The sequence below is a fragment of the Pseudomonas putida NBRC 14164 genome, assembly GCF_000412675.1.
Classification (GTDB): domain Bacteria; phylum Pseudomonadota; class Gammaproteobacteria; order Pseudomonadales; family Pseudomonadaceae; genus Aquipseudomonas; species Aquipseudomonas putida.
This window is the reverse complement of record NC_021505.1, coordinates 1,237,600-1,352,942: the sequence shown is the minus strand read 5'-3', so window position 1 is coordinate 1,352,942 and position 115,343 is coordinate 1,237,600. Positions and strand designations below refer to the sequence as shown.

The 115,343-nt window shown below is 61.8% G+C and carries 96 protein-coding genes, 4 tRNA genes, 3 rRNA genes and 1 pseudogene (1 of these 104 running past the window's edge); 42 read left to right on the top strand and 62 right to left on the bottom strand.

Annotated features, from left to right (window positions below):
* Positions 1–7: 7 nt before the first annotated feature.
* Positions 8–1,078, bottom strand: a complete 1,071-nt coding sequence (locus PP4_RS05990) for an AI-2E family transporter (RefSeq protein WP_016498338.1) — start codon at positions 1,076–1,078, stop codon at positions 8–10.
* Between the two features lie 20 nt (positions 1,079–1,098).
* On the bottom strand, positions 1,099–1,338 hold the full coding sequence (locus PP4_RS05985; RefSeq protein ID WP_016498337.1) for a sulfurtransferase TusA family protein: 240 nt from the start codon (positions 1,336–1,338) through the stop codon (positions 1,099–1,101).
* A gap of 122 nt (positions 1,339–1,460) precedes the next feature.
* Here PP4_RS05985 and PP4_RS05980 point away from each other — a divergent pair, with 122 nt between their 5' ends.
* Entirely contained in the window at positions 1,461–2,897 is a 1,437-nt protein-coding gene (locus PP4_RS05980) for a M48 family metalloprotease (RefSeq protein WP_016498336.1), read from the top strand.
* A gap of 31 nt (positions 2,898–2,928) precedes the next feature.
* Here PP4_RS05980 and nadA read toward each other — a convergent pair whose 3' ends face one another.
* Both nadA and PP4_RS05970 read right to left on the bottom strand, forming a co-directional pair.
* Entirely contained in the window at positions 2,929–3,987 is a 1,059-nt protein-coding gene (gene nadA, locus PP4_RS05975; RefSeq protein ID WP_016498335.1) for a quinolinate synthase NadA, read from the bottom strand.
* A 235-nt stretch (positions 3,988–4,222) separates the two neighbouring features.
* Positions 4,223–5,731 carry a YdgA family protein gene (locus PP4_RS05970; protein ID WP_016498334.1) on the bottom strand — a complete coding sequence of 503 codons (1,509 nt, stop codon included), beginning with the start codon at positions 5,729–5,731 and terminating at the stop codon, positions 4,223–4,225.
* Between the two features lie 436 nt (positions 5,732–6,167).
* On the opposite strand from PP4_RS05970, the gene PP4_RS05965 reads away from it, so the two are divergent.
* The 3 genes from PP4_RS05965 to PP4_RS05955 all read left to right on the top strand — a co-directional run bounded on the left by PP4_RS05965 (position 6,168) and on the right by PP4_RS05955 (position 10,754).
* A complete protein-coding gene (locus PP4_RS05965; protein WP_016498333.1) occupies positions 6,168–7,520 on the top strand; it encodes an APC family permease in 1,353 nt (450 codons plus the stop codon).
* 66 nt (positions 7,521–7,586) lie between these two features.
* Positions 7,587–9,653, top strand: coding sequence for a methyl-accepting chemotaxis protein McpU (mcpU, locus tag PP4_RS29970; RefSeq protein WP_016498332.1), 2,067 nt, complete (start codon positions 7,587–7,589; stop codon positions 9,651–9,653).
* A gap of 141 nt (positions 9,654–9,794) precedes the next feature.
* The gene (locus PP4_RS05955) at positions 9,795–10,754 is read left to right on the top strand and encodes a cation diffusion facilitator family transporter (RefSeq protein WP_016498331.1); all 960 of its coding nucleotides are present in this window, start codon (positions 9,795–9,797) and stop codon (positions 10,752–10,754) included.
* Positions 10,755–10,858: 104 nt separating this feature from the next.
* Here PP4_RS05955 and PP4_RS05950 read toward each other — a convergent pair.
* From PP4_RS05950 to PP4_RS05865, 18 genes are all read right to left on the bottom strand, one after another.
* Positions 10,859–10,934 (bottom strand) — tRNA-Lys (locus PP4_RS05950).
* A 60-nt stretch (positions 10,935–10,994) separates the two neighbouring features.
* Positions 10,995–11,669, bottom strand: coding sequence for a 7-cyano-7-deazaguanine synthase QueC (queC, locus tag PP4_RS05945; RefSeq protein WP_016498330.1), 675 nt, complete (start codon positions 11,667–11,669; stop codon positions 10,995–10,997).
* Positions 11,670–11,686: 17 nt separating this feature from the next.
* The gene (gene queE, locus PP4_RS05940) at positions 11,687–12,334 is read right to left on the bottom strand and encodes a 7-carboxy-7-deazaguanine synthase QueE (RefSeq protein ID WP_041167623.1); all 648 of its coding nucleotides are present in this window, start codon (positions 12,332–12,334) and stop codon (positions 11,687–11,689) included.
* Between the two features lie 168 nt (positions 12,335–12,502).
* On the bottom strand, positions 12,503–13,309 hold the full coding sequence (ybgF, locus tag PP4_RS05935; protein ID WP_016498328.1) for a tol-pal system protein YbgF: 807 nt from the start codon (positions 13,307–13,309) through the stop codon (positions 12,503–12,505).
* Between the two features lie 6 nt (positions 13,310–13,315).
* Positions 13,316–13,816, bottom strand: coding sequence for a peptidoglycan-associated lipoprotein Pal (pal, locus tag PP4_RS05930; protein WP_012273762.1), 501 nt, complete (start codon positions 13,814–13,816; stop codon positions 13,316–13,318).
* 54 nt (positions 13,817–13,870) lie between these two features.
* Entirely contained in the window at positions 13,871–15,142 is a 1,272-nt protein-coding gene (gene tolB / locus PP4_RS05925; protein ID WP_041167621.1) for a Tol-Pal system beta propeller repeat protein TolB, read from the bottom strand.
* Positions 15,143–15,168: 26 nt separating this feature from the next.
* Positions 15,169–16,287, bottom strand: a complete 1,119-nt coding sequence (tolA, locus tag PP4_RS05920) for a cell envelope integrity protein TolA (protein WP_016498326.1) — start codon at positions 16,285–16,287, stop codon at positions 15,169–15,171.
* Positions 16,287–16,739 (bottom strand): protein TolR, encoded by a 453-nt coding sequence (gene tolR / locus PP4_RS05915; protein ID WP_012273765.1) that lies wholly within the window; start codon positions 16,737–16,739, stop codon positions 16,287–16,289. Before tolR ends, tolA begins: the two co-directional genes overlap by 1 nt.
* Before the next feature lie 14 nt (positions 16,740–16,753).
* A complete protein-coding gene (gene tolQ, locus PP4_RS05910; RefSeq protein ID WP_008090219.1) occupies positions 16,754–17,449 on the bottom strand; it encodes a protein TolQ in 696 nt (231 codons plus the stop codon).
* 2 nt (positions 17,450–17,451) lie between these two features.
* Entirely contained in the window at positions 17,452–17,904 is a 453-nt protein-coding gene (gene ybgC / locus PP4_RS05905; RefSeq protein ID WP_016498325.1) for a tol-pal system-associated acyl-CoA thioesterase, read from the bottom strand.
* 125 nt (positions 17,905–18,029) lie between these two features.
* The gene (gene ruvB, locus PP4_RS05900) at positions 18,030–19,076 is read right to left on the bottom strand and encodes a Holliday junction branch migration DNA helicase RuvB (protein ID WP_016488653.1); all 1,047 of its coding nucleotides are present in this window, start codon (positions 19,074–19,076) and stop codon (positions 18,030–18,032) included.
* Positions 19,073–19,690 (bottom strand): Holliday junction branch migration protein RuvA, encoded by a 618-nt coding sequence (gene ruvA, locus PP4_RS05895; RefSeq protein ID WP_016498324.1) that lies wholly within the window; start codon positions 19,688–19,690, stop codon positions 19,073–19,075. The genes ruvB and ruvA overlap by 4 nt, the downstream gene beginning before the upstream one ends.
* A gap of 109 nt (positions 19,691–19,799) precedes the next feature.
* Complete coding sequence (gene ruvC, locus PP4_RS05890) at positions 19,800–20,324, bottom strand: crossover junction endodeoxyribonuclease RuvC (protein ID WP_016498323.1); 525 nt, start codon at positions 20,322–20,324, stop codon at positions 19,800–19,802.
* A 188-nt stretch (positions 20,325–20,512) separates the two neighbouring features.
* Positions 20,513–21,259, bottom strand: coding sequence for a YebC/PmpR family DNA-binding transcriptional regulator (locus PP4_RS05885; protein WP_016498322.1), 747 nt, complete (start codon positions 21,257–21,259; stop codon positions 20,513–20,515).
* Positions 21,260–21,373: 114 nt separating this feature from the next.
* A complete protein-coding gene (aspS, locus tag PP4_RS05880) occupies positions 21,374–23,149 on the bottom strand; it encodes an aspartate--tRNA ligase (protein WP_016498321.1) in 1,776 nt (591 codons plus the stop codon).
* 93 nt (positions 23,150–23,242) lie between these two features.
* Positions 23,243–23,464, bottom strand: a complete 222-nt coding sequence (locus PP4_RS05875; RefSeq protein ID WP_016498320.1) for an FmdB family zinc ribbon protein — start codon at positions 23,462–23,464, stop codon at positions 23,243–23,245.
* Positions 23,465–23,556: 92 nt separating this feature from the next.
* Complete coding sequence (locus PP4_RS05870) at positions 23,557–23,886, bottom strand: ribbon-helix-helix domain-containing protein (RefSeq protein ID WP_016488658.1); 330 nt, start codon at positions 23,884–23,886, stop codon at positions 23,557–23,559.
* Positions 23,887–24,027: 141 nt separating this feature from the next.
* On the bottom strand, positions 24,028–24,501 hold the full coding sequence (locus tag PP4_RS05865; protein WP_003254783.1) for a Dps family protein: 474 nt from the start codon (positions 24,499–24,501) through the stop codon (positions 24,028–24,030).
* 280 nt (positions 24,502–24,781) lie between these two features.
* On the opposite strand from PP4_RS05865, the gene PP4_RS29660 reads away from it, so the two are divergent.
* Entirely contained in the window at positions 24,782–25,375 is a 594-nt protein-coding gene (locus PP4_RS29660) for a cold-shock protein (RefSeq protein ID WP_016498319.1), read from the top strand.
* Positions 25,376–25,437: 62 nt separating this feature from the next.
* Here the strand turns inward: PP4_RS29660 and PP4_RS05855 are convergent, their stop codons facing one another.
* Together PP4_RS05855 and PP4_RS05850 are read right to left on the bottom strand one after the other, a co-directional pair.
* The gene (locus PP4_RS05855; protein ID WP_016498318.1) at positions 25,438–25,644 is read right to left on the bottom strand and encodes a SlyX family protein; all 207 of its coding nucleotides are present in this window, start codon (positions 25,642–25,644) and stop codon (positions 25,438–25,440) included.
* Position 25,645: 1 nt separating this feature from the next.
* A complete protein-coding gene (locus PP4_RS05850; RefSeq protein ID WP_016498317.1) occupies positions 25,646–26,065 on the bottom strand; it encodes an HIT family protein in 420 nt (139 codons plus the stop codon).
* Between the two features lie 692 nt (positions 26,066–26,757).
* Here PP4_RS05850 and PP4_RS05845 point away from each other — a divergent pair.
* From PP4_RS05845 to PP4_RS05835, 3 genes are all read left to right on the top strand, one after another.
* Positions 26,758–28,038: an OprD family porin gene (locus tag PP4_RS05845; RefSeq protein ID WP_016488662.1), complete on the top strand. Its 1,281-nt coding sequence runs from the start codon at positions 26,758–26,760 to the stop codon at positions 28,036–28,038.
* Between the two features lie 160 nt (positions 28,039–28,198).
* Complete coding sequence (locus PP4_RS05840) at positions 28,199–29,914, top strand: proline--tRNA ligase (RefSeq protein ID WP_016498316.1); 1,716 nt, start codon at positions 28,199–28,201, stop codon at positions 29,912–29,914.
* Positions 29,915–29,934: 20 nt separating this feature from the next.
* Positions 29,935–30,888, top strand: a complete 954-nt coding sequence (locus PP4_RS05835) for a hypothetical protein (protein ID WP_016498315.1) — start codon at positions 29,935–29,937, stop codon at positions 30,886–30,888.
* Between the two features lie 27 nt (positions 30,889–30,915).
* Here PP4_RS05835 and dinB read toward each other — a convergent pair whose 3' ends face one another.
* On the bottom strand, positions 30,916–31,974 hold the full coding sequence (dinB, locus tag PP4_RS05830) for a DNA polymerase IV (protein WP_162471781.1): 1,059 nt from the start codon (positions 31,972–31,974) through the stop codon (positions 30,916–30,918).
* 220 nt (positions 31,975–32,194) lie between these two features.
* Between dinB and PP4_RS05825 the strand changes: the two genes are divergently transcribed.
* The 5 genes from PP4_RS05825 to PP4_RS05805 all read left to right on the top strand — a co-directional run bounded on the left by PP4_RS05825 (position 32,195) and on the right by PP4_RS05805 (position 36,888).
* A tRNA-Met gene (locus PP4_RS05825) sits at positions 32,195–32,271 on the top strand.
* Between the two features lie 134 nt (positions 32,272–32,405).
* Positions 32,406–32,482 (top strand) — tRNA-Met (locus PP4_RS05820).
* A gap of 133 nt (positions 32,483–32,615) precedes the next feature.
* A tRNA-Met gene (locus PP4_RS05815) sits at positions 32,616–32,692 on the top strand.
* A gap of 261 nt (positions 32,693–32,953) precedes the next feature.
* Complete coding sequence (mprF, locus tag PP4_RS05810; protein WP_016498313.1) at positions 32,954–35,596, top strand: bifunctional lysylphosphatidylglycerol flippase/synthetase MprF; 2,643 nt, start codon at positions 32,954–32,956, stop codon at positions 35,594–35,596.
* The gene (locus PP4_RS05805) at positions 35,596–36,888 is read left to right on the top strand and encodes a virulence factor family protein (protein WP_016498312.1); all 1,293 of its coding nucleotides are present in this window, start codon (positions 35,596–35,598) and stop codon (positions 36,886–36,888) included. The genes mprF and PP4_RS05805 overlap by 1 nt, the downstream gene beginning before the upstream one ends.
* A 134-nt stretch (positions 36,889–37,022) precedes the next feature.
* Here the strand turns inward: PP4_RS05805 and PP4_RS05800 are convergent, their stop codons facing one another.
* On the bottom strand, positions 37,023–38,933 hold the full coding sequence (locus PP4_RS05800) for a potassium transporter Kup (RefSeq protein WP_016498311.1): 1,911 nt from the start codon (positions 38,931–38,933) through the stop codon (positions 37,023–37,025).
* Between the two features lie 236 nt (positions 38,934–39,169).
* Here PP4_RS05800 and rimO point away from each other — a divergent pair, with 236 nt between their 5' ends.
* Positions 39,170–40,501 carry a 30S ribosomal protein S12 methylthiotransferase RimO gene (rimO, locus tag PP4_RS05795; RefSeq protein ID WP_016498310.1) on the top strand — a complete coding sequence of 444 codons (1,332 nt, stop codon included), beginning with the start codon at positions 39,170–39,172 and terminating at the stop codon, positions 40,499–40,501.
* A gap of 71 nt (positions 40,502–40,572) precedes the next feature.
* Here rimO and PP4_RS05790 read toward each other — a convergent pair whose 3' ends face one another.
* The 4 genes from PP4_RS05790 to PP4_RS29655 are packed head-to-tail and all read right to left on the bottom strand — an operon-like array spanning position 40,573 to position 44,600.
* Entirely contained in the window at positions 40,573–41,322 is a 750-nt protein-coding gene (locus PP4_RS05790) for a hypothetical protein (RefSeq protein WP_041167617.1), read from the bottom strand.
* A gap of 54 nt (positions 41,323–41,376) precedes the next feature.
* Positions 41,377–43,107, bottom strand: coding sequence for a DUF5666 domain-containing protein (locus tag PP4_RS05785; RefSeq protein ID WP_016498308.1), 1,731 nt, complete (start codon positions 43,105–43,107; stop codon positions 41,377–41,379).
* Entirely contained in the window at positions 43,104–43,898 is a 795-nt protein-coding gene (locus PP4_RS05780; RefSeq protein WP_016498307.1) for a DUF6502 family protein, read from the bottom strand. Before PP4_RS05780 ends, PP4_RS05785 begins: the two co-directional genes overlap by 4 nt.
* Positions 43,899–43,955: 57 nt before the next feature.
* Positions 43,956–44,600 carry a hypothetical protein gene (locus PP4_RS29655; protein WP_080642761.1) on the bottom strand — a complete coding sequence of 215 codons (645 nt, stop codon included), beginning with the start codon at positions 44,598–44,600 and terminating at the stop codon, positions 43,956–43,958.
* Positions 44,601–44,797: 197 nt separating this feature from the next.
* Here PP4_RS29655 and PP4_RS05765 point away from each other — a divergent pair, with 197 nt between their 5' ends.
* From PP4_RS05765 to tsaA, 4 genes are all read left to right on the top strand, one after another.
* Positions 44,798–45,250, top strand: coding sequence for a GNAT family N-acetyltransferase (locus PP4_RS05765; protein ID WP_016498304.1), 453 nt, complete (start codon positions 44,798–44,800; stop codon positions 45,248–45,250).
* Between the two features lie 77 nt (positions 45,251–45,327).
* Positions 45,328–46,038, top strand: a complete 711-nt coding sequence (locus PP4_RS05760; RefSeq protein WP_016498303.1) for an rRNA pseudouridine synthase — start codon at positions 45,328–45,330, stop codon at positions 46,036–46,038.
* Positions 46,039–46,085: 47 nt separating this feature from the next.
* On the top strand, positions 46,086–46,547 hold the full coding sequence (locus PP4_RS05755; protein WP_016498302.1) for a YehS family protein: 462 nt from the start codon (positions 46,086–46,088) through the stop codon (positions 46,545–46,547).
* A 6-nt stretch (positions 46,548–46,553) separates the two neighbouring features.
* Complete coding sequence (gene tsaA, locus PP4_RS05750) at positions 46,554–47,246, top strand: tRNA (N6-threonylcarbamoyladenosine(37)-N6)-methyltransferase TrmO (protein ID WP_016498301.1); 693 nt, start codon at positions 46,554–46,556, stop codon at positions 47,244–47,246.
* A gap of 74 nt (positions 47,247–47,320) precedes the next feature.
* Here tsaA and PP4_RS05745 read toward each other — a convergent pair whose 3' ends face one another.
* The 4 genes from PP4_RS05745 to PP4_RS05730 form a co-directional block, all read right to left on the bottom strand.
* Positions 47,321–48,643 carry a dicarboxylate/amino acid:cation symporter gene (locus PP4_RS05745; protein WP_016488678.1) on the bottom strand — a complete coding sequence of 441 codons (1,323 nt, stop codon included), beginning with the start codon at positions 48,641–48,643 and terminating at the stop codon, positions 47,321–47,323.
* Between the two features lie 352 nt (positions 48,644–48,995).
* Positions 48,996–50,342: an ATP-binding protein gene (locus tag PP4_RS05740; protein ID WP_016498300.1), complete on the bottom strand. Its 1,347-nt coding sequence runs from the start codon at positions 50,340–50,342 to the stop codon at positions 48,996–48,998.
* Positions 50,339–51,016, bottom strand: coding sequence for a response regulator (locus PP4_RS05735; protein WP_016498299.1), 678 nt, complete (start codon positions 51,014–51,016; stop codon positions 50,339–50,341). Before PP4_RS05735 ends, PP4_RS05740 begins: the two co-directional genes overlap by 4 nt.
* A gap of 196 nt (positions 51,017–51,212) precedes the next feature.
* A complete protein-coding gene (locus PP4_RS05730; RefSeq protein WP_016488681.1) occupies positions 51,213–51,818 on the bottom strand; it encodes an outer membrane beta-barrel protein in 606 nt (201 codons plus the stop codon).
* Between the two features lie 129 nt (positions 51,819–51,947).
* Here PP4_RS05730 and PP4_RS05725 point away from each other — a divergent pair, with 129 nt between their 5' ends.
* The gene (locus PP4_RS05725) at positions 51,948–52,739 is read left to right on the top strand and encodes a dienelactone hydrolase family protein (RefSeq protein ID WP_016498298.1); all 792 of its coding nucleotides are present in this window, start codon (positions 51,948–51,950) and stop codon (positions 52,737–52,739) included.
* Positions 52,740–52,913: 174 nt separating this feature from the next.
* Positions 52,914–53,615: a 4'-phosphopantetheinyl transferase family protein gene (locus tag PP4_RS05720; RefSeq protein WP_041167612.1), complete on the top strand. Its 702-nt coding sequence runs from the start codon at positions 52,914–52,916 to the stop codon at positions 53,613–53,615.
* Between the two features lie 3 nt (positions 53,616–53,618).
* Here PP4_RS05720 and PP4_RS05715 read toward each other — a convergent pair whose 3' ends face one another.
* Both PP4_RS05715 and PP4_RS05710 read right to left on the bottom strand, forming a co-directional pair.
* Positions 53,619–55,226 (bottom strand): ATP-binding protein, encoded by a 1,608-nt coding sequence (locus PP4_RS05715; RefSeq protein WP_016498296.1) that lies wholly within the window; start codon positions 55,224–55,226, stop codon positions 53,619–53,621.
* Positions 55,223–55,921 carry a response regulator transcription factor gene (locus tag PP4_RS05710; protein WP_016498295.1) on the bottom strand — a complete coding sequence of 233 codons (699 nt, stop codon included), beginning with the start codon at positions 55,919–55,921 and terminating at the stop codon, positions 55,223–55,225. Before PP4_RS05710 ends, PP4_RS05715 begins: the two co-directional genes overlap by 4 nt.
* Before the next feature lie 811 nt (positions 55,922–56,732).
* Here PP4_RS05710 and PP4_RS05705 point away from each other — a divergent pair.
* From PP4_RS05705 to PP4_RS05660, 10 genes are all read left to right on the top strand, one after another.
* The gene (locus PP4_RS05705) at positions 56,733–59,612 is read left to right on the top strand and encodes a ribonucleoside-diphosphate reductase subunit alpha (protein ID WP_016498294.1); all 2,880 of its coding nucleotides are present in this window, start codon (positions 56,733–56,735) and stop codon (positions 59,610–59,612) included.
* A 781-nt stretch (positions 59,613–60,393) separates the two neighbouring features.
* Positions 60,394–61,644, top strand: coding sequence for a ribonucleotide-diphosphate reductase subunit beta (locus PP4_RS05700; protein ID WP_016498293.1), 1,251 nt, complete (start codon positions 60,394–60,396; stop codon positions 61,642–61,644).
* A gap of 667 nt (positions 61,645–62,311) precedes the next feature.
* On the top strand, positions 62,312–63,550 hold the full coding sequence (locus tag PP4_RS05695) for an OprD family porin (RefSeq protein ID WP_016498292.1): 1,239 nt from the start codon (positions 62,312–62,314) through the stop codon (positions 63,548–63,550).
* 240 nt (positions 63,551–63,790) lie between these two features.
* Positions 63,791–64,597 (top strand): NAD-dependent epimerase/dehydratase family protein, encoded by an 807-nt coding sequence (locus PP4_RS05690; RefSeq protein WP_016498291.1) that lies wholly within the window; start codon positions 63,791–63,793, stop codon positions 64,595–64,597.
* Between the two features lie 26 nt (positions 64,598–64,623).
* Positions 64,624–65,505, top strand: a complete 882-nt coding sequence (locus tag PP4_RS05685; protein WP_016498290.1) for a glucurono-1,5-lactonase — start codon at positions 64,624–64,626, stop codon at positions 65,503–65,505.
* Positions 65,506–65,569: 64 nt separating this feature from the next.
* Positions 65,570–66,541, top strand: coding sequence for a TRAP transporter substrate-binding protein (locus tag PP4_RS05680; protein ID WP_016488691.1), 972 nt, complete (start codon positions 65,570–65,572; stop codon positions 66,539–66,541).
* Between the two features lie 66 nt (positions 66,542–66,607).
* Positions 66,608–67,135 carry a TRAP transporter small permease gene (locus PP4_RS05675; protein WP_003254832.1) on the top strand — a complete coding sequence of 176 codons (528 nt, stop codon included), beginning with the start codon at positions 66,608–66,610 and terminating at the stop codon, positions 67,133–67,135.
* On the top strand, positions 67,136–68,416 hold the full coding sequence (locus PP4_RS05670) for a TRAP transporter large permease (RefSeq protein ID WP_016488692.1): 1,281 nt from the start codon (positions 67,136–67,138) through the stop codon (positions 68,414–68,416).
* 154 nt (positions 68,417–68,570) lie between these two features.
* The gene (locus PP4_RS05665) at positions 68,571–69,494 is read left to right on the top strand and encodes an EamA family transporter (protein ID WP_016498289.1); all 924 of its coding nucleotides are present in this window, start codon (positions 68,571–68,573) and stop codon (positions 69,492–69,494) included.
* A gap of 24 nt (positions 69,495–69,518) precedes the next feature.
* Complete coding sequence (locus PP4_RS05660) at positions 69,519–70,388, top strand: aldose 1-epimerase (RefSeq protein WP_016498288.1); 870 nt, start codon at positions 69,519–69,521, stop codon at positions 70,386–70,388.
* A 147-nt stretch (positions 70,389–70,535) separates the two neighbouring features.
* Here the strand turns inward: PP4_RS05660 and PP4_RS05655 are convergent, their stop codons facing one another.
* From PP4_RS05655 to PP4_RS05590, 14 genes and pseudogenes are all read right to left on the bottom strand, one after another.
* A complete protein-coding gene (locus tag PP4_RS05655) occupies positions 70,536–71,831 on the bottom strand; it encodes an MFS transporter (RefSeq protein ID WP_016498287.1) in 1,296 nt (431 codons plus the stop codon).
* A 157-nt stretch (positions 71,832–71,988) separates the two neighbouring features.
* Positions 71,989–72,885, bottom strand: a complete 897-nt coding sequence (locus PP4_RS05650; protein ID WP_016498286.1) for a LysR family transcriptional regulator — start codon at positions 72,883–72,885, stop codon at positions 71,989–71,991.
* A 173-nt stretch (positions 72,886–73,058) separates the two neighbouring features.
* On the bottom strand, positions 73,059–75,095 hold the full coding sequence (locus PP4_RS05645) for a pyridoxamine 5'-phosphate oxidase family protein (RefSeq protein WP_016498285.1): 2,037 nt from the start codon (positions 75,093–75,095) through the stop codon (positions 73,059–73,061).
* A gap of 27 nt (positions 75,096–75,122) precedes the next feature.
* Entirely contained in the window at positions 75,123–75,752 is a 630-nt protein-coding gene (locus PP4_RS05640; RefSeq protein ID WP_016498284.1) for a glutathione S-transferase family protein, read from the bottom strand.
* 236 nt (positions 75,753–75,988) lie between these two features.
* A complete protein-coding gene (locus tag PP4_RS05635) occupies positions 75,989–76,546 on the bottom strand; it encodes a UPF0149 family protein (RefSeq protein ID WP_016498283.1) in 558 nt (185 codons plus the stop codon).
* Positions 76,547–76,551: 5 nt separating this feature from the next.
* Positions 76,552–77,103 (bottom strand): UPF0149 family protein, encoded by a 552-nt coding sequence (locus PP4_RS05630; RefSeq protein WP_016498282.1) that lies wholly within the window; start codon positions 77,101–77,103, stop codon positions 76,552–76,554.
* A 91-nt stretch (positions 77,104–77,194) separates the two neighbouring features.
* Positions 77,195–78,187 (bottom strand): asparaginase, encoded by a 993-nt coding sequence (locus tag PP4_RS05625; RefSeq protein ID WP_016498281.1) that lies wholly within the window; start codon positions 78,185–78,187, stop codon positions 77,195–77,197.
* Positions 78,184–79,338 carry a hypothetical protein gene (locus PP4_RS05620; RefSeq protein WP_016498280.1) on the bottom strand — a complete coding sequence of 385 codons (1,155 nt, stop codon included), beginning with the start codon at positions 79,336–79,338 and terminating at the stop codon, positions 78,184–78,186. The genes PP4_RS05625 and PP4_RS05620 overlap by 4 nt, the downstream gene beginning before the upstream one ends.
* Before the next feature lie 10 nt (positions 79,339–79,348).
* Positions 79,349–80,245 carry a nitrilase family protein gene (locus tag PP4_RS05615; protein WP_016498279.1) on the bottom strand — a complete coding sequence of 299 codons (897 nt, stop codon included), beginning with the start codon at positions 80,243–80,245 and terminating at the stop codon, positions 79,349–79,351.
* 145 nt (positions 80,246–80,390) lie between these two features.
* A pseudogene (locus PP4_RS05610) lies at positions 80,391–81,555 on the bottom strand (FAD-dependent oxidoreductase).
* 145 nt (positions 81,556–81,700) lie between these two features.
* On the bottom strand, positions 81,701–83,344 hold the full coding sequence (locus PP4_RS05605) for an acetolactate synthase large subunit (protein WP_016498276.1): 1,644 nt from the start codon (positions 83,342–83,344) through the stop codon (positions 81,701–81,703).
* 445 nt (positions 83,345–83,789) lie between these two features.
* Positions 83,790–83,905 (bottom strand): 5S ribosomal RNA (gene rrf / locus PP4_RS05600).
* Positions 83,906–84,045: 140 nt separating this feature from the next.
* A 23S ribosomal RNA gene (locus PP4_RS05595) occupies positions 84,046–86,937 on the bottom strand.
* Between the two features lie 317 nt (positions 86,938–87,254).
* A 16S ribosomal RNA gene (locus PP4_RS05590) occupies positions 87,255–88,791 on the bottom strand.
* The 16S, 23S and 5S rRNA genes sit together here, the layout of an rRNA operon.
* A 457-nt stretch (positions 88,792–89,248) precedes the next feature.
* Between PP4_RS05590 and PP4_RS05585 the strand changes: the two genes are divergently transcribed.
* Entirely contained in the window at positions 89,249–90,145 is an 897-nt protein-coding gene (locus PP4_RS05585) for a formate/nitrite transporter family protein (RefSeq protein WP_016498275.1), read from the top strand.
* Positions 90,146–90,148: 3 nt separating this feature from the next.
* On the opposite strand, the gene PP4_RS05580 is transcribed toward PP4_RS05585, so the two are convergent.
* Positions 90,149–91,240: an MBL fold metallo-hydrolase gene (locus PP4_RS05580; protein ID WP_041167608.1), complete on the bottom strand. Its 1,092-nt coding sequence runs from the start codon at positions 91,238–91,240 to the stop codon at positions 90,149–90,151.
* 130 nt (positions 91,241–91,370) lie between these two features.
* Here PP4_RS05580 and PP4_RS05575 point away from each other — a divergent pair, with 130 nt between their 5' ends.
* Both PP4_RS05575 and PP4_RS05570 read left to right on the top strand, forming a co-directional pair.
* Positions 91,371–92,444 carry a diguanylate cyclase gene (locus tag PP4_RS05575; RefSeq protein ID WP_041167606.1) on the top strand — a complete coding sequence of 358 codons (1,074 nt, stop codon included), beginning with the start codon at positions 91,371–91,373 and terminating at the stop codon, positions 92,442–92,444.
* Between the two features lie 50 nt (positions 92,445–92,494).
* Positions 92,495–95,080 (top strand): bifunctional diguanylate cyclase/phosphodiesterase, encoded by a 2,586-nt coding sequence (locus PP4_RS05570; protein WP_016498272.1) that lies wholly within the window; start codon positions 92,495–92,497, stop codon positions 95,078–95,080.
* An 87-nt stretch (positions 95,081–95,167) separates the two neighbouring features.
* On the opposite strand, the gene PP4_RS05565 is transcribed toward PP4_RS05570, so the two are convergent.
* Both PP4_RS05565 and PP4_RS05560 read right to left on the bottom strand, forming a co-directional pair.
* Positions 95,168–95,491 carry a DUF2025 family protein gene (locus PP4_RS05565; RefSeq protein WP_016498271.1) on the bottom strand — a complete coding sequence of 108 codons (324 nt, stop codon included), beginning with the start codon at positions 95,489–95,491 and terminating at the stop codon, positions 95,168–95,170.
* A gap of 160 nt (positions 95,492–95,651) precedes the next feature.
* Positions 95,652–96,569, bottom strand: coding sequence for a LysR family transcriptional regulator (locus PP4_RS05560; protein WP_016498270.1), 918 nt, complete (start codon positions 96,567–96,569; stop codon positions 95,652–95,654).
* A gap of 110 nt (positions 96,570–96,679) precedes the next feature.
* Here PP4_RS05560 and PP4_RS05555 point away from each other — a divergent pair, with 110 nt between their 5' ends.
* A complete protein-coding gene (locus tag PP4_RS05555) occupies positions 96,680–97,438 on the top strand; it encodes an SDR family NAD(P)-dependent oxidoreductase (protein ID WP_016498269.1) in 759 nt (252 codons plus the stop codon).
* 144 nt (positions 97,439–97,582) lie between these two features.
* On the opposite strand, the gene PP4_RS05550 is transcribed toward PP4_RS05555, so the two are convergent.
* From PP4_RS05550 to PP4_RS05525, 7 genes are all read right to left on the bottom strand, one after another.
* Entirely contained in the window at positions 97,583–98,452 is an 870-nt protein-coding gene (locus PP4_RS05550) for an efflux RND transporter periplasmic adaptor subunit (protein WP_016498268.1), read from the bottom strand.
* 12 nt (positions 98,453–98,464) lie between these two features.
* Positions 98,465–98,671 carry a DUF1656 domain-containing protein gene (locus PP4_RS05545; RefSeq protein ID WP_016498267.1) on the bottom strand — a complete coding sequence of 69 codons (207 nt, stop codon included), beginning with the start codon at positions 98,669–98,671 and terminating at the stop codon, positions 98,465–98,467.
* Positions 98,658–100,646, bottom strand: a complete 1,989-nt coding sequence (locus PP4_RS05540; protein ID WP_016498266.1) for an FUSC family protein — start codon at positions 100,644–100,646, stop codon at positions 98,658–98,660. The genes PP4_RS05545 and PP4_RS05540 overlap by 14 nt, the downstream gene beginning before the upstream one ends.
* A gap of 216 nt (positions 100,647–100,862) precedes the next feature.
* Entirely contained in the window at positions 100,863–100,979 is a 117-nt protein-coding gene (gene ccoM / locus PP4_RS29705) for a cytochrome c oxidase subunit CcoM (protein WP_003254862.1), read from the bottom strand.
* Between the two features lie 134 nt (positions 100,980–101,113).
* The gene (locus tag PP4_RS29320; RefSeq protein ID WP_003254864.1) at positions 101,114–101,275 is read right to left on the bottom strand and encodes a hypothetical protein; all 162 of its coding nucleotides are present in this window, start codon (positions 101,273–101,275) and stop codon (positions 101,114–101,116) included.
* Between the two features lie 67 nt (positions 101,276–101,342).
* Positions 101,343–101,672: a hypothetical protein gene (locus tag PP4_RS05530; RefSeq protein ID WP_016498265.1), complete on the bottom strand. Its 330-nt coding sequence runs from the start codon at positions 101,670–101,672 to the stop codon at positions 101,343–101,345.
* A gap of 63 nt (positions 101,673–101,735) precedes the next feature.
* Entirely contained in the window at positions 101,736–102,431 is a 696-nt protein-coding gene (locus PP4_RS05525) for a M949_RS01915 family surface polysaccharide biosynthesis protein (protein WP_016498264.1), read from the bottom strand.
* A 162-nt stretch (positions 102,432–102,593) separates the two neighbouring features.
* On the opposite strand from PP4_RS05525, the gene rapA reads away from it, so the two are divergent.
* Positions 102,594–105,440 (top strand): RNA polymerase-associated protein RapA, encoded by a 2,847-nt coding sequence (rapA, locus tag PP4_RS05520; protein WP_016498263.1) that lies wholly within the window; start codon positions 102,594–102,596, stop codon positions 105,438–105,440.
* A 293-nt stretch (positions 105,441–105,733) separates the two neighbouring features.
* A complete protein-coding gene (locus PP4_RS05515; RefSeq protein WP_016498262.1) occupies positions 105,734–107,998 on the top strand; it encodes a putative bifunctional diguanylate cyclase/phosphodiesterase in 2,265 nt (754 codons plus the stop codon).
* Here the strand turns inward: PP4_RS05515 and PP4_RS05510 are convergent.
* Positions 107,898–108,785, bottom strand: coding sequence for an NAD(P)-dependent oxidoreductase (locus PP4_RS05510; protein ID WP_016498261.1), 888 nt, complete (start codon positions 108,783–108,785; stop codon positions 107,898–107,900). The genes PP4_RS05515 and PP4_RS05510 overlap by 101 nt on opposite strands.
* Before the next feature lie 170 nt (positions 108,786–108,955).
* A complete protein-coding gene (locus tag PP4_RS05505) occupies positions 108,956–109,267 on the bottom strand; it encodes a DUF2288 domain-containing protein (protein WP_016498260.1) in 312 nt (103 codons plus the stop codon).
* Positions 109,268–109,626: 359 nt separating this feature from the next.
* On the opposite strand from PP4_RS05505, the gene PP4_RS05495 reads away from it, so the two are divergent.
* The 6 genes from PP4_RS05495 to PP4_RS05470 all read left to right on the top strand — a co-directional run.
* Positions 109,627–110,742: a branched-chain amino acid ABC transporter substrate-binding protein gene (locus tag PP4_RS05495; protein WP_016498259.1), complete on the top strand. Its 1,116-nt coding sequence runs from the start codon at positions 109,627–109,629 to the stop codon at positions 110,740–110,742.
* Between the two features lie 186 nt (positions 110,743–110,928).
* A complete protein-coding gene (livH, locus tag PP4_RS05490) occupies positions 110,929–111,852 on the top strand; it encodes a high-affinity branched-chain amino acid ABC transporter permease LivH (protein ID WP_008097482.1) in 924 nt (307 codons plus the stop codon).
* Entirely contained in the window at positions 111,849–113,105 is a 1,257-nt protein-coding gene (locus tag PP4_RS05485; protein ID WP_016498258.1) for a high-affinity branched-chain amino acid ABC transporter permease LivM, read from the top strand. The genes livH and PP4_RS05485 overlap by 4 nt, the downstream gene beginning before the upstream one ends.
* On the top strand, positions 113,102–113,869 hold the full coding sequence (gene livG, locus PP4_RS05480; protein ID WP_003254878.1) for a high-affinity branched-chain amino acid ABC transporter ATP-binding protein LivG: 768 nt from the start codon (positions 113,102–113,104) through the stop codon (positions 113,867–113,869). Before PP4_RS05485 ends, livG begins: the two co-directional genes overlap by 4 nt.
* Entirely contained in the window at positions 113,870–114,571 is a 702-nt protein-coding gene (locus PP4_RS05475) for an ABC transporter ATP-binding protein (protein ID WP_016498257.1), read from the top strand.
* Between the two features lie 97 nt (positions 114,572–114,668).
* A protein-coding gene (locus tag PP4_RS05470) for an IS1182 family transposase (protein WP_016498256.1) crosses the window boundary here: on the top strand, positions 114,669–115,343 show its 5' end (the start). 744 nt of this gene lie beyond the right edge of the window; 675 of the gene's 1,419 nt are visible here — the first part of the coding sequence; it begins with the start codon at positions 114,669–114,671; its stop codon lies beyond the right edge, outside the window.

Here is a 115,343-nt window from a genome sequence, read left to right as displayed (position 1 = left end):
AGTTGCATCAAAGCAGCGGCGATACGCTAGGCTCCCGGCGCGGCCAGGCATCCAGCACGGCCTTGATCAGCGTCGCCAGCGGGATGGCGAAGAAGATCCCCCAGAACCCCCACAACCCGCCAAACAGCAATACCGCGCAAATGATCGCCACCGGGTGCAGGCTCACGGCCTCGGAGAACAGCAGCGGTACCAGCACGTTGCCATCCAGCGCCTGAATGATCGCGTACACCGTCATCAGGTAGATGAACTGGTCGCCCCAGCCCCACTGGAACAGCGCAATCAGTGTCACCGGCACCGTCACCACCACCGCGCCAACATACGGCACCACCACCGACAGCCCCACCAGTAGCGCCAGCAGCGCGGCGTAATTGAGCCCCAGGCTGATGAAGGCGATGTAGGTGGCAATGCCGCAGATCAGGATTTCAATGCCCTTGCCGCGAATGTAGTTGGCAATCTGCCGGTTCATCTCGCTGCCCACCCGGTTCAGCAAGGCGCGCTGGGTGGGCAGGTAGCCACTGACCCAACGGCCGATCAGTTCTCGGTCCTTGAGGAAGAAGAACACCAGAATCGGCACCAGCACCAGGTAGATCATGGCGTTGACCAGCAACGGCAGGCTCGACAGCGAAAAGGTCAACGCCCACTGCCCGAACTTGCCGATTTCCCCGCGCACCGACTCAATGGCGTGCAGCACCTGCTCGTCCGACACCAGGTGCGGGTAGCGCTCGGGCAACAGCAACAGCAACGACTGCCACTTGCCGAGCATGCCCGGCAGCTCGTTGAACAGGGTAATCAGCTGGTGCCACAGCAACGGCACCAGCACCAGCATGAACACCGCCAGCGCCCCCATGAACAGGGCAAAGACCAGCATCACTGCCAGCCGGGTCGGTACCCGCAGCCGCTCCAGGGCATTGACCAGCCCCTGCATCAGGAACGCCAGCACCATGCCCGCCAGCACCGGCGCGAGCATGCCGCCCAGGGTGAGCACAGCGGTAAAAGCCAGGAACAGCAGCACCGCCAGCACTACCGCTTCTTCATCGGAGAAGTAGCGGTGCATCCAGTCGCGAAGCACTTTGAACATTGACGATCCTTGGAAAAGACTCAGGCCTTGCGCAGCCAGTAGGTATAGGTGCCGGCCTCAGCCGTTTCCTGCAGCAGAGTATGACCGGCCAGCTTGGCGAAAGTGCGGAAGTCGCGCTGCGAACCTGCGTCGGTGGCGATCACCTTCAGCACGGCGCCGCTGGCCAGGCGATTGAGCTCCATCTTGGCCTTGAGCAGCGGCAAAGGGCAATTCAGCCCGCTGGCATCCAGTTCGGCGTCGCAGGTCAGGGTGTCACTCATCGCGGGGCTCTCCTAAGGCATTGCCGGGTTGCTGCTTCACAGGGTCGGCTAGGATAGCGCCACTGGTCGCCAACGTGTGAGCCCGCTACAGTAGGTATCTTTGACCGACGCGAGCTTCGTGCATGAATCTACTGCGCCCTACCCTGCTGACGCTGGCCTGCCTGATGGCCCTTCCCGGCCATGCTGACGACCTGCCATCACTGGGTGACGCCAGCTCTGCGATCGTCTCGCCGCAACAGGAGCATCAACTGGGCCGTGCCTGGCTGAGCCTGCTGCGTGGCCAGGTCAACCAGTTGAACGACCCGCAGCTCAAGGACTACGTCGAGACTACCGTGTACCGCCTGGCCGAAACCAGCCAGCTGCAGGACCGGCGCCTGGAATTCATCCTGATCGACAGCCGTGAACTCAACGCCTTCGCGGCCCCCGGCGGCATCGTCGGGGTCAACGGCGGCCTGTTCCTCAATGCCCGCACCGAAGGCGAATACGCCTCGGTGCTGGCGCACGAACTGGCGCACTTGTCGCAACGCCACTTCGCCCGCGGCGTCGAAGCCCAGCAACGCATGCAACTGCCGATGATGGCGGCTTTGCTCGCGGGTATCGTGCTGGCTGCCGGTGGCGCTGGCGATGCGGGTATCGGCATGATTGCCGGCACCCAGGCGGCGGCAATCCAGGAACAGCGGCGTTTCTCGCGGCAGAACGAACAGGAAGCCGACCGCATCGGCATCCAGAACCTTGAAAAGGCCGGTTACGACCCGCGCAACATGCCCACCATGTTCGAACGCCTTGCGCAGCAGTACCGCTACGGCGCCAAGCCGCCGGAATTTCTGCTGACTCACCCGGTGACCGAATCGCGTATCGCTGACACCCGCAACCGTGCCGAACAGGCGCCCAAGGGCGGTGTCGAGGACAGCCAGCGCTATCAGCTGATTCGCGCGCGCGTGGCCCTGACCTATGAAGAAACACCCGGCCTGGCAGCCAAGCGCTTCCGCTCCCAACTCGACGAAGACCCGAAACTTGACGCTGCACGCTATGGCCTGGCCCTGGCGCAAATCAAGGGCGGCCAGCTGAACGAAGCGCGCGAAAACCTGAAGCCGTTGCTGGCCAAGGCCCCCAACGACATCACCTACAACCTGGCGCAGATCGACCTGGACATCACCAACAACCGCCTGGCCGACGCGCAGCAGCGGGCCGAGCGGATGCAGGGGCTGTACCCGGGCAACTACCCGCTTAAACAGGTGCGTGCCGATCTGCTGGTGAAGCAGAGCAAGCCGACCGAGGCGGAGAAGATATTGAACGAGCTGATCAAGAGCCGGCCGGATGACCCGGACGTCTGGTACGACATGGCTGAAGTGCGGGGTTTGTCGGGCAATACCATTGGCTTGCACCGGGCTCGAGCCGAGTTCTTCACGTTGGTAGGGGACTTTGACCAGGCGATCCAGCAGCTGGATTACGCCAAGCGCCGGGCGGGCGGCAACTTCCCGCTGGCGTCGCAGATCGACCAGCGCCAGCGCGAGATCCTGGAGCAGCAGCGTATGGTTCGGGAAATGATGGGGCGCTGAGAATCTGGGGGCGCTTTGCGCCCCAGCATTTTCAGGCGTTACCGGAAAGCTTCAGGCGCGCCGCCTGGGTGAAGTCCAGCATGCGGTTCAGCGGCCTGATCGCCTTGGGCACCAGCGCCGGGTCGACAAAAATCTCGTTGCTGCCATTACGCAGGCAATCCAGCACCCGCTCCAGGGTGTTCATCGCCATCCACGGGCAATGTGCACAGCTGCGGCATGCCGCGCCGTTGCCGGCGGTGGGGGCTTCGACGAATTCCTTGTCCGGGCACAGCTGCTGCATCTTGTAGAAGATGCCGCGGTCGGTGGCGACGATGAAGGTCTTGTTCGGCAGGGTCTGCGCCGCCTTGATCAACTGGCTGGTGGAGCCCACCGCATCGGCCAACTCGATCACCGCTTCTGGCGATTCAGGGTGCACCAGGATCGCTGCGTCCGGGTACAGCGCCTTCATATCGGCCAGCTGGCGCGACTTGAACTCTTCGTGAACGATGCAGGCACCGTCCCACAGCAGCATGTCGGCACCGGTTTGCTTCTGGATGTAACGGCCCAGGTGCTGGTCCGGGCCCCAGATGATGGTTTCGCCGTTATCCATCAGGCTTTCGACGATTTCCAGCGCGCAGCTTGAAGTCACCACCCAGTCGGCACGGGCCTTCACGGCAGCGGAAGTGTTGGCGTACACCACCACAGTGCGCTCAGGGTGCTGGTCGCAGAAGGCTGAGAACTCTTCTACCGGGCAGCCCAGGTCAAGCGAGCAGGTGGCCTCCAGGGTTGGCATCAGCACGCGCTTTTCCGGGGTGAGGATTTTCGCGGTCTCGCCCATGAAGCGCACACCGGCCACGATCACCGTTTCGGCCGGGTGATTCTTGCCGAAGCGGGCCATTTCCAGCGAGTCGGACACGCAGCCGCCGGTTTCCTCAGCCAGGGCCTGGATGACCGGGTCGCAGTAATAGTGGGCAACCAGCACGGCATTCTGAGCCTTGAGCTCGGCAGCGATGGCCGCACGGTATTCGGCCTCCTGCTCGGCTGTCAGCGGGTTGGGCTGCTTGGCGTCGAGGTGGGCCTGAACCAACAGGCGTTCGGAAATCTGGGTCATGATCGCTGGACCTGCAGGCGCGCGTGCGCGTCAAATCGAGTGTATCACCCGGCCCTGGCAGATCGGCTAAGGGTGCCGGACGGTACGCAGGCCGCCACGGCCCTCTGCGGGCGCGGATTATTATCGGAGGCCGAAGGCTACAGATAATCCAGCGATTACTAAAGTGGTTTTTGTGTTGCCTGTGCTGGCCTCTTCGCGGGCATGCCCGCGAAAAGGCCGGTACAGGTTCAATCAATCAACCCTGCGGCGACAGTGCTGCCAGGTGCGCTGCCATGAGCATGGCGAACTCTTCCACTGTCATCTTCTTGCCGTTGAAATCGACCATGCCATCGGCATAGTGCAGGCTGCTCACCACATCGTTGCCTTCAACGGTGGCCAGGCCACTCTGCAGCGCCATCATGCCGACCATCTCCCCCGCCTGGCTCGACTGCATGGCAATCGCCTGGGCGTCGGTCTGGCCGTCCAGCAGCGCCTGCAAGGTCGCCAGGTCACCCATCATCGGTTTGGACAGCGACAGCTTGCTCTTCACCTCGGTGATCAGTTGCTTGCTCAACTGGTCCGGCGGCAAGTCGAAACTGGCCGGGGCGGCGAAGTTCATCGACAGGTTGAAACGGCTCTCGCCATTGGCGGTCTTGAACGACAGGTTTTCTATCGCCACCTTGGGCTTGGCGGCCAGCAGTTGCCGCAGATCACCCTGGAACCGGGCCTTCTCTGCGTCATCCATCTGGATCTGCGGCACAGGCTGACCGGCTGCAGCGGCCGCCTCGAACTCCGGCAGGTGCGCCTGGTACCACTTCGACAATGCCTGCAATGCCGGTGCGTTGACCGAATTGACACTCACCAGCATGTGCGCCTTGCCCACCGCGCGGCCATCCCAGGTGATGTCGCCGACCTTGTACTCCACGCGACCACCCACGGCATCCGGGCCGTCCAGGGTTTGCAGGACATTCTGCTCCAGGCCGTTGATCAGCAGCACTTGCTGCTTCGGCCCCAGGGTGACCTTGGTTTCGGCCAGCGCCAGGTCGACATTGCCCACATAGATGGCGTCGTGCGCGGTGGCCTGAAGGTTGCCATCAACCTTCAGGCCTTTGAGTTCGAACGTGGCCGGCGGCTGGTCATCGCGCACAAGTTTCATCACGAAACGGTCGGCCTGGCCGTGGAACTTCGACGCCTTGCCTTCCTTGTCGCCACTGACTTCCAGCTGCATGCCAGAGAAGTCGAGGCTGTTGCCGTCAGCCTCGTCGAGCTTGACCGGCGCCAGCCGGACCTGGCTGACCACACTGCCGCCGTAACCCAGGCTGGTCTGTGCGCTGACCGGGGCCTGCTCGCCTGCAGCGGCGAACCACGCTGCGGTGGCATCGTCCTTCTGCAAGGTGCTGTTGCTGACCGCCATCACCGGCATCAGCTTCAACGCCTTTACCCGCGACCAGGGAAACGGCCCGTGCTCGATCTGGTCGGTCACGCCCACGTCGAAACTCACTACCTCGCCTTCACCCACGTTGATATCGCGGGCCTTGAGCCGGTACTGGGCGGTACTGCTGAAGAAATGCTGCTCCAGCGACACCCGCTCGATGCTCATGCTGCCGCCGGTGGTCACCAGGGCCTTCTTGAGCTCGGCATTGCTGCGGACAAGGGCATTGTCCAGCTCGGCAGGTAACTGCTTGCCGGTGTACCAGGCACCAGTGGTGGATGCGACGGCAATGGCAATCGCCAGGCCGGAAAGGATGCCAACTGATTTCTTCATGAATAGAACCGATTGTCCGTAAGGGCTTCTTGGGCGACAAAGGCCACGCAGGAGGCGAAGAGTACCACTGCGACAGAACACGATGGCCGATCGGAAAAGAGAAAACACATTTTTCAGAGGCGTCTGAGCCCCCTCAAAGGGAGCATCACTCGTTAATTTTTACGAACATTCGAATTGATCAAAACCGCAAAAAACCGCGCAAAAACCGAACAAAACCCCTTATAAATCGATAAATATTTCAATTTGGTAACATCTTGTCATGTTTAACTTGACACCAACCTACCCATCGTTTTTTATTTTCACCACTTAGCGCGTCCCCCCCCCGCGCCTTCCGCCGCTCCTACAAAAAAGGTGAACAACATGGAGCCCACCCGCTCGCCCTTGCCGCATGCGCAATACACCGTGCCCGCCGTTTACGCCCAGGAGCCATGCCAGCATGCAGCCTGATCACAGCGCTTCCGGCAACGGCCAACTCCGCAAAACCCTGCGCCTCTGGCACGTGATCATCATCGGCCTGGCCTACCTGACCCCGATGACCGTGTTCGACACCTTCGGCATCGTCAGCGGGATCACCGCCGGCCATGTGCCCAGCGCCTACATCCTGGCGCTGGCGGGCATCCTGTTCACCGCCGTGAGCTACGGCACCCTGGTAAAGCGCTTCCCGCAGTCGGGCTCGGCGTACACCTACACCCAACGCGCGATCAACCCGCATGTGGGCTTCCTGGTCGGCTGGTCGTCGCTGCTGGATTACCTGCTGCTGCCAATGGTCAACGCGCTGCTGGCCAAGTTGTACCTCTCGGCCATGTTCCCCGAAGTACCGGAGTGGATATGGGTGGTCGGCTTCGTCAGCCTGATCAGCCTGATCAACATGCGCAGCGTAAACCTGGTGGCGCACTTCAACCTGCTGTTCGTGGGCGTGCAGGTGGCGATCATCGCCGTGTTCATCTACCTGTGCGTGCGCGGCCTGGGCCAGGGTGAAGGGCTGGGCACCACCTGGAGCCTGCTGCCGTTCGCCGACAACCAGACGCACCTGAGTGCATTGGCTGCCGGTGCGACCATCCTGTGTTTCTCGTTCCTGGGCTTCGACGCGGTCACCTGCCTGTCCGAAGAAACCCGCGACCCGGCCAAGACCATCCCGCGGGCGATCTTCCTCACCGCGCTGATCGGTGGCGTGGTGTTCATCACCGTGTCGTATTTCATCCAGGCCTACTTCCCGACCATGGCGCGCTTCCACGACCAGGAAGCGGCCCTGCCGGAAATCGCCCTGTACGTTGGCGGCAAGCTGTTCCAGTCGATTTTCATCGCCTGCACGGTGATCAACACCATTGCGTCGGGCCTGGCCTCCCAGACCAGCGTGTCGCGCCTGCTGTACGTGATGGGCCGCGACAACGTGATCCCGGCCAGCCTCTTTGCCCGCCTGCACTCGCGCTACAAGACGCCGGTGCTGAACATTGCCGTGGTGGGGCTGGTTGCGCTGTCGGCGATCTTCTTCGACCTGGTCACCGCCACCTCCATCATCAACTTCGGTGCGCTGGTTGCGTTCAGCTTCGTCAACCTGTCCGTGATCAACCACTGCTACCTGCGCGAAGGCAACCGCCGGGGCCTGGCCAACCAGCTGAAGTACCTGGTGCTGCCGACCATAGGTTTCTGCATCATCGTCTCGCTGTGGCTGGACCTGAACGCGCATTCGCTGATGTTCGGCGGCATCTGGGCGGCGGTCGGATTGATCTACCTGGGTTGGCTGACCAAAGCCTTCCGGTCGGCACCGCCCAACTACGTTGCCGAATGACCCACGCTGCCAACAACGCCCGCGCCTGACCGCGGGCGTTGTACTTGATCGAAAAGGAAAGCCCTCATGCCGCTGCGTCGCCTCTCCATCCAGTGGAAGATCACCCTGCTCGCCGGCCTGTGCCTGCTGGCCATCGTCGCCCTGCTGGTAGCCACGTCACTGACCCAGGCGCGGCGTAGCGCTGCGCTGGTCAACCAGGCCAACACCGCCATGCTCGACAGCAGCGCGCGCCAGCGCCTGCAGGCCCATGCCGAAACCCAGGCCCTGCGGGTGCAGCGCTACTTCATGGACGCCTACCAGTACGGCAATGGCTTTGCCCGCATGGTGCAGGTGCTCAAGGCCCGAGGCGGCAGTGACCTTCGCGCCGAGCTGACACGCCAGGCCCGTGCCAGCCTGGCCGGCAACCCGGATGTGATCGGCCTGTACCTGGTGTTCCAGCCCGACGCGCTGGACCAGCAGGACAGCCAGTACCTCGGCCAGGACGCCTTGGGCAGCAATGAAAGCGGGCGTTTCTCGTTGTACTGGTCGCAGCCGCGCCCCGGCACCCTGGAGCGTGAGGCCATGCCAGAAGCGATGCTCGGCGATGCCAGCGTCGGCAGCAACGGCGCGGCGAAGAACCGCTGGCTTACCTGCCCGCAAGACACCGCCAGTACCTGCATGCTGGAACCCTACCTCGACGAGGTCAATGGCCGCCAAGTGCTGATGACCAGCATTGCCCTGCCGCTGCTGGAGCATGGCAAGGTGGTCGGCGTGGTCGGCCTGGACATCGGCCTGGCCAACCTGCAGCAACTGAGCCTGGACGGCCGCCGCGAGCTGTTTGATGGCCAGGGCCATGTCAGCATCGCCAGCGCAGCCGGCCTGCTGGCAGGCAACAGCCGCGATGCCAGCGCGCTCGGCAAACCCATGGACAATACGGTGGCCGACGGCCTGCTGCGCGTAGCCCACCCCTTCGCCCCCATCCCTGACGCCGCGCCTTGGCAGGTGTTGCTGGAGCTGCCAGAAAGCGTGCTGCAGGCACCCGCCGTGGCCCTAAACCAGCGCCTGGATGCGCACAACCAGAATGCCAACCTCACCAGCCTGCTGATCGGCCTCGGCGCCGCCATCGCAGGTTTGCTGCTGGTGTGGCTGACCGCACGCGGCGTTACCCGGCCAATCCTGGCCGTGGCCGCACGCCTGCAAGACATTGCCAGCGGTGAAGGCGACCTCACGCGCCGCCTGGACTACGCCCGCCAGGACGAACTGGGCCAGCTCACCCACTGGTTCAACCGCTTCCTCGACAAGCTGCAGCCGGTTATTGCCCAAGTCAAAGGCTCGCTGCAGGAGGCCCGTGGCACCGCCGACCAGTCGGCCGCCATCGCCAGCCAGACCAGCAATGGCATGCAGCAACAGCACCGTGAAATCGAACAAGTAGCCACGGCAGCCAACGAGATGAGCGCCACTGCCCTGGATGTCGCCCACAACGCATCGCAAGCAGCCCAGGCCGCACGTGCCGCCGACCAGGCCAGCCGCGAAGGCCTGCAACTGATCGACAGCACCCGCGAGGGCATCGATCGCCTGGCTGCCGGCATGAACACGGCCATGGACGAGGCGCGAGCACTCGAAGGCCGCAGCGGCCAGATCGGCTCGGTGCTGGAGGTGATTCGCACCATCGCCGAGCAGACCAACCTGCTGGCACTCAATGCTGCCATCGAAGCTGCGCGCGCTGGCGAAGCCGGGCGTGGTTTTGCCGTGGTCGCCGATGAGGTGCGCGGCCTGGCCCAGCGCACGCAGGTGTCGGTGGAGGAAATTCGCCAGGTCATCGAAGGCCTGCAACAAGGTACCCAGGATGTGGTGGGGGCCATGCATGCAGGCCAACGCCAGGCCCAGGACAGCGCCGCACGCATGGAGCAGGCATTACCGGCACTGCAGCGTATTGGCGAGGCCGTGGCGGTGATCAGCGACATGAACTTGCAGATTGCCTCGGCGGCGGAAGAGCAGAGCGCGGTGGCCGAGGAAGTGAACCGTAACGTGGCCGGCATTCGAGATGTGACAGAATCGCTGGCCGGGCAGGCCGATGAATCAGCACGCATCAGCCAAGCCCTGAACCGGCTGGCCAACCAGCAGCAGGCGCTGATGGAGCAGTTTCGCGTTTAGCCTGTCAGGGCCTCTTCGCGGGCACGCCCGCTCCCACACGCTCGGCGTAACCCTAAGGGGCCGTGCAGTTCCTGTGGGAGCGGGCGTGCCCGCGATGAGGCCCTGACAGGCACCGCACCATTGTTATTTTGAGCACAACTTATGCCTAATCCAACCCGATCCACCTTCTTCGACATCACCAGCGAACAGGGCCTGTTACGTACCTCGATTGCCGTCACCCTGTTCATCGCCACCATCGGTATCGCCTTCGGCCTGGCTTCCGGGTCGTTCTCCATCGTCTTCGACGGCGTGTATTCGTTGGTCGACGCCAGCATGAGCGGCCTGTCGCTTGTAGTGGTCAAGCTGATCACCTCACACACCACCAGCGTGCAAATGTCGCGCAAGCTGCGCGAGCGCTTCACCATGGGCTTCTGGCACCTGGAACCGATGGTGCTGGCACTCAACGGCATCCTGCTAAGCGGTGTGGCCATCTACGCGCTGATCAACGCCGTCAGCAGCCTGCTCGAAGGCGGCCGCCACCTGGAGTTCGGCATTGCCATGGTCTATGCGGTACTGACCGTGATCACCTGCGTCACCATCGCCGTCGTCGAAGCCCGCGCCAATCGCAAGCTGAAGTCAGACTTCGTGCGCATGGACGTCAAGGGCTGGGTGATGTCGGCCAGCATCACTGCCGCGCTGTTGATCGCCTTCTGCTTTGGTTACGCGGTGCAAGGCACGTCGCTGGAGTGGGTGTCGCCGTACATCGACCCGGCGGTACTGGCGCTGGTGTGCCTGGTGATCATTCCGCTGCCGCTGTCAGTGGTCCGTCAGGCGCTATCTGAAATCTTTCTGGTTACCCCCGGCGACCTCAAGCTGCACGTCGATGAAGTGGCCAAGGCCTTCGTCGCCCGCCACGGGCTGCAGTCGTACCGCGCCTATGTCGCCAAGGTCGGGCGCTCACGGGAGATCGAGTTGTATTTCATCGTGCCAAAGACAATGGCCGCGAAGACCATCGATGAATGGGATACGTGGCGTAACGAGATTGGTGATGCCGTAGGCGGCGAAGGGCCGGACCGCTGGCTGACGGTGGTGTTCACCGGCGACCCGGAGTGGGCTGAGTAAGCAGGGGGGCGCTGTGTCGCGATAGGGCCGCAAAGCGGCCCCAGGATGCCGAAAACGAAAAAGCCCGCGACCATTTCTGGTAGCGGGCTTTTTCGTACTGCGTATGGTGGGTCGTGTAGGATTCGAACCTACGACCAATTGGTTAAAAGCCAACTGCTCTACCAACTGAGCTAACGACCCGATTGATGGCGCGTATAATACTGATTTCTAACGAGAAATCAACACTCCATCAAAGAATTTTCAAAAATACCGCGTCGGGTCTGCTACACCGGCCGCCTTGAAGCCGTCGGCGCGCAGGCGGCAGCTGTCGCATTTGCCACAGGCGCGGCCGTCATCGTCGGCCTGATAGCAGGAAACGGTCAGGCTGTAATCCACGCCACGGGCCATGCCGGCCTGCACGATCTGAGCCTTGCTCAGGTTCTGCAGCGGCGCCTGAATACGGAATCCCTGCCCTTCTACACCGGCCTTGGTTGCCAGGTTGGCCATGCGCTCGAAGGCTTCGACGAACTCGGGGCGGCAATCGGGGTAACCGGAGTAATCCACGGCATTGACGCCGATGAAGATGTCACGCGCCTCCAGCACTTCTGCCCAGCCCAGGGCCAGCGACAGGAACACGGTATTACGCGCCGGCACGTAGGTGACCGGGATGCCTTCGCTCGGGGCTTCCGGCACGTCGATGCTGCTGTCGGTCAACGCCGAACCACCGATACCGTCCAGGTTCAGGCCGATGACCTTGTGCTCGACCACGCCCAGGTCCTGGGCGACACGGGCAGCCGCATTCAGCTCGGCCCGGTGGCGCTGGCCATAGTCGAAGCTCATGGTGTAGCAGCTGTAGCCTTCGGCCTTGGCCATGGCTACGACGGTGGCCGAGTCGAGGCCGCCAGACAACAGGATTACCGCGCGTTTCTCAGTCATGTGCTTTTTACTCTCAATCAACGTCCGGGTTCGTCGTTCCACAGCAGCTTGTGCAACTGCAGCTGGAAACGTACAGGCAGGTTGTCGGCAACGATCCAGTCGGCCAGGTCGCTGGCACTCACCTGGTGGTGGCTCGGCGAGAACAACACCTCACCGGCACGCTCAGCCAGGTTGTACTGGATCAGCTTGGAAACCGCCCAGTCATAGTCCTCACGGGAACAGATGACAAACTTGACCTGGTCGTTGCGGGTCAGCTGCTCGATGTTCTCGTAGCGGTTACGGTGCGATTCTTCGGAACCCGGGGTCTTCAGGTCGACAACGCGGCTGACGCGGGTGTCGGTGCCCGCGATATCCAGCGCACCACTGGTTTCCAGCGACACCTCGTAACCGGCATCACACAGGCGCTGCAGCAACGGCAAGGCGTTGGGCTGAGCCAGTGGCTCGCCACCGGTGACACAGACGTAGCGGGGCTTGAAGCCGGCAACCTGCTCAAGGATCGAATCCAGGGTACGAATAGTGCCGCCAGTGAAGGCATAGGCACTGTCGCAGTACTGGCAGCGCAGGGGGCAGCCGGTAAGGCGCACGAATACGGTGGGCAAGCCAGCCGTTCGCGTTTCACCCTGCAAAGAGTAAAAGACTTCTGTGATGCGTAATGTGTCTTGCATGCTCGCCACGGGCGTGACAGCTAAACAGGCTGTCCGCCTCCGTCAGGCACTGTCGCGGACTCGACATGGCGTTATCCGCAGCAGCGTGTTTACGAAAAAAGGGCAGTGATTCTAACGAAAAAACCCGCGACTGGCGCGGGTTTCTTTCGAGCGGTACAGCTACAGGGCTCAGAGCTTCTGCAAGTCACGCTGGGCCAGCTGCGCGGCGGAGGTGCCGGGGTACTGGGTGATGACCTGCTGCAAGATGCCCTTGACCTTGTCGGTATGGCCCATGCGGCGCTCGACGTCGGCCAGTTTGTAGAGCGAATCCGGCACTTTGCTGTGCTTGGGATACTTCTGGCTGACCTGGGCGAAGGCCTGACTGGCACCTGGCAGATCGCCTTTGGCCAGGTTCACTTCACCCAGCCAGTACTGCGCGTTGCCGGCGTACTGGCTGTTGGGGTACTTGCGCAGGAAGGCATTGAACGCCTGGCTGGCCTTGTCAAAGTCTTTCTGTTTGATCAGGTCGAAAGCAGCATCGTAGTAGAGCTTCTCTTTCGCTGGATCGCCGGGCTCGCTACTGGCGGCCGGTTGTTGCGCAGCAGCACCAGCTGCTGCATCGGGGGCGGCATTTGAAGCACCACCACCGGAGGAATTGTCAGGGGTCGCGGCAGGTGCAGCGCCACTGTTGATGCGACGGTCCAGGTCCTGGTATCGCTCCAGGTTTTCCTGCTTCATGCGCGACACATCGTTCTGCAGCTCTTCGATGATGCCTTGCTGGCGGGAAAGCTGGTCCTGCATCTGTTGCAGCTGCATGAACAGCTGGCCTTGTGCAGAGGCAGGGGCCGAAGCCCCTGACCCGGCATAGGCGCCGCTCGTGCCATAACCCACAGGCGGATAGCTGCCTGCGTTGTCATCTACTACAGGGACCTCAGCCCAGGCCGCGAGCGGCAGGCTGAGTGCGAGGACGGTTACTACACGGCGGCACATACGCATAAGAACTTACTTACGCAGTTCTACGCGACGGTTCTGAGCCCAGGATTGCTCGTCGTTGCCAGTGGCAACAGGACGCTCTTCACCGTAGGAGACCAGTTCCAGCTGAGCAGGGGAAACGCCCTGCAGAACCAGGTAACGCTGAACGGCCTTGGCACGACGCTCACCCAGAGCCATGTTGTACTCGCGGGTGCCGCGCTCGTCGGTGTTGCCTTCCAGGACAACGCGGTTGCCGTTGGACTTCAGGTCCTTGGCGTGAACGTCCAGAGCGCGCATGGCTTCTGGCTTCAGGTCCGAGCTGTCGTATTCGAAGTAGAAGGTGGTGATTGCGCGCAGGGCGGCTTCTTCGCTCAGGGAACCGTCAACAGCGCCAGTGTTGGCACCGTAGCCAGCGTTCGGATCTACAGCAGCGCCTTCGCCTGCGTTGTCACCGCCCTTCGAGGAGCAACCTACAGCTACGGCCATGGCCAGAGCCAGCGCAGCGAATTTACCAAACTTCAGCATTTCCATCGTGAAACTCCTAATGAAACCCCAGTGTGTTAAGCAAAACGTATTACGCCGCAATCAGTTCAGGTAAGGGGACCAGGACGGTTCTCTGACTTCGCCTTGAGCGGTAGGAAGTGGGAGCCTCACGCGGCCATTAAGCGACACGAGCATCAAGACTCCCCGGCCCTGCTGGCGGGTGGCGTAGATTAGCATGGTGCCGTTTGGCGCAACAGTGGGAGACTCATCAAGACTTGTTTCCGAGAGAATCTTTACACTTCCGCGCTGCAAGTCCTGCGCCGCCACTTTGAAGTTGGTAAAGCCCTGTTGGCGATGGATCATCACCAGGGTCTTTTCGTCAGCGGACAGTTTCGGGTTGGCGTTGTAGTTGCCCACGAAGGTTACGCGCTCGGCACCACCACCGCTGACCGACTGTTTGTAGATCTGCGGTTTGCCGCCACGGTCGGAGGTGAAGTAAAGGGTATTGCCATCTTTACCCCAGAACGGCTCGGTGTTGATACCTGGGCCTGCGGTAACCCGGTTGATCTGACGCGATGCCACGTTCATCACATAAATGTCCGGGTTGCCGTCTTTCGACAGCACGAACGCCAGGCGCGAACCGTCCGGCGACCAGGCTGGCGCGCCGTTCAGGCCTTCGAAGTTGGTCACCTGCTCGCGGCGGCCGGTATCGATGTTCTGAATGAAGATGCGCGGGCGTCTCTGTTCGAACGACACATAGGCGATACGCTTGCCATCTGGCGCAAAGCGTGGCGACAGGATCGGCTCACGCGATTGCAGCAGGGTGACCGCACGCGCACCGTCGTAGTCCGAACGCTGCAGGGTGTAGCGGGTATTGTTGGTGGAGAAACGCTCGGCCGTCACGTACAGCATGCGGGTAGAGAACGCACCCTTGATGCCGGTGAGCTTCTCGAACGACTGGTCGGCAATGTAGTGCGCCATGTCACGCAGCTGGTCGGTGCTGCCCGCGACGCTGCCGGTCAGCACTTGCTGCTCGGTGGCGACGTTGAACAGGGCGTACTGCACCTGCAGGCGACCGCCCGAAGGCACGATGCTGCCGACCATCACGTACTGGGCACCCAGCGCTTTCCAGTCACGGAAGATGACTTCGCTGGCCTGCGATGGCTGGCTGATCATGTTCTGCCGTGGAATCGGCGAGTAGTAGCCGGAGTTGCGCAGGTCGTTGCCGATGATGTCGGCAATGTCCTCGGGCAGCACGCTACCACCTTGCAGACCGAACGGCACTACCGCGATGGGCGTTGCCCGGTCGCTGCCGCTGGTGACCAGGATGTTCTTTTCCTCTGCCACGGCCATGCCTGCCACGCAGCACAGCATGACCAGCAGTCCTCTCAGACGTTTAATCACAACGCTAGATCCTCAGGTGTAAATGTCATCTTGAACGAACGATATTGGTTGAAATCGCTCGGCTTCATACCCTGCATCTCGGTCAAACGACCAATGTTCTTCACCGCAGCCACCGCCGAACTGTCATACGGGCCGTCACCACTGGAACGGGCCACGCTGACACTGGTGATGGTACCGTCCGGCAACATGTTGATCTGCAGGACCACCGTCATGCCCTTGCGCGCGGAAGGCGGACGCGCCCAGCCCTCGGCCGCGCGCATACGGATCAGGTCGTCGAAGTCGCCGGCCACCTGGTCACCCTGCTCGTCGGCCAGCGCCTGCTGCCGCTCGGTGGTGTCGGACAACAGCTCGGCCAGGGCCTGGGCTTTCTTGTCTTCTGCCGCCTTGCGGGCCGCTTCCTGTGCCTTTTTCTTCTGGGCGTCTGCAGCGGCCTTTTTCTTGGCCTCTTCAGCTGCCTTCTTCTTCGCGTCCTCGGCCGCCGCTTTCTTCTTGGCGTCCTCGGCTGCTTTCTTCTTGGCCTCTTCGGCTGCCTTTTTCTTGGCGTCCTCGGCGGCTTGTTTCTTCGCCTCTTCAGCGGCCTCTTTCTTGGCCTCTTCTTCGGCTTTTTTCTTGGCTTCTTCCTCGGCCTTCTTCTTGGCGATGTCGGCCTGCTGCTTCTCGGCGGCCTTCTTCGCCTCATCGGCCTTCTTGGCTTCTGCGGCTTTCTTGGCCTCGCTAGCCTTGGCGGCTTCGGCAGCCTTGGCAGCGTCCTCGGCTTTTTTCGCCTCGGCGGCTTCGCGAGCCTCCTCGGCCTTTTGAGCGGCGTCGGCCTTCTTTTGTTCCGCGGCCTTCACGGCCTCCTGCTCGACCTTCTTCTGCTCCAGCTGCTCGACTTCGGTCTGGCGCGAAGCGGTTTTCTTCGCTTCCCCGGCAATCTTCTGATTGGTCTGGGTGGTCGCCTGGCTCTTGGACTTGAGCTGGTACAGGGTAGCCTGAACGATCGGCTTGGAAGGCGGCAGCTCAGGCGTCATGGCGAAACTGACGAACAGCATGGCAAACACCAGCACATGCAGGCCAATGGCCCAGACACTGGGCCAGAAGTAGCTTTCCGAGGCGGATGGCTCTCGCTGTTGCATCAGGGCGCCTCGGTAATCAGGCCAACGTTACCGACACCGGCCTTCTGCAACCCGCCCATGGCACCCATGACCGCGCCATAGTCGACAGCCTTGTCGCCACGAATGAACACCTGGGTCTGCTTGCCCTGGTCACGGCCGGCAGCAATGATCTTGGTCACTGCATTGGTCATGTCGGGCAAGGTCATGGCCTTGTCCATCTGCTTGTCGGTATCGACTTCGCTGCCAAGGTTCCAGTAGTAGGTCTTGTCGGCCTTGATGGAGATGGTGAGGATCTGGACGTTGTTGTCCTGCGGCAAGGCTTCACTGGAAACCTTGGGCAGGTCGACTTTCACGCCCTGGTTGAGCATGGGCGCCGTCACCATGAAGATGACCAGCAGCACCAGCATCACGTCGATGTAGGGCACCACGTTCATCTCGGCGACGGGCTTGCGTTTGTGGCGAACTCGGGCCATGGGCTTCTACCTGATTACTCTTCGCTGGTGTGCACTTTGCGGTGCAGGATCGCCTGGAACTCGTCGGCGAAGGTGTAGTAACGACCGATCAGCACTTCGCTGCGCGCGGCAAAACGGTTGTAGGCGATTACCGCCGGGATTGCTGCGAACAGGCCGATGGCGGTGGCGATCAGCGCTTCAGCGATACCCGGGGCAACGGTTGCCAGGGTGGCCTGCTGGGCGCTGGCCAGGCCGCGGAAGGAGTTCATGATCCCCCATACGGTACCGAACAGGCCGATGTACGGGCTGGTGGAACCGACGGTGGCCAGGAACGGCAGGCTCTGCTCGAGTTTTTCTTCCTCGCGCGAAATGGCTACGCGCATGGCACGGCCAACGCCTTCCATGACGGCGTCCGGGTCAACGCCCGGCTGCTGACGCAGGCGCGAGAACTCTTTGAAGCCGGCACGGAACACCTGCTCGACGCCGGAATCCGGGTCTGGGTTGCTGCCTGCCTGACGGTACAGCTTGGACAGGTCAATGCCCGACCAGAAGCGTTCCTCGAAGGCATCCAGCGCACGACGACCGGCGCGCAGCATGGTGCTGCGCTGGAAAATCATGATCCATGAGGTGACCGAGGCGGCCACCAGGATCAGCATTACCAGCTGTACCACTACGCTGGCATTGCTGACCAGACTCCACATGGAGGTATGGTCGACGACGTTAGCTTCCACGCTTATTCTCCTGCATTCGATTGGTTACCCGAGCCGTCCGCCGCCAAGGCGTCGCGCAGCTGGGGGGGTATGGCTCGGGGTTTGAAAGTGTCGGCGCGCACGGCGGCCACCAGGAACTGCCCTTCGCAGAGCAGCGTTTCATCCTTTTCCCGCCAGACCTGCTGTACAAAGCGCAGGCTGGCGCGATTGAGTTCAAGTACTTGCGCGGTCACCCGCAACGCGTCGTCCAGCCGCGCCGGCGCGTGGTAGCGCGCTTCGCTGGAATGGACCACGAACAGCAGGTTGTCTTCGGCCAGCTGCGACTGGGAAAAACCCAGATGCCGCAGGCGTTCGGTGCGCGCGCGCTCCATGAATTTCAGGTAGTTGACGTAGTACACCACGCCGCCCGCATCGGTATCTTCGTAATAGACGCGACAACGGTGTGCGAACGGTTCGAGCTGATTTTGCGCGCGCATACTCTAGTGCTTACTCCTCAGCTTGCCAATCCGCTGTGGCAACTGTTTTTTCTTCATTAATGTCTTATTGCCAGCGCACCCTTGGCATGCCAGCGGTAGGACCACGAAAAGTCGCTTTTGATCTGTCATTCATCGCCTGGCTCGGAAAAATCACCGCCCTCCCCCAAACGCCCGGGAATATTCAGGCCAAAGTGCAGGTAGGCATGCCGGGTGACCACGCGACCGCGCGGCGTGCGCATGATGTAGCCCTGCTGGATCAGGTACGGCTCCAGCACATCTTCGATGGTATGACGCTCTTCGCTGATGGCCGCAGCCAGGTTGTCCACCCCTACCGGGCCGCCATCGAACTTCTCGATCATGGTCAACAGCAGGCGGCGGTCGGAATGGTCGAAGCCACGTTCGTCGACATCCAGCAGGTTCAGCGCCATGTCGGCCACGGCTTTGGTGATCTGGCCCTTGCCGCGCACCTCGGCGTAGTCGCGCACGCGGCGCAGCAGGCGGTTGGCGATACGTGGCGTGCCACGGGCACGCCGGGCAATCTCGTAGGCGCCCTGGTCTTCGATGACCAGGCCAAGGATGTTGGCCGAACGGCTGACGATGGTGGCCAGGTCCTTGTCGCTGTAGAACTCCAGGCGCTGGACAATACCGAAGCGGTCACGCAACGGGTTGGTGAGCATGCCTGCACGGGTGGTAGCCCCCACCAGGGTAAACGGTGGCAGGTCGAGCTTGATCGAACGGGCCGCCGGCCCTTCGCCGATCATGATGTCGAGCTGGAAGTCCTCCATGGCCGGGTACAGCACCTCTTCGACGACCGGCGACAGCCGGTGGATCTCGTCGATGAACAGCACGTCGTGCGGTTCGAGGTTGGTCAGCATGGCCGCCAGGTCGCCCGGGCGCTCCAGGATCGGCCCCGAGGTGCTCTTCACCGACACACCCATTTCATGGGCAATGATGTTGGCCAGGGTAGTCTTGCCCAGCCCCGGCGGGCCGAAGATCAGCGTGTGGTCGAGCGACTCGCTGCGGCCACGGGCGGCCTGGATGAACAGCGCCATCTGCTCGCGCACCACCGGCTGGCCGATGTAGTCGTCCAGGCTCAGCGGGCGAATCGCACGGTCCTGGACCTCTTCGCGGTCGCGGCCACTGGCGGCAATCAGGCGGTCGGCTTCGATCACTTGGTAATCATCCCTTTAAGGCTGCGGCGGATCAGCTCTTCACTGCTCAGGCCGGCCTTGTCTTTGATCGCGGCGATCGCCTTGCTGGCTTCCTGCGGCTTGTAGCCCAGCGAGACCAGGGCGCTGACGGCATCAGCCTCGGCGCTCGACTCGCTGGCGGCCGGCAGCGGGCCATCGGACACCAGGGTGAACATGGCCGGGGAGGTTTCCCAGGCCTTGAAGCGGTCCTTGAGCTCGACCAGCAGGCGTTCGGCGGTTTTCTTGCCGACACCGGGCACGCGTACCAGGGCCGAGGTGTCCTGGGCTTGCACGCAGCGCACCAGCTCGTCGACTTCCAGGCCGGACATGAGCGCCAGTGCCAGCTTCGGGCCCACGCCGTTAAGCCGGATGAGCTCGCGGAACAGCTCGCGCTCGCGCTTTTCGGCAAAACCATAGAGCAAGTGGGCGTCTTCGCGCACGACCAGATGGGTGTGCACGGTGACGGGTTCGCCCACCTTGGGCAGACGGTACAGCGTGGTCATGGGAACTTCCAGTTCGTAACCCACGCCGTTGACGTCGATAATCAGGTGCGGCGGCTGTTTCTCCGCCAGGGTGCCGCGCAAACGTCCAATCACGTTCCGATCCTTCCTCTCGGGGAGCCGGTCAAAGACCGCTCAACCCTATCAGCAAATGCAACGGGTGAACGCACCACCCGAACAAAATGTGTATCAGCGCATGAAGCGCCTACAGACGCAAGCGCCCGCCGCGCCGCCGCGCCGTCGCCAGGCCATGGGGCACCAGGCTGGAACGGGTGTGGGCGTGGCACAACGCGATAGCCAAAGCGTCGGAGGCGTCGATCTGCGGCTTTTGCGTCAGTTTCAGCAGGTGCATGACCATCATCATCACCTGCTCCTTGTTGGCCCCACCGGTGCCGGCCACCGCTTGCTTGACCTGTGTGGCGCTGTATTCAGCGATTTCCAGGCCGGCTTCGGCGGCAGCGACGATAGCCGCGCCGCGGGCCTGGCCGAGCTTCAGCGCCGAGTCGGCGTTGCGCGCCATGAACACCCGCTCGATGCCCATGGTCACCGGTTCGTGCTGGGCGATGATTTCACTGACACCACGAAAAACGATCTGCAGCCGCTCGTGCAACTCGCCGCTGCCGGTGCGGATACAGCCCGACGCCACGTACTCGCAACCACGGGCGGTCTGGCGTACTACGCCGTAGCCGGTGATGCGCGAACCGGGGTCGATACCAAGAATCAGAGTCATAGTGCCTGTCGTTCAAAGCTCACGGTTCAAGACCATTAGGGCCGCTGCGCGACCTATCGCCGGCAAGCCAGCTCCCACGAGTACAGTGCAGGCCTGAAGAAGTGCACTGTACCTGTGGGAGCTGGCTTGCCGGCGATGGGCTGCGCAGCGGCCCCAATAGCAGCCTTGACGCGAAGGGTCAGGAGACCTTAGCCGATATTTTCCATGATCTCGTCGGAAATCTGGGCATTGGAGTAGACGTTCTGCACGTCATCCAGGTCTTCGAGCATGTCGATCAGCTTGAGCACCTTTTCAGCACCGTCCTGGTCGAGCTCGGCACTGGTGGTCGGCTGCATGACGATTTCTGCGTCATCGGCCTTGAAACCAGCCTCTTCCAGGGCGTTACGCACGGCATAGAAGCTGTTGAACGAGGTAAACACGTCGAACGAGCCGTCATCGTTGGCCACCACGTCATCAGCATCGGCTTCCATCGCCGCTTCCATCAGCGCGTCTTCATCCACGCCCGGGGCAAAACTGATCTGCCCCTTGCGCTCGAACAGGTAGGCCACCGAGCCGTCGGTACCCAGGTTGCCGCCACACTTGGTGAAGGCATGCCGCACGGCGGCGGCGGTGCGGTTGCGGTTGTCGGTCATGGCCTCGACCATGATCGCCACGCCACCCGGACCGTAACCTTCGTAGCTGAGCTCTTCGACGTTGTCGCTTTCGTTGGTGCCGGCACCACGGGCCACGGCGCGATCGATGATGTCGCGGCTCATGTTGGCGCCCAAGGCCTTGTCCAGCGCCAGACGCAGGCGCGGGTTGGATGCCGGGTCAGGGCCGCCCTGCTTGGCAGCGACCGTCAGCTCGCGGATCCACTTGGTGAAGACCTTGCCTCTCTTGGCATCCTGGCGCTCTTTGCGGTGCTTGATGTTCGCCCACTTGGAATGACCAGCCATAACGACTCCGAATACTTTGAATCACAAACAGCCCCGCCCCTGTACGGGGCGGGACGGGAAAATACCTGCGCCGAAACGCAAAGGCGCATCCATGTGGATGCGCCCGGGGACCGCTTACTCGACCTTGGTCTGTTCGCGCAGTCGGATGTGCAGCTCGCGCAGGGCCTTGGCGTCGACCAGGCCAGGGGCCTGAGTCATGACGCACGCGGCGCTCTGGGTTTTCGGGAAGGCGATCACTTCACGGATCGACTGGGCGCCGGTCATCAGCATGACCAAGCGGTCCAGACCAAAGGCCAGGCCACCGTGCGGCGGCGCACCGAACTTCAGGGCGTCGAGCAGGAAGCCGAACTTCTCTTCCTGTTCCGCCGCTTCGATGCCCAGCAGGCGGAACACAGCCTGTTGCATCTCTTTGCGGTGGATACGGATCGAACCGCCACCCAGTTCAGTACCGTTCAGGACCATGTCGTAGGCACGGGACAGGGCTGTGGCCGGGTTGGCCTCAAGCTCTTCCGGCGAGCACTTCGGCGCGGTGAACGGGTGGTGCAGCGCGGTGAAGCTGCCGTCTTCGTTCTCTTCGAACATCGGGAAGTCGACGACCCACATCGGTGCCCACTCGCAGGTGTGCAGGTTGAAGTCGTTTCCGACCTTGATGCGCAGTGCGCCCAGGGCCTCGCTGACGATCTTGAACTTGTCGGCACCGAAGAAAACGATGTCGCCATCGACCGCGCCAACGCGATCGAGGATCACGTTGAGGTTGGCTTCAGGGATGTTCTTGACGATCGGCGACTGCAGGCCTTCGACGCCCTTGGCGCGCTCGTTGACCTTGATGTACGCCAGGCCCTTGGCACCGTAGATGCCAACGAACTTGGTGTACTCGTCGATCTTGCTGCGCGGCATGCTGGCGGCGCCAGGCACGCGCAGGGCGGTAACGCGGCACTTCGGATCGTTGGCCGGACCTGCGAATACCTTGAAGTCGACATCCTTCAGCTGGTCGGCAACGTCGACCAGCTCCAGCGGGTTACGCAGGTCTGGCTTGTCGGAGCCGTAACGGCGCATGGCTTCTTCGAAGGTCATGTGCGGGAATTCGCCGAATTCCAGGTCCAGCACTTCCTTGAACAGCTTGCGGATCATGCTCTCGGTCAGGCCCATGATCTCGCTTTCATCGAGGAAGCTGGTCTCGATGTCGATCTGGGTGAATTCCGGTTGGCGGTCAGCACGCAGGTCTTCGTCACGGAAGCACTTGGCGATCTGGTAGTAGCGGTCGAAGCCGGCGACCATCAGCAGCTGCTTGAACAGCTGGGGCGACTGCGGCAGGGCGAAGAAGCTACCGGCGTGGGTACGGCTTGGCACCAGGTAGTCACGCGCGCCTTCCGGGGTGGCACGGGTCAGGATCGGCGTTTCGACGTCGAGGAAGCCGTTTTCATCGAGGAAGCGACGGATGCTGGTGGTGATGCGCGAACGCAGACGCAGCTTCTCGGCCATTTCCGGGCGACGCAGGTCGATGAAGCGGTAACGCAGGCGGGTTTCCTCGCCGACGTCGGAGTATTCGTTCAGCGGGAACGGCGGGGTTTCTGCTTCGTTGAGCACGGTCAGCTGGTAGCCAAGGATCTCGATGGCACCGGAGGCCATGTTGGCATTCACCGCGCCGTCAGGGCGCTTGCGCACCTTGCCGGTGACTTGCACGACGTATTCGCTGCGCACGCGGTCGGCGGCGGCGAAGGTTTCGGCGCGATCCGGGTCGAACACGACCTGGGCCATGCCTTCGCGGTCACGGATGTCGAGGAAGATCACCCCGCCGTGGTCGCGGCGACGATGGACCCAGCCGCAAAGGGTGACTTCCTGGCCGTCCAGGCTCTCGTTCAGTTGGCCGCAATAATGGCTGCGCATCATGATGGTGGTTTCGCTTCTCGTGATTCGTGTATTCGGTGGAGGCCTTGGCCGCCCGGAGGGCTAATACTGCAAGACCCGGTCACAGCATTCAACTCAGTCGGCCTTGTCGCCGCCTGCAAGATTCTTTTTCGCCCCGGTCTTGAAGTCGGTTTCGTACCAACCATTACCGCTCAGGCGGAAGCCTGGCACCGACAGCAGCTTCTTCAGCGCCGGCGCCTGGCAGGCCGGGCAATCGGTCAGCGGCGCGGCGCTGATCTTCTGCAGTGCTTCCATGCGGTGCTCGCAGGATGCACATTGATAGTCATAAAGGGGCATGGGTGTCTCTCGTCAACCACAACGCTCGCTGCCAGGGCAGCAAAAAGCGGGATTATATATGGTTAGCAAGCACTGCGCAGCCCGCCAGGCGATCAGCGCACACTTGGGGGGTCTTGCAGCCAGGCAACGCAGATTACCCGAATCAGCCCACTGAAGTTGCGCACTCCACCCTGGCGCAGGTGCACTTCGCGGTCCACGTAGGACAACACCGCACTGACCGAACAGCGGTTGGCGGCGGCGATGCGTTCCAGGATGCCCCAGTAGACGGCCTCCAGACGCAGGCAGGTGGAAAAACCGTTGAGCCGCACCGAACGTGACACCGGCTGCGTCTGCAACATATCGAAATCTGCCTTGAACGGATCAATGCACTGTTTTCCTGGCCAGCTCCCCTGACCAGCCACACGCTTGCTCGCTTGCATCATGCGCCCTTCTTCCTCGTCACCGGTAACAGGTGACCAATGAAGCGCTGGGCAGCAGGTTTAGAGCAGCGGCAAAGTCTTCCCGCACAGTTACCGACAGGCGCAGCCTTGTGCTGCACCTGCCGGGGATGCACCGCTTGTTGATTACTTGCCGTCGAGCAAGACCCTCAGCATCCACGCGGTTTTCTCGTGCACCTGCATGCGCTGGGTCAGCAAGTCGGCAGTCGGCTCGTCACTGACCTTGTCCACTACCGGGAAAATACTGCGCGCAGTACGCACCACGGCCTCCTGGCCCTGGACCAGCTGGCGGATCATCTCGTCCGCCGGGGGTACGCCTTCCTCCTCCTTAATAGAGGAATGCCGTGCATAGAATGCATAAGACCCCGGCGCAGGGAAGCCCAGGGCACGGATGCGCTCGGCAATCGAATCGACTGCCAGTGCCAGTTCGTTGTACTGCTCTTCGAACATCAGGTGCAGGGTGCGGAACGACGGCCCGGTGACGTTCCAGTGGAAATTATGGGTTTTCAGATACAGCACGTAGGTATCCGACAACAGGCGGGACAGCCCATCGACGATGGACTTGCGATCTTCTTCACTGATACCGATATCGATTGCCATTGAAGTTCCCCTTTCCATAAGGCTTGAGACTCAAGCGGACGCCGACCACTGTAGCAACACTTGACCCACACTGCCTGTGACATGGCGCAACACATCGCCCACTGAGGCCTGCGGTTTGAGTAGCCTTCGCCTTTGCTGTTAAATAGGCACCGTGCCACCCGTGCGGACTGTCATTGCCGGGTGCATAGGCTGGCTTGCCACGTGTTCGCGCCCTACACCTCATGCGCACCGTGCTGCCAGCTCTTCCTGTGATCGGCCTTATCAACTGTGAGCCAACCCCATGTTCAAGATCGTCCATCTGGTGACGGGCGTGGCAGCCTTGCTGCTATCGCTCATACCCAGCCTGAAAACCGATGCAACACCCTTCCTGCAACAACCCGACGCGGTTTACCTTGCCCTGCTCGGCCTGCTCAACCTGGTCCTGGCCCCGGTCGTGCCGCTGTACTACCGCGGCGCCCGTCAGCAGTTGCAGCACCTTGCCTGCGCCTTGCTGGTGGTGGCGGTGGTGCTGCAGACCCTGACGCTGCTGGCTCGCCCGGAAATGGGCAACCTCGCGGCGCTGGTCTGTGCGGCACTGGCCGTGGCCCTGCACCTGGCGGTGGGTTTTGCCCGCAGCCCGCGCAAGGCACGCAGCAACCAGCATGCCGCCCAGGATGCTGGCAACCGTGATACCGGCACGGTGAAGTGGTTCAACACCTCGAAAGGCTTTGGTTTCATCTCCCGCGATTCGGGTGATGACATCTTCGTGCACTTTCGTGCCATACGCGGCGAAGGCCACCGCATCCTGGTCGAAGGCCAGCGCGTGGAGTTTTCGGTGATGCACCGCGACAAGGGCCTGCAGGCCGAAGATGTGGTGGCAGTTACCCGCCGCTGATTGTCTTGCGATAGCGCTCCTGGTGGGCGCGGCCATGCCCGCGCCCACCAGGATTCTTGTGATCAGTAATGAGGCGGCGGTGCCTCTTCACCTTCGGTGCCGTACTGGCCGACCATCTCTTCATGGCGCTTGATCAGTTCGGCCACCTGTAATTTCAGCCGCTCGATCACCTGCGCCTGCTCGACCACCACATCATTCAACGCCTGCAGGGTGTCATCCTGGAACGCCTGGCGGGTTTCCAGTTCGACGATTCGCAATTCCAGCGACATGTCAGGCCTCCTGATAGCCAGCAAGCTGCAGCCCACGCACGCGCTGGCGAATGGCTTGCAACTGGTCGTCGCGGTAGGCCACGGCCGGGCACTTGCCCCACACCGGTGCTGGCCAGGCGGCATCGTCACGCTGGCGCACGATCACGTGCATGTGCAACTGGCTGACCACATTGCCCAGGGTGGCCACGTTCATCTTGTCGGCGCCGTAGCTGGCCTTCAGTGCTTCAGCCAGCAGGGTGGTTTCCTGCCACAACTGCTGCTGCTCTGCCGCTTCCAGCTCGAACAGCTCGCTGATGCCGGCGCGCTTGGGCACCAGGATGAACCATGGGTAGTTGGCATCCTTGCTCAGCAACAGCTGGCACAACGCAAACTCCCCCAGCACCAGGGAATCCTGCTGCAAACGCGAATCCAGGACGAACACGGCATATCTCCTTCAGGCAAAAACAACCCGCTTTCAAGCGGAAAACAGGCCTGCAAGGATACCTTGCACATTCCCGGTAACACAGCGCTACTTTTCGCACCAAAATGAGGCCGCCTGCGCGCCGCCACCACACTTGTCACCCCACAAACGACTCTGGATGAACAAGTTGCGGTAACACATTGACTTTCATGGCAGCTTTTTAAATTTTAATGATTCTCGACTCCATCATGCCCCGAGGCAGCCTTCGCCCCGTGTTTACGGCACTTTCCGACCCTCGGTAGCAGATTTTGTGAAAATTTCATGAAGTGTTGCGAATTTTGAGCACGCTTGTTGCATTCACTTCACGCCAAGTCGGCACGACATCTGCAGTGGCAGGTGTACGCGACAAATAACAACAGCGGCATTGGTTACCAGGGAGTTTCCTCAACCAGAATCCGTAGTTACAGATTCGTTACGGTGACAGGAACAGCGCTGGCGTTATACGGCCCATAAACCGGGGCGTGATTTGCGACATGGAAATACCTAAAAGCGACATGGCAAAAAAGTTCCGCAAAGAGTCTATATAGCCATATCGCCAACAACAGTCAGCGTGCTATACATTTTCGCCGACATAACAAGAAAGAGCTGCACCCTATAACTAAAACACTTGGGCGCGGCGGTACTCTTCCTAAAAACCAAAGGAGCAAATCACGATGCGCGTGATGAAGTGGAGCATGATCGCCCTGGCCGTTGCGGCAGGGACCTCGCAGTTGGCAATGGCCTCGGCACAAGACGAGTCCAAAGGTTTCCTCGAAGACAGCAAGCTGAACGTAAAAACCCGCATGCTGTACTTCAGCCGTGACTTCCGTAACAACGACAGCGGCAAGAGCCGCGTCGAAGAAACCGGCCTGGGCTTCCTGGGCACCTTCGAATCGGGCTTCACCCAGGGCACCGTAGGCTTCGGCGTTGACGCCATCGGCATGCTGGGCCTGAAACTGGACAGCGGCAAAGGCCGCGCCGGCACCGGCCTGTTCCCGACTGCCTCCGATGGCCGTTCGCAAGATGACTACTCCGAAGGCGGCGGTGCAGTAAAACTGCGCGTGTCCAATACCGTGCTGAAGTTTGGCGACCAGTTCACCGCCCTGCCGGTACTGGCCACCGACGATAGCCGACTGCTGCCAGAGGTCGCTGAAGGTGGCCTGATCACCAGCAACGAAATCGATGGCCTCACCCTGCACGCCGGTCACTTCACCGCGCTGAACGCCCAGGCTCAGACTTACCACGACAGCCTGCGCCTGACCGAGGCCAACGTCTTCGGTGGCACCTATGCCATCAACGACAACCTCAGCACCAGCGTCTACTACTCGCGCATTGAAGACCACTTCCGCAAGTGGTACGGCAACATCAACTGGGCGCTGCCGATCAGCGACAAGCAAGGCCTGGTGTTCGACTTCAACATCTATGACACCAAGTCCATCGGCGACAACCTGACCGGCGCATTCGTCAGCAAGGCTGACGGCAGCAACGAACTGGACAACATTGCAGCCAGCCTCTCGGCCGCCTACAACATTGGCGCCCACACCTTCACCCTGGCTTACCAGAAGGTCAGCGGCGACGGCGACTACGCTTACGGCGTCGACGGTGGCGGCACCATCTTCCTGGCCAACTCCGTTGCCCGTTCCGACTTCAACGCCGAAGACGAGAAGTCCTGGCAGGCGCGCTACGACCTGAACTTCGCCGAATACGGCGTACCTGGCCTGACCTTCATGACCCGCTATGTTCGCGGCTCGGGTGCCACTACCGAAAGCACCAACAACGGCAAGGAATGGGAACGCGACGTAGACGTCAAGTACGTACTGCAGAGCGGCCCGGCCAAAGACCTGAGCTTGCGCGTGCGTCAGGCCACCTACCGCTCCAGCGACGGCGTTTACTACGGTTCGAGCTCGATCGACGAACTGCGTCTGATCGTGGAGTACCCGCTGAGCATCCTGTAAGCCTGGCTTGCAGTGCCCCGCACCTGAAAAAGCCCGGCGATCTCGCCGGGCTTTTTCTTGGCTGACAAGCGGCCCGCCCTGGGGCATCCTGTACGCCTTCGTTTCGCCCCCGTACAATGCGGGGCTATTTCAACGTCTTAGGCAATCGACACGGCTAACCATGCGCACCAGTCAATATTTGCTCGCCACCCAGAAAGAAACCCCTGCCGACGCAGTGGTCATCAGCCATCAGCTCATGCTGCGTGCCGGCATGATCCGCAAACTGGCCTCCGGCCTGTACACCTGGCTGCCGATGGGCCTGCGGGTAATGCGCAAGGTCGAGGCCGTGGTGCGTGAGGAAATGAACGCCGCCGGCGCCCTGGAAGTGCTGATGCCAAGCATCCAGCCTGCCGAGCTGTGGCAGGAGTCCGGTCGCTGGGAACAGTACGGCCCTGAGCTGCTGCGCCTGAAGGACCGCCACCAGCGCGACTTCTGCGTTGGCCCGACCCACGAAGAAGTCATCACCGACCTGGCCCGTAACGAGCTGTCCAGCTATAAACAGCTGCCGCTCAACATGTACCAGATCCAGACCAAGTTCCGTGACGAGATCCGCCCGCGCTTCGGCCTGATGCGCGGCCGCGAGTTCATCATGAAGGACGCCTACTCGTTCCATGCCGACCAGGCTTCCCTGCAGGAAACCTACGACCGCATGCACCAGGCGTACAGCAACGTATTCACCCGCCTGGGCCTGGACTTCCGCCCAGTGCAGGCCGACACCGGCTCGATCGGTGGCAGCTACTCGCACGAATTCCACGTGCTGGCAGAATCCGGCGAAGACGACGTGATCTTCAGCGACAGCTCCGACTACGCCGCCAACATCGAGAAGGCCGAGGCCATCCCGCGTGAAACCGTGCGCCCTGCCCCTACCGAGGAGCTGCGCCTGGTCGACACGCCAGAGGCCAAGACCATTGCACAACTGGTTGAAAACCACGGCCTGGCGATCGAGAAGACCGTCAAGACCCTGATCGTGCGCGGCGCTGAAGAAGGCAAGCTGATTGCCCTGATCGTTCGCGGCGACCACGAGCTGAACGAAATCAAGGCCACCAAGCTGGAACAGGTTGCCGACCCTCTGGTCATGGCCACCGAAGCCGAACTGCGCGACGCCATTGGCGCCGGTGCCGGCTCGCTCGGCCCGCTGAACCTGCCGCTGGAATGCATCATCGACCGTTCGGTTGCCCTGATGAGCGACTTCGGCATCGGCGCCAACATCGACGACAAGCACTACTTCGGCGTGAACTGGGAGCGCGACCTGCCGGTTCCACAGGTCGCCGACCTGCGTAACGTGGTCGAAGGCGACCCAAGCCCGGACGGCCAGGGCACCCTGGTGATCAAGCGCGGCATTGAAGTGGGCCACATCTTCCAGCTGGGCACCAAGTACAGCGAAGCGCTGAAGTGCCAGGTACTGGGAGAGAACGGCAAGCCGGTGGTTCTGTCGATGGGCTGCTACGGTATCGGTGTGTCCCGCGTCGTCGCCGCTGCCATCGAGCAGAGCTATGACGACAAGGGCATCATCTGGAACGATGCCCTGGCCCCGTTCCAGATCGCTCTGGTACCGCTGCGCTACGAAACCGAGGTGGTTCGCGAGGCAACCGACAAGCTGTACGCCGAACTGACCGCCGCCGGCTTCGAAGTGCTGCTGGACGACCGCGATAAAAAGACCAGCCCAGGCATCAAGTTTGCCGACATGGAGCTGATCGGCATCCCACACCGCATCGTCGTCAGCGATCGCGGCCTGGCCGAAGGCAACCTGGAGTACAAGCACCGCACCGAGCAGGACGCCCAGGCGTTGCCGCTCAATGAAGTGCTGAGCTTCCTGCAGGCCCGCGTTCGCCGCTGATAACCAATGCACGAGTGATCATGTTCAAGCGAAGTACCTTTACCCTGGGGGGCGCCGCACTGTGCGGCGCCCTGCTCGTCAGCGGCTGCGCCAACCAGATGTCCCAGCGCAGTGACCACGAGGAGCGCGTCGAGCGCAAATTGCTCGAGCACACCCTGCAGATCGATGTCGGCGAGCCGAAGGTGATGGAGCTGCCGCAACGACGTGTGCGCGTGCATGAGCAAAAGCGCTTCGAAGTCACCGAGTTCGAAGTCACCCGTCGCTATGACCGCTACACGCCTTACCAGCCCTGGCGGGAGGTCTACGAGATCCCGCTGGGTGCAGTGGCCGTGGTAGCGGGCGTCGGCGCCAACGTGGTCAACGTCTTCGCTTTGGGCAACCTGCCGGAAAGCATCACCCATGACTGGCTGAGCTATGGCGTGGACGGACTCAACCCGTTCATGAACGTGCCGTCCAACGGGCGTGCCCAGCAGAACCTGGCCGGGATCAGCGAAGTGCAGAAAGGCAAGCGCGAGGAATCGACCAGCGTGCCCTGGAGCGAACGCCTCGTCGAGGTCAAAGCCGGCAAGATGACCCACGAGCTGACCACCGACAGGAACGGCGTGCTGCGCCTGAACCTGCTCGACAGCCCGTTCTCCGAGCAGAATCTCAACCACGTCGGCACCCTGCACCTTCAGGTACTCGACGAGGACAACGCGGTGCGGGGTGATGCCAGCCTGCTGGTCAGCGCCACCTTGCGCAACAAGCTGCTCGAAGCCCACGAGCTGATCTTCGACGACCTCGAAGATGATGATGTCGGCCAGTGGGTACATCGGGTGAAGCGTCTGTCGGAGCTGGGCCTTGAAGAAGAAGCCAGTGAAATGGAACAAAGCCTGATCGAGCTGACTCGCAACGATCCGGAGCTGCAGCAGGAATTTCTGCAATCGCTGACCAAGGCCACTGGCCGGTTGGTGGCAGATCCGGGCGTGCAGTAAAAGAAGGGGCCGCTATGCGGCCCCTTTTCATTCAGGCGTAAACAGCTCCAACTGCTCATGCGCTCCGCGCAAATCGCGCAACCTCACCCCTACCCCCAGCAAGCGCACCGGCTTGCCACCCCGGGCGAACGCCTGCCCCAGAAGCTGTCGATAACTTTCAAGGTCCCGCCCGGCCCCTGCCTGCTCCATCGTGGTCTGGCTGAAGTCATGGAACTTGACCTTGACGAACGGCTTGTCCGGCCGATAACTGCTGTCCATACGGGCGATGCGCTCGTTCAGGCTCTCCAGCAGCTCGGGTAACCGCGCCAGGCAACTGGCCAGGTCCGGCAGGTCGGTGTCGTAAGTGTTTTCCACACTGACCGACTGCCTGCGGCTGTCATTGTGTACTGCACGCTCATCTACACCCCGCGCCAGCCCCCACAAACGCTCGCCAAAGCTGCCAAACTCACGCACCAGTGCCAGGCGCGACCATTCACGCAGGTCAAGGCAGGTTTCGATGCCCAGCCGCGTCAGTTTATCTGCCGTCACCTTGCCCACCCCATGCAGCCTGGCCACCGGCAAGGCGGCGACAAAGGCCTCGACCTCGCCCGGGGTAATCACGAACAGCCCGTTGGGCTTGCGCCAGTCACTGGCAATCTTGGCCAGGAACTTGTTTGGCGCAACGCCCGCCGACACGGTGATATGCAGTGTGCGGGCGACACGCCGGCGGATATCCTCGGCGATGCGCGTGGCACTGCCCGAATACCACTGGCTGTCACTTACATCCAGGTAGGCTTCGTCCAGCGATAAAGGCTCGATCAGCTCGGTGTAGTCGCGGAAGATCGCATGGATTTCCCGCGAGGCCTCACGGTAGGCCTCGAAGCGCGGCTTGACGATCAACAGGTCGGGGCACAGCTTCAGTGCATGCCGTGACGACATGGCCGAGCGCACACCATAGGCACGCGCTTCATAGTTGCAGGTAGCGATCACCCCACGGTGCTCAGGCGAGCCCCCAACCGCCATGGGCCGCCCGGCCAAGCGGGGGTCGTCACGCATCTCGATCGCGGCGTAGAAGCAATCGCAGTCGACGTGGATGATCTTGCGCAAGGACATGGATGGCCGTCAGCACTGTAAATTCATACAGATAGTATCGCATGCGACCTGCCTGAAACACCTCACCCGCTGCATCACCCGACAATCTGCCTGAAAGCCCCGTCACGCCTGAGCCGCTTGCTGCTGACGAGCGCTAAGGGTTTGAACAAAAAAGGGTTTTTCAATGAAACTGCTTGACACTGTGGCGTAAATCCGTAGAATTCGATCTCACAGGCGCGGGATGGAGCAGCCTGGTAGCTCGTCGGGCTCATAACCCGAAGGTCGTCGGTTCAAATCCGGCTCCCGCAACCAGATTCAAGAAAAGGCCACTGTTCATACAGTGGCCTTTTTCTTTGCCTTCGAAAAAGTAAAACCGAAAAACCTTTGATAAATCAAAGCTTAGCGCTTGACACACCCTCAGCAAACTGTAGAATGCGCCCCACAGACGCGGGATGGAGCAGTCTGGTAGCTCGTCGGGCTCATAACCCGAAGGTCGTCGGTTCAAATCCGGCTCCCGCAACCAAGTTCAAGAAAAGGCCACTGTTAACGCAGTGGCCTTTTTCTTTGTCCACTGAAACTGCCATCGGAAAAACATCGACAAATCAAAGCTTAGCGCTTGACATACAAACCACACGCTGTAGAATCCGCCCCACTGACGCGGGATGGAGCAGCCTGGTAGCTCGTCGGGCTCATAACCCGAAGGTCGTCGGTTCAAATCCGGCTCCCGCAACCATATTCGTCAGAACAAACCCCGCCTGTTTAACAGCAGCGCGGGGTTTGTTGCTTCTGCCCTTCCTGCTTTTCGTCGCATCAATTTTCCCCGCCCTCCAGCCAACACGCAGGCTTGAGGCATCGTGCCCAGGATGAACTATCTTTAACCCTGCCAAGCCGCTGAAAGCGCCTGAGGCCGGAGTAACATTGGATACGTTTTCTTAAGGGACTTTAACTTGGCCGTACCTCCCCTCAACCTCGCGCTGCATGCCCGAGGCAACCCATGACTTCTCACAACCCCGAACCTCCGGTGCCACTGGCCTCGGCGCTACCCGGTGCCGTGCAGCGTCTGCCCTTGCTCGAACGCGTGAGCCGCTACCGCCAGCCCATCGGCCTGGCAGTGACCCTGGTGCTGTTCACCATGGCGTTGATTGCCTGCCGCCACCTGCTGAGCGAGCTGGACATCTATGCCTTGCACGATGCCATGCTCAGCGTACCGGCCCAGTCAGTGCTGGGTGCATTGCTGGCGACCGTAATCGGCTTCGTGATCCTGCTGGGTTACGAGTGGTCGGCCAGCCGCTATGCCGGCGTGAAACTGCCGGCACGCAGCCTGGTGCTTGGCGGCTTCAGCGCCTTTGCCATTGGCAACGCCATCGGGCTGTCGATGCTTTCGGGTGGCTCGGTGCGCTACCGCCTGTATGCACGCCAGGGGCTGGGCGCTGGCGAAGTCGCACGCATGACCGTGTTTGCCAGCCTGTCGCTGGGCTGCGCGCTGCCCCCCCTCGCCGCCTTGGCAACCTTGAGCGACCTGCCGGCAGCCTCGACCGCACTGGGGTTGGCGCCTGGCCTGCTGGCAGGTATCGCCGCCGCCGTGCTGGTGGCGTCCGCCCTGCTGGTGTTCGGCCTGTACCGCCGGCGCTTGGCCGAACAACCGCTGGCCAATAACCTGCTGGTGCAACTGGGCCGCCGTACACTGCGGCTGCCGGGCGGGCGCCTGGCCGCCCTGCAATTGCTGATTACCGCGCTGGATGTGGCAGCGGCCGCCACCGTACTGTATCTGCTGCTGCCTGAAGCACCACCCTTTGGCGCGTTTGTGCTGGTGTACCTGCTGGCCCTGGCCGCAGGCGTGCTCAGCCACGTACCGGGCGGCGTCGGGGTGTTCGAAGCCATCCTGCTGGCGGCCTTTGCCGACCAGCTGGGTGCCGCGCCGCTGGCGGCCGCCCTGCTGCTGTACCGGCTGATCTATGTGGTGCTGCCCCTGCTGCTGGCCTGCGTACTGCTGCTGGCCAATGAAGCCCGGCGCCTGCTGTTCGCCCAGCAGGCCATCAAGGCCGCCTCCGGGATGGCCGCCCCCATCCTGTCGATAATGGTATTCCTGTCTGGGGTGGTGCTGCTGTTTTCCGGCGTCACGCCCGAGATCGACACGCGCCTCGAGCACATGGGCTTCCTGGTGCCGCACCGGCTGATCGATGCCTCGCACTTTGGCGCGAGCCTGATCGGCGTGCTGTGCCTGTTGCTGGCCCAAGGCCTGCGCCGGCGGCTGTCCGCGGCCTGGCTGCTGACCACCGTGCTGCTCCTGGTCGGTGCCCTGCTGTCGCTGCTCAAGGGCTTTGACTGGGAAGAGGCTTGCCTGCTGACCTTCACCGCGGCCCTGCTAGCCCTGTTCCGTCGCTCGTTCTACCGCCCCAGCCGCCTGCTGGAGCTGCCATTTTCGCCAGTGTTCCTGGTGGCCAGTGCCTGTGCGGTCGGCGCATCGGTGTGGCTGTTGTTGTTTGCCTACCAGGATGTGCCCTACAGCCATCAGCTGTGGTGGCAGTTCACCCTCGACGCTGATGCCCCGCGCGGCCTGCGCGCCGCCATGGGCAGCGCCTTGCTGCTGGCTGCCTTGGCGCTGACCTGGCTGCTGCGCACCGCGCCGCCGGTGATCCACCTGCCCGACGACGAAGAACTGCAGCGCGCCAACCGTATCCTGCTGGCCTCCGACCAGCCCGACGGCGGCCTGGCCCTGACCGGCGACAAGGCGTTGCTGTTTCACCCACGCGACAATGCCTTCCTTATGTACGCCCGTCGCGGCCGTAGCCTAGTGGCCCTGTACGACCCGATCGGCCCGGCCCAGGAACGCGCCGAAATGATCTGGCAGTTCCGTGACCTGTGCGACCTGCACCACGCCCGGCCAGTGTTCTACCAGGTGCGCGCCGAAAACCTGCCGTTCTATATGGACATTGGCCTGACCGCACTGAAGCTGGGCGAAGAAGCCCGGGTGGACTTGCGCCGCTTCGACCTCGAAGCCAAGGGCAAAGAGATGAAGGACCTGCGCTACACGTGGAACCGCGGTGGCCGCGACGGCCTGAGCCTGGAAATTCACGAACCTGGCCACGCCCCGCTGGCAGAGCTGAAGGAAATTTCCGATGCCTGGCTCGACGGTAAAAACGTGCGCGAAAAAGGCTTTTCGCTGGGGCGCTTTAGCCCGGAGTACCTGCAGCATTTCCGCATCGCCCTGATCCGCTTCCAGGGCCGGCCGGTGGCGTTCGCCAATCTGCTGGAGACCCACAGCAACGAGCTGGCCAGCCTCGACCTGATGCGTGCACACCCCGAGGCACCGAAGCTGACCATGGAGTTCATGATGATCGGCCTGATCCTGCACTACAAAAGCCATGAGTATTCCCGCTTCAGCCTGGGCATGGTGCCGCTTTCAGGCCTGCAGCCGCGGCGTGGCGCGCCCCTGACCCAGCGCCTGGGCTCGATGGTGTTCCGCCGTGGCGAACAGCTTTACAACTTCCAGGGGCTTCGACGCTTCAAGGACAAATTCCAACCGGATTGGGAACCCCGCTACATGGCCGTGCCGGCCGGGCTCGACCCGCTTGTGGCACTGGCCGATACTGCCGCCCTGATTGCAGGCGGCCTGACTGGATTGGTGAAACGTTGATGACCCGACGCTTTTGGCTGTACCTGCTGGTTCCTCTGCTGCTGGCCGCCCTGGGAGGGGTGCTGGCATTCTGGCTGTGGACGCGCCCGGCCCCCGAGGCGCGCCTGGAGCAATTGAGCAGCAATGGCGCCAGCATCACCCGCGTGACCCCGGGCGTGCACCCCAAGGCCCGGGTGGCCATCGGTGTGCCACAGGATCAGGCGCTGACGGACAAGCAGTTGCTCGACCTGAGCCAGGCCGGTGAAGCCCAGCTGGTGCAGGTGGTTTTGCCGCCTAACGACTGCAGCAAGCAGCAACAGGTCATGGACCAGGCCCTGGCCGAGCTGTCCGACAAGCCGACATTGGTCGCTGGTATCGGCCCTGGCGCCGCCCAGGCCTGGCGCTGGCTGGCCAGCCAGAACGACGACAAGGCCCGGGCAATTTCCGTGGACTTCACCGTCGAGCAACCCGGCTGCCAGGCACCGCTGCCCAAAGCGGCTGCCCATGGCCACTGGAACGTCGCCTGGAACGACAACCCGGATGACGCCAGTGCCGCGTTCGTACGCGACCAGGCCAATGCCGAAACCAGCATCAGTGACTACGACATCCACTTGCCACAAGTGCTCAAGGCCCAGCTGACCCAAGCGCTGGTAGGCCACGATGGCAACGCCCTGGCTATCCCCGTGGTAGAAGTGCCGGCCGGGCAGACAACCGACACAGTCACCCTGTTCCTCTCCGGTGACGGCGGCTGGCGTGACCTGGACCGCGATGTCGCCGGGGAAATGGCCAAGCTGGGCTACCCGGTGGTGGGTATCGACACCCTGCGCTATTACTGGCAGCACAAGACCCCGGAGCAAAGTGCGGCCGACCTGTCCGAGCTGATGCAACATTACCGGCAGAAGTGGGGTACCAAGCGCTTTGTACTGACTGGCTATTCGTTCGGTGCCGATGTGCTGCCGGCAATCTACAACCGCCTGCCGGTGGAGGACCAGCAACGCATCGACGCGGTGATGCTGCTGGCCTTTGCCCGCAGCGGCAGCTTCGAGATCGAGGTCGAGGGCTGGCTGGGCAAGGAAGGCCAGGAGGCCCCAACCGGTCCGGAAATGGCCAGGCTGCCGGCCGCCAAGGTGGTGTGCGTGTATGGCGTGGAAGAGACCGACGAAAGCGGTTGCACCGAAAAGACCGCGGTGGGTGAGCGCCTGAAGCTGCCTGGGGGGCACCACTTTGATGAGAACTACCCGGCGCTGGCCAAGCGCTTGATTGGTGAGATCGAGACACGCCAGGGCAAGTCCAGCGTCGCCGAACAGAACTGATAATGATTGGGGCCGCTTTGCGGCCCATCGCCGGCAAGCCAGGCTCCCACATCTACTGCGCACATCTCCACCATTGTGCTCTCCCTGTGGGAGCCTGGCTTGCCGGCGATGGGCTGCATAGCAGCCCTTGGCAATCAGATCTCGACCTGGGTCCCCAGTTCGATCACCCGGTTCAGCGGCAGGTTGAAGAAGCGCAGATTCCCGTTGGCATTCTTCAGCAAGAACGCGAACAGGTTGCCCCGCCAGCGCGACATCCCCTCCAGCCGCGACGCGATTACCGTCTCGCGGCTGAGGAAGTAAGTGGTGCGCATCGGGGTGAAGTCCAGATCGTCCAGATGGCACAGCCTCAATGCCGCCGGCACGTCGGGCTCGTCCATGAAGCCAAAGTGCAACAGCACTCGGAAGAACCCGTCACCATAAGCCTCCACCTCGAAGCGCTCCTGCTCCGGTACCCGCGGCCGGTCCTCGCTGACCACAGTCAGCAACACCACCTGGCTGTGCAGCACCTGGTTATGCAGCATGTTGTGCAACAAGGCGTGGGGCACGGCATCCGACCGGGCAGTGAGGAACACCGCCGTCCCTTCGACCCGGTGCGGCGGCTGAATGCGGATACTGCTGATGAACAGCGGCAATGGCAGCGCACCTTCGTCAATGCGCTCCACCAGGATCTGCTTGCCGCGCTTCCAGGTGCTCATCAGCAGGAACAGCACACCGCCAGCCAGCACCGGGAAGGCACCGCCTTGGACGATTTTCGGCACGTTGGCGGCGAAGAACAGCCCATCCACAAACAGGAAGCCCACCAGGATCGGTACTGCCAGCACCGGCGGCCACTTCCACAACAGCAGCATCACCGCCGACACCAGAATGGTGGTCATCAGCATGGTGCCGGTTACCGCCACGCCGTAGGCCGCCGCCAGGGCGCCGGACGACTCGAAGCCGATCACCAGCAGCACCACGCCCACCATCAGCGTCCAGTTCACGGCGCCAATGTAGATCTGCCCCTGCTCGTCGCTGGAGGTGTGCTGGATCTGCATGCGCGGAATGTAACCCAGCTGGATGGCCTGGCGGGTCAGGGAAAAGGCCCCGGAAATGACCGCCTGCGAGGCGATCACAGTGGCCATTGTGGCCAACCCGACCAACGGCAGCAGCGCCCAGCTCGGCGCCAGCAGATAGAAGGGGTTGCGGGCCGCCTCCGGGTTTTGCAGCAGCAGTGCACCCTGGCCGAAATAGTTGAGCACCAACGCGGGCAGCACCAGGATGAACCAGGCCCGGGCGATCGGCTTGCGGCCAAAATGGCCCATGTCGGCATACAGCGCCTCGGCACCGGTCAGCGCCAGCACCACGGCACCGAGGATGGCGACGCCCATGCCTGGGTGAACCACGAAGAAGTTCACCGCCCAGCCCGGGTTGAAGGCCTTGAGCACTTCCGGGCTCTGTGAGATACCGTGCACGCCCAATGCGCCCAGCACCACGAACCAGGTGACCATGATCGGGCCGAACAGCTTGCCGATTTTCTCGGTGCCGTGCTTCTGCGCCAGGAACAGCGCCACCAGCACCACCAGCGAAATCGGCACCACCCAGTGGTCGATTCCGTCAAACGCCAGGCCCATGCCCTCCACGGCCGAGAGCACCGATACCGCCGGGGTGATCATGCTGTCGCCATAGAACAGCGAAGCGCCGATCAAACCGCAGATCACCATCAGCGTACGCAACCGCGGGTAGGCGGCCGTAGCCCGCCGCGCCAGCGCGGTCAGCGCCATGGTGCCACCCTCGCCCTGGTTGTCGGCGCGCAGGATGAACATCACATACTTGAACGACACCACCCACAACAGCGACCACAGGATCAGCGACAGGATCCCCAGCACGCCATCATGGTTGACCGGCACCCCGTAGCCGCCGGTGAAGACTTCCTTGAGGGTATACAACGGGCTGGTGCCAATATCGCCATAAACCACCCCGACCGCCGCCACGAGCAGGCCCAGCGACCGCGCCGCCCCCTGCTTCCCCGCGTGCCCGCCCTCGGCGTGACTGCTTGCCTGAACCATCGACCACTCCCGCAGACGGCCATCTCGGCCTTTAGTATTCACTCGCGCGCCAGGCCCCCGAAGGCACCTTCACGCAACGGCGCGAAGCATAGCGCAGCGTTCGTCGTATTTCTGCTGGTCAAGCGACCTTGCGCTCGCTAGAATTGCGCACTTTTTGATCAGAGGCGCCAAAAAGCGCCCGTCAAGATCGCCCGCGATTCCGGCCGGGCGACCTGCATTCAATACCGAGGTTAGTCATGTCCACCACGCCCGCCACCCCCAAGGTAGGTTTCGTAAGCCTGGGTTGCCCAAAAGCCCTGGTCGATTCCGAGCGCATCCTCACCCAGCTGCGCATGGAAGGCTATGAAGTCGTGCCCACCTACGAGGACGCCGACGTGGTGGTGGTCAACACCTGCGGCTTCATCGACAGCGCCAAGGCCGAGTCGCTGGAAGTGATCGGCGAAGCGATCAAGGAAAACGGCAAGGTCATCGTCACCGGCTGCATGGGTGTCGAGGAAGGCAGCATCCGTGACGTGCACCCCAGCGTGCTGTCGGTCACCGGCCCACAGCAGTACGAGCAGGTGGTCAACGCCGTGCACGAAGTGGTACCGCCACGCCAGGACCACAACCCACTGATCGACCTGGTGCCGCCACAGGGCATCAAGCTGACCCCGCGCCACTATGCGTACCTGAAGATTTCCGAAGGCTGCAACCACAGCTGCAGCTTCTGCATCATCCCGTCGATGCGCGGCAAGCTGGTCAGCCGCCCGGTGGGTGAAGTGCTGAGCGAGGCCGAGCGCCTGGTCAAGGCCGGGGTCAAGGAGATCCTGGTGATTTCCCAGGACACCAGCGCCTACGGCGTCGACGTCAAGTACAAGACCGACTTCTGGAACGGTCGCCCGGTCAAGACCCGCATGCTCGAACTGTGCGAGGCCCTGAGCAGCCTGGGTGCCTGGGTACGCCTGCACTATGTGTACCCGTACCCGAACGTCGACGACGTGATCCCGCTGATGGCCGCCGGCAAGATCCTGCCGTACCTGGACATCCCGTTCCAGCACGCCAGCCCGAAGGTTCTCAAGTCGATGAAGCGCCCTGCCTTCGAAGACCGCACCCTGGCGCGCATCAAGAACTGGCGCGAACAGTGCCCTGAGCTGGTGATCCGCTCCACCTTCATTGTCGGCTTCCCAGGCGAGACCGAGGAAGACTTCCAGTACCTGCTGGACTGGCTGACCGAAGCCCAGCTCGACCGTGTGGGCTGCTTCCAGTACTCGCCTGTAGAAGGCGCCCCGTCCAACGACCTGGGCCTGGAAGAAGTGCCGGACGACATCAAGCAAGCGCGCTGGGACCGCTTCATGGCCCACCAGCAGGCCATCAGCACCGCCCGCCTGCAACTGCGCATCGGCAAGGAAATCGAAGTGCTGATCGACGAAGTCGAGGAACAGGGTTCGGTTGGCCGCAGCTTCTTCGATGCCCCGGAAATCGACGGCAGCGTGTTCATCGATGGCGACCATGGCTTCAAGCCAGGCGACAAAGTGCGTTGCCGTGTAGTGGATGCCGACGAATACGACATGTGGGCAGAGCCCATCTAAAACGGCTGAAACCTGAAAAGCCCCTGCCCTGGCATTCCCCGCGAGAATGACCGGCGCAGGGGCTTTTTTCGTTAAAACGTGTGAAACAGCATCAGGCCACCCTCTGCATCCGGGCTGGCATCAGAGAAGCCTTTGACCGCATAGAGCTGGACTTTCCATTGCTGGTTGAGCTTGTGGGTCAGGAACAGGGTGAGTTCCTTGATCTGCGAACCAGTCGAGACCACTTTCTGCCGCCAGTCGTAGGAGGCGCCCGCGGAAGTACCTGCAGCCACAGGCAGGGCGAAGCCAAGGCTGATAAATACCGGGTCGTCAAAGTCGCTGTCGGGCGGGTCGCCGAACTTCTTCCAGCCCAACGTCGCGAAGCCGGTGACCGGGCCAAAGCCCTTGGTGATGTCGACCTGGGCGGTGTAGTCGTATTCACCGGTGCCAAGGCACTGGTCTTCATCGGCGGTGGGGAATTTGACCTTGCCGATCAGGTCGAGCATCAGGCCGCCGTCACTGCCATCCAGCAAGGCATACCCGGCGCTGGCGACCGTGTCCCCCAGCCCGCTTTCCTCATCCCGGCAACCTCCGGGCAGGGGGTCACCATTGGGGCCTACTTCCGGGTTGGTGATACGCAACCAGGGCACGGTGACCTTGTAGGTCATGGGGCCGGTTTCATATTTGCCGACCACAGGGACGTACCAGATTTCCGAAGTGGTACCTGTGCCATAGTCGCCACTTGAATAGTCCATGCCGATGGCGGTGCTGAAGGTATCGGCCATGGTCGACGCACTGGTGCATGACAGCAGGCAGGCAAAAAGAGGGAGCGCGGGTCTCATCTGCACCTCAGTACCCATTCGGGAAGTGTGGTCGGACTTCCCCAGCCTAGTTGCCTAACGCCCGGACCGCTCCGGATGCTCTACTTTTTCGACGGTCTCTACCTTTTCCGGCCTTTCGATGGTTTCGATTTTCTCGACTTTTTCCACCTTCTCGACCTTTTCAGGCTTTTCTACTTTCTCTACCTTTTCGACTTTTTCGACTTTTTCGACTTTTTCGACTTTTTCGACTTTTTCGACCTTTTCGACCTTTTCGACCTTTTCGACCTTTTCGACCTTTTCGATCTTTTCAGGCTTTTCGACTTTTTCGACCTTCTCAACTTTCTCGACTTTCTCGACTTTCTCGACCTTTTCAGGCTTTTCGGCCTTCTCAACCTTTTCCACTTTCTCGACTTCAACCTTCTCTACCCGATCACCCTTCCCACTGTTGCTGCTCTCGGGCTGCTCCACGGTTTCGACATGCTCTGACTTGCCAGACTTGTCCACGCTTTCAGACCTGCCGTGACCGCTGGCGTCTTCAACGGTACTGCGCCCACTGTGATCATCACTGCTTTCGCTGCGAACACTGATCGCCTCGCTTGTTCCATGGCCGCTATTGTCGGAGCCGCCTGACTCACTGCTGCCGTGCTCGCCGCCGTGCCCCGAATGGCCTCGGTCCGGGTTGTCAGCACGGTCATCCTGGAGTTCCACACGGGTGGCCCGTAACTCGTGAGTACCACTGAGCACGCCGCTGACCCGAACGCGTTGATCGAGCGCCAACACTGCAGGCTGCCTGCCGACAACCACGGTGCCCTGCCCCAGCGTCACATTGATGCCCGCGACCACCAGTTGCCGTGCCTGCACGCGCTGCACCAACCCTTCGACCACCGCCTGCTGGACGCGGCCAGCAAACGGCAGGCTCGGGTCTGGACGGGTTTGTGCCACTTCCAGCTGGCGCCCGGTCCACTGACCGCGCACCAGCACTTCGCGCGCGGGGGCTACGCGGGTGCCCAGCGTCAACCCTTGCAGGCTGCCTGGGCGGTCGATTGCACCAATGGCACTGGCCTCTCTGAGGCCCGGCGCCCGTTCGATACGGGTTGCCACCACTTCGCCCGTGGCATCGCGCAGACCACTGACCCGGACCGGCTCGCCTGCACGCAGCCCTTCAGCCACCCGCGCGCCTGCGGCGAGCCGCACAGGCTGGCCCATCACCCGCAGGGGGGCCGATGCATTGGGGAGCGCCGTCAGCGGCCCTTCGTAGACGTTGAGGATCGAGATACGCCCTGCCTGGAGACCACGCTGGGTGGCAATTGCCTCCACCGCTACAACCTGCCCGATCGCCAGGTGAGCACTGCTGGCGGGTGCACCGTTTTCACTCACCGGCACGTCTTTGCCATAGTGCACTTCCATGCCATTGACGCAGATCGAAGCAAACCCGGTGATGGTGCCGACGATGCCGGTACCACCGGTACCGCCTGGGCGCAGGATCGGCGCACCGGTACCACCTACCCCGCCGTTACCGTGATCAAAGTAGGTGCCGTCCACACCTTCGGCCACCGCGCCAGTGCCGCCGGTGCCGCCAGGGCGTTGCGGGAGAGGCGCGCCAGTGCCGCCGACACCACCGTTTTCACTGCGTGCACCGGTACCGCCTGTCCCCCCCGGAAACTGCAGGCCTGTGGCACCGGCCATGCCCACTTCGTCGCGGCTGACACAAACCGGTGCTGCAACCACCTCGGTAGGCGACGCCAGGTTCAACCCCAGGACCAGGGCAACGGCAACGGCACGGAGGCAGCGCGTGAGGGGCGTCATGGGCCTGGCGTCTTGGACAATTCGGGGTCGGTAGCTTCAGTGTAGAAATAAAGCCCGACAGTGATGCGCTGACGTTGCTCCGCGCTGGGCCCATCAACGTTTTCCAGCTCTGCTGCGAGCCGGCTGAAGGCCAGCAGCGTCTGCATGCCATCTTTGGCAACCACTTCACGCACGTGCTCGACGCTGGCCGGGCTCAAAGCATCATAGTGCACACTGCGCTCGAAGAACGGCAGGCCTTGGCCACTGAGGTTGTGCACCGCTGCGCTGGCATGGTCATGCAGGTTGTGGCCGAAGTACGCGGCTTTTTCATCGAAACCTGTCTGCGGCACGAACGCCTGGGCTTGCAGGTGCACACGATCCTGCTCATCAAGCCGGACGATGCCAAGGCGCAACCACTCATCCAGCACCACACGCCCGCGGATATCAGTGCTGACCGTGGCCACCAGGGCATCGAATGAGCCCTCGCCACCCACACTTGCCAAACGCGGCAGTGCCAGTGCCTGGCCAGGTGCCGAGCAGAACGGCGGGCGGGTGGTCCATGCATTGACCAACTGTGCGCCCAGGGTGATGTTCGCCGGCAAGGCCTCGAGTTCCATGCCACCTTCGCTGCGCAGCCGCCGGACATCCTTGCGATGCACGCCTGTAAGCAGGCTGACGCGGCTGTCAGTGGGCGGGGTGCCGTCCAGACGAAACTCACGATGGGCCACGTCGACGAACACCTCCTTGAGCAGGTCGGCGAACATCGTGTAGGTAACCCCTTTGCGCAACATCAAGCGCACCAGCGGTCGCATGACACGCCGCAGTGCGCTTAACATCGAAGGGGGCAGAGTTGGGCTGATCAACGCCTGTCAGCTCCTGCTGTTGTCATCACCCGGTTCGCCACCCACATGGTTGCCGTGATCATCACCAGGTTCACCACCAACGTGATTGCCGTGATCATCGCCAGGCTCGCCGCCGACATGATTACCATGATCATCCCCGGGCTCACCGCCAACATGGTTGCCATGATCGTCACCGGGCTCACCGCCAACGTGATTGCCGTGATCGTCACCGGGCTCACCACCCACGTGATTGCCATGATCGTCACCCGCTTCAGCATGGTTGCCGCTGCGCCCAGCGTTTGAATCACCGGCGTGGCCCAGGCCGGAGTTGCCATGGCCGCTACCACTGTTGCCGGCATGGCCGCCGCCGTCACCGCCACTGCCGTGGCCACCACCGCCGCCACTTCCACCACCGCTTCCGCCGCCGCCACCGTGGCCGCCACCACCGCCGCCGCTTCCGCCACCACCACCGTGGCCGCCACCACCGCCGCCGCTTCCGCCGCCTCCGCCGTGGCCACCACCACCACCACCACCACCACCACCACCACCATCTTTGGCGTAGGCGCTGGAGCCATGAGAAATCGAGTCAGGGATCAAAACAATGGAAGTCGACAGCACGCCAGCCACGGCAACCGCCAGTAAAGCCTTCTTGAACAGCAGGTGGATTTGCATAGTCCGTCTCCAGGTCGTCGCCACGAGAACGCCAAATCAGCAGAAATCTTGTTTTCAGTGTTTTCTGTTCTTTGCGTGGGATTTTTTCCCACGCTTAACTAATAGACCCCTGCGCCCCGCGCTTCAAGCGGCGCGCGAACAAGCCGACCGGTGGTTGGCCTGCTATGTTTTCCTGATCGCCATGGAGGACCACCGGCATGCCATCGCTACTGACGCTACAAACCCCGCACTTGCGCGACTACGGCGAGCTTGTGCAGGTGTGGGAGGACTCGGTACGTGCCACTCACGATTTCCTGCCAGAGGGCTACATTGTTTTACTGCGCGAACAGGTACTGCGCCGCTACCTCGACGCAGTGATGCTGATCTGCTGCAGGGACCGGCAGCGCATCTGTGGCTTTGCCGGGGTCGCCAACGGGCGCGTGGACATGCTGTTTGTTGCACCGGACTACCGTGGCAAAGGGGTGGGCAAGCGCCTGCTGCACTATGCCATCGACGAGCTGAACGCCGAGCGACTGGACGTCAACGAGCAAAACCCTCAGGCCTTGGGCTTTTACCTGCACGAAGGCTTCGAAGTAATTGGCCGATCGGAAACCGACGGCCTGGGGCAGCCCTACCCCCTCCTGCACATGCGCCTTGGCAAAACGGCGTAAATGACACAGATTCCCAGCCCCTCTGCCGCTCAGGCAGGTACAATGCTGGCCTTTCCCTGCCTTTGCGAATTGCCGTCATGTCCGAACCCGTCCGCCTGTCCAAACGCCTTATCGAGCAACTTGGCTGCTCTCGCCGCGATGCCGAGCTCTATATCGAAGGTGGCTGGGTCACGGTCGACGGCGTGGTGGTCGAGCAGCCGCAGTTCAAGGTAGAGGACCAGCGCGTCGAGCTGCTCCCGGGTGCCCGCGTCGAAGCGCTGGAGCCGGTAACCCTGCTGCTCAACCAGGCGGCCGGCATGGACAGCGAAAGCGCCCGCGCCAGCATGAACATGGCCACCCTCAGCGAGGCGCACCGCGAAGGCGTGCGCGCCCTGCATGGGCACTTTAACCGCCAGGCCTGCGTGGCACCGCTCGAGCGCGGCGCCAGCGGCCTGCAGGTATTCACCCAGGACTGGCGGGTAAGCCGCAAGATCGAGGCCGACCTGCGTCGCCTGGAGCAGGAGTTCATTGTCGAAGTGCGCGGCGAGACCACACCTCAGGCGCTGGAACGCCTGGCGCGCGGCGCCACGCGCAATGACCGCGAGCTTCCCAAGGCCAAGGCCAGTTGGCAGAACGAGACCCACCTGCGCATGGTGCTGAAAAACCCCCAACCCGGGCAGATCGCCGAGCTGTGCGCCTACCTGCGCCTGGAACTGGTAAGCATGCGACGCATTCGCCTGGGTGGTGTGTCGATGGGCAAGTTGCCCCTCGGCCAATGGCGCTACGTGGCAACTACCGAACGTTTCTAAGCAATACGCCACGCACAAGCGTGGCACCTGAACAGGATTCTGCAGCAATGAACCACAACGACGTCCTGCGCAGCCTGCGCTACATGCTCAAGGTGAACGACGCCAAGATGGCCGAGATCATCGGGCTTTCCGGCCTCGAGGTGAACCCTTTGGTATTGGCCACTTACCTGAAGAAAGAAGAAGAGGAAGGCTTCGTCCGTTGCCCTGATCGGGTGATGGCGCACTTCCTCGATGGCCTGGTAATCCACCGCCGTGGCAAGGACGACAGCCGCCCGCCACTGCCGGTCGAGCTGCCTGTGACCAACAACCTCATCCTCAAGAAGCTGCGGGTGGCCTTCGAGCTCAAGGAAGACGACCTGCACGTGATCCTCAAGTCGGTCAATTTCCCGGTCAGCAAGCCTGAACTGAGCGCGCTGTTCCGCAAGGCCGGCCACGAAAACTACCGCCCGTGCGGCGACCAGTTGCTGCGCAACTTCCTCAAAGGCCTGACCCAGCGCGTGCGCGGCTAAGTGGCCATGCAGCATTCGGTTGCACCCGTCGGCATCGTCCGCTCCTGCTTCAAGGAGAAATTCGCCATCCCGCGCCAGCCCCAACTGGCGCCTGCTGCGCGGGGCGTGCTCGAACTGCTGCCGCCGTTCGACCAAGGTGATGCGGTCGAAGGCCTGGAGCAGGTCAGCCATGTCTGGCTGCTGTTCCTGTTTCACCAGGCCCTCGAGGACAAGCCGCGCCTGAAAGTGCGGCCACCGCGTCTGGGCGGCAACAAGAGCATGGGGGTGTTCGCCACCCGTGCTACCCACCGGCCAAACGGCATCGGCCAGTCGGTAGTGCGCCTGGAGGGTGTGGAGCCCGGGCGCCTGTTGCTGTCCGGGATCGACCTGCTCGATGGCACGCCGGTGCTGGACATCAAGCCGTATGTGCCGTACGCCGACTGCATTACAGACGCCAGCAACCAGATGGCCAACGCAGCGCCCGCCGCGATTGCCGTGCAGTGGGGCGAAAACGCCCTGCCCCAGGCCCGCGAGCATGCACTGCGGCTGGCTGAACCGCTGGTGGAACTGATCGAACAATGCCTGGCGCAAGACCCGCGCCCGGCCTACCAGGTACCACCAGCCGAGCGGGTGTACGGGGTGAAGTTCTGGGATGTGCAGGTGAGGTGGCATTACCCTCAGCCGGAAGTGATCCGGGTGTTGGAGGTGGTGCTGGCCTGACCACGCACCGACGCGAATAGCGCACATGAAAAAGGCGACCCTAGGGTCGCCTCTTTCGTTCTATAGCCGCGCGATCAGCGAGCCGGGCCTTCGGCCACGCCCAGGTCATCGGTCGGACGGGTATCGACCAGCGGTGCACCACCGGAGGCGAGCTCCGAGGCCAGCTTGTCGTTGTCCATTTCCTTGACCCACTTGGCCACGACCACGGTGGCAACGGCGTTGCCCACAAGATTGGTCAGTGCGCGGGCCTCGGACATGAAGCGGTCGATGCCGAGGATCAGCGCCAGGCCAGCTACCGGCAGGTGGCCAACAGCCGACAGGGTGGCGGCCAGCACGATGAAGCCCGAACCGGTGACGCCGGCAGCACCTTTGGAAGCCACCAGCAGCACCAGCAGCAGGGTGATCTGGTGGGTGATGTCCATGGTGGTGTCGGTGGCCTGGGCGATGAACACCGCAGCCATGGTCAGGTAGATCGAGGTGCCGTCCAGGTTGAACGAGTAACCGGTCGGAATAACCAGGCCGACGACCGACTTCTTCGCGCCCAGGCGCTCCATCTTGGCCAGCATGCGTGGCAGGGCCGATTCCGAGGAGGAAGTACCCAGCACGATCAGCAGCTCTTCACGGATATAGCGGATCAGCTTGAGCACGCTGAAGCCGTGGGCGCGGCAGATACCGCCCAGCACCACCAGCACGAACAGCAGGCAGGTGATGTAGAAGCACGCCATCAGGTAGCCCAGTTGCACCAGCGAACCCACGCCGTACTGGCCGATGGTGAAGGCCATGGCGCCGAAAGCACCGATCGGGGCCAGCTTCATGATCATGTTGATGATGTTGAACATGACATGGGCGAAGCGGTCGATCATGTCCAGCAACGGCTTGCCGTAGCTGCCCAGGCGGTGCAGGGCAAAGCCGAACAGCACCGAGAACATCAGCACCTGCAGGATGTCGCCGTTGGCGAAGGCACCCACCACGGTGTTGGGGATGACATTGAGCAGGAAGCCGACGGTGGTCTGCTGTGCGCCGGCGGCGGCGTAGGCGGCCACGCTGCTGGCGTTCAGGGTGCTGACGTCGATGTGCATGCCAGCGCCCGGCTTGACCACGTTGACGACGACGAGGCCGATGATCAGGGCGATGGTGGAGACGATTTCAAAGTACAGCAGCGCGTAGCCGCCAGTCTTGCCGACCGACTTCATGCTCTGCATGCCGGCGATGCCGCTGACCACGGTGCAGAAGATGATCGGGGCAATGACCATCTTGATCAGTTTGACGAAGCCGTCACCCAAGGGTTTGAGGGCGACGCCCGTTTCCGGGTAGTAGTGGCCGAGCAGGATGCCGATGGTGATGGCAACGATCACCTGGACATACAGGGATTTGTACAGCGGCTGACGTGTCGTCATGGCTCATTTTCCTCAAGTGTGCCGGTTCACCCTTCCCAGGGTGATGGGGCACCTGAATCGCTAACCCTCCTGCACTTGGAGGGATTTGTCGTTGTGTTCGAGCTGCCTGGGCAGGCCTCTGCGAAGATCAATAGCAAGGGTGGTGCCAAAATGCCCATGAAGGGTGCAAGGGCCCTGTTTGCTAGGGATAAATGCCCAACGACAGGGCGATTTGCCTGAGGAAGGCTGGCGGATTTCCGCCCGGTGGCGGGTTTTGTACAGGGGGGATGGCGGGAATCCGCCCAGCATTCGAAGGCTGGGCGATCCCTGTGGGAGCAGGTTTACCCGCGAATGGGCCGGTACAGGCTACAAATCAGTCCAGGTGGAAAGTGATCCTGAACGCCGCGCCACCCAAGGGCGAATCCCCCAGGCTGAGCTCGGCGTCATAGCTGTCGACAATGTCCTTGACCACCGCCAGCCCGATCCCCTGCCCGGGGTGCTGGCTGTCCAGCCGCTCGCCGCGCTCCAGAATGCGCTCACGCTGGTCGGCCGGCACCCCCGGCCCATCGTCTTCGATACATAAGGCCAGCTGCCCGGGCGCCTGCTCAAGGCTCACCCGCACCTGGCCCAGGCTCAGGCGGTAGGCGTTTTCCAGCAGGTTGCCGAGCATTTCCAGCAAGGCGCCCTGCTCCATCGGCACCTGCGCCGCATCGGGCAGTTCCAGCGTCACGTTCACCCGCTTGTCCCGGTACACCTTGGCCAAGGTGCTGCACAGGCTGTCGAGCAACGGCCGCAGCCTCACGCTGTGGCGCACCAGGCCGCTCTTGCGCAGGCTGGCGCGTTGCAGCTGATAGTCGATCTGCTGGCTCATGCGCTCGATCTGGCTTTGCAGCACCCGCGCCTGCTCGCGCTCACCGCTGCGCTGCTGCAGGCTTTCGCCCACGCCTTGCAACACCGCCAGCGGCGTCTTCAGGCTGTGCGCCAGGTCGTCCAGCGAGTCGCGGTAGCGCGTGCGCTGCTCACGTTCACTGCGCAACAGGCGGTTGAGCGAACGGGTGAGGCGCAGCAGCTCGCGCGGGTGCTCGCCGCTCAGGCCATCGCGCGCGCCCGACTCCACTTCATCCAGCTCGTGGCTAAGCCGGCGCAACGAGCGCAGGCCCCAGGTCAGGCCAGCCCATAGCAGCACCATCAGCGCCAGCAAGGCAGCACCGAAGCCCAGGTAGAGCTTCTCGCGCAGGCCGTTGAGGGTGGCCTTGTACTCGCTCACCGGCTGCAGGGCGACAATGCTGTAGGCGGCACTCTGGCCCCCCAGCAGCTTTACCTCGACGTCGTAGACAAAGAACTCTTCGCCATCTGCTTGATGAATACGGGCGAACTCATTGCCACGCCCGTCGTAGCGCGGGCGGTAGTTGATGTGCCGGTCGGCGGTGGCCCGCGACTGCCAGACCAGGTTGCCGTCGCGGTCGAAGATATAACCGAGCAGGCCCGTGTACGGCAGGTTATAGCGCTCGTCCGGCAGCAGGGCCGGCATCTGCAACTGACCATGCTCGATGCGCGCGGCGGAAATCAGCGTGGTCACATCCGAAGCCAGGCGCTGCTCGATCGACTCCTGCAGCGCCAGGCTGAAGGCCTTCTGCAAGGCCGGCAGCAGCGCCAGCATGAACAGCAAGGCCAGTACTGCTGCGGCCAGCATCAGGCGTACCCGCAGCGAGCGGATCATCGGCAGCGCTCGGTGAACAGGTAGCCCAGGCCGCGCACGGTGTCGATGGGTTTGAAGCCGTGCTCGCCCTCAAGCTTGCGGCGCAGGCGGCCGACCAGTACTTCGATGACATTGGGGTCGCGCTCCTCGTCGCCTGGGTACAGCTGCTCCATCAGGCGATCCTTGGCCACCACCTGCTGATGATGGCGCATCAGGTATTCCAGAATGCGGTACTCGTAGGCGGTCAGCGCCAGGGGCTGGTCGTCGAGGGTGGCCTGCTTGCGGTTGAGGTCGAGTACCAAGGGGCCTGCGGCGATGGTCGACTGGGTGAAGCCGCTGGAGCGGCGCAACAGGGCATTCAGCCGCGCTTCGAGCTCTTCGAACTGGAACGGTTTGACCAGATAGTCGTCGGCACCGGCGGCCAGGCCCTCGACCTTGTCCTGCCAGTTGCCGCGGGCGGTGAGGATGAGAATGGGGAAAGTCTTGTCCTGGCTGCGCAGGCGCGTGATCAGTTCCAGGCCACTGATACCGGGCAGGCCCAGGTCGATGATGGCGAGGTCGAAGTGGTACTGCCCGGCCTGGTACAGCGCCTCCTCGGCATCGGCGACCGCCTCGACCACATGGCCGCTTTCGCCCAGGCGGGTGTAGAGGTGATGGCGAAGCAGGGCTTCGTCCTCGACCACCAGCAGTTTCATGTGCAGCTCCTTGTATGTAATGCCTGTACCGGCCCTTTCGCGGGCACGCCCGCTCCCACAGAGACTGCACAGTTTCTGAAAATTGTGCAGCACGTGCAGAAGCCACAGGTACTGCACGGTTTCCGAGGTTTGTGCAGTCCCTGTGGGAGCGGGCGTGCCCGCGAAGAGGCCGGTACAGGATAACGCGGCTCGCTGGTCAGAACTTGTAGCTCGCTGCCAGATAGGTCTGCGCGCTGCTGGTCAGACGCAGGGTGCCGTCCTTCGGCCCGCCATGCGCGCCCACTTCGGTCGCGGCATTGGTGCGCAGGTAACGGTAGCCCAGTTCCACCGAAGCCTTGTCGGTGATGTCCTGGATCACGCCGGCCTGCAGGCCGTAGGCATAACCGTAGTCGGTATCCCGGCTGGCGCCTGGCGAGTCCTGGGTGAGCTTGGTCATGCCCAGGCTGCCACCGCCGAACAGTTTGGTGGTATCGCCCACCGGCAGGAACAGGTCGTAGCTGCCCAGCAGGTTTTCCTGGCGCAACTTCAGGCCACTGTGGTCACCCGAGACGTTGTCGTAGGTCATGTAGTAGCGGCCCTGATCGTTGATCTTGCCCACACGTACACCCCAGGTGTCGTCCTTGCCGATGATGCCATCGGCGTTGAGCTGGTCGGTGTTGCGTTGCAGCAGGCCGGACTTGCGAACCTTGTCGCTGGTCTGGCCGTAGGTGAGGCTGGCGAAGTTGTCGTCGGCGGCCTGGGCAGTGGTGATGCCAGCGGCACAGACGGCCATGGCGGCAAGCAGGGTGTTGAAGGTTTTCATGGCTGGTAACTCCAGTTGGGTGCGCTGTTTCGGTCTGGAAGCTAGAGTAAGGAGGGCACCCTGAACCGCGACTGAACCCTGGCTGAACCTCGGCTGAACGAACTGTCTGCAAGACAAGGAGTAGTAAAGATGCGTGCCCTGCTGGCCCTGACCCTGATGTGCAGCGCCGCCCTCGCCCAAGCGGCGGTTGTGACCCGTGAAATTCCCTATCAGGACGCCGACGGCAACCGCCTGGTCGGCTACTACGCCTACGACGATGCGTTGGACGACAAACGCCCAGGCATCGTCGTGGTGCATGAATGGTGGGGCCTGAACGACTATGCCAAGCGCCGTGCACGAGACCTCGCGGCCCTGGGCTACAAAGCGCTGGCCATCGACATGTATGGCGATGGCAAGCACACCGAGCATCCGCAGGATGCCCAGGCTTTCATGGCCGAAGCGATGAAGGACCCGGCCGCGGCAGCAGCGCGCTTCGACGCGGGCCTGGAGTTGCTGAAAAAGCAGCCGAACGTCAACAAGCACCAACTGGGCGCTGTGGGCTACTGCTTTGGCGGCAAGGTGGTGCTTGATGCCGCACGCAGGGGCGAGAAGCTGGACGGCGTGGTGAGCTTCCATGGCGCGCTGGCCACCCAGACGCCGGCCAAGCCTGGCGTAGTACGTGCGGACATCCTGGTTGAACATGGCGCTGCGGACAGCATGGTCACCCCGCAGCAGGTGGACGCGTTCAAGGCGGAAATGGATGCGGCCAAGGTCAACTATCAGTTCGTCAGCATTGACGGCGCCAAGCATGGGTTTACCAACCCCGATGCTGACCGGCTGAGCCATGGCGAACATGGGGGGCCGGACATTGGCTATAACAAGGCGGCGGACGAGAGTTCCTGGGCGGATATGCAGGCGTTCTTCAAGCAGGTGTTCAAATAAGGATTGTCGGGGGCCGCTGTGCGGCCCATCACCGACAAGCCAGCCCCCACAAGCACAGCGCAAACCTCAAGCCCTGCGCAACACCTGTGGGAGCTGGCTTGCCGGCGATGGGCTGCAACGCAGCCCCAGCAATCCCACCTCCCACACCGCCGCTGCGGCTGGCACAATAGCGCCATGAACACTCTCCCCGCCTGCTGCGCCCCGCTCCAGCACCACTGGCCCTTGCCTCGCCCGCTGCCCGGCGCGGTGCTGGTCAGTTGCGCCTTCGACCCTGCCCACCTGGCACCCGACGACTTCCAGCGCGCTGGCGTCGTGCCCAGTGCCAGCCTGCAGCGCTCGGTGGCCAAGCGCCAGGCTGAGTACCTGGCCGGTCGCGTATGCGCGCGCGCGGCGCTGCAGCGCCTGGACGGTCGCGACTACGTGCCCGGCACCCATGAGGACCGCTCGCCGATCTGGCCGGCGGGCGTTCGCGGCTCGATCACCCACGGCAAAGGCTGGGCCGCCGCCGTAGTCGCCGCCGAGGGCAGTTGCCAGGGCCTGGGCCTGGATCAGGAGGCCTTGCTGGATGACGAACGCGCCGAACGGCTGATGGCCGAAATCCTCACCCCGCCCGAGCTCGAACGCCTGGACCACCGTCAACTCGGCCTGACGGTCACCCTGACCTTCTCGCTGAAGGAAAGCCTGTTCAAGACCCTCTACCCGCTGACCCGCCAGCGCTTCTATTTCGAACACGCCGAAGTGCTGGACTGGTCCACCGAAGGCCTGGCCCGCCTGCGCCTGCTCACCGACCTGTCGCCGCAGTGGCGCCAAGGCGCCGAGTTGCAAGGCCAGTTCTGCCTGCAGGACGGCCACCTGCTCAGCCTGGTCAGCGTCTGACCTTTACTGTGGCGCTTGCTGGCGTGGCCAGTTCAGGCTGAAGCAGGCGCCACCCAACGCTTCGCTGCGCCCCACCGTCGCCCGGCCCGTGTGCCAGTAAATGATTCGCCGCACGATCGACAGGCCCAGGCCGTGCCCACCCGAAGCACGGGTGCGGCTGTCGTCCAGGCGGGTGAACGGGGTGAAGATACGGTCCCAGAAGCCCTCGGGGATGCCGGGGCCGTCATCTTCGACATCAATGCGGCACCGCTGCTGCCCCAACTGGTAACTCACGCGCACCTCAGAACCGGCATGGCGCATGGCGTTGCCGACCAGGTTCTGCAGTGCCCGGTGCAAGTACCGCGGCTCGGCCTCGACCCAGGCGCCTTCGGCATCCGCGCCCTGGCAGTCGCCGCGCACTACCCGCACCTCGGCACGCAACGGTGCCAGCTCTTCGATCACCCGCGCGAGCAAGGCGTCCAGGTCGACCCGCTGGAACTTCAAGGCCGGCGCGCCTTGCTCCAGGCGGGCGTAGGTCAGCATTTCGTCGACCAGCTTGTCGAGGTCCTGGATATCCCCGTCCATGCCGGCCAGATGCTTGGCCCGTGCCTGTTCGGTGGTGGCACTTTCGATCATCTCCAGGCCAAAGCGCAGGCGCGCAACCGGCGTACGCAACTCGTGGGACACCGCCCGCACCAGCTCGCGCTGCATGCTCAGCGAGCGCTGCAGGTGCTCGGCCATGCCGTTGAAGGCGGCGGCCAGCCGCCCTACCGAGTCGGCGTCGCCTGCGGGCACGCGGGTGTCCAGGCTGCCCTGGGCGATGCGTGTGGCGGCAATCTCCAGGCCCGACACGCGGCGCTCCAGCTGGCGCACCAGCAGGTAGACCACCAGGCCGATCAGGCACAGGCCAAGGAAGGCAATCAGGATCAGCAACTGCGGCGGATATGGGTTGAGCTGGTACAACGGGCCTATTTCCAGCACCCAGGGCGAGCCAGCCAGCCCGGCAAACACACGGATCGAGTCGCCATCCTTGCCCAGCGCCATGACCGTGTCGCCCTCCTCGACCCGACGCCGCTGGTCATCGTCCAGGCTTACCCGCTCGATGCGCTGCAGCGCGACGCCAAAGCCAAAGCCCTTCTCCTGCTTGATCTGGGCCAGCCGCTGCTGCTGCTCGGTGATCGGGTAGCGCACCAGTTCGTCAGCCAACAGATACAGCGTGGCCCGCGCCAGTTGCTCGCTTATCTGTTTGATCTGCGCCACCAGCATCAGGTCTTCCTGGCCGACCTTGCGCAGCACTTGCGCCGCATGCGGGCCCGTCTTCTCGACCACCACCAGGCCGCGATACAGGCGCGCCCGCTGGCCGCCGTCGAGGCTGCGCGCAGTCATCGGCTGCAGCGCCAGCGGCACACCGAGCAATCGCTCCCAGATCAGCAGCGAGCGCTTGCGTTCGGTTGCATTCTGCTGCGCCAGGTTGTCAGCCATCAGGCTGAACGTGCCTTGGGCCAGGCCCTCGCGGTGCTGGGCGGCGCGCACTTCGTTGACCAGGTGCAGGGTGAGCACGCCGAGCAGCGCCACCAACACCAGCACAGCCAGCATGCCACCGTAGATACGCAGAAAGATCGAGTTGTTCATGGCGCTTCGCCGACAAACAGGTACCCCTTGCTGCGCAGGGTCTTGATCAGCCGTGGCTGAAGCGGGTCATCGCCGATCTTGGGGCGGATTTTCGAGATACGGATGTCGATGGAGCGGTCCTGGCCGTCGTAGCCCACGCCACGCAAAGCGGTGAAGATCTGTTCGCGGGTCAGTACCCGGCCGGCGTTGCTGGCCAGCAGCCAGAGCAGGTCGAATTCGGCGCCGGTCAGCTCGATCAGCTGTTCGCCCAGGCGCGCCTCGCGCAGTCGGTTGTCGATACGCAGTTCGCCAAAGGTCACCTCCTGGCGCTTGCTGTCCACGGCTTCGCTGCGCCGCAGCAGGGCCTGGATACGCGCCAGCAGCAGGCGTGGGCGTACCGGTTTGCAGACGTAGTCGTCGGCACCCAGGTCCAGGCCCTGGACCTGGTCGAGTTCGTCGCTGCGTGCGGTGAGCATGAGGATCGGCCCGGGGTACTGGCTGCGCACCCGGCGGCAGATGCTCAGGCCGTCCTCGCCAGGCAGCATGAGGTCGAGGATGACCAGGTCGGGCTGGCTGTCGACGATACGCCGCGCGGCACGGGCGCCATCCCCCTCCACCGCGACCTCGAATCCGTTGGCCTGCAGGTACTCGGCGGTGAGCTCGGCCAGGCGCTGGTCGTCTTCGACAATGAGGATGCGGGGTACGGGGTGGTCCATGGCCTCTGCCTTTGCTTGTTGTTTTATTAGCTGTACCGGCCTCTTCGCAGCACAAGGCTGCTCCTGCAGGATACGGCGCTCTTCTGTAGGAGCAGCCTTGTGCTGCGAAGGCGCCGATACAAAGAACATAACCCTTTAACCAAAAGGCAACATCCCCTCTGGATACTCAGTAGCACCTCCGGCGCTGCCAAACCGCCCGCCGCCCCCTCGACTGAACCGTTTTTTGTGATAGGGTTCGCGCCCGAAAAAAACTGCCCTGGGGCAGCAAGGTGCAGAAAAATACTGCAAACCACTTGGCACAAGGCCTACAGCGAATACCCACCATTCACTCACAAAGTACGCACACGTTATCCACAGGCGCTCGCCTTGCAAAGCCCCCAATACCGCATTATCTTGTATCCCGAACGCAGCGAACCACTACATATAGGGGTTCGTGCAAAATCACACACAAAAGTCAACCCGCAAAATCAAGCGATTTTCCGGGCTGAACTTCAGGTGATTTCAGCAGCCAAACCGCTCCTGCGGAGGCGACCGAGGCAAGCCCTTTCAGGGCGTTGTTCGGGTATGAGTGTTGCAGGCAACGCCTGGCACTCATCAGCACCGGTTTTTGGGATGTACCCAGAACCTTTGACTTCGGCCAGGGAGCGGCAAGCTATTGCCCCTTATTCCTGAGTCTGTCCCGAAGTCGGTACGCCCGTGCGGGCGGATGCGCATGCACTGCGCATCCCCGCCGGGTCATCGAGCAAGTGGACGGAACGGTGGGCGCCCAAAAGGCGCCTGAACAATATAGAAACTGTGGAGACACCCACCCATGCAAACCGACACAACTCGCGAGAACCCGCAGGCCAAGGTGCCGCAGGCCGCCGATTCCAACCAGGATCTGGCCGCCACCGCCCCTGGCCAACTGCGCGTGATCAAGCGTAACGGTACTGTCGTCCCCTACACCGACGACAAGATCACCGTTGCCATCACCAAGGCGTTCCTTGCAGTTGAAGGCGGCACCGCCGCCGCTTCGTCGCGCATCCACGACACCGTCGCGCGCCTGACCGAACAGGTTACCGCCACGTTCAAACGTCGCATGCCATCGGGTGGCACCATCCACATCGAAGAAATCCAGGACCAGGTAGAACTGGCCCTGATGCGCGCTGGCGAGCAGAAAGTTGCCCGCGACTACGTGATCTACCGCGACCAGCGCGCCAAGGAGCGTGCCACCCGCGCCAACACCGACGCGGTGGTCGAGCCGCACCCGAGCATCCGCATCACCCTGGCCGACGGCAGCCTGGCGCCGCTCGACATGGCCCGCCTGAACACCATCATCAGCGAAGCCTGCGAAGGCCTGGCTGAAGTGGATGGCGACCTGATCCAGCGCGAAACCCTGAAAAACCTGTACGACGGCGTTGCCATCAAGGACGTCAACACCGCCCTGGTGATGACCGCCCGTACCCTGGTAGAGCGCGAGCCGAACTACTCGTTCGTTACCGCCCGCCTGCTGATGGACACCCTGCGCGCCGAAGGCCTGGGCTTCCTGAATGTAGCCGACAGCGCCACCCACCACGAGATGGCTGACCTGTACGCCAAGGCCCTGCCGGCCTACATCGCCAAAGGTATCGAGTTCGAGCTGCTGAACCCGGCCCTGGCCGACTTCGACCTGGAAAAACTGGGCAAGGCGATCAACCACGAGCGCGACCAGCAGTTCACCTATCTGGGCCTGCAGACCCTTTACGACCGCTACTTCATCCACAAGGATGGCGTGCGCTTCGAGCTGCCGCAGGTATTCTTCATGCGTGTGGCCATGGGCCTGGCGCTGGAAGAGAAAGACAAGGAAGCCCGTGCGATCGAGTTCTACAACCTGTTGTCGTCCTTCGACTACATGGCCTCGACCCCGACCCTGTTCAACGCCGGTACCCTGCGCCCGCAGCTGTCCAGCTGCTACCTGACCACCGTGCCAGACGACCTGTCGGGCATCTACCACGCGATCCACGACAACGCCATGCTGTCGAAATTCGCTGGCGGCCTGGGCAACGACTGGACCCCTGTGCGTGCACTGGGCTCCTACATCAAGGGCACCAACGGCAAGTCCCAGGGCGTCGTACCGTTCCTGAAAGTGGTCAACGACACAGCCGTTGCCGTCAACCAGGGTGGCAAGCGCAAGGGGGCCGTGTGTGCCTACCTGGAAACCTGGCACCTGGACATCGAAGAGTTCATCGAGCTGCGCAAGAACACCGGTGATGACCGCCGTCGTACCCACGACATGAACACCGCCAACTGGATCCCTGACCTGTTCATGAAGCGTGTCTTCGATGACGGCAAGTGGACCCTGTTCTCGCCTTCGGAAGTGCCAGACCTGCACGACCTGACCGGCAAGGCCTTCGAAGAGCGCTACGAGTACTACGAAGCCCTGACCGAGTACAACAAGATCAAGGTGTTCAAGACCATCCAGGCCAAAGACCTGTGGCGCAAGATGCTGTCGATGCTGTTCGAGACCGGCCACCCGTGGCTGACCTTCAAGGACCCGTGCAACCTGCGTTCGCCGCAGCAGCACGTAGGCGTGGTCCACAGCTCGAACCTGTGCACCGAGATCACCTTGAACACCAACAAGGACGAGATCGCGGTCTGCAACCTGGGCTCGATCAACCTGCCGAACCACATCGTCGACGGCAAGCTGGACACCGTTAAGCTGCAACGCACCGTGAACACTGCCGTGCGCATGCTCGACAACGTGATCGACATCAACTACTACTCGGTGCCGCAAGCGCGTAACTCGAACCTCAAGCACCGCCCGGTCGGCCTGGGCATCATGGGCTTCCAGGACGCACTGTACCTGCAGCACATCGCCTACGGCTCCGACGCTGCCGTCGAGTTCGCCGACAAGTCGATGGAAGCGGTCAGCTACTTCGCGATCCAGGCGTCCTGCGACCTGGCCGACGAGCGTGGTGCCTACGAGACCTTCCAGGGTTCGCTGTGGTCCAAAGGCATCCTGCCGCTGGATTCGCAACAGATCCTGATCGAGGCCCGTGGCCAGAAGTACATCGACGTCGACCTGAACGAGACCCTGGACTGGGCACCGGTGCGTGCTCGCGTACAAAAAGGTATTCGTAACTCGAACATCATGGCCATCGCGCCAACCGCGACCATCGCCAACATCACCGGCGTGTCGCAGTCGATCGAGCCGACCTACCAGAACCTGTACGTGAAATCGAACCTGTCGGGCGAGTTCACCGTGATCAACCCGTACCTGGTCCGTGACCTGAAGGCCCGCGGCCTGTGGGACTCGGTCATGATCAACGACCTGAAGTACTACGACGGTTCGGTGCAGCAGATCGAGCGTATCCCGCAAGAGCTGAAAGACCTGTACGCCACCGCGTTCGAAGTCGAGACCAAGTGGATTGTCGACGCTGCTTCCCGTCGCCAGAAGTGGATCGACCAGGCTCAGTCGCTGAACCTGTACATCGCGGGTGCATCGGGCAAGAAGCTGGACGTTACCTACCGCATGGCCTGGTACCGTGGCCTGAAAACCACCTACTACCTCCGTGCCCTGGCTGCGACCAGCACCGAGAAGTCGACCATCAACACCGGCAAGCTCAACGCCGTTTCCAGCGGTGGCGACAGCGCCCCGGTCCAGGCAGCCGGCCCGGCGCCAGTGCCGAAAGCCTGCGCGATCGACGAGCCTGACTGCGAAGCCTGCCAGTAAGGCCTGAATGCCGCGCGGGGTGCCTACGGGTGCCCCGCGCGGCATTTTTGTATCCGTGCCTCAGAGAAACCCTGCCCTTTGCCCACCGCTCGCGCGGCTCGGTAAAAGAACAGGACCTCTCAAAACAGGACGCAAGCCCATGGCACGGAAAAAAGTGGCAACTCGCAAGATTGGTCGTAATGCTGAAACCGGCCGTTTTACCTCGGTAGAAGTAGCACGCAAACAACCCAAGACGCATGTCGTCGAAACGCTGCGCAGCCACCGCTGCTAGTGTTGTGTGCCCGGGCCTCATCGCCGGCAAGCCAGCTCCTACAGGTACTGCATCGCCCTGCGGTCAGGCGCGGTGCCTGTGGGAGCTGGCTTGCCGATGATCAGGCCCGGGCACACAAAACAACCCGTCATAAAACACTATATGGTGTGTCTCAAAATTTAAACTGGCACAAGATATAGGTTGGCGCTACACTCTCCCCCCGTAGAAGAACACAGCCATTTCGTGAACGGATGCACGCAAAACCGGTCGAAAAAGTTACCCTCGCCCGCAAGACATGCGCCCCGATCGAAGGTGAATTCCGGTATACTTTGCGCCCTCTGAAAAGAGCGCCATTCAATTGTCCTGGCCCCTCCCCGAGGCCTGGCCAGGTACAAGCCAGAACACATTCAGATGTAAACGAGAGTCAGCCTCTCGAGCTGTCCATTCGCCGTTACCGGCCTTGCGTCAGGCATCACATTTTTTAAAATCCAACCGGTTGCCCCAGGGCGACCCTCAAGCAGGAGCCAAACCATGCTGAGCTGGGACGAATTCGATAACGAAGACGGCGAAGTAGCCGCTAAAGGCAACACCCCTGCGCAGGCCGCTGCCGCCGCCACCCTCGACAAGCTCGACAGCGCCGGTGGTGCCGCCGCTCTGGAAGCTCGCGCTGCTACCGCGTCTGACTCCGAAGCCGTCAAACGTGCCAAAGCTGCCCTCGACGCCCTCGACGTGGCCGAAGGCCTGGCCGAGCTGGAAGGTTCATCGGCCCGTGTCGCGGTAGACGAAAAGCGCATGATCAACTGCCGCGCCGACCTGAACCAGCTGGTGCCGTTCAAGTATGACTGGGCCTGGCAGAAGTACCTGGACGGCTGCGCCAACCACTGGATGCCGCAAGAGGTCAACATGACCGCCGACATCGCCCTGTGGAAGAGCCAGGACGGCCTGACCGAAGACGAGCGCCGCATCGTCATGCGTAACCTGGGCTTCTTCTCCACCGCCGACTCGCTTGTTGCCAACAACCTGGCCCTGGCTGTGTACCGCCTGATCACCAACCCGGAGTGCCGCCAGTACATCCTGCGCCAGGCCTTTGAAGAGGCGATCCATACCCACGCCTACCAGTACTGCATCGAGTCGCTGGGCATGGATGAAGGCGAGATCTTCAACATGTACCACGAGATCCCGTCGGTCGCTAAAAAAGCCGCCTGGGGCCTGAAGTACACCCGCGCCATCTCCGACCCGGAATTCAACACCGGCACCGTCGAAACCGACAAAGAGCTGCTGCGCAACCTGATCGCCTACTACTGCGTACTGGAAGGCATCTTCTTCTACTGCGGCTTCACCCAGATCCTGTCCATGGGCCGCCGCAACAAGATGACCGGCGTTGCCGAGCAGTTCCAGTACATCCTGCGTGACGAGTCGATGCACCTGAACTTCGGTATCGACGTGATCAACCAGATCAAGATCGAGAACCCGCACCTGTGGGATGCGGCGATGAAGGAAGAAGCGACCCAGATGATCCTGCAAGGGACCCAGCTGGAGATCGAATACGCCCGAGACACCATGCCACGCGGAGTGCTGGGCATGAACGCGGCGATGATGGAGGATTACCTCAAGTTCATTGCCAACCGTCGCCTGACACAGATCGGCCTGAAGGAAGAGTATCCAGGGACTACCAACCCGTTCCCATGGATGAGCGAGATCATGGACTTGAAGAAAGAGAAAAACTTCTTTGAGACCCGTGTGATTGAGTATCAGACGGGTGGTGCTTTGAGCTGGGACTGATTGTCCGGGCTGAACATCGAGGAGGCTGCCGTTTGGCAGCCTTTTTTATTGGTAGAGGAAGCATAGCATGTCAGCGGACGGTTTCGCCTGTGCTGGCCTCTTCGCGGGCATGCCCGCTCCCACCGACGCTCGATATTAGCCGGGGAGCATTGCGAAAAAGGAAGAGGCCCCGCCCACGCCGACAGGAGGGGTACGGCACCAACTAGGATGCCGGGACTGGACATGCCAGTCTAGGTGGTCGAGGGCGGGGCCAGATCTGAAGATAGCGCAGGCTAGCGGCAGGGTCCACAGCCAATCGGATTTGATTTGTAAACCATGTCCCGCGTATGGGGCGTGGAATGCAGCAACCGGGACCCTCCCGGCTCAGCTATCAGCCGTTGACAGCCCGCCTCCCCCTTGCTAATAATCGCCCACAGTTGTACGACAACACATAACAAAAACAACAATCAGTGGACGATCCCATGTCGACACCCATCCCGCTCCACCCACGTCTGTTGCATACCCCTCTTCGCCCGGCCAGCTCGCGTACACCTGCCAGTACGTAGCGACGGGTTACCGCGCATTCACCCCTGGCCCTGACCGGCTCGTTAACTACCCGCCCCCTGCCGCAGGCCGCTTGTGCGTGCCCGGTGGACGGGCTGCCATACCCTTCGGGAGCACAACAATAATGAGAATCTGCCATACCCTTCCTTTCGCCCTGCTCGGCGCCGGGGTCATCGCCGGCCTGCCGGGCACCAGCCTGGCTGCGGGCTTTGTCGAGGACAGCAAGGCCACCCTCGGGCTGCGCAACTTCTACATCAACCGTAACTTCACCAACCCCAGCAACCCGCAAAGCAAGGCCGAGGAGTGGACGCAAAGCTTCATTCTCGATGCCCGTTCGGGGTTCACCGAGGGGCCGGTCGGGTTCGGCGTGGATGTCTTGGGGCTGTGGTCGGTCAAGCTCGACGGCGGCGGCGGGACCTACGGCACGGCGTTGCTGCCCCGCCATGACGATGGCAAGCCGGCAGACGACTACGGGCGCCTGGCGGTGGCGGGCAAGGCGCGTATTTCCAAGACCGAGCTGAAGATTGGTGAGTGGATGCCAGTGCTGCCGATTCTTCGCTCGGACGACGGTCGCTCGTTACCGCAGACATTCCGTGGCGGGCAGGTCACCTCCAATGAAATCGCAGGGCTGACCCTGTACGGCGGCCAGTTCCGCGGCAACAGCCCGCGTAACGACGCCAGCATGGAAGACATGAGCTACGGCGCTGGCGTGTCGGACCGGTTCAACTTCGTCGGCGGCGAGTACAAGTTCAACCAGGACCGCACGCTGGTGGGCCTGTGGAATGCGGTGCTGAAGGACGTGTACCAGCAACAGTACCTGCAACTGAGCCACAGCCAGCCGGTGGGTGACTGGACCCTGGGTGCCAACCTGGGCTACTTCCATGGCGATGAGGACGGCTCCGAACGCGCTGGCGAACTGGACAATAAAACCTACTCGGGGATGTTCTCGGCCAAGTACGGCGGCAGCACGTTCTGGGTGGGGCTGCAGAAAGTCGATGGCGATACCTGGATGCGGGTCAACGGCACCAGTGGCGGGACCTTGGCCAACGACAGTTACAACTCCAGCTTCGACAATGCCAACGAGCGTTCGTGGCAGGTGCGGCATGACTTCAACTTTGTCACCGTCGGGGTGCCGGGGCTGACCTTGATGAACCGCTATATCAGCGGGCGCGACGTGCACAGCGGGGTGGTGACCGATGGTAAGGAATGGGTGCGTGAGACCGAGCTGGCGTACGTGATCCAGAGCGGGGCGTTCAAGGATTTGAGTGTGAAGTGGCGAAATTCGTCGATTCGGCGGGATTACAGCAATAACGAGTTCGATGAGAACCGGTTGATCTTCAATTACCCGTTATCGCTCTTGTAACCGAGAAGCCCGGCACTGATTGAAATTAGGGCCGCTTTGCGCCCCATCGCCGGCAAGCCAGCTCCCACCAGGCCGCGGTAATTTCCAGCCAAGTGGAGTACCTGTGGGAGCTGGCTTGCCGGCGATAGAGCCCTGACAGGCCATAAAGAGATGCAGGCCTCATTGACAACAATCGAACCCACCGCCAATAATTAGCAAAGTCATACGACAACCTACAACAATTAACAACAAGAGCCGGCCATGACCACTACCCCCCTCAATCGCCTGCTGCTCACCGGAGCCGCAGGCGGCCTGGGCAAGGTCCTTCGCGAACGCCTGCAAGGCTACGCCGAGGTCCTGCGCCTTTCCGATATCAGCCCGATGGCACCTGCTTCAGGCCCGCATGAAGAGGTGATTACCTGCGACCTGGCCGACAAGGCTGCGGTACATGCGCTGGTTGACGGCGTTGATGCCATCATCCACTTCGGCGGTGTGTCCACCGAGCATTCCTTCGAAGACATCCTCGGGCCAAACATCTGCGGCGTGTTCCATGTTTACGAGGCCGCACGCAAGCATGGCGTGAAGCGCATCATCTTCGCCAGCTCCAACCACACCATTGGCTTCTACCGCCAGGACGAGCGCATCGACGCCCACTCGCCGCGCCGCCCCGACAGCTACTACGGGCTGTCCAAGTGCTACGGCGAGGATGTAGCCAGTTTCTACTTCGATCGCTACGGCATCGAGACCGTCAGCATTCGCATCGGCTCTTCGTTCCCGCAACCGCAAAACCCGCGCATGCTCTGCACCTGGCTGAGCTACGACGACCTGGTGCAGCTTATCGAGCGAGGGTTGTTCACGCCCGACGTTGGCCACACCATCGTCTACGGCGCCTCCGATAACCGCACCGTGTGGTGGGACAACCGCTATGCCGAGCACCTTGGCTATGAGCCCAAGGACAGCTCCGAGCGCTTCCGCGCCGCTGTGGAAGCCCAGCCGGCGCCCGCCGCGGATGACCCGAGCATGGTCTACCAGGGCGGCGCCTTCGCCGTGGCCGGCCCGTTCAACTAAACCCACGCACGCCAGGAGGCACGGCCATGAACTGCGAACTGATTGTCGACGCCCGCAACGGCACCGGCGAAAGCCCCGTGTGGCACGCCAGCGAACAGGCCCTGTATTGGGTCGACATTCCTGCCCGCCAGCTGCACCGCTGGCAGGCGACTGATGGCAAGCACCAGGTCTGGCAGGGCGACGAGATGCTGGCCTGCATCGCCCGCAGCGGCCAGGGCTGGGTGGCCGGCATGGAAAGCGGCATCTTCCAGCTCCAGCCCAAGGCCGACGGCAGCCTTGATAGCCGCCTGCTCAGCACCGTGCCGCACGCCCAGGCCGGCATGCGTTTCAACGATGGCCGCTGCGATCGCCAGGGCCGCTTCTGGGCCGGCACCATGCTGCTGGACATGCAGCAAGGTGCTCACGTGGGTGCACTGTACCGCCATGATGGAGAGGGCCAGCTGCACCTGCAGCAAGACGGCATGATCGTACCCAACGGACTGGCCTTCAGCCCCGACGGCACGCGCATGTACCTGTCCGACTCGCACCCAAACGTGCAGAAGGTCTGGGCTTTCGACTACGACATCGACAGCGGCACGCCTTACAACAAGCGGCTGTTCGTCGACATGCGCGGCTACCCCGGGCGCCCCGACGGCGCCGCTATCGACCAGGATGGCTGCTACTGGATCTGCGGTAATGACGCCGGGCAGATCCATCGCTTCACCCCTGACGGCCGCCTTGACCGCTCACTGAGCGTGCCGGTGAAAAAGCCGGCAATGTGCGCCTTTGGCGGCGCCAACCTCGACACCCTGTACGTCACCTCCATCCGCCCCGCAGGCACAGACCTCAGCGACCAGCCCCTGGCTGGCGGGGTATTTGCGCTCAACCCTGGCACCAAGGGCCTGGAGGAACCTGCCTACCGGGGCTGAGCCCCACTGCCACACCCACACTTGCACGCCCGAAACCGGATAATAAAAACCACGGAGTTTCATCATGACGTTCAAACGCAAGCTGCTCCTTGCCGTCCTCCCCTTCGCCTTCAGCGTGGCCATGCCTGCTTCGGCACTGGACATCAAGTTCGCCGAAATTCACCCAGCCGGCTACCCGACCGTGGTCGCCGAACAGAACATGGGTAAAAAGCTGGAACAGGCCAGCAATGGCGACATCACCTTCAAGATGTTCGCCGGCGGTGTGCTGGGCTCGGAAAAGGAAGTGATCGAACAGGCACAGATCGGCGCCGTGCAGATGACCCGTGTCAGCTTAGGGATCGTCGGCCCGGTAGTACCGGATGTGAACGTGTTCAACATGCCGTTCGTGTTCCGTGACCATGATCACATGCGCAAGATCATCGACGGCGAGATCGGCCAGGAAATCCTCGACAAGATCACCAACTCCGATTTCAACCTGGTGGCCCTGGCCTGGATGGACGGTGGCTCGCGCAGCATCTATACGAAAAAACCGGTACGCAGCCTGGAAGACCTCAAGGGCATGAAGATTCGCGTGCAGGGCAACCCGCTGTTCATCGACATGATGAACGCCATGGGCGGCAACGGCATCGCCATGGACACCGGGGAAATTTTCAGCGCCTTGCAGACAGGGGTGATCGATGGCGCCGAGAACAACCCGCCTACCCTCCTTGAGCACAACCACTTCCAGAGCGCCAAGTACTACACCCTGACCGGCCACCTGATCCTGCCGGAACCTGTAGTGATGTCCAAGACCACCTGGAACAAGCTCAGCCCCGAGCAGCAGGCACTGGTGAAGAAGGTCGCGCGTGAGGCGCAGATGGAAGAGCGTGCACTGTGGGACGCCAAGTCCGCCGCCAGCGAAGAGAAACTCAAGGCCGCTGGTGTCGAGTTCATTACCGTGGACAAGAAGCCGTTCTATGACGCCACCGCTTCGGTACGCGAGAAGTACGGCGCGCCGTACGCCGACCTGATGAAGCGTATCGACGCCGTCCAGTAATACCAGCCCCTTCCAAGACGACCTCGGCAGTGCGGCGCCCGCCGCCCTGCCGCTTTGGTGATGCCTATGAAATCGCTTTTCCTGAGCGTGAACGACACGCTGTACCGCAGTTGCATCTGGATCGCGGGCCTGTCGATCCTGGCCATGACGCTGATCATCCCGTGGGGCATCTTCGCCCGCTACGTGCTGGGCACCGGCTCCAGTTGGCCAGAGCCAGTCTCGATCCTGCTAATGGTGGTGTTCACCTTTGTTGGTGCCGCCGCCAGCTATCGCGCTGGCGCGCATATGGCGGTGGGGATGATTACCGACCGCTTGCCGCCGCTGCAGCGCCAGCTGGTCGCCCTGCTGGTACAACTGCTGATGATCGTGGTGTGCGTGTTCATGACCTATTACGGCACCCGGCTGTGCATCACCACCTGGAACCAGTCGCTGGCCTCGCTGCCCGGCGTGCGGGTGGGCATGACCTACGCGCCGATCCCGGTCGGCGGCGTGCTGACGCTGGTGTTCGTGCTGGAAAAACTCCTGCTGGGCGATCAGAGCAACCGCAAGGTCGTGCGCTTTGATCTGGTCGAAGAAAACGAAGGAGCTGCGTAAATGGAAGCGTTCATTCTGTTGGGCAGTTTCATCGTGCTGATTCTGATCGGCATGCCGGTAGCGTACGCCTTGGGCCTGTCGGCCCTGATCGGCGCCTGGTGGATCGACATCCCGCTGCAGGCGATGATGATCCAGGTGGCCAGTGGGGTTAACAAGTTCTCGCTGCTGGCCATTCCATTCTTCGTGCTGGCCGGCGCGATCATGGCCGAAGGCGGCATGTCACGGCGGCTGGTGGCCTTTGCCGGGGTGCTGGTGGGCTTCGTGCGTGGCGGCCTGTCGCTGGTCAACATCATGGCCTCGACCTTCTTCGGTGCGATTTCCGGCTCGTCGGTGGCCGACACCGCCTCGGTGGGCTCGGTGCTGATCCCGGAGATGGAGCGCAAAGGCTACCCGCGTGAATTTTCCACCGCCGTGACCGTCAGTGGCTCGGTGCAGGCGCTGCTGACCCCACCCAGCCATAACTCGGTGTTGTACTCGCTGGCGGCGGGCGGCACGGTATCCATTGCCTCGCTGTTCATGGCGGGGGTTATGCCCGGCTTGCTGCTGAGCGCGGTGATGATGGGCCTGTGCCTGATCTTCGCGAAGAAGCGCAACTACCCCAAGGGCGAAGTGATCCCGCTGCGCCAGGCGTTGAAAATTGCCGGTGAGGCGCTGTGGGGCCTGATGGCCATGGTCATCATCCTCGGCGGCATCCTGTCGGGCGTGTTCACCGCGACCGAATCGGCAGCCGTGGCAGTGGTGTGGTCATTCTTCGTGACCATGTTCATCTACCGCGACTACAAGTGGCGCGACCTGCCCAAGCTGATGCACCGCACGGTACGGACCATCTCCATCGTGATGATCCTGATCGGCTTTGCCGCCAGCTTCGGCTACGTGATGACGCTGATGCAGATCCCGTCGAAGATCACCACGGCGTTCCTGACCCTGTCGGACAACCGCTACGTGATCCTGATGTGCATCAACTTCATGCTGTTGCTGCTGGGTACGGTGATGGACATGGCGCCGTTGATCCTGATCCTCACGCCGATCCTGCTGCCGGTGATTACCGGTATTGGTGTAGACCCGGTGCACTTCGGCATGATCATGCTGGTGAACCTGGGGATCGGGCTGATAACGCCACCGGTGGGCGCCGTGCTGTTCGTGGGCTCGGCCATCGGCAAGGTGAGCATCGAGTCGACGGTGAAGGCGCTGCTGCCGTTCTACCTGGCGCTGTTCCTGGTGCTGATGGCGGTGACTTACATTCCCGCCATCTCCCTGTGGCTGCCTAGCGTGGTGCTGTAACTGTAATCGGGGCCGCTCTGCGCCCCATCGCCGGCAAGCCAGCTCCCACAGGATTGTGCAGCCTTCCAGCCCTGCGCACCCCCTGTGGGAGCTGGCTTGCCGGGGATGGGCTGCAAAGCAGCCCTCTGGTTCTTTCTGCAAATGGATCCTGCACATGGCTGTTCCCTCCTCGGCAGTACCTCTATTCCCGCGCAAATTGGCCATCGCCCTGCTCGCCCTGCTGGCCTGTTCATTCGCAGGCAACCACATCGCCGCGCGCATCGCCTTCGATGACGGCACCGGCGTGCTGCTGGCGATTCTCTGCCGCTCAGGCATCACCTTGCTGGTACTGGCCTGCCTGCTGTTGTGGCAACGCCAGGCGCTGGGCCTGCCGGCAGGCACGCGGCACTGGCAGCTGCTGCTGGGCCTGCTGATCGCCACCCAAAGCCTGTGCCTGTACTCGGCGGTGGCGCGCATTCCGGTAGCCCTGGCGCTGCTGGTGGGCAACACCTTCCCGATGCTGCTGGCGCTGCTCACCTGGGCGCTGGGTGGCGCACGCCCCACCGGCCGCACCGTGCTGTTCATGGGCCTGATCCTGTGCGGCCTGGTGCTGGCGCTGGATGTGCCGGCACGCCTTGCCGACAGCGGCACGGCCAACCCGCACTGGGCGCTAGGGGTCGGCCTGGCCTTCGGCGCCGCCTGTGCCTTTGCCTGCGCCTTGTGGATCACCGACCACAAGCTGGCCAGCGTGCGCGGCCCTGTGCGCAGCCTGCTGACCTTGCTGATCGTGTTCTCCAGCATGCTGGTTGCAGGCGCAAGCGGCGTGATGCCGTCCGGCTTGTCACTACCTGGCAGCAGCGCCGGCTGGGTGGCCTTGGCCAGCCTGGTGGTGCTGTATGGCCTGGCCTTTACCTTGCTATTCGTGTGTGTGCCAAGGCTGAACATGGCGCAGAACGCGCCGGTGATGAACGTCGAACCCATCGCCACGCTGTTGCTGGGCTGGGCGTTGCTCGACCAGCAGCTCGGCAACCTGCAATTACTCGGCGGCGCCGTGGTGGTGTGCGGCATCGTGCTGCTCACCTACCGTCGGGCCAGTTGATTGTTCATGTGAAAGGAGCCTTGAATGGCTGTGACCGAACTGCACCTGCAGGACCGCCTGACCCGCCTGAGCCTGGCGCCGGAGCTGGGCGCCAGCCTGGTCAACTGGGAAGTGAAAGCGACCGGGCAAGCGCTGCTGCGCCATTCTGACCCGGCCGCGCTGGCCAGTGGCACCCCGCGACGCCTGGCCTGTTACCCGCTGGCGCCATGGTCCAACCGCATTGCCGGGGGTGGCTTCGCTCGCCGGGATGGCTGGCAGGCGCTAACGCCCAATACCGGGCACGACCCCTACCCGATTCATGGCAGCGCCTGGCAGCAGGCCTGGCAGGTGGAGCACCACAGCGAGCGACGCGCGCGCCTGAGGCTGCACAGTGAAGTGCCGTTTGCCTACCAGGCAACGCTGGATGTGCACTTGCATGAGGGGTGCCTGAACCTGGACCTGCATGTAACCCACCTGGATGGGCCGGCTACCTGGTATGGGTTGGGGTTGCATCCTTACTTTCCGCGATACCCCGATACCCAGCTGTATGCCGCGGCGCGCAAAGTGTGGCTGGCCGAGCATGGGCGGTTGCCGTCGTACCAGGCCGAGGTGCCCGAGCAGTGGTGCTTCAATGCCTTGGGCCGGTTGCCCGACACGGTGGTCGATCACGCCTTCAGTGGCTGGCCGGGAGAGTGTGTGATCGAACAGCCAAGCGCGGGTTATCGACTGGCGTGCAGTGCCAGCGGGGCTGAACACTTTTTGCTGTTTTGCCCGCAGGGGCAAGGTTTTTTCTGCTTTGAACCGGTAAGCCACCCGGTCAATGCGCATCACCTGCCAGGGCGGCCTGGGTTGCGGTTGTTGCAGCAGGGGGAAGGGATGAGCCTGGGGTTCAGGATGCAGTATCGACCCCTTTGATTGTGTTGCCTTGATGTGGGCTGCTGCGCAGCCCATCTCCGGCAAGCCAGCTCCCACTTGATCGTATAGACCTCAAGCCTTGTGCAGTACCTGTGGGAGCCTGGCTTGCCGGCGATGGGCCGCAAAGCGGCCCCTGAATTTCAAGCCTTATGCCAATGCCCCGGTCGGGTTCGCCATCGGCGTGACCGAAGGCTCGCCACGCACCTCCCGCGCTACCTTCCACACCAGCACTGCTGCCACGATATCGAACGCCGCCAGCACCACGAACAGCGGGCTGTAACCGATCTGCGTGACCAGAATGCCGAACACCAGGGTAAACGCTGCTGCCCCCAGGTAACCGCACATGCCGCCCATGCCGGTCGCCGTGGCCACCTGGTCCTTGCTGAACGAGTCGGAGGTGATGGAGTACAACGCCCCTGACAGCGTCTGGTGGGCAAACCCGCCAATGCACAGCAGCAGGATCGCCGTATACGGGCTTTCCACCAGGCCGATGCAGGCCGGGCCGATCATGCAGCTGGCACCGAACACCAGCACCATCTTGCGCGAGGTGAACAGCGACACCTTGAAGTAGCGGTGGAACAGCGGGCTCAGATACCCGCCCAGCACACAGCCGATATCGGCAGCCAGGAATGGCAGCCAGGCGAACATCGCCACTTCCTTGATGTTCATGTGCCGCTCGGTCATCAGGTACAGCGGAATCCAGGCGTTGAAGGTTTGCCAGGCCGGCTCGGAGAGGATCCGCGCCGAAGCGATGGCGTAGAAGTTGCGGGCCTTGAAGATGCGCTTCCAAGCGCCCTTCTCGCGGCTGTCCTGTTTGAAGTGCGCTTCCTGCCCGGCCAGGATGTAGTCGCGCTCCTCATCACTCAGGCGCTTCTGGTCACGCGGGTGCTTGTACAACAGCATCCACAGCAGGGTCCAGACAATGCCCGAGGCGCCAACGATCACAAACGCCAGCTGCCAGCCACTGTGCAGGATCGCCCACACCACCAGCGGCGGCGCCAGCAAGGCGCCAAGCGACGAGCCGATGTTGAACCAGCCGATCGCCACCGAGCGCTCCTTGGCCGGGAACCACTCAGTGGTAGCCTTGACCCCGGCCGGCAAGCCAGCGGCTTCGGTCATGCCCAGCAGCCCGCGCATGAACGCCATGCTCTGCCAACCGGTGGCCAAGGCCGCGCCAGCACACGCCAGCGACCAGGCCATGGCAAACACGGCAAAGCCCAGCTTGGTGCCGATGAAATCGATGAACCAGCCGGCTACCGGCTGCATGAGGGCGTAGCACACCTGCCAGCTGGCAACGATCTTGGCGTATTGCTCGGTACTGATGGAGAGGTCGGTCATCAAGGTGGGGGCGGCCACCGAGAGGGTGTTGCGGGCGAGGTAGTTGACGACGAGCCCAGCCGTGACAAGGCTGACCATCCACCAACGCATGCCTTTCATCTTCATGGTTCACCTGAATTTCTTGTTTTTAGTGTGGCGAGCGATTGGCGCGAACACCGGCAGAGGCATTTGCGACAAATTGTTTCAGGCGAAAGAGTGCCACGTCATAGGTCATCGTACAACACTTATTATTTCTTAATGTTTCACCCTGCGTTGTACGATCTCAGTCCAGCTGCTGGGCCCGCAGCGCCTGCGCCAGCATGTCGATGAAGGCCCTGACCTTGGCAGAGCCGTACTTGCTCTCGCGATGCAACACATGAATCGGCCAGGGCGCCTCCTCGTACTCCGCCAGGATCACCTGCAACTGCCCACTGGCCAGCTCATCGGCCACTTGGTACGACAACAGGCGGGCAATCCCCAGCCCGCCGCTGGCGGCAGCGATCGCCCCGTCATTGCTGGTCACCGTCAGGCGCGGCTTCATACGCACCAGGGTTGGCTCTTCTGTCACCCCAAAGCGCCAGCCGGCACGGGGCGACAGGTTGGTGGTGCCGATCACCGAATGCCCGGCCAGGTCGGAGGGATGCTTCGGCACGCCATGCCGCGCCAGATAGTCGGGGGACGCACACAACATGCGCCGTACCCTGCCGACCCGCAACGCCTTCAACCCGGAGTCGGGCAACGGGCCGATGCGCACGGCCACGTCCATGCCCTCCTCGACCATGTTCACCACACGGTCGAGGAAGTAGGCGGAAACATCGACGTCCGGGTACTGCTGCAGGTAGCGGACGATACAGGGCATGACGAACTTCTTGCCGAACAGGATCGGGGCGGTAACTGCCAGGTCGCCTTTGGGGGTGGCGTTGATGCCAGCGGCCGCCTCGTTGGCCTCGTGGATGCTGGCCAGGATGTGCCGGGTGTCCTCCAGGTAGCGGCCACCGGCTTCGGTAAGGCGCACGCTGCGGGTGGTGCGCAGCAGCAGCTTCACGCCAAGCTGGTCTTCCAGGGCGCTAACGGCGCGGGTGACGGCGGCCGGGGAAATGTCCAGGCGGCGCGCGGCGGCGGCGAAGCTCTCCAGCTCACCTACCGCGACGAACACCTTCATCAGGTGGATCTGGTCCATGCGGGCTCCTGGGTAATTGGGGGTGCCGGGATTATCGGTTATCCGGGCGCTTTGTGCTGCCTGCCTTGGCCTCATCGCCGGCAAGCCAGCTCCCACCTCGACCGCATTGAACTCAAGGTATGTGCGATCCCTGTGGGAGCTGGCTTGCCGGCGAAGAGGCCAGGACAGGGATATCAGATATCCAGCACCAGCGCTTGTATCCCCTCCTCAACCTGCGCCGGCACCGCACAACAGATCAGCACCGACCCCGCCTCCGGGAGCTCTGCCGGTGGGTTCGGGTAATGCACCTGGCCGCTCACCAGCCTGGTCTTGCAGGTACCGCACGACCCACCCCGGCAACTGAAATCCGGCGCCAACCCACGCGCCTCGGCCAGTTCCAACAGGGTGCCGCTGCCTGGTGCCCAGCGCGCCTCCTTGGCCGACGCCGCGAAGTACACAGGTACTGGCTCGCTGGCCGCAGGCGGCTGTTGCAAGGTGGGCTGGCCGGCATCCGTGTGGCGCCGCAGCGTTGACGGGCCAAAGGCTTCAGCGTGAATGCGCGCATCCGGCACATGCACCGTGCGCAGCCCTTCATACAGGTCCTGAGTGAAGCTGCCCGGGCCGCACAGGTAGAAATCGTAGTCATCCAGCGCCAGCGTCGCCTTGACCTGCTCGATGCCCAGCCGGCCGGTAAACTCATAATCCTGCCCGGCCACGGCATGGTCTTCTGGCTGGCTCAGGGCGCGATGAACGTGCAGCAAGCCGCCAGCCTGTTGCCGCAAGCTTGCCAGCTCCTGCCCGAATGGCAGGTCGGCCAGGGTGCGAGCGCCATGGAATAAATGGATGCGCCGTGCCTGCCCTTTACTCAGCTGCTCACGCAGCATGGCCAGCAACGGCGTTATACCTACGCCGGCGCCAATCAGCACAAGCGGGCGGGTACTCTGCTCATCCAGCGTGAAACTGCCCATAGGCGAGCGCACATCCAGCACATCCCCTGGCTTGACGCGCTCATGCAGGTGCCGAGAGGCGGGGCCCTGCGCTTTTACGCTGATACGCAGGTAGCCATCGGACGGTGCGCTCGACAAGCTGTAGGTCCGGATCATCGCGGCCTCACCATCGATCTGAACCTGTACCGGAATGTGTTGCCCTGGCGCAAAGACCACGCGGCTATCGCTGGGCGGTTCAAGGTAGAACGAGCGGATATCGCGGCTCTCCTGCTCCACCCGCAGCACACGCCAGGCTTGCCATTGGCGCTGTCGCTGGCGTTGCTGCAGGCGTGCGTCGGCCTCGGCCCAGGTGCCAGTCATCAGGCTGGTCGGTGCGTATTCCTTGAACGCCCAGCGCAGGGAAACCGCAGCCGGGCGCCACACTACCTGCTCCACCTCCAGCGTCCACAGCCGCTCGGCGCCTTCGAAATCCTGGATGGCCGGGCTGTCCAGCAGCACCTCGGCACGCCCGCACAGCTGCAGCACGTTGCCGTTGCGGAAATCGATGAACAGCAAGCCGGCCCGCGGGTTCACCAACAAGTTTCCCAAGGTGTTGAAGTGCAGGTTGCCCGCGTAGTCCGGAATGATCAGCCGATTGCCCTCGACCTTGACGAACCCTGGCCGGCCGCCACGGTGAGAAACATCCACAGCGCGCTGGCCGTCACCTTGCTCGACATAGCTGGCGACGAAGAACGTGTCGGCAGCCTGGATCAGGCTGACACATGTGGCATCCAGTGTGGTCGCATCGACACGCGCCTGGGCGGGCTCGGCAACGCGGGTGTAGTCACGCAACTGGATATACTGCGGGCAGTTGCCGAACGACTGCTCCACCCTAACCTGCAGTTGTCCTTCTGCAGCCTGGCGGATCTGCCCGTTGATGCGATTGCGCCGACGGCTGTGCAGTTCGATACCCAGCAGGCCGACCGCCTGCCCGGCTACCAGCCCCGGGGTGGCGGGGTCATCTGCTGGCAGCGTGGTGTCGATCGTCAGCACGCGAGGGTCGGGCGAGCTGACGAACCCTTCCGGCCCTTCCAGCAGGGTGGCCCAAGGCCGGCCAAGAACGTCCACACTGGCGGCCACCATGAACGGCAACTGGTGATAGAAACTACGGTGCTGGTCGGGCATGTAGTCACGAATGACCTTTTGCCCGAACGCCTCCATGCGTTCTGCTACACCGACCTTTTCCTGCAGGGTTTTCTCGCCCGCATGCCAGGGCGAGGGGCGGTGGTCCGGGGGCTGTTGCATGGTGGCGTTCCTCTCGAAGGCGAGGTATCAGGCGCTGGTCTGCAGCCCGATCACAGTGCGCGGCATGGCCACGAAGCCCGGCAGCGACTCGATCCGTGCCAGCCAACTGCGCACGTTGGCATAGGGCTCCAGCGACACGTTGCCTTCTGGCGCGTGGGCGATATACGAGTAGTTGGCGATGTCGGCGATGGTGGGCGTGCTGCCCGCCAGGAATGGCGCCTTGGCCAGCTCGGCGTCGATCACCTTGAGCAGGGTATGGGCACGGGCGATGACTTCGTCTGTGTTGAACGCAGCGCCGAACACGGTCACCAGGCGCGCAGCAGCGGGGCCAAAGGCCAGCGGGCCGGCAGCCACCGACAACCAGCGCTGCACACGGGCGGCGGCAGCGGGCTCTTCGGGTAACCAGGTGCCGTTGTCATACTTTTTGGCCAGATAGACGAGGATGGCATTGGAATCGGCGATCACCGTGCCGTTGTCATCGATAACCGGGACCTGGCCGAACGGGTTGAGGGCCAGAAAATCCGGCTGCTTGTGCGCGCCTTTGGCCAGGTCGACGAACACCAGCTCGGTGGGCAGGTTGAGCAGCGACAGCATCAATTCGATGCGATGGGCGTGGCCAGACTTGGGGAAGTTGTAGAGCTTGATCGGGTTCGACATGGGTTTGGCTCCTGATCAGCACCGGGATGGGCTGGTGGAGCCTATGCTGCACTGGATCAGCAGGCAGCAGAATCAGTGCGTAAGGGAAACCATAATTTCGCGGGGCGCAATAATGACACATTCAAGGCCGGCAGCTATTACGTGGGGCTGCCTTGCCAGGTGCCGAGCCGACCGTAAAGCGGCCCCACACCAAACGCGCTACCGCCCAGGCAGCACATCTGGCGCTATGCGAACACTCAGCCAAATCGCTGCTGGCGTTGGTAGAGGTAAAGGACATGCACTGCCTCAACCACCTGCGGAACGGTGGCCTGATGTTCCTCCAGGCTCATTGTGTCGAGAATGGCAAAACCCTCCTCCTGACCATGCAGGGCAATAGCGTCGAGATGTTTTCGAAGTGAGACAGGTAACGCTGTCCATTTTCCCAAACGAACGCCGCGCATATACCCGAAGCACCACTCTTCAAGCACCACGATTTCGCCCTGCTCCGTGTCTCTGACCTCAAAGAGCAGGTTCAGCTCATCCGTGGCTTCGCTGAGCATGACCGCTACAGTGTTGTAGAACTTGATGATCAAGTCCGTGTAGCGTCGAGCCTGTGCTTGCGTTTTGAACGCAGGCAGCTTGCCACCGGAAACCTCAGGCAGCCACTCACTCGGGGGCACCAGGCGCGGCGAGCTACACAAGGCATTCATAAAACCGTCGAGTTCGCTGATATCAAGTATGGCGTCATCATTGCCATACTTGAAAAGCAGCTCACCCAGTTCGTCCAACTCTTGGTCAGTGATCGCCTTACTCATAAATTTCAGTTTTGCAGCCGGTGGAAACGGAAAATCGTGCGTGCTGCCTCAATCACTTTCGGCACGCACGCCTGAATATCTTGCTCGGACATCTGATCAAGCAGCTCGAAGTTATCTTCAAGCCCATGCAGGGAAATGACCTTCAACAGCTGGTCCTGCTCCTGCGGCAACTCACCCCACCCGGCAATCTGGGTGCCGCGCATATAGCCGAAGCACCACTCCTCCATGACGATGACAGTGCCCACCTCGCCCTCGCTTTCCTCGAACAGCGGCTCGAAGTGGTCGACGTCATCAGTCAATGCCTCTTTCACCTGATTCGCATAGCGCAACATCAACGCGGTGTACGCTTCTTCATGCGCTGGCTTCTTGAACTTCGGCACTTTGCCACCGGCCACTGCGGGCAGCCATTGCTCCGGGAAGACGGCGACCGGCGAACTGGCCAGCGCGGTGAAAAAGCCATTGAGCTCGGCCAGGTTCAGCACGGAATAGTCGTTGCCGTAGGTGATCAACAGGTCTTCGAGACGGTCGAGTTCTTTTTCGCTGAGTACGGGGAGCATGGGTGAGAATCCTGGGAAGCAAAAGTGTGTGCACCCTAGCACAGCAACGCCGGAAGGGCTGCCCGCGTGAACTACCGCGCGGGCAGATGGTTCAGTAGTGCAACAACCAGTCCCGCAACTCATGTCGCCTATCGGTGCCAATCAACAGCCACAGCAAGATTCGGCATTTGCGCGGGCAGAGCTGCCCTGCCATGTATACGCCTTTTTTCTGCAGGTCGATTTCTGCACCAGCAAACCCATAGGTTGTCCGCGCGGTTGGCCCATTACCTGTGCGCGTGGCAACCACTACTGGCAAGGTGGGCGCCAGGTGTTCCAGCACCTCGGACCAACTAGCAGCAACATGCCCAGCGCCGAAGCCGGCAATGACCAATCCTTCATAACCCAATGTAGCCACAGCCTGCAGCAGCGCCGTGTCTGCGTCCACGCAGGCTTCCAGCAGGGCAACGCGCTGGTCGGTGCGATGCGGTATGGGCAGCACTTCCCGTCGTGCTGGCGGATGACGATAGACCACTTCCCCCTCTACCACTTCGCCCAATGGGCCACATCCCGGCGACTCGAACGCGGCTATCGCCATGCTGGCCGTCTTGCGCACCCTTGCCGCGCGGTGGACCTGGTCATTCATCACCACAAGCACACCTCGCCCGCAGCTGTCTGGTGCCAATGCAACCTGAGCCGCAGCCAACAAGTTGGCCGGCCCATCATTGCCCGGCTGGCTGGCCGAGCGCATGGCACCGGTCATCACCAATGGCGCATCGAATGGCCACAGCAGATCCAGGAAATAAGCCGATTCCTCCAGGCTATCGGTCCCTTGGCTCACTACCAAGGCCTGGGCTCCGCGCTCCACCTCGCACCGGGCCCATGCCAGCACATCCAGCAACGTCGCGAAGTCCAGCGATGCACTAGGGACCAGGCACAATGAAGCAACATTCAATTGCGCCATCTGGCGTAACTGTGGCACCTGAAGCAGTTGCTGCTCGCAGTCAAGGGTTGGCGTCACACCACACCCAACAGCCTGGGCCTGCATACTGACCGTGCCCCCCAGGCTAGCGATCGACAGCCTGGGCAGGCTCGAATGTTCAATCATGCTTTTCCCCCCGCAAGTAAGCCGATCAGAGGCACGATCCCCAGGGTGCTGATGGCCATCGACATCACGTTGCCGACGTAGCCATGCACATAAGCCGGCAACCGCTGGGTGATCGCCATTGCCAGCGGCGGAGCCACCAGCGCCCCCAGCACTGCGCTGGCCACCACCACCTGCCAGCTGCCGCCATGCGTCAGCACTGCGGCCGGAACGATCGAGACAATCGGAATGTAGGTAGGGTACCACCCCCGGGCTTTCCACTGTCCACGCCAGAACACGACCCCAACCAACGATGCCAAGGCCTGGCCGGCCACTATCTGCATCACCAGCATTGAACCGTAGGACGGTGCAGCCGGAGCTAACAGGTAAGCCAGCAACACCCCCAGCAGCAGCCCGAGGCTGGCCAGCTCATTACCGAAAAATGGCGCTTCGCTGAAATCGGCCAGGACCCGACGCAACGTCCAGACCACACCGTAGTCTGGCAGGTTGACGACCGGCGCCACTGCGGTGGCCACACGGCTTTGGCGTACCCATGAAGGAAAGCGCTTGCACAGGCTGAAGGCCACGACACTGGCAACCGCCATGCCGCTCACGTTGCCAACTACTACGGGCAACTGCAGGGGATAGCACAGGTAGTTGACTATCAGAAGGCTGGCCGGTGTTACCAGTAGAGCACCCAGTACCGCCCCCGTGATCGTCACCCGCCAGCCCGCACCAAACAGCAATACCATAGCGGCCGGCAATGACACGAAGGCGACGAAGGTGGGTTGCCAGTTGCCACTGGCCAAGGTCCACCCCCACAACGCGTGGCTAAGCACCAAGCCCAGGAACGAACTGGTGAACACCCATGGCCATAGTCCGCTGCCATAGCAAATGGCAAAGCCCTGCCAGCGATACCCTCGCACGTGGCCCCAGTGCGCCAGGCAAGCGCCAAGCAGCAAGCCCAGTGCGGGCAGCTCGTGCTTGTAGAATGCCACTTCGCTGATATCACCGACGATCCAGCGCAAGCGGCTCAGCGGCTGATCGAGCGTCGCCACCATAACTGCATAATCCGGCCATTGGCCATGGGCAAGGCTCGCAGCGAGCACCAGCAGCACACAGGCAAAAATCAACACAGGCCAACGCTGCTGTCCTGAGAAGAGTAGCGTGTTCATTTACGACTCCTCAACGTGGCATGGGCCCGTGCAAGCGGTAGCCAAGACTGGCATCGTAGAGGTCGGTACGCCGGTCTCGTGGCAGGTCGTTGAGGGTGTTCCAGATCGGCGCCGAGCGTGCACTGCTCAGATCTACATCCGCATAGAGAATTTCTTCGGCCTCTGCACTGCCCACTTCGCCAATCGGCCAGCCATTGGTACCGGCGATCAGCGAGCACCCCAGGAAGCGCCCGCCCCGCTCGCTCCCGACACGGTTCGCGGCGGCGATATAAACGTTGTTGACATGCGCTGCGGTCATGGTCAGGTACGAGGCCATGCAGCGCCCTGCTTCATCGAACAATGGTGGCGGGGTCCATACCCAGTTGTTGAGGCTGCAGATGATGTCGGCGCCTTGCGCCGCCATCAGACGCGGGACTTCCGGGAACCAGATGTCCCAGCATATCAGCAGGCCGATACGGCCGATCGGCGTCTCGAATACCGGGAATCCCAGATCGCCGGGGGTGAACCAGAGTTTTTCCTGGTTCCAGAGATGAGCCTTACGGTAGTGCCCGAGCCGGCCTTCAGGGCCAAACAGTACGGCGCTGTCGTAGAGCTTCAGCCCGTCGCGCTCGGAAAAACCGGCGGCCAGGTAAACTTGGTACTCCTTTGCGAAGTCCGCCCAGGCTTTCAGACTGGGGCCGTCCTGCAGCGTCTCTGCATGGGCATAGGCTTCGGCGCGGGAGTTGAAGGCATAGCCGGTATTGGCCAGCTCAGGCAGCACTATCAGGTTGGCGCCTTCGCCTACTGCGCGCCGGGCCAGTGCCAGCCCTCTATCCAGGTTTCGCTCACAATGCTCAAGACCGACCTGGGGATCGTACTGGATGACAGCGATACGTACAGGGCTGACGGGGGAACAGGATTCAGACATGGCGGCTTCCTTTTTGTGGTTGTTTTGGAAGGACGCCAGTAAAGCGATGTTGGGCCTGGGAGGGACAGTCAGGGGGGTCCTATGGGACCGAAGGAAAATCACATGATCGCAGTAGGACTCCCCCTACAAAATGGCCCGTACGCCGCTATTTCCCAACTTGATAATGTGGGTAGTGCTCAAGGGTAAAGCCACCATTGAATTGCGCTGAAGTGTTGTTGCAGAGGTTGATGACCGTATCAATTGCCGTGCGCAAACACGGCTCTGTCCACCCGGCGTCAACTGAGAAGGACTCTCCAGCCAGATACAACCCTGAGCTCGCGCTCAGATCCCGGTTGTATTTCATCAGGTTTACCGCATCAAAGTAGGTACCTGCCCTATACAATTTCGCACACCCGAGCGCATTTCGGTCTGTGCTCCAACGCTGTATGCGAATGTTTCGAGTATCGATGTAGGGCGATATCGCCTCACCCACATTGGTGCACCGCAGAAGGATCCGATCGAGCTCCTTCAGGCACTTGGTCGCCAACTCCTCATCAGAGAAGGCTGCCAATTTCGTTGCATCATCCTCCCAGGCAACGAGGGCGGGCAAATGCACCAAATCCCTGGCGGTGATAGCGTTCGACGATGTCCCGCCATGTCGACTCCCAGCTTTGCGTGCCATAAACAGTGGAAACGTGTTCAGCAAACCGCTCAGCAAAGCTGCGCCATTTCTCGTAGACCTGCTGCAAGACAACCGACGGTGGTGGTGTTTCCCCTGACGGATTACGCCAGACCAATAGCACCGGGTCACCCTCACCTTGTATTTGCCCTTCGCGAAGATAAATACCCGTGGCATTCACCCAGGGTGTGCCTGGATTGGGGAAATCAGAAATCCGCAGCTCAAACAGCTTGGCGTAATACGCCATAAGCGAGCGGCCATCTTTAGGTGATTCTCCTGTCCTATTGAAGAAAGGCATGCGCATGGCCCCCATTTCAAACGGAGTGACAGGTTGCTTGTGGCTTGCAGAGCTGTTCACGACTGTCAGGTGTCGCCCGCCTACACGCCGGGACTGCTCGATCAAGGTGATACGGCTAAAACCACAGCGCAATAATTCCCGGGCCGCAGTCAATCCGGTAACGCCGGCACCGACAATACAAATGCGATGTTCGGGCTGAGTGGCTCGTGCAACGCCTCCCTCTTGTTCGATCAGGCGGCGGTAGTCAAAGCAGAGATCTGGGGGATTAGGGAAACGCGCGGCCCACGGCTGCATCGGCAGTGATGGGTCGATGGTCAGATCGGCGGGGTGGTTGTGTGTAGAACCAATTGTCATGCTCTCGTGTTCTCCATGAGTTGAAGAACCTGAGCATGAGCATTTGCAAGATGCGTGAGGGGGGTGTTATGCACCACCCGCCGGCACCTACAGGATCGTGAGATACCTGAAGGGGCCGGCTTGTCAGCTATACGGTCGTCGGTGGTTACACCGCCAGGGCGCGCTCACGCAGCTCGCTGTTGAGGATGCGATCGTTCTCGCTGTAATCGACGGGGCAGTCGATCACGTGCACGCCTGGGGTCTTGATGCAGTGTTCCAGCAGTGGCAGCAGGCCTTCGGCGCTTTCCACGCGGTGGCCGTTGGCACCGTAGGCTTCGGCGTATTTGACGAAGTCCGGGTTGCCGTAGTCCAGGCCGAAATCGGTGAAGCCCATATTGGCCTGCTTCCAGCGGATCATTCCGTAGCCATCGTCACGCAGGATCACCACGGTGATGTGCATGCCAAGGCGTACAGCCGTTTCCAGCTCCTGGCTGTTCATCATGAAGCCGCCGTCGCCGCACACCGAGATCACCGGGCGGTCCGGGTGCACCAGGTGCGCCGCCATGGCCGATGGCAGGCCGGCGCCCATGGTGGCCAAGGCGTTGTCCAGCAGCACGGTGTTCGGTTTGTGCGCCTTGTAGTTGCGGGCGAACCAGATCTTGTAGATGCCGTTGTCCAGGGCAACGATGCCTTCGGACGGCAGTACGCGACGGATGTCGGCCACCAGGCGCTGCGGGTAGACCGGGAAGCGGTTGTCATCAGCGCCTTCGGCGATCTGTGCTTCGTTGGCTTCACGGATGGCCATCAGGCGGGTGAAGTCCCAGTGCGACGTCTCAGTCAGGGCTTCACCGATCTGCCACACGGCGTTGGCGATGTCACCGATCACTTCGACCTGCGGGAAGTAAACAGCATCGACTTCGGCAGAGCGGAAGTTGATGTGGATGACTTCGGTACCACCACGGACCATGAAGAACGGCGGTTTCTCGATCACGTCGTGGCCGATGTTGACGATCAGGTCAGCGGCTTCGACGGCGCGGTGCACGAAGTCACCCGACGACAGCGCTGCGTTGCCGAGGAAGCGCGGGTGGCGCTCGTCGACCACACCTTTACCCATCTGGGTGGTGATGAACGGAATGCCGGTCTTGTCGATCAGCTGCTTGAGGACCTTGGCGGTCATCTTGCGGTTGGCACCGGCACCAATCACCAGGATCGGGTTGCGCGCATTCTGCAATTTTTCGACGGCAGCCTGGATGGCCACATGCTCGGCCAACGGACGGCGGTGCAGGCTGCGCGGGATCGGCAGTGCGTCGGTCTGCTCGGCGGCGATGTCTTCCGGCAGTTCCAGGTGTACCGCACCCGGCTTTTCTTCTTCAGCCAGGCGGAAGGCTTCGCGCATGCGCGACGGGATGTTGTCGGCCGAGGCGAACTGGTGGGTGTACTTGGTGATGGGGTCCATCATGCCGCACACGTCAATGATCTGGAAGCGGCCCTGCTTGGACTTCTTGATCGGCTTCTGCCCGGTGATCATCATCATCGGCATGCCGCCCAGGTAGGCGTAGGCGCTGGCGGTAACCAGGTTGGTGGCGCCAGGGCCAAGGGTCGACAGGCTGACGCCGGTCTTGCCGGTCAGACGGCCGTAGGTGGCAGCCATGAAGCCTGCAGACTGCTCGTGACGGGTCAGTACCAGCTTGATCTTCGACTTGCGCAGGGATTCGAGCAGGTCGAGGTTTTCTTCACCGGGAATGCCGAATACATACTCGACACCTTCGTTTTCCAGGCATTGCACAACGACATCGGCGGCCTTGGCCATCTTGCTTGCTACCTCAAGTGATGGGACGGTGGAAGTCCAGAAATGCGCAGCACGGTACGCTGGCATCGCTCGGTCCAGGGGTAGGAATGCCCTGAATCAAAGTCTTGACGTAGGGTGGGCGTGGGAAAGTCACGTTAATGTAGCTGCAATATTGTCGCAGTGCTGCGCTGGCGCCGTTGTAGAAGCAACAGTCTTGCTCAGGCTTTGAAAGCGCGCTCTTCTAGTATTCTGGCTCGAATTGTGGGAGGGGCGACGTACCACAGATCCCTGTAGGAGCAGCCTTGTGCTGCAAAGAGGCCGGTAAGGCTAAAGATTATCTTCGGCTGCAATGGCCGCTTCGCAGCACAAGGCTGCTCCTACAGGGCTTCATGCAGGGCTGGAGATATTTGCGCCGCAAAGACAAAACCCCTACCTGCATGCGCAGATAGGGGTTTTGCGAAATGAATCTTGACGATGACCTACTCTCACATGGGGAAACCCCACACTACCATCGGCGATGCATCGTTTCACTACTGAGTTCGGGATGGGATCAGGTGGTTCCAATGCTCTATGGTCGTCAAGAAAATCTGTAGCCAGAATGTCCAGATGGACAGCCCAGCGAATCCGGATATGCGATATTTGTGGGTTGTTGCGAACTTTCGGTTCGTATCATCTTCACCACCACAATTTGGCTTCTTACGCGCAAATTGCTTGGGTGTTATATGGTCAAGCCTCACGGGCAATTAGTATTGGTTAGCTCAACGCCTCACAGCGCTTACACACCCAACCTATCAACGTCGTAGTCTTCGACGGCCCTTCAGGGGATACAAGATCCCAGTGAGATCTCATCTTGAGGCAAGTTTCCCGCTTAGATGCTTTCAGCGGTTATCTCTTCCGAACATAGCTACCCGGCAATGCCACTGGCGTGACAACCGGAACACCAGAGGTTCGTCCACTCCGGTCCTCTCGTACTAGGAGCAGCCCCTCTCAAATCTCAAACGTCCACGGCAGATAGGGACCGAACTGTCTCACGACGTTCTAAACCCAGCTCGCGTACCACTTTAAATGGCGAACAGCCATACCCTTGGGACCGGCTTCAGCCCCAGGATGTGATGAGCCGACATCGAGGTGCCAAACACCGCCGTCGATATGAACTCTTGGGCGGTATCAGCCTGTTATCCCCGGAGTACCTTTTATCCGTTGAGCGATGGCCCTTCCATACAGAACCACCGGATCACTAAGACCTACTTTCGTACCTGCTCGACGTGTGTGTCTCGCAGTCAAGCGCGCTTTTGCCTTTATACTCTACGACCGATTTCCGACCGGTCTGAGCGCACCTTCGTACTCCTCCGTTACTCTTTGGGAGGAGACCGCCCCAGTCAAACTACCCACCATACACTGTCCTCGATCCGGATAACGGACCTGAGTTAGAACCTCAAAGTTGCCAGGGTGGTATTTCAAGGATGGCTCCATGAGAACTGGCGTCCCCACTTCAAAGCCTCCCACCTATCCTACACAAGCAAATTCAAAGTCCAGTGCAAAGCTATAGTAAAGGTTCACGGGGTCTTTCCGTCTAGCCGCGGATACACTGCATCTTCACAGCGATTTCAATTTCACTGAGTCTCGGGTGGAGACAGCGCCGCCATCGTTACGCCATTCGTGCAGGTCGGAACTTACCCGACAAGGAATTTCGCTACCTTAGGACCGTTATAGTTACGGCCGCCGTTTACCGGGGCTTCGATCAAGAGCTTCGCTTGCGCTAACCCCATCAATTAACCTTCCGGCACCGGGCAGGCGTCACACCCTATACGTCCACTTTCGTGTTTGCAGAGTGCTGTGTTTTTAATAAACAGTCGCAGCGGCCTGGTATCTTCGACCGGCATGGGCTTACGGAGCAAGTCCTTGACCCTCGCCGGCGCACCTTCTCCCGAAGTTACGGTGCCATTTTGCCTAGTTCCTTCACCCGAGTTCTCTCAAGCGCCTTGGTATTCTCTACCTAACCACCTGTGTCGGTTTGGGGTACGGTTCCCAGTTATCTGAAGCTTAGGAGCTTTTCTTGGAAGCATGGTATCAACCACTTCGTCGCCTAATGGCAACTCGTCATCAGCTCTCGGCCTTGAAATCCCGGATTTGCCTAAGATTCCAGCCTACCACCTTAAACCTGGACAACCAACGCCAGGCTGGCCTAACCTTCTCCGTCCCTCCATCGCAATAACTGGAAGTACAGGAATATTAACCTGTTTTCCATCGACTACGCTTTTCAGCCTCGCCTTAGGGACCGACTAACCCTGCGTCGATTAACGTTGCGCAGGAAACCTTGGTCTTTCGGCGTGCGAGTTTTTCACTCGCATTGTCGTTACTCATGTCAGCATTCGCACTTCTGATACCTCCAGCAAGCTTCTCAACTCACCTTCACAGGCTTACAGAACGCTCCTCTACCGCATCACCAAAAGGTGATACCCGTAGCTTCGGTGCATGGTTTGAGCCCCGTTACATCTTCCGCGCAGGCCGACTCGACTAGTGAGCTATTACGCTTTCTTTAAAGGGTGGCTGCTTCTAAGCCAACCTCCTAGCTGTCTAAGCCTTCCCACATCGTTTCCCACTTAACCATGACTTTGGGACCTTAGCTGACGGTCTGGGTTGTTTCCCTTTTCACGACGGACGTTAGCACCCGCCGTGTGTCTCCCATGCTCGGCACTTGTAGGTATTCGGAGTTTGCATCGGTTTGGTAAGTCGGGATGACCCCCTAGCCGAAACAGTGCTCTACCCCCTACAGTGATACATGAGGCGCTACCTAAATAGCTTTCGAGGAGAACCAGCTATCTCCGAGCTTGATTAGCCTTTCACTCCGATCCACAGGTCATCCGCTAACTTTTCAACGGTAGTCGGTTCGGTCCTCCAGTCAGTGTTACCTAACCTTCAACCTGCCCATGGATAGATCGCCCGGTTTCGGGTCTATACCCAGCGACTAAACGCCCTATTAAGACTCGCTTTCGCTACGCCTCCCCTATTCGGTTAAGCTCGCCACTGAATATAAGTCGCTGACCCATTATACAAAAGGTACGCAGTCACCTAACAAGTAGGCTCCCACTGCTTGTACGCATACGGTTTCAGGATCTATTTCACTCCCCTCTCCGGGGTTCTTTTCGCCTTTCCCTCACGGTACTAGTTCACTATCGGTCAGTCAGTAGTATTTAGCCTTGGAGGATGGTCCCCCCATATTCAGACAAAGTTTCTCGTGCTCCGTCCTACTCGATTTCATTGATAAGAGATTTTCGTGTACGGGGCTATCACCCACTATGGCCGCACTTTCCAGAGCGTTCCACTAATCTCAAACCAACTTAAGGGCTGGTCCCCGTTCGCTCGCCACTACTAAGGGAATCTCGGTTGATTTCTTTTCCTCAGGGTACTTAGATGTTTCAGTTCCCCTGGTTCGCCTCTTGCACCTATGTATTCAGTACAAGATAACCAGCTTGTGCTGGCTGGGTTCCCCCATTCAGAGATCTCTGGATCACAGTCTGTTTGCCGACTCCCCAAAGCTTTTCGCAGGCTACCACGTCTTTCATCGCCTCTGACTGCCAAGGCATCCACCGTATGCGCTTCTTCACTTGACCATATAACCCCAAGCAATCTGGTTATACTGTGAAGACGACATTCGCCGAAAATTCGCACGTTGCTCTTTCGAGCAGAACTCACAAATTTTACCTTAGCCTGATCCACCAGCAGTGAAACTGGTGTTCAGTCTATTTCTATCACATATCCGAATTTTTAAAGAACGATCTGACAAAAGCCAGAAATCAACATTCGAAGCGAATGCTCATTTCCAAGTTCTGATCAGGAACAACGCGAGGCCTGCACAAGGCCTTGATCGTCTTTTACAAAGAATCAAGCAATTCGTGTGGGAGCTCATCAGCAGGCTGATGTCGTCGATTAAGGAGGTGATCCAGCCGCAGGTTCCCCTACGGCTACCTTGTTACGACTTCACCCCAGTCATGAATCACACCGTGGTAACCGTCCTCCCGAAGGTTAGACTAGCTACTTCTGGTGCAACCCACTCCCATGGTGTGACGGGCGGTGTGTACAAGGCCCGGGAACGTATTCACCGCGACATTCTGATTCGCGATTACTAGCGATTCCGACTTCACGCAGTCGAGTTGCAGACTGCGATCCGGACTACGATCGGTTTTGTGAGATTAGCTCCACCTCGCGGCTTGGCAACCCTCTGTACCGACCATTGTAGCACGTGTGTAGCCCAGGCCGTAAGGGCCATGATGACTTGACGTCATCCCCACCTTCCTCCGGTTTGTCACCGGCAGTCTCCTTAGAGTGCCCACCATAACGTGCTGGTAACTAAGGACAAGGGTTGCGCTCGTTACGGGACTTAACCCAACATCTCACGACACGAGCTGACGACAGCCATGCAGCACCTGTGTCAGAGTTCCCGAAGGCACCAATCCATCTCTGGAAAGTTCTCTGCATGTCAAGGCCTGGTAAGGTTCTTCGCGTTGCTTCGAATTAAACCACATGCTCCACCGCTTGTGCGGGCCCCCGTCAATTCATTTGAGTTTTAACCTTGCGGCCGTACTCCCCAGGCGGTCAACTTAATGCGTTAGCTGCGCCACTAAAATCTCAAGGATTCCAACGGCTAGTTGACATCGTTTACGGCGTGGACTACCAGGGTATCTAATCCTGTTTGCTCCCCACGCTTTCGCACCTCAGTGTCAGTATCAGTCCAGGTGGTCGCCTTCGCCACTGGTGTTCCTTCCTATATCTACGCATTTCACCGCTACACAGGAAATTCCACCACCCTCTACCGTACTCTAGCTTGCCAGTTTTGGATGCAGTTCCCAGGTTGAGCCCGGGGCTTTCACATCCAACTTAACAAACCACCTACGCGCGCTTTACGCCCAGTAATTCCGATTAACGCTTGCACCCTCTGTATTACCGCGGCTGCTGGCACAGAGTTAGCCGGTGCTTATTCTGTCGGTAACGTCAAAACACTAACGTATTAGGTTAATGCCCTTCCTCCCAACTTAAAGTGCTTTACAATCCGAAGACCTTCTTCACACACGCGGCATGGCTGGATCAGGCTTTCGCCCATTGTCCAATATTCCCCACTGCTGCCTCCCGTAGGAGTCTGGACCGTGTCTCAGTTCCAGTGTGACTGATCATCCTCTCAGACCAGTTACGGATCGTCGCCTTGGTGAGCCATTACCTCACCAACTAGCTAATCCGACCTAGGCTCATCTGATAGCGCAAGGCCCGAAGGTCCCCTGCTTTCTCCCGTAGGACGTATGCGGTATTAGCGTTCCTTTCGAAACGTTGTCCCCCACTACCAGGCAGATTCCTAGGCATTACTCACCCGTCCGCCGCTGAATCGAAGAGCAAGCTCTTCTCATCCGCTCGACTTGCATGTGTTAGGCCTGCCGCCAGCGTTCAATCTGAGCCATGATCAAACTCTTCAGTTCAATACTGCTTGGGTTTTTAAGAAACCCTAAACTTGGCTCAGCAATCTCAAATGACTATGTGATTTCTCGCATGGTCACTTGTGATGCTGATAATCTTTTTGACTATCAGTCCATACTCACAAGCACCCACACGAATTGCTTGACTCAATTTGTTAAAGAGCGTTTGGTTAAGAGCTTTTCGTCTCAACCGAGGCGCGCATTCTACGCTTTCCTCATTTGCTGTCAAGCGTTTATTTTGAAGTCTTTTACAACCGCTTCCTTTCGAAAGCTAACCACTTCAAACACTTACCGCTTGCCCCGAAGCGTTTGTCGCTGCGAGGTGGCGAATAATACGCGCTTTGAAATTAGAGTCAACACCTTGATCTAAAAAACTTTCCCAAGGTGTTTCGCAGCCTCCTGGCAACTAATGAAAGCGCAGCGGATCTGTAATGAAACACCCCCACGGAGCGTAGCGGCCATGAGCGATGGGCAAAGCGAGAAAACCCCGGGCCTGTCTGCAGATGAAGAGCAGGAGGTCAGCCACAACCAGCCGCCGCGGGCGGCAGTGCTGCACGAAATCATTCGCTATCAGGGCGACCAGGAGCTGGAGCGTACGCTCGCCGCGCTGTGGTGGTCGGCACTGGCCGCCGGCTTGTCCATGGGCCTATCGCTGATGGCCATGGGGCTGTTCTACGCCCGCCTGCCGGACGGCGACAGTGCCCAGGTGGTTGCCAGCATCGGCTACAGCGCAGGCTTTCTTGCCGTTATCCTGGCACGCCAGCAACTGTTTACCGAAAACACCCTCACCGCCGTGCTGCCCGTCATGACCTCCCCTACCCTGGCCAACTTCGGGCGCCTGTTGCGCCTGTGGGGCGTGGTACTGCTCGGCAACCTGGCCGGCACCCTACTGGTGGCCTGGGTCATGCTGGAGCTGCCGATCTTCGACAGCAAGACGGATGTGGCCTTTTTGGAGATTGGCCGCAAGGTCATGAAGAACGACGTCAGCCAGATGTTCGCCAAGGGCATCGTCTCGGGCTGGATGATCGCCACCATGGTCTGGATGATCCCGTCCATGGAGCACGCCAAGATCTGGATCATCCTGATGATCACCTACCTGATGGCCCTTGGCGACTTCACTCATATAGTAGTGGGCTCGGTCGAGGTGTCTTATCTGGTCTGGGCCGGCGATGAGACCTGGCGCAGCTTCTGGCTGGAATTCGCCTTGCCGACCCTGGCGGGCAATATCATTGGCGGCAGCTTTATCTTCGGCCTGATCAGCCATGCTCAGGTACGCAGTGACAGCGGCAAGCCGCCCTCGCAACTATTGAAAGACGACCAGGACCGGCCTTCGCGCAGCAGGGACGACAAACATTGAAGCTCAGCGTGCCGCCATTGTGCGCTCGTTCGCCTGGCCCCGCTGGCGCACAGGCCGCGGCTGCCACCAGTTTTGCCCGGCATGCGGTGAGCCAAGGCTGACCCGCTCGCCCATCTGCGGCGTACTCAAGCGCACCTGAGCCTGATTGGCCAGCGTCAGTATGCGTTCGAAGGGCTCCTGCCAGCCGTGGATAGACAGGTCGAAAGTGCCATTGTGAATCGGCAGCATCCAGCGCCCGCGCAAATCCAGGTGGGCCTGCAAGCTCTGCTCCGGCTGCATGTGCACATCGGGCCAGGCGACATTGTAGGCGCCAGTTTCGATCATGGTCAGGTCGAACGGCCCGAAACGTTCACCTATCTGTTTGAAACCGTCGAAGTACCCGGTATCGCCACTGAAGAACACCCGCACATCCTCATCGACAATCACCCAGGACGCCCACAACGTCCTATTGCTATCCAGCAGCCCGCGCCCGGAAAAGTGCTGTGCCGGGGTAGCGACGAAGCGCACACCTTCCACCACGCTTTCCTGCCACCAATCCAGCTGCCGCACTTTCGCAGGGGCCACGCCCCAGCGCATCAGCAGGTCGCCCACACCCAGTGGCGCCAGAAACACCCCGGTGTGCGGCGCCAGCTGGCGAATCGCCTGCTCGTCGAGGTGGTCGAAGTGATCGTGCGACAGCACTACCGCAGCCAGCGGTGGCAACTGGTCCAATGCCAGCGGCGGCGCATGGAAGCGCAAGGGGCCCGCCCACTGCACGGGCGAGGCGCGCTCGGCGAACACAGGGTCGGTGATGAAGAAGCGCCCGCGCAATTTCAGCAATACCGTGGAATGCCCCAAGCGCCATAAGCTGTGGTCCGGGGCATCGAGCACCTGCTGGCGGGTCATGGGCTGGAGGCTGATTGGCGTGGCTGGCCGGGTTTGCGGCGGCTTGCGCAGGAACAGGTACTTGAGCCCGATGCGCAGCTTTTTAAGCACGCCATCCTGCGGCCGCACCGCCTGGTTATGGAAACGCCCATCCTGCTGGGGTGCCGGCTCGCCAGCGTGGTTGGCCAAAGGGACCATCAGCAGCACTCCAAGCAACAGGAAAGCCTTCATGTTACCCCACAGTGATCGCATCAACCGTGAATTGGCTTGTAAGGCCATTTTTCGCCGATGAAACTGTGTTCAACAATATTCACGTGAGTTATGCGATAAACGGCACCCCGGCAGAAGAACAATGAGCATGATGGACAACCGAAGCGGCAAAGGCCTTACATTCGTCAAGCGCATCTACCTGCCACGCGTTATCGGCCTGGGTATCGGCCTGTTCAGCGTCATGGCCGGCATGGCTACGCTGACGCCGCCTGCCTGGGTATGGGTGCTGGTGCTGTTCAACGGGCTGTTGTGGCCGCACGTGGCCTACTTCTGGGCTAGCCGCTCCACAACCCCTTATCAGGCAGAACAGCGCAACTTGCTGCTCGATTCGCTGATGGGCGGGTTCTGGGCCGCCGCCATGCAGTTCAACCCGTTGCCCAGTGTGACCGTGCTGTCGATGATGACCATGAATAACGTCGCTGCCGGCGGCAAGCGGATGCTCGTGCGCGGGGCGCTGGCCCAGCTGGCCGGCATGCTTGTCGCCGTCCTGGCGCTCGGCCCCGGCCTGCAGCTGAACGCCACGCCCCTGCAGGTTTATGCCTGCCTGCCGATGCTGACGCTGTACCCGCTGGCCCTGGGCTGGGTGTGCTATCAACTGGCGATCAAGCTGGCCGACCACAAGCGCAGGCTGAGCGCCCTGACCCTCACAGACAGCCTGACCGGGCTGCTCAACCATGGCGCCTGGAAAGACCTGCTGCTGCTGAAGTTCCACGCCTGTAAACAACAACAGGGAGGCGCTGTCATTGCCCTGATCGACATCGACCATTTCAAGACCATCAACGACACCTTCGGCCATGTGGTCGGAGATTGTGTACTGCGTCAGCTCAGTGCCGAGCTACGGCGCAACCTGCGCGATGGCGACCAGGCCGGGCGCTACGGCGGCGACGAGTTCTGCGTCATCCTGCCGGACACCAGCGAAGCTCAGGCCTGCCTCGCCATGGAGCGCCTGCGCGAACGGGTCGCCAACTACCGTAACCCGCAGTTGCCGCACCTGCGTATCAGCCTCAGCATCGGCCTGTCAGCATTCGAGGCTGGCCTCGAGTCCCCGGAACACTGGCTGGAACAGGCGGACAAGGCGCTTTACACCGCCAAGCACGCAGGCCGTGACCAAGTCAATTTTGCCCGCGGCGAGGCTGCGACGCTCAGGCTGGCCTATCCTGATTGAACCTCCTGCCTGATTGCCCGGTGGGGGCTGCTTGAAGGAGCCGCTCGCGCATGGCCAGGACCGCCAACCTTCCACCCGCAAGCCCCACGCCGCGTTTTCAGGTACGCCACCTGATTGCCGGTTTCAGCGCTGTTTTCGGGCTGGCCTGCCTGGTCACCCTCGGAGCGCTGTTCAATATCGCGACCACGCTTGACCAACAGGAGCGCCAGCGTAGCGCCTTTCATGCGACCCAGGCGCTGGAGCAACGGCTGCTGGCCTCACGCCAGTTTCTGTCCAGCTATGCCGTATGGGATGCGGCCTTCGAGCACCTGGCGGGGAATGCCGACTGGAAGTGGGCCTACGAGGAAAAGAACATAGGCGAGTCGCTGTACAGCGCCAGCGGCTACGAAGGGGTGTTCGTGGTGGAAAACGACCGCACCACCTATGCCTTGTTCAAAGGACAACCCAGCCAGGCAGGCGCCAACACCTATATAGATGCGCCGCTGCAGCCGATCATCGACCTGGCCCGTGCGGCGGCCATTCCCCGCGAGCAGATCACCCGTTTCGTGCTGTTCAATGGCTGGCCGGCCATACTCAGTGCCGCAGCCGTACGCCCGGACCGCGACGTCACCGACAGCGAGGTAAGCCAGGCGCCAGTGATGCTGTTCGTCGACCAGCTTACCGAAGCAAAACTGGCGCAGCTGGGCAAGGGTGCCGGCCTGGCCGGCATGCACGTTGAAAAGGAAGACATGCAGCAGCATGACCACCTGCGTATCGACCTGGGTGACACCGGCTATCACCTGTCCTGGAGCAGCCCGCTGCCTGGTCACCAATTGCTGTGGGCGGTAATGCCAGCCCTGCTGGGCGCGCTGCTGATACTTGGCCTGATCATGCTCTACCTGTTCCGCCTCACCTTGCGCAGCTCGCGGGCAATCGGCCTGACGCTTTCACACTTGCAGCAGAGCAACCAGGCCCTGGAGGCCAGCGAGCAGCGGTTTCGCGCGGTGGCCGAGTCGGCATCCGACTGGATCTGGGAAACCGACCGGCAACAACGCCTGACGTACCTGTCGCAGCGCTTCGCCAATGTCACCGGCTACCCGGTGGACGACTGGCTGGGTCACCCGCTCAACCAGTTGCTGGCCTGCGATACCACGCCGCTCTCACCTTGGCTGGACGCCCTCGCCAACGCAGACCCGCAACAGTTGGCCAACCTGCGCTGTACTTACCGCGACCAGAATGGCCAAAACCGCTACTGCAGGATTTCGGCCCGCGCCATCTGGTATGACGACACACCCATCGGTTTTCGTGGCACCGCCAGCGACATCACCGACGAAGTCGACGCCCACGCACGCATCCAACACCTGTCGTTGCACGACCCCCTTACCGGGCTGGCCAACCGCAACAAGCTCGCCAGGCACCTGGAGCAGGCTTTGCTGCGCGGCAGTGACTCGCCGCCATTGACCCTGCTACTGCTGGATCTGGACAACTTCAAACCGATCAACGACTCCCTCGGCCATGGCGCCGGGGATGCGGTGCTGCAGGAAGTGGCGACGCGCCTGCGCGACACTACCCGCGATGGCGACCTGGTCGCACGCCTGGGCGGCGACGAGTTCATTGTGGTCCTCAGCGGCATGGACAACCGCAGCGAAGTCGACCGTTTCTGCGCACGCCTGATTAGCCTGCTGCAGCAACCCATCAGCTATGACAGCCAACCGCTGCACGTCGGGGTCAGTATCGGCGTCGCTCAGACCCGCACCCAGGGTTTCGATGCCGGCGAACTGATCCGCTGCGCCGACATCGCCCTGTACCAGGCCAAGGCCGATGGCAAGAATACCTGGCGCTACTTTGCCGCCGAAATGAACCAGCAGATCCAGTACCGCCGCCAGTTGGAAAACGACTTGCGCCGGGCCCTGCGCAACCAGGAATTCGAGCTGCATTACCAGCCACGCTACCGCCTCAGCGACCTGCGCATCGTCGCGGTCGAAGCCTTGCTGCGCTGGCAGCACCCGCAGGAAGGGTTGCTGGGGCCGGATACCTTCATCCCGCTGGCCGAGCAGAGCGACATCATCGTCGCGCTGGGCCGCTGGGTGCTGCGCGAAGCTTGCCGCACTGCCCACGACTGGCCCGCCGACATTCTGGTTTCGGTGAACCTGTCGCCTGCGCAGTTCCTGCGTAGCGATGTGGTCGCCGACGTGCGCGAGATCCTGCTGGACACCAGCTTCCCGGCCCAGCGCCTGGAGCTGGAAATTACCGAAAACGTGATGCTCAACGACATCGAGGGCGCGCTGGGCACCATGCTGTCACTCAAGGAACTGGGCGTACGCCTGAACATGGACGACTTCGGCACCGGCTACTCATCGCTGGGCTACCTGCGTACCTACCCGTTCGACAGCATCAAGATCGACAAGCGCTTCATCAGTGGCCTGAACAGCAACGGCGGCAGCGACCGCGCCGTGGTACAGGCCATCATCAACCTGGGTGAGGCGATGGGGTTGACGGTAACTGCCGAGGGAGTAGAGAGCGAACAGCAACTGAGCGCGCTGGAAAAGGACCACTGCCACGAAGTGCAGGGCTTTTACCTGAGCCGGCCGCTGGACAGTGCCGGGCTGGCAGCGCTGCTGCAGCAACCCTCTCAAAGCACTGCACAGCCCTTGTAGGAGCAGCCTTGTGCTGCGAAGAGGCCGGAGAAGTGCAGCTTGTACCGGCCTCTTCGCAGCACAAGGCTGTTCCTACAAGGGCCGGGTTTATTGCTGCATGCTGCGTTCGGCCACGATCTCTGGCAGATCCCGGCGGCGCAGGTAGGCGCGCAGTGGCTCAGCAATATTCAAGCGGTCATCCACATGCTGCTCCAGCAGCAGCGCCAGCCGCTCACGGCATAGCGCCATGCGCTGCCCTTGCTCGGCACGCCAGACAAACTCGCTGCAGGGGGTAATGCTGTCGTCGGCCACATCCATGCCGAACGAGTCCTCGGAAAAACGCACGATATGAACACCGCGCTTGCCATGAAAACCGACAAAGCCCTTGAGCTGGTCGGCGGCATTGCAGATGTCCTGGGAAGTAATGGCCATGACGTAACCTCGCAATGAAATCGGAAGATACGCACGCCTGGCGGGGATCGGTCGCCTCTACCGGGCAACTCGCAAACTGGAGCCTAGCGCAATTGCCAGGCCGTTCGCCAAGGTTTTTCGTGCTTGCCCCGCACGTCTGCACCTGCGTCCGGCACCCTGTTCAGCGTTCACTTGGCGCTGGGTCGACCTGCGACGCCAGCACTGCCGCCAGCCACTGCATGAACGCCTGAACCCGGCGCGGAACGTGCCGTTGCCGGGCATACAACAGCGACACCGGCATGGCCGGGGCCTGCCAGTCTTCCAGCAGTGAAACCAGCTCGCCCCGCTGCAGGTGCTCGGCAACCCCCACCGCCGGCACCTGAATCAGCCCCAGACCGGCCAGGCAAGCCGCCGAGTACGCCTCGGCGTTGTTGACCGTGACCACACCCGCCATGGCCTGATAGCGCAGCTCATCCCCTTGCAGGTACTCGAACCCGGCGCTGCGTGCACCCAGGTTGCGCACGTAATGCACCAGCTGGTGCCCGGCCAGTTCCTGCGGCGTCTGCGGTACCCCGTAGCGGGCCAGGTACGCGGGGCTGGCACAGTTGCGCATGCTCAGTTGCCCGACCGGCCGTGCCACAACATCCAGGTCATGCAGGGCACCTATGCGCATCACGCAGTCGAACCCTTCGCGCAGCAGATCCACCTGGCGGTCAGTACAACTGAGCTCCACCTCCAGCCGCGGAAACCGCTGCACAAACTGCGGCAACGCCGGGATGATGACCCGCCGGGCCATCATGGTCGGCAGGTCGATGCGCAAGCGCCCGGCCAGCTCGGCATCGTCGGCGCTGAACAGGCTCTCGATCTCGTCCATGCCAGACAGCAGGTCTTTGCTGCGCTCGTACAGCAAGGCGCCATCCTGGGTCGCCTGTACCCGGCGGGTAGTACGGTTGAACAACTGAGTGCCCAACAACTTTTCCAGCGCCCTCACCTGCTCTGACACAGTCGAGCGTGGCAGCCTCAGGCTCTCGGCAGCCAAAGTGAAACTGCGGACCTCACATACCCGCACGAAGGTGCGCAACAACTCAAGCTTGTTCATACGGGCCTCGATTATCCGGTTTTGGCGAACAGTATTTCCATTTTTGCAGGATTTAACAGCGTCGCGCCGACCAATAACCTGCGCTCACCACCCACCTGGAGGTTTCCACCATGACCCGCAAAATTGCCCTGATCACTGGCGCCAGCCGCGGCCTTGGCCGCAATGCTGCCGAACACCTTGCCGCAAGCGGTATCGATGTCATCGGCACCTACCACAGCAAAGCCGACGAAGCACAAGCCGTAGTTGCCCGACTGGAACAGGCCGGGGCCAAGGCGGCCATGCTGCAACTGGACGTCGGCGACAGCAGCAGTTTTGCCAGCTTTGCCGAGCGCCTGGGCACCACCCTGCAGCAGCACTTTGGCCGCGAGCGTTTTGACTTTCTGGTGAACAATGCCGGGATCGGGCTGAACGTGCCGTACGTCGAAACCAGCGAGGCGCAGTTCGACCAGTTGCTGAACATTCAGCTGAAAGGTCCGTTTTTCCTCACCCAGCGCCTGCTGCCGTTGTTGGTCGACAATGGCCGCATCATCAACATCTCCACCGGTCTGGCGCGCTTTGCACTGCCGGGGTATGCCGCCTATGCCGCGATGAAGGGCGCCATGGAGGTGCTGACCCGCTACCAGGCCAAGGAACTGGGCGCGCGTGGCATCCGGGTGAACATCCTGGCGCCAGGGGCGATCGAGACCGATTTTGGTGGCGGCGTGGTGCGGGATAACCAGCAGGTGAATGAGTACATTGCCGGCAATACGGCGCTGGGCCGCGTGGGCTTGCCGGATGATATCGGCGCAGCGATTGCGCTGTTGCTTGAAGACGGCAATGGCTGGATTACCGGGCAACGGCTGGAAGTGTCGGGCGGCATGTTCCTCTGAGGCTCACGGCACGCCAGGCGATGCGCCGTACGTGTAGGAGCAGCCTTGCGCTGCGAAGAGGCCGGCATGACCAACACAACTACATTGCCTGTACTGGCCTCTTCGCAGCACAAGGCTGCTCCTACAAGTTAACAAGGAGCACCATCACTGCTCGCCCCGGTCCTCATGCACCTGCACGCTCGCGGTCATGCCTGCACTCAGGGTCACCCCTTCTGGTACCTGGTCCAGGCGAATCCTTACGGGTATGCGTTGGGCCAGCCGAACCCAGTTGAAGGTTGGCTCCACCTCCGGCAGCAACTGGCTGTCCGGGTTGCTGTTGCGGTCGGTGATGCCGCGGCTGATGCTCTCCACATGCCCCTGCATCGGCTCGCCCGCACCCATCAGCCAGACTTTCACCGTGTCCCCCACGCGAATACGCGGCAGCTTGGTTTCCTCGAAGTAGGCCTGGATATAGAAGGTTGAATCATCCACCAGGGCCATTACCGATTGCCCGGTGTTCACATAGTTACCCTCGGCCAGACGCAGGTTGGTGATATGCCCGCTGCGTGGCGCCCGCACTTCACTGCGCGCCAGGTTGATCTTGGCAACCTGCAACTGCGCTTCGGCCTCATGCAGTTCGCCACGCGCAATGGCGGCATTGATCTGGGCATTTTCACGCAGTTCGGCACTGATCGCTTCTGGCCCCAGGGCGGTACGCCGGGCTGCCTCGCGCTCGCGCAAGCGCAGTTGCTGCGCGCGGGTCTCGGTCACCGCACTGGCCTGGTCGAAGGCCGCCTGGAAGCGCTCACGGTCGATGCTCATCAACAGGTCGCCAGCCTTGACCTGCTGGTTATCACGGGCCTTGAGCTCACGTACCCAACCGGACACGTCAGGGGCGATCACCACCACATCGGCGCGCACACGGGCGTCGCGGGTCCAGGGCGTAAGCATGTAGTACTGCCACAGCTGGTAGCCGGCCCACACGGCCAGAGCCACCACACACAGCGTCACCAGGGTACGTACGGCCGCACGCATCGAAACACTCCTTTATAAAGCTCCCAGCAGCCTCACCACCAGGAACAACACACAAACGAACAGCGCTGCATCGAACAACGCTTCATGCCAGATCCAGCGCCCCAACGGCGTCGCCTGCACCACCAGGCGCAACACGCCGGTTATCACCAGCGCCAGCAACACATAAAGCAGAAACGGGCTGAGCAGCACGCCGCCCACTTCCCATTCACGCAACCCCATGGGCTTCCTCCTGCCAACGGCACCACTTGCCCCAGCTTTTCTGCAACTGCAGCACAGCCCCTTCGGCCAGCCGCAGCGGGTCACTCGCAGGCAGCCGACGCAAGGCGGCAATGAATTGTTCACTGGCGGCGTCCAGGCGCTGCCCACGCCCGGCAGCCGGCCCTTTGGCCAGTACCGCCTCCACCTGCTGCAAGTACTCGCGCTCGGCCCGCCCCAAGGGGGCCTGGGCAACCGCCAGGCACATGCGCAGGTGCACCAGTTCATCGCCGATATCCAGCCCGTGCAGGCCGTCATCCCAGCGCTTGCGCTCGTTTTCGGGCAGCTCGCCAGCATGCCGCGCCAGTTGCATCAGGCGGTCGGCCATGCGCCCGCCAAACCAGCTGTCGGCGCCGCGCAGGTCGCGCCGGGTCAGGCGCACCAGGTCGCTCTGGGTGGCGGCACGCAGGCGCCGGCCCAGCCAGGCCGGGTGGCGGAATACCAGTAACCGGAAGGCCATCACCGCTGCCGACACCCCTACCAGCATCGCCAACGCACTGTTGAGCATGGTCGCCACACCAAACTGCATGGCGTTGAGCGGGGACACCAGCACGATGAAGTGCAGGCAATAGGAAGTGGCGGTGGCCCCGGTGCGTGGGTGGGCCATGCCCAATGCGCCGAGAAACAGCGGCACGCCCATGCCCAGGCAAAGCATGGCGAAGCTGCTCCATTGCGGCAGCAGGATCTGCCCCACCAGAAACGCCGCAGGTATCGCCAGGAAGATCCCGCGCAGGAAGCTCAGGCCAATCTGCGCGCCGTTCTCGCGGCTGGCGAACAGGCTGCAGACCACGCAAGTCAACACCAGGCCACCCGGCGCCGAAGGCCACGCTGTCGCCAGCCAGAAGCCGCTCATCACCAGAAAAGCCAGTGCGCTGCGTGAGCCGAACAGCAAGGCCAGTGACCAGTCGCGGTGCACGGCCAGGCCTTGGGATACATCCTTGGGCGCCCTGCCCGCCTCCACATCCTCCAGCGCCAGGCTGGCGGCCATGGCGTAATCCAGTAGCAAGGCCATGCGCGCCAGGCAGTAGTGCTCTGTCGAACTGATCTGCTCATCATGGGCGGCATCCCAGATGCGCTGGCGCAGCAGCAACAGGCTGGGCTGGTCGGGTTTGGCCAGAAGCGCGCGAACCTCTTCCAGCCAGTGTGCCAGGTGTGCTGCCTCACGCTCATCGAGTTGCCGCCACTGCCGGCGCACCGAGCGCGAGATGCGCAACAGCACCATCAGCTTCTGGCTGAGACCACGAATGGCGCGAGCTCGCTGGCGCCCGCGGTTGCCTTCGAACCAGGCATGTTCACGCTGGCTGTCGATGGCAACGATACGCCCCAGGCTCTCCAGCAAGCCTTTGCGCGCCTCGTCCTCGCCGCCCAGCATGGCACTGGCAGCCTGCAGGCCGTTCTGCCAGGCCTGCCGCGCCTGCCCGCCCAATTGCTGCTCCACCCGCATTGGCCAGAGCAAGGCACTGGTGGCGGTGGCGCAAAAAATGCCCAGGCAGATCTCGGTACACCGTGCCACGGCCTGGTCGAACACCTGCAACGGGTGGTCGATGGCCGGCAAGGCAATAATCGCCGCGGTGTAGCCAGCCAGTACAAAGGCATAGGCCCAGGCGCTGCGCAGTTGGGTCGAGGCAGCAGTGCACAGCGCCAGCCACAGCGCCAGGGTAATGAGGAACAAGCCAGGGGTCTGGGCAAAGAGGCCGATGAACACCACTGACATGACCGTGCCGACCAAGGTACCGGCCAGCCGTGCCAGGCCTTTCTGCACCACCATCCCTGACAGTGGCTGGGCGACGATGAAGGCGGTCATCAGTGCCCAGGACGGCTGCTCCAGGCCCCAGCGCATCGCCAGCCACAACGCCAGGCCGCCACCGAGCAAGGTCTTGATGGCGAACTTGAAGGCGAGGCTGGTGGGGGCGAACAGGGCCTGAAGGGTGATGGGCACTAGGCGGACCTTGCGGGGGATGGTCGTACTGGAAAGATAGACAATGGTGAGGAGGATAATGCGGAAACGATTAATTAGCTAGCTAATCATCTTTATGGGAACATCGGTAAGCCTTTGCTACGAAAGGGCCGGCACAGGCAACACTTAAATCCCAGGCAAAAAAAATGGGCGACCGAAGTCGCCCTAAATGCCTTGCGTGCTCGTGTACCCGAAAGGTCAGCGCGGCTTGCGCTTGTTCGAGTCCTTCCAGATGAAAATGCCCAGACCGGCAAAGAAAGCGACCATCAACCCGACCGTTACCACACCAGCGATAACCACGTTGTCGAAGAACATGCTGGCCTCCCATTAGTCTGCCGTTGTCCGATGGGTGAACGTTAACCAATGTGAGGGGGGAGAAAATTGATCGGGGTCAATGGTGCCCGGGGCCGGGCACGCGAGGCGGGTGCAGGGTTGACCTGCGTCAAGTTTCAGCGCTTCTTCGGTTTGCCCTTGGGCTTCTTTTTCTTGCTGGTGCTCAACGGCAGGGCCTGCTCGAACGCGTTGCGCATTTCGTTCAGGCGCTTTTCCTTGAGGTCGTGGACGCGCTTGGCGCGTTCGGCATCAAAATCGATGAGGTTGTCTTGGCTCATGGGCGGGCTCGACGATCAACTGAGGCTTGCATGATGAAGCCAGGCGCAGGCGCTGACCAGCCCCGCGTCAGACTTCGATATCCACCAGCAGCCCCTGGCGTACGTGCTCGCCCATCAACGGGGCGACCGGCACGGTGTTGTCAGCGTTGACCTCGTCACCTGGCACGGCACTGTAGCGATCCTGGTCGCCCTGCTTGCGACGTTGCTGCTGGCGCCGCTGCTCCTCGCGCAGCAACAGCACCTGCTCCTGCGGGTCGCGCTGGTGCTTGAGGTCAATGCCACTTTCGCTGGACGTAGGCTGCGCCGGCACCACCGGCTTGATGTCGGGGGTCGGCTTGACCGGGTCCAGTTGAGAGGTCACCGGGGCAGCGCTGAGCGGGATGATTGGCGGCAGCATGGACATTCTCCTATGCCCCCTGTATCGGCAGGCGCGGGTTTACCTTGATGTCATGGACAACAATTACTCGGCTTCGTCGTCAGGATCATCGTCGCTTGGCGGGCTGGCTTCGCTCCAGGGCCGCTTGTAAACCTGCTGCCAGACCGCATCCATGTGGTCGCGCAGCACCTGCGGCGCGGCTTTGAGCGAGGCACTGTCATCCCGGTCACCGCCGATCGGCTCCTCACCCGCCGGGCTGATCAGTGACTGGCCGGTGATGGTGTAGCTGGCCTGCCCTTCGCGCATCTCGATAGCGATATCGTGCGGGTCGATGCCGCCGCCACAGAAGGCATGGCTGGCCACCGTAACCTCGGCCACATCATCCTTGTTCAGGTCGCTGACATCACTGACGTCGGTATAGAAGTCCACGTCCAGGTCCAGCCCCGGGCAGGTGGTTTCCTGCTCGATCTGCCAGCGCGCCTTGAATGCATCGTTTTCGGCAGTGCGCCCGTACAGGGTGGCCTTGAGTACCACCTTGTCCACTTCCTGCTCGCTTTCCGGGTCGCTGGCCTGGCCATCGCTGCGGCTCAATACCAACAGGCCTTCACCGTCGCGGTCACGAAAGTGCACGCTCTTGATCGGCGTCTGCACGCCCAGGACCTCAAGCTGCTCCATCGGGATGGCCGGCAAGGTCTCAAAGTTTTTCTGCTCGCAGGCGGCCAGCAGCAACAGGCTGCCCACGGCCATGGAAGCGCTGATCCAGCGGTGCTTGGCAGACATGTTGATCCGGGGCCCTCGTCAGCTGCACGGTGCAAGACGATGAAACGGCTAGACTGACTAACTTCCTGTTGTCGATCGGCACCTTTCGGTGCGTTCGCACTTTGGTCTGACCGGCCGATCCGTTAACATAATCGGCTTTTTCATCGCGGGAGTTCAGGCAGTATGGCGCAGCAGTATCAACCGGGGCAACGCTGGATCAGCGACAGCGAAGCAGAGCTCGGCCTGGGTACCATCCTGGCGCAGGATGGCCGCCTGTTGACCGTGCTCTACCCGGCCACTGGCGACACACGCCAGTATTCCCTGCGCAACGCGCCGCTGACCCGCGTGCGCTTCTCGCCAGGTGACCAGATCACCCACTTCGAGGGCTGGAAGCTGACCGTGCGCGAAGTCGACGACATCGACGGGCTGATGGTCTACCACGGCCTGGACGGTCAGAACCAGCCGCGTACCCTGCCAGAAACCCAGCTGTCGAACTTCATCCAGTTCCGCCTGGCAAGTGACCGGCTGTTTGCAGGGCAAATCGACCCCCTGTCGTGGTTCAGCCTGCGCTACAACACCCTGCAGCACACCAGCAAGCAGATGCAGTCGGCGCTATGGGGCCTGGGTGGCTGCCGCGCGCAACCAATCGCCCACCAGTTGCACATCGCTCGCGAAGTCGCCGACCGCAGCGCCCCGCGGGTACTGCTGGCCGACGAAGTGGGCCTGGGTAAAACCATCGAGGCCGGCCTGGTGATCCATCGCCAACTGCTCTCGGGCCGCGCCAGCCGCGTGCTGATCCTGGTACCGGAAAACCTCCAGCACCAGTGGCTGGTGGAAATGCGCCGCCGCTTCAACCTGCAAGTGGCCCTGTTCGATGCCGAGCGCTTTATCGAAAGCGACGCCAGCAACCCGTTCGAGGATGCCCAGCTGGCGCTGGTTGCACTGGAATGGCTGGTCGACGACGAAAAGGCTCAGGACGCATTGTTTGCCGCTGGCTGGGACATGATGGTCGTCGACGAGGCCCACCACCTGGTCTGGCACGAAGACCAGGTCAGCGCCGAATACGGCCTGGTCGAGCAACTGGCCCAGGTGATCCCGGGCGTGCTGCTGCTCACCGCCACCCCCGAGCAGCTTGGCCAGGACAGCCACTTCGCCCGCCTGCGCCTGCTCGACCCCAACCGCTTCCACGACCTGGCCGCCTTCCGCGCCGAAAGCGAGCACTATCGCCCGGTGGCTGAAGCCGTGCAGGAGCTGCTCGATGAAGGCCGCCTGTCGCCAAAGGCCCACGCCACCATCCAGGGTTTCCTGGGTGCCGAAGGCGAAGCCCTGTTGGCTGCAGTCAGCGACGGCGACAGCCAGGCCAGCGCACGTCTGATCCGCGAGCTGCTGGACCGCCACGGCACCGGCCGCGTCCTGTTCCGTAACACCCGTGCGGCGATCCAGGGCTTCCCCGAGCGCCAGTTGCACCCTTACCCGCTGGCCACACCCGAGCAGTACCGCGACCTGCCAGCCGGCGAGCACGCCGAGCTGTACCCGGAAGTCGCCTTCCAGGCCCAGGGTGATGTGGCTGACGACGAGCGCTGGTGGCGTTTCGACCCGCGCGTCGACTGGCTGATCGACACCCTGAAGATGCTCAAGCGCACCAAGGTACTGGTCATCTGCGCGCACGCCGAAACCGCCATGGACCTGGAAGACGCCCTGCGCGTGCGCTCCGGCATCCCGGCCTCGGTGTTCCATGAAGGCATGAACATCCTCGAGCGCGACCGCGCCGCCGCCTACTTCGCCGACGAAGAATTCGGTGCGCAAGTGCTGATCTGCTCCGAGATCGGCAGCGAAGGCCGCAACTTCCAGTTCGCCCATCACCTGGTGATGTTCGACCTGCCAGCACACCCGGACCTGCTCGAACAGCGCATCGGCCGCCTCGACCGGATCGGCCAGAAGCACACCATCCAGTTGCACATCCCGTACCTGCTAGGCAGCCCGCAAGAGCGCCTGTTCCAGTGGTACCACGAAGGCCTTAACGCCTTCCTCAACACGTGCCCCACCGGCAACGCCCTTCAGCACCAGTTCGGCCCACGCCTGCTGTCGCTGCTTGAAGGTGGCGAGAGCAAGGCCTGGGATTCCCTGGTGGACGACGCCCGCAGCGAGCGCGAGCGCCTGGAAGCCGAACTGCACACTGGCCGCGACCGCCTGCTGGAGCTCAACTCCGGCGGTGCCGGCGAAGGCCAGGCGCTGGTCGAGGCCATTCTCGAACAGGACGACCAGTTTGCCCTGCCGATCTACATGGAAACCCTGTTCGACGCCTTCGGCATCGACAGCGAAGACCATTCCGAGAACGCCCTGATCCTCAAGCCGAGCGAAAAGATGCTCGATGCCAGCTTCCCGCTGGGCGACGACGAAGGCGTGACCATCACCTACGACCGTGCCCAGGCGCTGTCGCGCGAGGACATGCAGTTCCTCACCTGGGAGCACCCGATGGTGCAGGGCGGCATGGACCTGGTGCTGTCCGGCTCTATGGGCAACACCGCCGTGGCACTGATCAAGAACAAAGCACTCAAGCCGGGCACCGTCCTGCTCGAATTGCTGTTCGTCAGCGAGGTGGTGGCACCACGCAGCCTGCAGCTGGGCCGCTACCTGCCGCCGGCCGCACTGCGCTGCCTGCTCGACGCCAACGGCAACGACCTGGCCTCCCGCGTGGCTTTCGAAACCCTCAACGAGCAGCTCGAGAGCGTACCGCGTGCCAGCGCCAACAAGTTCGTCCAGGCCCAGCGGGACGTGCTCGCCAAGCGCATCAGTGGCGGTGAAGAGAAGATCATGCCGACGCACGTCGAGCGCGTAGCCGAAGCGCAGCGCCGTCTGGCAGCCGAGGCCGACGAAGAGCTCGCCCGCCTGGTGGCACTGCAAGCGGTCAACCCAAGCGTGCGCGACAGCGAAATCGACGCCCTGCGCAAGCAGCGTGAAGACGGCCTGGCGATGCTGGACAAGGCCGCCTTGCGCCTGGAGGCCATTCGCGTGCTGGTGGCTGGCTGATCTGACACGCCCGTTGGTGGCCTGACCACCATCTGTAAGAGCAGCCTTGTGCTGCGAAGAGGCCGTATGCCCCACAAGATTATTGTGAGGCGTACGGCCTCTTCGCAGCACAAGGCTGCTCCTACACGTATATCCCTCTCTTTATGCCTGATGGCGATCGGGTTGATAACCAAATCGTAGAAATCAATATGCCATTATTCAGGAAGGCTTAAACACCTCTTCCTATACTGCCTCTGGACAGTCTGCACAGGGTTGTAGAGCAGACGAGTGAAAACTCGATCATGGGGCACTCAATGGAATGGCTGGGGCTGCAACTGTTCGCCGACCTTCCGGCAACCGGGCGCATCGTTATCGATTGCCGCCATGAACCGTTCCTGGTCCTGCTCGCCTACTTCGTTGCCAGCGCGGCTTGCTTCGCGACCCTCGACATGGCCGAACGCCACTCCCACAGCGAAGACCCCACTGCCCACCGACAATGGCACATGCTTGGCGCCTGCTGCCTGGCCGGTGGCATCTGGGCCATGCACTTCATCAGCATGCTGGCCTTCCAGGCGCCGGTGGAGGTGCACTACGACGTTTCCCTTACCATTCTTTCGCTGCTCATCGCCTTGGGCGTCGCCTGGGTGACCATGCACAGCCTCGACCGCAGCCAGATGCGCGCGCATCACTTCCTGCTGAGCGCAGTACTGATCGGCCTGGGCATCATCCTCATGCACTTTGTGGGCATGGCTGCGATGCAAACCGGCGCCCAGCAGTACTACCAGACTGGCCTGTTGCTGGTCTCTGCTGCCCTTGCCCTGCTTACCAGCCTGGCAGCGTTGTGCCTGGCCCGGTACCTGCGCAATGGCAGCGGCACGCTGCACCAGGCCATGAAGTACGGCGCCAGCCTGCTGATAGCCGGTGGTATCGTCGCCACCCACTTTACCGCCATGTCGGCCATGACCCTGGTGATCCCGGCCGACACCGCACTGCGCCTGCCCTCTGGTGACAACAGCCTGCAACTGGGGCTGGGCATCGGCTTCATCACCCTGCTTATCAGTGGCGCCAGCATCAGCGCCGCACTGGCCGACAAGAAGCTGCAGAGCAAGGAGCACGACCTGCGCCGGGTCAGCATACTGCTCAGCCAACTGGACCAGGCCCGCGCCTCGCTGCAGCAGGCCGCGCACTACGACGCCCTGACCAATCTGGTAAACCGCCGTGGCTTCAACCAGGTGTTCGCCGAGCGCCTGGCCGATCACCAGGCCACGGAAAACCGCCTGGCAGTGATGTTCCTCGACATCGACCACTTCAAGCGCATCAATGACAGCCTTGGCCACGACGCTGGCGACGAACTGCTCAAGGTGATCGCCAACCACATCAAGGCCGCCACTCGCAATCAGGACCTGGTTGCACGCCTGGGCGGCGACGAGTTCTGCGTGGTCACCAGCCTCAACAGCTGCGACGAAGCCCGCCACCTGGCACAACGCATCATGCAACGGATGAAAGAGCCCATCGACCTGGGTGGGCGGCGCATGGTCATGACCACCAGCATTGGCGTCAGCATTTTCCCCGATGACGGCAACAGCGCCGAAGAACTGCTCAAGCATGCCGACCTCGCCCTTTATCAGTCCAAGGATAGCGGGCGCAACAGCCTGCACTTTTTCAACCACAACCTGAAAACCCAGGCCTCCTTTGCCCTGCAACTGGAAGAAGAGCTGCGCCTGGCCCTGCTCGAAGAGCGTGGCCTGTGCGTGCATTACCAACCTATCTTCGACATGCACAGCGGGCAGGTGGCCAAGCTCGAAGCCCTGGTGCGCTGGCATCACCCCCAGCACGGCCTGCTGGCGCCCGATCGCTTCATCGGCATTGCCGAAGCCAACGGCCTGATCATCGACCTTGACCTGTGGGTGATGCGCCACGCCTGCGCCGACCTGGCGCACCTGCAGCGCCACGGTTATGGCGACATCAAGGTGACGGTCAATTGCTCAGCCGTAACCCTCAGCCACGATGAACTGCCCAACGAAGTAGAGAAGGCGCTGTTCCACGCCGGGCTCGCGCCCCGGAACCTGGAGCTGGAAGTGACCGAAAACGCCCTGATGGGCGATATCCAGCGTACCGTCAACCTGCTCAAGCGCGTGCGTGCCCTTGGCGTGGCGCTGTCGATCGACGACTTCGGTACTGGCTACTCGTCACTGGCCTACCTCAAGCGCCTGCCGCTGGACGTGCTGAAGATTGACCGCACCTTCCTGCAAGATGTGCCGGGCAGCCAGAAGGACCGCGAGATCGTCCAGGCGATCATCGTCATGGCGCATACCCTGCACCTGCAGGTTGTCAGCGAAGGCGTAGAAACCGTCGAACAGCAGGCATTCCTTGAAGCCCATGGCTGCGACTACCTGCAGGGCTACCTGCTGGGCCGCCCGGTACCGCTGGCCGATCTGCGGCCGCTACTGGAGCGGCTGCAGCGCCAAAGCGAGGCAGTCAGCCCTTGTTGCGGTACAGCTCTACAAGGGTCGCCGGATCTTTTTGCAGGTAACCCTGGCTACCGTGCAGGCGCATCAGCTGCGCGGCGAGGCCACTGAGCGGCGTCGCCGAGCCCTGCTCACGAGAAAACCTGACTGCGCCATCGAGGTCCTTGAGCAGCGTGCGCACGTGCCACTTGATTGGCTCGAAGCGGCTTTCGGCCATTTGCGGCGCGAGGATCTGCAGCGGCTTGGAATCGGCAAAGCCACCCGCCAGTGCTTCGGCGATCAGCGTCGCGTCTACCCCGGACTGCTCGGCCAGCGCCACCACTTCGGCGATTACCAGCGCATTGCACGCCACGATCATCTGGTTGCAGGCCTTGGTCACCTGCCCGGCCCCCACAGCCCCCATGTGCGTCACGCGCTGACCAAGCACCTGCAGCACTGGGCGTGCTCGCTCAAGGTCGGCCGCTTCACCGCCAACCATGATCGCCAAGGTACCGGCCTCGGCACCGGGTGTGCCGCCGGACACCGGGGCATCCAGCCAGGCCATGCCGCACAGTACCGCGAGTTCGGCGGCCATTTCACGGGTGGCGGTGGGTTCCAGGCTGGAGAAATCGATCAGCAACTGGCCACTGCGCCCACCCTGGGCAATGCCGTGCTCGCCGAATACCACCTCGCGGACCACGGCCGTGTCGGCCAGGCACAGCAGTACCATGTCGCTGCCCTGGCACAATTCGGCGGGGCTGTTGGCCAGGCGCGCGCCGGCAGCGACCAGCGCAGCACACTTGTCCGTGCTGCGGTTCCACACGGTCAGCGGGTACCCCGCCGCCAGCAGGCGTCGGCACATGGGCAGGCCCATCAGGCCAATGCCGGCGAATCCAAGCGAAGGTAGTGCAGTGCTCATCAATGACTCCTGGCTATTCGAATTGTTTTCCAGGCTGGCCGGAACGGTGGACACATTACGCATCCCGTAAACTGTTACCGCCACGCCGAATTGTTACTTACCTCTACCCGCCCTGAACGCCTTCAAGCACCAAAACGGGGCTGCTGCGCATTTTTGCGCACCAAAAAAGATCATGCTTCAGCCGGACGCTTCGCCTGAATCACGATAAACGGCGAAACCACCACGGCCCAGATCTCTGGATCGCGGCTTTGCAGGTCCAGTGCCTGCTCGGCCGACACCGGCCCAACAGTGCCATCACTACGCCACTTGGCGAAGATCTCGCTGCGATTCTCGGCCATCGCCTCGGCAACGGTGATCAGGTCGAGGCTGGGGTCGACCCAAATCAGGTCACCCTTGGCCCAGAAACGCTCCAGGGCTTTCCACTCGATGATTGCCGTCTCGCCAAGCAATTTGGCATAGAGGGTGCTTGTTTGATCAGTCATGGGCGGTATCCGCAAAAATTGGCCACTAAAAAAGGTCGGCATTTTTGCAGAAAAACCCGGGTACAAATATGTAATTTGGTCGATTGACCCCGAACTTGTGGGGCGGGGTTGCAGATACAGGCCATTTGATGGCGCCTTTTTGTATCTTTGTGTCGAGCAAGCGACAACCCAGGAAACAGGCACTTTTTGACGGCTTTCCAAGCGCTCAAACAGCGCTCTACACTGTACCGGTACAGTTCCGGGACATGTTCCGGGGGAAGGTGGGCTTGCGCGTTGGCATGGCCACGCTGCAAATCCCGCCCGGTCTGTAGCCCTGGCCGCCAGGACTATAAGAATTACAACAGAATGAGTGGAGCACTATGATCAAGATTTCCAAGCTGTTCGCCGCAATGGTACTGGCCGGGGTAGCCAGCCATTCGTTTGCCGCCGATACCATCAAGATCGGCATCGCCGGTCCGAAGACGGGTCCTGTGACCCAGTACGGCGACATGCAGTTCATCGGCGCAAAGCAAGCCATCAAGGATATCAACGCCGCGGGCGGCGTCGATGGCAAGATGCTCGAAGCCAAGGAATACGACGACGCGTGCGACCCTAAACAGGCCGTGGCAGTCGCCAACAAAGTGGTCAACGACGGCGTCAAGTTCGTCATCGGCCACCTGTGCTCCAGCTCCACCCAGCCCGCGTCCGACATCTACGAAGATGAAGGCGTGATCATGATCACCCCGGCCGCCACCTCGCCGGAAATCACCGCCCGTGGCTACAAGCTGATCTTCCGCACCATCGGCCTGGACAGCGCCCAAGGCCCGGCCGCCGGCAACTACATCGCCGACCACGTCAAGCCGAAGGTCGTTGCCGTCCTGCACGACAAGCAACAGTACGGTGAAGGCATCGCCACCGCGGTCAAGCAGACTTTGGAAAGCAAAGGCACCAAGGTTGCCGTGTTCGAAGGCCTGAACGCGGGTGACAAGGACTTCTCCTCGATCATCCAGAAGCTCAAGCAGAACAATGTCGACTTCGTCTACTACGGCGGCTACCACCCAGAGCTGGGCCTGATCCTGCGCCAGGCACAGGAAAAAGGCCTGAAAGCCAAGTTCATGGGCCCAGAGGGCGTGGGTAACGACTCGATCTCGCAGATCGCCCAGAACGCCTCCGAAGGCCTGCTGGTCACCCTGCCGAAGTCGTTCGATGCCGACCCGGAGAACAAGAAGATCGTCGACGCCATCAAGGCTGACGGCAAGGACCCAAGCGGCCCGTTCGTGTTCCCTGCCTACTCTGCGGTAGAACTGATCGCCCAAGGCATCAAGGCCGCCAAGTCCGAAGACACCGACAAGGTGGCAGCGGCCATCCACGCCGGTACCTTCAAGACCCCGACCGGCGAGCTGTCGTACGACGCCAAAGGCGACCTGAAAGACTTCAAGTTCGTGGTATACGAATGGCACTTCGGCAAGCCGAAGACCGAAGTCTCCCCTCAGTAACTGCGTGACTAAATAGCTGACCGTAGAAGCCCACTGTGCGAGCAGTGGGCTTTGTTTTACGAGGTTCATGGGCCCGACTCCCGCGATCCGGGGGCGGGCCCACCTGAAAATCTTAAAACCGTCACCCGCGGTTTCCTGGCATACCCCCGCCAGCGAAATGCAAATCAGGTTTTTAGGAGCGCTGTAATGCCTGAGATCTACCATTTCTTCCAACAACTGGTTAATGGATTGACCATCGGCAGCACCTATGCCTTGATCGCCATCGGCTACACGATGGTGTACGGCATCATTGGCATGATCAACTTCGCCCACGGCGAGGTGTACATGATCGGTTCCTATGTGGCCTTCATCGCCCTCGCGGGCCTGGCCATGATGGGCATCCATTCGCTGCCGATCCTGATGACCGTTGCCTTCGTCGCGACGATCTTCGTCACCAGTGCCTATGGTTACAGTATCGAACGGGTTGCCTACCGCCCCTTGCGCAACAGCAACCGTCTGATCCCGCTGATTTCCGCCATCGGCATGTCGATCTTCCTGCAGAACACCGTCTTGCTGTCGCAAGACTCCAAGGACAAGTCCATCCCCAACCTGATCCCCGGAAGCTTCTCGTTCGGGCCAGGCGGTGCGGAGGAGGTTCTGATCAGCTACATGCAGATCCTGGTGTTCGTGGTCACCCTCGTGGCAATGACCCTGCTTACCCTGTTCATCTCCCGTTCCCGCCTGGGCCGCGCCTGCCGCGCCTGCGCCGAAGACATCAAGATGGCCAACCTGCTGGGCATCAACACCAACAACATCATCGCCCTCACCTTCGTCATCGGTGCCGCCCTGGCGGCGGTGGCGGCCGTGCTGCTGAGCATGCAGTACGGGGTGATCAACCCCAACGCCGGTTTCCTGGTGGGCCTCAAAGCCTTTACCGCGGCGGTGCTGGGTGGCATCGGCAGCATTCCGGGCGCCATGCTCGGCGGGCTGGTGCTGGGTGTAGCCGAAGCCTTTGGCGCCGACATCTTCGGCGACCAGTACAAGGACGTGGTGGCATTCGGCTTGTTGGTTCTTGTCCTGCTATTCCGGCCGACCGGCATCCTGGGCCGCCCGGAGGTTGAAAAAGTATGAGCAAAAATCTCAAACAGGCGTTCTTCAGCGCCTTGCTGGTCTGGGCCGTGGCCTTCCCGGTGCTGGGCCTGAAACTGAGCATCGACGGCATCAGCCTGGTCGTGCACAGTCAGGGTTCGTTCACCATCAGCATCATCGCCGTGTGCTCGGTATTGATGTTCCTGCGCGTGCTGTTCGACAAGCAGTGGAGTTCGGTGATGGGCCGCCGTTCGGATCGCAAGCTGATCCCGCCGGCCGTCAGCAACTACCTGACCCTGCCCAAGACCCAGCGCTATGTGATCATTGGTCTGATCGTTGCGGCACTGGTGTGGCCGTTCTTCGGCTCGCGCGGTGCGGTCGACATCGCCACGCTGATCCTGATCTACGTGTTGCTGGGCCTGGGCCTGAACATCGTGGTCGGCCTGGCGGGCCTGCTCGACCTCGGTTACGTCGGCTTCTATGCCGTCGGCGCCTACAGCTACGCCATGCTCTCGCACTACCTGGGCTGGAGCTTCTGGGTGTGCCTGCCGATTGCCGGCCTGATGGCCGCCACCTTCGGCTTCCTGCTTGGCTTCCCGGTGCTGCGCCTGCGCGGTGACTACCTGGCGATCGTGACCCTTGGCTTCGGCGAGATCATCCGCCTGTTCCTGCGCAACCTCACCGACTGGACCGGCGGCCCCAACGGCATCAGCAACATCCCCAAACCGGAGTTCTTCGGCCTGACCTTCGAACGCCGTGCCGCCGAGGGCATGCAGACCTTCCACGAGTTCTTCGGGCTGGAATACAACTCGATCAACAAGGTCATCTTCCTCTACCTGGTAGCCCTGCTGCTGGCCCTGCTCGCGCTCTTCGTGATCAACCGCCTGCTGCGCATGCCGATCGGCCGCGCCTGGGAAGCCCTGCGTGAAGACGAGATCGCCTGCCGTGCGCTGGGCCTGAACCCGACCGTGATCAAGCTGTCGGCTTTCACCCTGGGCGCCGCGTTCGCCGGTTTTGCCGGCAGCTTCTTCGCCGCCCGCCAAGGGCTGGTCACACCGGAGTCGTTCACCTTCATCGAGTCGGCGATCATCCTCGCCATCGTCGTGCTCGGCGGCATGGGCTCACAACTGGGCGTGATCCTCGCGGCCATCGTGATGATCCTGCTGCCCGAGCTGATGCGTGAGTTCAGCGAATACCGGATGCTGATGTTCGGTGCGCTGATGGTGTTGATGATGATCTGGCGTCCGCAAGGCTTGCTGCCTATGCAACGTCCACACATGGAGCTGCATCGATGAGCCGTGAAATTCTGCAAGTCAGCGGCCTGAGCATGCGCTTCGGCGGCTTGTTGGCGGTCAACGGCGTGGCCCTGACCGTCAAGGAAAAACAGGTGGTGGCGCTGATCGGCCCGAACGGCGCCGGCAAGACCACCGTGTTCAACTGCCTGACCGGTTTCTACAAGCCCAGCGGCGGCACCATCCTGCTCGATGGCCAGCCGATCCAGGGCCTGGCCGGCCATCAGATCGCCCGCAAGGGCGTGGTGCGGACCTTCCAGAACGTGCGCCTGTTCAAGGAAATGACCGCGCTGGAAAACCTGCTGATCGCCCAGCACCGTCACCTGAACACCAACTTCTTCGCCGGCCTGTTCAAGACCCCGAGCTTCCGCCGCAGCGAGAAGGAGGCCATGGAACGCGCGCAGTACTGGCTGGAGAAGGTCAACCTGACCGAATTCGCCAACCGTACCGCCGGCACCCTGGCCTACGGCCAGCAACGCCGCCTGGAAATCGCCCGCTGCATGATGACCCAGCCGCGCATCATCATGCTCGACGAACCGGCCGCGGGCCTGAACCCGAAGGAAACCGAAGACCTCAAGGCACTGATCGCCTACCTGCGTGAGTCGCACAACGTCACCGTGCTGCTGATCGAGCACGACATGAAGCTGGTGATGAGCATCTCCGACCATATCGTGGTGATCAACCAGGGCACCCCCCTGGCACACGGCACGCCGGAAGAGATCCGCGACAACCCTGATGTGATCAAAGCCTACCTGGGGGAAGCGTAAATGCTGAAGTTCGAAAACGTTTCCACCTTCTACGGCAAGATCCAGGCGCTGCACAGCGTGAACGTGGAGATCAACCAGGGCGAGATCGTCACCCTGATCGGTGCCAACGGCGCCGGCAAGTCGACCTTGCTGATGACCCTGTGCGGCTCGCCGCAGGCACACAGTGGCAGCATCAAGTACCTGGGTGAAGAACTGGTCGGCCAGCCGTCCTCGCACATCATGCGCAAGAGCATTGCCGTGGTGCCTGAAGGCCGCCGCGTGTTCGCCCGCCTGACCGTCGAGGAAAACCTGGCGATGGGTGGCTTCTTCACCAACAAGGGCGACTATCAGGAGCAGCTGGACAAGGTGTTGCAGCTGTTCCCGCGCCTGAAGGAGCGCTATATCCAGCGTGGCGGCACCATGTCTGGTGGCGAGCAGCAGATGCTCGCCATTGGCCGGGCGCTGATGAGCAAGCCCAAGCTGTTGCTGCTCGACGAGCCCTCGCTGGGCCTGGCGCCGATCATCATCCAGCAGATCTTCGACATCATCGAACAGCTGCGCCGCGACGGCGTGACCGTGTTCCTGGTGGAGCAGAATGCCAACCAGGCGCTCAAGGTCGCTGACCGCGCCTATGTGCTGGAGAACGGCCGGGTGGTGATGCAGGGGACGGGCGAAGCGCTGTTGACCGACCCGAAGGTGCGCGACGCGTACCTGGGGGGTTGATCCGGAAAGGGCCTTCGCAGACTGTGTGAAAACCTAGCATTCTGCCCGGCCCTTTAAGAGAATGCTCCGTATCGGAAGATACGGAGCATTTTTCGTTATGGCCTACATACAAGGAGAGTCTCGCAGCCAGACCAGTCTGTTCCCGGTCTCGCTGGAGGAGCTGATCCCGGAAGATCACCTCGTACGGGTCATTGACCTGTATGTCGCCAGGCTCGACCTGGGCCAGCTCGGCTTCGAAAAAGCGCAATCCAAGGCCATAGGGCGCCCCGCCTACGACCCCGCCGATCAGCTCAAGCTCTACCTCTATGGCTATTTTCAGCGCATCCGTTCCTCGCGGCGTTTGGAAGCCGAGTGCCAGCGCAACATCGAGGTGATGTGGCTGATCAACCGGCTCAAACCTGACTTCAAGACCATCGCTGACTTTCGCAAGAACAACAAAGCCGCTTTCGTTGCGACGTGCCGGGCGTTTGTACAGTTCTGCCGAACCGCCGGTTTGATTGCTGGTGACTTGGTTGCCATCGACGGCAGCAAGTTTCAGGCGGTCGCTTCCCCCCGGCGCCATTTGAACCTGAGTCAACTCAAGCGTCAGGATGAGAAACTGGACAAGCGGATCGCCCAATATCTGGCTGATCTGGATGCCGCTGACAAGTCTGAGGGCGAGCAAGTGGTCGATCGCACTGCGATCAAAGCGGCCTTGGCGAAGCTTGAGGCCAAGCAGCAAGACAACCGCACTTGCCAGGCCTTGATGAAATCAATGGGGCTGGAGCAATTC

Excerpts from the sequence above, each read along its gene's own strand:
- ybgC (WP_016498325.1), bottom strand. The coding sequence starts at position 17,904 with ATGCGCGCGCAAAATCAGCTCGAACCGTTCGCACACCGTTGTCGCGTC.
- ybgF (WP_016498328.1), bottom strand. The coding sequence starts at position 13,309 with ATGCGTATGTGCCGCCGTGTAGTAACCGTCCTCGCACTCAGCCTGCCG.
- tsaA (WP_016498301.1), top strand. The coding sequence starts at position 46,554 with ATGCAGCATTCGGTTGCACCCGTCGGCATCGTCCGCTCCTGCTTCAAG.
- PP4_RS29320 (WP_003254864.1), bottom strand. The coding sequence starts at position 101,275 with ATGAGCCAAGACAACCTCATCGATTTTGATGCCGAACGCGCCAAGCGC.
- PP4_RS05885 (WP_016498322.1), bottom strand. The coding sequence starts at position 21,259 with ATGGCTGGTCATTCCAAGTGGGCGAACATCAAGCACCGCAAAGAGCGC.
- livG (WP_003254878.1), top strand. The coding sequence starts at position 113,102 with ATGAGCCGTGAAATTCTGCAAGTCAGCGGCCTGAGCATGCGCTTCGGC.
- aspS (WP_016498321.1), bottom strand. The coding sequence starts at position 23,149 with ATGATGCGCAGCCATTATTGCGGCCAACTGAACGAGAGCCTGGACGGC.
- PP4_RS05475 (WP_016498257.1), top strand. The coding sequence starts at position 113,870 with ATGCTGAAGTTCGAAAACGTTTCCACCTTCTACGGCAAGATCCAGGCG.
- PP4_RS05965 (WP_016498333.1), top strand. The coding sequence starts at position 6,168 with ATGCAGCCTGATCACAGCGCTTCCGGCAACGGCCAACTCCGCAAAACC.
- nadA (WP_016498335.1), bottom strand. The coding sequence starts at position 3,987 with ATGACCCAGATTTCCGAACGCCTGTTGGTTCAGGCCCACCTCGACGCC.
- PP4_RS05685 (WP_016498290.1), top strand. The coding sequence starts at position 64,624 with ATGAACTGCGAACTGATTGTCGACGCCCGCAACGGCACCGGCGAAAGC.
- tolB (WP_041167621.1), bottom strand. The coding sequence starts at position 15,142 with ATGCTGTGCTGCGTGGCAGGCATGGCCGTGGCAGAGGAAAAGAACATC.
- PP4_RS05855 (WP_016498318.1), bottom strand. The coding sequence starts at position 25,644 with ATGTCGCTGGAATTGCGAATCGTCGAACTGGAAACCCGCCAGGCGTTC.
- PP4_RS05715 (WP_016498296.1), bottom strand. The coding sequence starts at position 55,226 with ATGAACAACTCGATCTTTCTGCGTATCTACGGTGGCATGCTGGCTGTG.
- PP4_RS05970 (WP_016498334.1), bottom strand. The coding sequence starts at position 5,731 with ATGAAGAAATCAGTTGGCATCCTTTCCGGCCTGGCGATTGCCATTGCC.
- PP4_RS05575 (WP_041167606.1), top strand. The coding sequence starts at position 91,371 with ATGGACAACCGAAGCGGCAAAGGCCTTACATTCGTCAAGCGCATCTAC.
- PP4_RS05800 (WP_016498311.1), bottom strand. The coding sequence starts at position 38,933 with ATGGTTCAGGCAAGCAGTCACGCCGAGGGCGGGCACGCGGGGAAGCAG.
- PP4_RS05530 (WP_016498265.1), bottom strand. The coding sequence starts at position 101,672 with ATGCTGCCGCCAATCATCCCGCTCAGCGCTGCCCCGGTGACCTCTCAA.
- PP4_RS05865 (WP_003254783.1), bottom strand. The coding sequence starts at position 24,501 with ATGGCAATCGATATCGGTATCAGTGAAGAAGATCGCAAGTCCATCGTC.
- PP4_RS05545 (WP_016498267.1), bottom strand. The coding sequence starts at position 98,671 with ATGGGGTTGCGTGAATGGGAAGTGGGCGGCGTGCTGCTCAGCCCGTTT.
- PP4_RS05740 (WP_016498300.1), bottom strand. The coding sequence starts at position 50,342 with ATGATCCGCTCGCTGCGGGTACGCCTGATGCTGGCCGCAGCAGTACTG.
- PP4_RS05790 (WP_041167617.1), bottom strand. The coding sequence starts at position 41,322 with ATGAGACCCGCGCTCCCTCTTTTTGCCTGCCTGCTGTCATGCACCAGT.
- PP4_RS05645 (WP_016498285.1), bottom strand. The coding sequence starts at position 75,095 with ATGCAACAGCCCCCGGACCACCGCCCCTCGCCCTGGCATGCGGGCGAG.
- PP4_RS05505 (WP_016498260.1), bottom strand. The coding sequence starts at position 109,267 with ATGACTGATCAAACAAGCACCCTCTATGCCAAATTGCTTGGCGAGACG.
- PP4_RS05985 (WP_016498337.1), bottom strand. The coding sequence starts at position 1,338 with ATGAGTGACACCCTGACCTGCGACGCCGAACTGGATGCCAGCGGGCTG.
- PP4_RS05570 (WP_016498272.1), top strand. The coding sequence starts at position 92,495 with ATGGCCAGGACCGCCAACCTTCCACCCGCAAGCCCCACGCCGCGTTTT.
- PP4_RS05510 (WP_016498261.1), bottom strand. The coding sequence starts at position 108,785 with ATGAGCACTGCACTACCTTCGCTTGGATTCGCCGGCATTGGCCTGATG.
- pal (WP_012273762.1), bottom strand. The coding sequence starts at position 13,816 with ATGGAAATGCTGAAGTTTGGTAAATTCGCTGCGCTGGCTCTGGCCATG.
- PP4_RS05585 (WP_016498275.1), top strand. The coding sequence starts at position 89,249 with ATGAGCGATGGGCAAAGCGAGAAAACCCCGGGCCTGTCTGCAGATGAA.
- PP4_RS05630 (WP_016498282.1), bottom strand. The coding sequence starts at position 77,103 with ATGCTCCCCGTACTCAGCGAAAAAGAACTCGACCGTCTCGAAGACCTG.
- PP4_RS05495 (WP_016498259.1), top strand. The coding sequence starts at position 109,627 with ATGATCAAGATTTCCAAGCTGTTCGCCGCAATGGTACTGGCCGGGGTA.
- PP4_RS05785 (WP_016498308.1), bottom strand. The coding sequence starts at position 43,107 with ATGACGCCCCTCACGCGCTGCCTCCGTGCCGTTGCCGTTGCCCTGGTC.
- PP4_RS05955 (WP_016498331.1), top strand. The coding sequence starts at position 9,795 with ATGCCTAATCCAACCCGATCCACCTTCTTCGACATCACCAGCGAACAG.
- PP4_RS05755 (WP_016498302.1), top strand. The coding sequence starts at position 46,086 with ATGAACCACAACGACGTCCTGCGCAGCCTGCGCTACATGCTCAAGGTG.
- PP4_RS05680 (WP_016488691.1), top strand. The coding sequence starts at position 65,570 with ATGACGTTCAAACGCAAGCTGCTCCTTGCCGTCCTCCCCTTCGCCTTC.
- PP4_RS05700 (WP_016498293.1), top strand. The coding sequence starts at position 60,394 with ATGCTGAGCTGGGACGAATTCGATAACGAAGACGGCGAAGTAGCCGCT.
- PP4_RS05980 (WP_016498336.1), top strand. The coding sequence starts at position 1,461 with ATGAATCTACTGCGCCCTACCCTGCTGACGCTGGCCTGCCTGATGGCC.
- PP4_RS05705 (WP_016498294.1), top strand. The coding sequence starts at position 56,733 with ATGCAAACCGACACAACTCGCGAGAACCCGCAGGCCAAGGTGCCGCAG.
- PP4_RS05580 (WP_041167608.1), bottom strand. The coding sequence starts at position 91,240 with ATGAAGGCTTTCCTGTTGCTTGGAGTGCTGCTGATGGTCCCTTTGGCC.
- PP4_RS05485 (WP_016498258.1), top strand. The coding sequence starts at position 111,849 with ATGAGCAAAAATCTCAAACAGGCGTTCTTCAGCGCCTTGCTGGTCTGG.
- PP4_RS05615 (WP_016498279.1), bottom strand. The coding sequence starts at position 80,245 with ATGTCTGAATCCTGTTCCCCCGTCAGCCCTGTACGTATCGCTGTCATC.
- PP4_RS05565 (WP_016498271.1), bottom strand. The coding sequence starts at position 95,491 with ATGGCCATTACTTCCCAGGACATCTGCAATGCCGCCGACCAGCTCAAG.
- PP4_RS05845 (WP_016488662.1), top strand. The coding sequence starts at position 26,758 with ATGCGCGTGATGAAGTGGAGCATGATCGCCCTGGCCGTTGCGGCAGGG.
- PP4_RS05730 (WP_016488681.1), bottom strand. The coding sequence starts at position 51,818 with ATGAAAACCTTCAACACCCTGCTTGCCGCCATGGCCGTCTGTGCCGCT.
- PP4_RS05710 (WP_016498295.1), bottom strand. The coding sequence starts at position 55,921 with ATGGACCACCCCGTACCCCGCATCCTCATTGTCGAAGACGACCAGCGC.
- PP4_RS05760 (WP_016498303.1), top strand. The coding sequence starts at position 45,328 with ATGTCCGAACCCGTCCGCCTGTCCAAACGCCTTATCGAGCAACTTGGC.
- PP4_RS29660 (WP_016498319.1), top strand. The coding sequence starts at position 24,782 with ATGTTCAAGATCGTCCATCTGGTGACGGGCGTGGCAGCCTTGCTGCTA.
- PP4_RS05665 (WP_016498289.1), top strand. The coding sequence starts at position 68,571 with ATGGCTGTTCCCTCCTCGGCAGTACCTCTATTCCCGCGCAAATTGGCC.
- PP4_RS05990 (WP_016498338.1), bottom strand. The coding sequence starts at position 1,078 with ATGTTCAAAGTGCTTCGCGACTGGATGCACCGCTACTTCTCCGATGAA.
- PP4_RS05515 (WP_016498262.1), top strand. The coding sequence starts at position 105,734 with ATGGAATGGCTGGGGCTGCAACTGTTCGCCGACCTTCCGGCAACCGGG.
- mcpU (WP_016498332.1), top strand. The coding sequence starts at position 7,587 with ATGCCGCTGCGTCGCCTCTCCATCCAGTGGAAGATCACCCTGCTCGCC.
- PP4_RS05745 (WP_016488678.1), bottom strand. The coding sequence starts at position 48,643 with ATGACGACACGTCAGCCGCTGTACAAATCCCTGTATGTCCAGGTGATC.
- PP4_RS05835 (WP_016498315.1), top strand. The coding sequence starts at position 29,935 with ATGTTCAAGCGAAGTACCTTTACCCTGGGGGGCGCCGCACTGTGCGGC.
- PP4_RS05780 (WP_016498307.1), bottom strand. The coding sequence starts at position 43,898 with ATGCGACCGCTGGTGCGCTTGATGTTGCGCAAAGGGGTTACCTACACG.
- PP4_RS05875 (WP_016498320.1), bottom strand. The coding sequence starts at position 23,464 with ATGCCCCTTTATGACTATCAATGTGCATCCTGCGAGCACCGCATGGAA.
- PP4_RS05655 (WP_016498287.1), bottom strand. The coding sequence starts at position 71,831 with ATGAAGATGAAAGGCATGCGTTGGTGGATGGTCAGCCTTGTCACGGCT.
- queC (WP_016498330.1), bottom strand. The coding sequence starts at position 11,669 with ATGACTGAGAAACGCGCGGTAATCCTGTTGTCTGGCGGCCTCGACTCG.
- ccoM (WP_003254862.1), bottom strand. The coding sequence starts at position 100,979 with ATGTTCTTCGACAACGTGGTTATCGCTGGTGTGGTAACGGTCGGGTTG.
- tolA (WP_016498326.1), bottom strand. The coding sequence starts at position 16,287 with ATGCAACAGCGAGAGCCATCCGCCTCGGAAAGCTACTTCTGGCCCAGT.
- PP4_RS05625 (WP_016498281.1), bottom strand. The coding sequence starts at position 78,187 with ATGATTGAACATTCGAGCCTGCCCAGGCTGTCGATCGCTAGCCTGGGG.
- PP4_RS05650 (WP_016498286.1), bottom strand. The coding sequence starts at position 72,885 with ATGGACCAGATCCACCTGATGAAGGTGTTCGTCGCGGTAGGTGAGCTG.
- PP4_RS05805 (WP_016498312.1), top strand. The coding sequence starts at position 35,596 with ATGACCCGACGCTTTTGGCTGTACCTGCTGGTTCCTCTGCTGCTGGCC.
- queE (WP_041167623.1), bottom strand. The coding sequence starts at position 12,334 with ATGCAAGACACATTACGCATCACAGAAGTCTTTTACTCTTTGCAGGGT.
- livH (WP_008097482.1), top strand. The coding sequence starts at position 110,929 with ATGCCTGAGATCTACCATTTCTTCCAACAACTGGTTAATGGATTGACC.
- PP4_RS05620 (WP_016498280.1), bottom strand. The coding sequence starts at position 79,338 with ATGAACACGCTACTCTTCTCAGGACAGCAGCGTTGGCCTGTGTTGATT.
- PP4_RS05840 (WP_016498316.1), top strand. The coding sequence starts at position 28,199 with ATGCGCACCAGTCAATATTTGCTCGCCACCCAGAAAGAAACCCCTGCC.
- PP4_RS05640 (WP_016498284.1), bottom strand. The coding sequence starts at position 75,752 with ATGTCGAACCCGATCAAGCTCTACAACTTCCCCAAGTCTGGCCACGCC.
- rimO (WP_016498310.1), top strand. The coding sequence starts at position 39,170 with ATGTCCACCACGCCCGCCACCCCCAAGGTAGGTTTCGTAAGCCTGGGT.
- PP4_RS05725 (WP_016498298.1), top strand. The coding sequence starts at position 51,948 with ATGCGTGCCCTGCTGGCCCTGACCCTGATGTGCAGCGCCGCCCTCGCC.
- PP4_RS05555 (WP_016498269.1), top strand. The coding sequence starts at position 96,680 with ATGACCCGCAAAATTGCCCTGATCACTGGCGCCAGCCGCGGCCTTGGC.
- PP4_RS05635 (WP_016498283.1), bottom strand. The coding sequence starts at position 76,546 with ATGAGTAAGGCGATCACTGACCAAGAGTTGGACGAACTGGGTGAGCTG.
- PP4_RS05765 (WP_016498304.1), top strand. The coding sequence starts at position 44,798 with ATGCCATCGCTACTGACGCTACAAACCCCGCACTTGCGCGACTACGGC.
- PP4_RS05690 (WP_016498291.1), top strand. The coding sequence starts at position 63,791 with ATGACCACTACCCCCCTCAATCGCCTGCTGCTCACCGGAGCCGCAGGC.
- PP4_RS05695 (WP_016498292.1), top strand. The coding sequence starts at position 62,312 with ATGAGAATCTGCCATACCCTTCCTTTCGCCCTGCTCGGCGCCGGGGTC.
- PP4_RS05525 (WP_016498264.1), bottom strand. The coding sequence starts at position 102,431 with ATGTCTGCCAAGCACCGCTGGATCAGCGCTTCCATGGCCGTGGGCAGC.
- tolR (WP_012273765.1), bottom strand. The coding sequence starts at position 16,739 with ATGGCCCGAGTTCGCCACAAACGCAAGCCCGTCGCCGAGATGAACGTG.
- mprF (WP_016498313.1), top strand. The coding sequence starts at position 32,954 with ATGACTTCTCACAACCCCGAACCTCCGGTGCCACTGGCCTCGGCGCTA.
- PP4_RS29655 (WP_080642761.1), bottom strand. The coding sequence starts at position 44,600 with ATGCAAATCCACCTGCTGTTCAAGAAGGCTTTACTGGCGGTTGCCGTG.
- ruvC (WP_016498323.1), bottom strand. The coding sequence starts at position 20,324 with ATGACTCTGATTCTTGGTATCGACCCCGGTTCGCGCATCACCGGCTAC.
- PP4_RS05735 (WP_016498299.1), bottom strand. The coding sequence starts at position 51,016 with ATGAAACTGCTGGTGGTCGAGGACGAAGCCCTGCTTCGCCATCACCTC.
- PP4_RS05550 (WP_016498268.1), bottom strand. The coding sequence starts at position 98,452 with ATGCGTGCGGCCGTACGTACCCTGGTGACGCTGTGTGTGGTGGCTCTG.
- rapA (WP_016498263.1), top strand. The coding sequence starts at position 102,594 with ATGGCGCAGCAGTATCAACCGGGGCAACGCTGGATCAGCGACAGCGAA.
- PP4_RS05605 (WP_016498276.1), bottom strand. The coding sequence starts at position 83,344 with ATGGCCAAGGCCGCCGATGTCGTTGTGCAATGCCTGGAAAACGAAGGT.
- PP4_RS05670 (WP_016488692.1), top strand. The coding sequence starts at position 67,136 with ATGGAAGCGTTCATTCTGTTGGGCAGTTTCATCGTGCTGATTCTGATC.
- PP4_RS05720 (WP_041167612.1), top strand. The coding sequence starts at position 52,914 with ATGAACACTCTCCCCGCCTGCTGCGCCCCGCTCCAGCACCACTGGCCC.
- PP4_RS05675 (WP_003254832.1), top strand. The coding sequence starts at position 66,608 with ATGAAATCGCTTTTCCTGAGCGTGAACGACACGCTGTACCGCAGTTGC.
- PP4_RS05660 (WP_016498288.1), top strand. The coding sequence starts at position 69,519 with ATGGCTGTGACCGAACTGCACCTGCAGGACCGCCTGACCCGCCTGAGC.
- PP4_RS05560 (WP_016498270.1), bottom strand. The coding sequence starts at position 96,569 with ATGAACAAGCTTGAGTTGTTGCGCACCTTCGTGCGGGTATGTGAGGTC.
- PP4_RS05870 (WP_016488658.1), bottom strand. The coding sequence starts at position 23,886 with ATGATGCAAGCGAGCAAGCGTGTGGCTGGTCAGGGGAGCTGGCCAGGA.